Annotated in this window: 121 protein-coding genes, 7 pseudogenes and 1 riboswitch (2 of these 129 cut by a window edge); of the genes and pseudogenes, 26 read left to right on the forward strand and 102 right to left on the reverse strand. The window is 42.0% G+C overall.

What is annotated here, in order from left to right:
* The 6 genes in view from P4S58_RS07120 to P4S58_RS07145 are tightly spaced (at most 31 nt apart) and all read left to right on the forward strand, a layout consistent with a single transcriptional unit that may run on beyond the window.
* Positions 1-397, forward strand: the final stretch of a protein-coding gene (locus P4S58_RS07120; RefSeq protein WP_269350724.1) for a substrate-binding domain-containing protein. It extends 422 nt beyond the left edge of the window; 397 of the gene's 819 nt are visible here — the last part of the coding sequence; its start codon lies beyond the left edge, outside the window; the stop codon is at positions 395-397.
* 9 nt (positions 398-406) lie between these two features.
* On the forward strand, positions 407-1105 hold the full coding sequence (locus tag P4S58_RS07125) for an ABC transporter permease (RefSeq protein WP_042482306.1): 699 nt from the start codon (positions 407-409) through the stop codon (positions 1103-1105).
* Positions 1106-1113: 8 nt separating this feature from the next.
* Positions 1114-1824, forward strand: a complete 711-nt coding sequence (locus P4S58_RS07130; RefSeq protein ID WP_337163372.1) for an energy-coupling factor ABC transporter ATP-binding protein — start codon at positions 1114-1116, stop codon at positions 1822-1824.
* On the forward strand, positions 1802-2389 hold the full coding sequence (gene mobA / locus P4S58_RS07135) for a molybdenum cofactor guanylyltransferase MobA (RefSeq protein WP_102942018.1): 588 nt from the start codon (positions 1802-1804) through the stop codon (positions 2387-2389). The genes P4S58_RS07130 and mobA overlap by 23 nt, the downstream gene beginning before the upstream one ends.
* Entirely contained in the window at positions 2386-4155 is a 1770-nt protein-coding gene (locus P4S58_RS07140; RefSeq protein ID WP_337163374.1) for a bifunctional molybdopterin-guanine dinucleotide biosynthesis adaptor protein MobB/molybdopterin molybdotransferase MoeA, read from the forward strand. Before mobA ends, P4S58_RS07140 begins: the two co-directional genes overlap by 4 nt.
* A gap of 31 nt (positions 4156-4186) precedes the next feature.
* A complete protein-coding gene (locus P4S58_RS07145) occupies positions 4187-4465 on the forward strand; it encodes a DUF2960 domain-containing protein (protein WP_042482298.1) in 279 nt (92 codons plus the stop codon).
* A gap of 62 nt (positions 4466-4527) precedes the next feature.
* On the opposite strand, the gene nagK is transcribed toward P4S58_RS07145, so the two are convergent.
* Together nagK and P4S58_RS07155 are read right to left on the reverse strand one after the other, a co-directional pair.
* Positions 4528-5439 (reverse strand): N-acetylglucosamine kinase, encoded by a 912-nt coding sequence (nagK, locus tag P4S58_RS07150; RefSeq protein ID WP_042482296.1) that lies wholly within the window; start codon positions 5437-5439, stop codon positions 4528-4530.
* A 244-nt stretch (positions 5440-5683) separates the two neighbouring features.
* Positions 5684-6415, reverse strand: coding sequence for a tRNA-uridine aminocarboxypropyltransferase (locus P4S58_RS07155; RefSeq protein WP_337163377.1), 732 nt, complete (start codon positions 6413-6415; stop codon positions 5684-5686).
* Between the two features lie 170 nt (positions 6416-6585).
* On the opposite strand from P4S58_RS07155, the gene P4S58_RS07160 reads away from it, so the two are divergent.
* A complete protein-coding gene (locus P4S58_RS07160) occupies positions 6586-7377 on the forward strand; it encodes a sterol desaturase family protein (protein ID WP_042482291.1) in 792 nt (263 codons plus the stop codon).
* A 15-nt stretch (positions 7378-7392) separates the two neighbouring features.
* Here P4S58_RS07160 and P4S58_RS07165 read toward each other — a convergent pair whose 3' ends face one another.
* Positions 7393-9426: a methyl-accepting chemotaxis protein gene (locus tag P4S58_RS07165; RefSeq protein WP_102966630.1), complete on the reverse strand. Its 2034-nt coding sequence runs from the start codon at positions 9424-9426 to the stop codon at positions 7393-7395.
* 57 nt (positions 9427-9483) lie between these two features.
* On the opposite strand from P4S58_RS07165, the gene P4S58_RS07170 reads away from it, so the two are divergent.
* Positions 9484-10020, forward strand: a complete 537-nt coding sequence (locus tag P4S58_RS07170) for an NlpC/P60 family protein (RefSeq protein ID WP_237292681.1) — start codon at positions 9484-9486, stop codon at positions 10018-10020.
* 1 nt (position 10021) lies between these two features.
* On the opposite strand, the gene P4S58_RS07175 is transcribed toward P4S58_RS07170, so the two are convergent.
* Positions 10022-10363 (reverse strand): DUF3802 family protein, encoded by a 342-nt coding sequence (locus P4S58_RS07175; protein ID WP_042482288.1) that lies wholly within the window; start codon positions 10361-10363, stop codon positions 10022-10024.
* A 386-nt stretch (positions 10364-10749) separates the two neighbouring features.
* On the opposite strand from P4S58_RS07175, the gene P4S58_RS07180 reads away from it, so the two are divergent.
* Positions 10750-11616 carry a fructosamine kinase family protein gene (locus tag P4S58_RS07180; RefSeq protein ID WP_042482286.1) on the forward strand — a complete coding sequence of 289 codons (867 nt, stop codon included), beginning with the start codon at positions 10750-10752 and terminating at the stop codon, positions 11614-11616.
* A gap of 169 nt (positions 11617-11785) precedes the next feature.
* Positions 11786-11989: a CPXCG motif-containing cysteine-rich protein gene (locus P4S58_RS07185; RefSeq protein WP_042482284.1), complete on the forward strand. Its 204-nt coding sequence runs from the start codon at positions 11786-11788 to the stop codon at positions 11987-11989.
* Between the two features lie 30 nt (positions 11990-12019).
* Here the strand turns inward: P4S58_RS07185 and P4S58_RS07190 are convergent, their stop codons facing one another.
* Entirely contained in the window at positions 12020-12628 is a 609-nt protein-coding gene (locus P4S58_RS07190; RefSeq protein ID WP_042482282.1) for a riboflavin synthase, read from the reverse strand.
* 110 nt (positions 12629-12738) lie between these two features.
* Here P4S58_RS07190 and P4S58_RS07195 point away from each other — a divergent pair, with 110 nt between their 5' ends.
* A complete protein-coding gene (locus P4S58_RS07195) occupies positions 12739-14109 on the forward strand; it encodes an MATE family efflux transporter (protein WP_337163380.1) in 1371 nt (456 codons plus the stop codon).
* Positions 14110-14280: 171 nt separating this feature from the next.
* On the opposite strand, the gene P4S58_RS07200 is transcribed toward P4S58_RS07195, so the two are convergent.
* The 9 genes from P4S58_RS07200 to P4S58_RS07240 form a co-directional block, all read right to left on the reverse strand.
* Positions 14281-15117: a patatin-like phospholipase family protein gene (locus P4S58_RS07200; protein ID WP_337163381.1), complete on the reverse strand. Its 837-nt coding sequence runs from the start codon at positions 15115-15117 to the stop codon at positions 14281-14283.
* 97 nt (positions 15118-15214) lie between these two features.
* Entirely contained in the window at positions 15215-15985 is a 771-nt protein-coding gene (locus P4S58_RS07205; RefSeq protein WP_337163382.1) for a siderophore ferric iron reductase, read from the reverse strand.
* An 86-nt stretch (positions 15986-16071) separates the two neighbouring features.
* On the reverse strand, positions 16072-17247 hold the full coding sequence (locus tag P4S58_RS07210) for a BTAD domain-containing putative transcriptional regulator (RefSeq protein ID WP_174435410.1): 1176 nt from the start codon (positions 17245-17247) through the stop codon (positions 16072-16074).
* A complete protein-coding gene (locus tag P4S58_RS07215; protein ID WP_102968995.1) occupies positions 17247-17867 on the reverse strand; it encodes an energy transducer TonB in 621 nt (206 codons plus the stop codon). Before P4S58_RS07215 ends, P4S58_RS07210 begins: the two co-directional genes overlap by 1 nt.
* Positions 17867-18271: an ExbD/TolR family protein gene (locus P4S58_RS07220; RefSeq protein WP_042482271.1), complete on the reverse strand. Its 405-nt coding sequence runs from the start codon at positions 18269-18271 to the stop codon at positions 17867-17869. Before P4S58_RS07220 ends, P4S58_RS07215 begins: the two co-directional genes overlap by 1 nt.
* Positions 18268-18810 (reverse strand): MotA/TolQ/ExbB proton channel family protein, encoded by a 543-nt coding sequence (locus tag P4S58_RS07225; protein WP_042482269.1) that lies wholly within the window; start codon positions 18808-18810, stop codon positions 18268-18270. The genes P4S58_RS07220 and P4S58_RS07225 overlap by 4 nt, the downstream gene beginning before the upstream one ends.
* Before the next feature lie 9 nt (positions 18811-18819).
* Positions 18820-20187, reverse strand: a complete 1368-nt coding sequence (locus P4S58_RS07230) for a MotA/TolQ/ExbB proton channel family protein (protein WP_337163384.1) — start codon at positions 20185-20187, stop codon at positions 18820-18822.
* A 1-nt stretch (position 20188) separates the two neighbouring features.
* On the reverse strand, positions 20189-20956 hold the full coding sequence (locus P4S58_RS07235) for a DUF3450 domain-containing protein (protein ID WP_337164533.1): 768 nt from the start codon (positions 20954-20956) through the stop codon (positions 20189-20191).
* A 225-nt stretch (positions 20957-21181) separates the two neighbouring features.
* Positions 21182-22135: a lactate/malate family dehydrogenase gene (locus P4S58_RS07240; RefSeq protein ID WP_102942003.1), complete on the reverse strand. Its 954-nt coding sequence runs from the start codon at positions 22133-22135 to the stop codon at positions 21182-21184.
* A gap of 330 nt (positions 22136-22465) precedes the next feature.
* On the opposite strand from P4S58_RS07240, the gene P4S58_RS07245 reads away from it, so the two are divergent.
* The 6 genes from P4S58_RS07245 (at position 22466) to P4S58_RS07270 (ending at position 28224) form a co-directional block, all read left to right on the forward strand.
* Positions 22466-23758: an extracellular solute-binding protein gene (locus P4S58_RS07245; RefSeq protein ID WP_042482264.1), complete on the forward strand. Its 1293-nt coding sequence runs from the start codon at positions 22466-22468 to the stop codon at positions 23756-23758.
* A 65-nt stretch (positions 23759-23823) separates the two neighbouring features.
* Positions 23824-24705, forward strand: coding sequence for an ABC transporter permease subunit (locus P4S58_RS07250; RefSeq protein WP_042482263.1), 882 nt, complete (start codon positions 23824-23826; stop codon positions 24703-24705).
* A gap of 9 nt (positions 24706-24714) precedes the next feature.
* A complete protein-coding gene (gene ugpE, locus P4S58_RS07255; RefSeq protein WP_042482262.1) occupies positions 24715-25557 on the forward strand; it encodes a sn-glycerol-3-phosphate ABC transporter permease UgpE in 843 nt (280 codons plus the stop codon).
* Between the two features lie 7 nt (positions 25558-25564).
* On the forward strand, positions 25565-26713 hold the full coding sequence (ugpC, locus tag P4S58_RS07260) for a sn-glycerol-3-phosphate ABC transporter ATP-binding protein UgpC (protein ID WP_443089017.1): 1149 nt from the start codon (positions 25565-25567) through the stop codon (positions 26711-26713).
* 8 nt (positions 26714-26721) lie between these two features.
* Positions 26722-27480 carry a DeoR/GlpR family DNA-binding transcription regulator gene (locus tag P4S58_RS07265; protein ID WP_337163388.1) on the forward strand — a complete coding sequence of 253 codons (759 nt, stop codon included), beginning with the start codon at positions 26722-26724 and terminating at the stop codon, positions 27478-27480.
* Positions 27481-27516: 36 nt separating this feature from the next.
* Positions 27517-28224 (forward strand): glycerophosphoryl diester phosphodiesterase, encoded by a 708-nt coding sequence (locus tag P4S58_RS07270; RefSeq protein ID WP_337163389.1) that lies wholly within the window; start codon positions 27517-27519, stop codon positions 28222-28224.
* Between the two features lie 79 nt (positions 28225-28303).
* On the opposite strand, the pseudogene P4S58_RS07275 reads toward P4S58_RS07270, so the two are convergent.
* Both P4S58_RS07275 and P4S58_RS07280 read right to left on the reverse strand, forming a co-directional pair.
* Positions 28304-28773, reverse strand: a pseudogene (locus tag P4S58_RS07275) (YhcH/YjgK/YiaL family protein).
* 246 nt (positions 28774-29019) lie between these two features.
* Entirely contained in the window at positions 29020-29490 is a 471-nt protein-coding gene (locus P4S58_RS07280) for a Dps family protein (protein WP_102964204.1), read from the reverse strand.
* A 240-nt stretch (positions 29491-29730) separates the two neighbouring features.
* Between P4S58_RS07280 and P4S58_RS07285 the strand changes: the two genes are divergently transcribed.
* Positions 29731-30837: a M20/M25/M40 family metallo-hydrolase gene (locus P4S58_RS07285; protein ID WP_337163392.1), complete on the forward strand. Its 1107-nt coding sequence runs from the start codon at positions 29731-29733 to the stop codon at positions 30835-30837.
* 32 nt (positions 30838-30869) lie between these two features.
* Here P4S58_RS07285 and P4S58_RS07290 read toward each other — a convergent pair whose 3' ends face one another.
* The 15 genes from P4S58_RS07290 to P4S58_RS07360 all read right to left on the reverse strand — a co-directional run bounded on the left by P4S58_RS07290 (position 30870) and on the right by P4S58_RS07360 (position 50242).
* Positions 30870-32351, reverse strand: coding sequence for an NUDIX domain-containing protein (locus P4S58_RS07290; RefSeq protein ID WP_337163394.1), 1482 nt, complete (start codon positions 32349-32351; stop codon positions 30870-30872).
* A 31-nt stretch (positions 32352-32382) separates the two neighbouring features.
* Entirely contained in the window at positions 32383-32865 is a 483-nt protein-coding gene (locus tag P4S58_RS07295) for a GNAT family N-acetyltransferase (RefSeq protein WP_337163395.1), read from the reverse strand.
* A gap of 130 nt (positions 32866-32995) precedes the next feature.
* Complete coding sequence (locus P4S58_RS07300; RefSeq protein WP_337163396.1) at positions 32996-34519, reverse strand: DHA2 family efflux MFS transporter permease subunit; 1524 nt, start codon at positions 34517-34519, stop codon at positions 32996-32998.
* Between the two features lie 13 nt (positions 34520-34532).
* Positions 34533-35603: an HlyD family secretion protein gene (locus tag P4S58_RS07305; RefSeq protein WP_337163397.1), complete on the reverse strand. Its 1071-nt coding sequence runs from the start codon at positions 35601-35603 to the stop codon at positions 34533-34535.
* Between the two features lie 18 nt (positions 35604-35621).
* Positions 35622-36059, reverse strand: coding sequence for a MarR family winged helix-turn-helix transcriptional regulator (locus P4S58_RS07310; protein ID WP_337163398.1), 438 nt, complete (start codon positions 36057-36059; stop codon positions 35622-35624).
* Between the two features lie 285 nt (positions 36060-36344).
* Positions 36345-38222, reverse strand: coding sequence for a propionyl-CoA synthetase (locus P4S58_RS07315; protein ID WP_337163399.1), 1878 nt, complete (start codon positions 38220-38222; stop codon positions 36345-36347).
* A gap of 63 nt (positions 38223-38285) precedes the next feature.
* The gene (gene prpF / locus P4S58_RS07320; RefSeq protein ID WP_337163401.1) at positions 38286-39470 is read right to left on the reverse strand and encodes a 2-methylaconitate cis-trans isomerase PrpF; all 1185 of its coding nucleotides are present in this window, start codon (positions 39468-39470) and stop codon (positions 38286-38288) included.
* A gap of 10 nt (positions 39471-39480) precedes the next feature.
* On the reverse strand, positions 39481-42060 hold the full coding sequence (gene acnD, locus P4S58_RS07325) for a Fe/S-dependent 2-methylisocitrate dehydratase AcnD (protein WP_337163402.1): 2580 nt from the start codon (positions 42058-42060) through the stop codon (positions 39481-39483).
* Positions 42061-42255: 195 nt separating this feature from the next.
* Positions 42256-43395, reverse strand: a complete 1140-nt coding sequence (gene prpC / locus P4S58_RS07330; protein WP_102966534.1) for a bifunctional 2-methylcitrate synthase/citrate synthase — start codon at positions 43393-43395, stop codon at positions 42256-42258.
* 235 nt (positions 43396-43630) lie between these two features.
* Complete coding sequence (gene prpB / locus P4S58_RS07335; protein WP_102954917.1) at positions 43631-44518, reverse strand: methylisocitrate lyase; 888 nt, start codon at positions 44516-44518, stop codon at positions 43631-43633.
* 119 nt (positions 44519-44637) lie between these two features.
* Positions 44638-45354 (reverse strand): GntR family transcriptional regulator, encoded by a 717-nt coding sequence (locus P4S58_RS07340; protein ID WP_337163403.1) that lies wholly within the window; start codon positions 45352-45354, stop codon positions 44638-44640.
* A 311-nt stretch (positions 45355-45665) separates the two neighbouring features.
* Complete coding sequence (locus P4S58_RS07345) at positions 45666-46403, reverse strand: EAL domain-containing protein (protein WP_269350694.1); 738 nt, start codon at positions 46401-46403, stop codon at positions 45666-45668.
* A 369-nt stretch (positions 46404-46772) separates the two neighbouring features.
* Positions 46773-47702, reverse strand: coding sequence for a homocysteine S-methyltransferase family protein (locus P4S58_RS07350; protein WP_337163404.1), 930 nt, complete (start codon positions 47700-47702; stop codon positions 46773-46775).
* Positions 47703-47924: 222 nt separating this feature from the next.
* On the reverse strand, positions 47925-48875 hold the full coding sequence (gene cbiB / locus P4S58_RS07355; RefSeq protein WP_337163405.1) for an adenosylcobinamide-phosphate synthase CbiB: 951 nt from the start codon (positions 48873-48875) through the stop codon (positions 47925-47927).
* A complete protein-coding gene (locus P4S58_RS07360; protein ID WP_337163406.1) occupies positions 48875-50242 on the reverse strand; it encodes a cobyrinate a,c-diamide synthase in 1368 nt (455 codons plus the stop codon). Before P4S58_RS07360 ends, cbiB begins: the two co-directional genes overlap by 1 nt.
* A gap of 107 nt (positions 50243-50349) precedes the next feature.
* A riboswitch (cobalamin riboswitch) is annotated at positions 50350-50550 on the reverse strand.
* Between the two features lie 348 nt (positions 50551-50898).
* Here P4S58_RS07360 and cobD point away from each other — a divergent pair.
* Together cobD and P4S58_RS07370 are read left to right on the forward strand one after the other, a co-directional pair.
* Positions 50899-51978 (forward strand): threonine-phosphate decarboxylase CobD, encoded by a 1080-nt coding sequence (cobD, locus tag P4S58_RS07365; RefSeq protein WP_337163408.1) that lies wholly within the window; start codon positions 50899-50901, stop codon positions 51976-51978.
* Complete coding sequence (locus P4S58_RS07370; protein ID WP_337163409.1) at positions 51971-52834, forward strand: GHMP family kinase ATP-binding protein; 864 nt, start codon at positions 51971-51973, stop codon at positions 52832-52834. The genes cobD and P4S58_RS07370 overlap by 8 nt, the downstream gene beginning before the upstream one ends.
* A 7-nt stretch (positions 52835-52841) precedes the next feature.
* Here the strand turns inward: P4S58_RS07370 and P4S58_RS07375 are convergent, their stop codons facing one another.
* The 13 genes and pseudogenes from P4S58_RS07375 to P4S58_RS07435 form a co-directional block, all read right to left on the reverse strand.
* Positions 52842-53642, reverse strand: a complete 801-nt coding sequence (locus tag P4S58_RS07375; RefSeq protein ID WP_269350685.1) for a PhzF family phenazine biosynthesis protein — start codon at positions 53640-53642, stop codon at positions 52842-52844.
* 38 nt (positions 53643-53680) lie between these two features.
* A complete protein-coding gene (locus P4S58_RS07380; protein WP_102969804.1) occupies positions 53681-54139 on the reverse strand; it encodes an exoribonuclease R in 459 nt (152 codons plus the stop codon).
* Positions 54140-54273: 134 nt separating this feature from the next.
* The gene (locus P4S58_RS07385) at positions 54274-54699 is read right to left on the reverse strand and encodes an N-acetyltransferase (RefSeq protein ID WP_269350684.1); all 426 of its coding nucleotides are present in this window, start codon (positions 54697-54699) and stop codon (positions 54274-54276) included.
* A 65-nt stretch (positions 54700-54764) separates the two neighbouring features.
* On the reverse strand, positions 54765-55226 hold the full coding sequence (locus P4S58_RS07390) for a lipocalin family protein (RefSeq protein ID WP_337163411.1): 462 nt from the start codon (positions 55224-55226) through the stop codon (positions 54765-54767).
* 167 nt (positions 55227-55393) lie between these two features.
* A pseudogene (locus P4S58_RS07395) lies at positions 55394-55974 on the reverse strand (DUF1294 domain-containing protein).
* A gap of 124 nt (positions 55975-56098) precedes the next feature.
* The gene (locus P4S58_RS07400; RefSeq protein WP_337163412.1) at positions 56099-56638 is read right to left on the reverse strand and encodes a hydrolase; all 540 of its coding nucleotides are present in this window, start codon (positions 56636-56638) and stop codon (positions 56099-56101) included.
* 234 nt (positions 56639-56872) lie between these two features.
* Complete coding sequence (locus tag P4S58_RS07405) at positions 56873-57448, reverse strand: NAD(P)H-dependent oxidoreductase (protein WP_337163413.1); 576 nt, start codon at positions 57446-57448, stop codon at positions 56873-56875.
* A gap of 48 nt (positions 57449-57496) precedes the next feature.
* Positions 57497-57856, reverse strand: a complete 360-nt coding sequence (locus tag P4S58_RS07410) for a MerR family transcriptional regulator (RefSeq protein WP_102966522.1) — start codon at positions 57854-57856, stop codon at positions 57497-57499.
* 122 nt (positions 57857-57978) lie between these two features.
* Positions 57979-58374, reverse strand: a complete 396-nt coding sequence (locus P4S58_RS07415; protein WP_102966521.1) for a GFA family protein — start codon at positions 58372-58374, stop codon at positions 57979-57981.
* A 187-nt stretch (positions 58375-58561) separates the two neighbouring features.
* Complete coding sequence (locus tag P4S58_RS07420) at positions 58562-59179, reverse strand: HAD family hydrolase (RefSeq protein WP_337163415.1); 618 nt, start codon at positions 59177-59179, stop codon at positions 58562-58564.
* 106 nt (positions 59180-59285) lie between these two features.
* Positions 59286-59765 (reverse strand): GNAT family N-acetyltransferase, encoded by a 480-nt coding sequence (locus P4S58_RS07425; RefSeq protein ID WP_042482230.1) that lies wholly within the window; start codon positions 59763-59765, stop codon positions 59286-59288.
* Between the two features lie 102 nt (positions 59766-59867).
* Positions 59868-60386: a phosphoribosyltransferase gene (locus P4S58_RS07430; protein WP_337163417.1), complete on the reverse strand. Its 519-nt coding sequence runs from the start codon at positions 60384-60386 to the stop codon at positions 59868-59870.
* 219 nt (positions 60387-60605) lie between these two features.
* A pseudogene (locus tag P4S58_RS07435) lies at positions 60606-60894 on the reverse strand (YkgJ family cysteine cluster protein).
* Between the two features lie 133 nt (positions 60895-61027).
* On the opposite strand from P4S58_RS07435, the gene P4S58_RS07440 reads away from it, so the two are divergent.
* Positions 61028-61360, forward strand: coding sequence for a PBPRA1643 family SWIM/SEC-C metal-binding motif protein (locus tag P4S58_RS07440; protein ID WP_042482227.1), 333 nt, complete (start codon positions 61028-61030; stop codon positions 61358-61360).
* Positions 61361-61572: 212 nt separating this feature from the next.
* On the opposite strand, the gene P4S58_RS07445 is transcribed toward P4S58_RS07440, so the two are convergent.
* The 3 genes and pseudogenes from P4S58_RS07445 to P4S58_RS07455 all read right to left on the reverse strand — a co-directional run bounded on the left by P4S58_RS07445 (position 61573) and on the right by P4S58_RS07455 (position 63489).
* The gene (locus P4S58_RS07445; protein ID WP_042482225.1) at positions 61573-61923 is read right to left on the reverse strand and encodes a hypothetical protein; all 351 of its coding nucleotides are present in this window, start codon (positions 61921-61923) and stop codon (positions 61573-61575) included.
* Between the two features lie 225 nt (positions 61924-62148).
* Positions 62149-62577 (reverse strand): hypothetical protein, encoded by a 429-nt coding sequence (locus P4S58_RS07450; RefSeq protein WP_337163420.1) that lies wholly within the window; start codon positions 62575-62577, stop codon positions 62149-62151.
* Positions 62564-63489: pseudogene (locus P4S58_RS07455) on the reverse strand (hypothetical protein). The gene P4S58_RS07450 and the pseudogene P4S58_RS07455 overlap by 14 nt, the downstream one beginning before the upstream one ends.
* A 486-nt stretch (positions 63490-63975) precedes the next feature.
* Here P4S58_RS07455 and P4S58_RS07460 point away from each other — a divergent pair.
* The 3 genes and pseudogenes from P4S58_RS07460 to P4S58_RS07470 all read left to right on the forward strand — a co-directional run bounded on the left by P4S58_RS07460 (position 63976) and on the right by P4S58_RS07470 (position 66949).
* Positions 63976-65259, forward strand: coding sequence for a hypothetical protein (locus tag P4S58_RS07460; protein ID WP_337164536.1), 1284 nt, complete (start codon positions 63976-63978; stop codon positions 65257-65259).
* A complete protein-coding gene (locus P4S58_RS07465; protein ID WP_337163421.1) occupies positions 65260-65652 on the forward strand; it encodes a hypothetical protein in 393 nt (130 codons plus the stop codon).
* Between the two features lie 361 nt (positions 65653-66013).
* A pseudogene (locus tag P4S58_RS07470) lies at positions 66014-66949 on the forward strand (IS110 family transposase).
* Positions 66950-67434: 485 nt separating this feature from the next.
* On the opposite strand, the gene P4S58_RS07475 reads toward P4S58_RS07470, so the two are convergent.
* The 49 genes and pseudogenes from P4S58_RS07475 to P4S58_RS07725 form a co-directional block, all read right to left on the reverse strand.
* A complete protein-coding gene (locus tag P4S58_RS07475; RefSeq protein ID WP_102966513.1) occupies positions 67435-68079 on the reverse strand; it encodes a prolyl oligopeptidase family serine peptidase in 645 nt (214 codons plus the stop codon).
* A gap of 644 nt (positions 68080-68723) precedes the next feature.
* Complete coding sequence (locus P4S58_RS07480) at positions 68724-69164, reverse strand: hypothetical protein (protein WP_042487452.1); 441 nt, start codon at positions 69162-69164, stop codon at positions 68724-68726.
* Positions 69164-69637, reverse strand: coding sequence for a hypothetical protein (locus P4S58_RS07485; RefSeq protein WP_102969808.1), 474 nt, complete (start codon positions 69635-69637; stop codon positions 69164-69166). Before P4S58_RS07485 ends, P4S58_RS07480 begins: the two co-directional genes overlap by 1 nt.
* Positions 69638-70017: 380 nt before the next feature.
* A pseudogene (locus P4S58_RS07490) lies at positions 70018-70299 on the reverse strand (type VI secretion system PAAR protein); the annotation flags it as partial.
* 238 nt (positions 70300-70537) lie between these two features.
* Positions 70538-70903 carry a DUF1240 domain-containing protein gene (locus P4S58_RS07495; RefSeq protein WP_180980489.1) on the reverse strand — a complete coding sequence of 122 codons (366 nt, stop codon included), beginning with the start codon at positions 70901-70903 and terminating at the stop codon, positions 70538-70540.
* A gap of 937 nt (positions 70904-71840) precedes the next feature.
* A pseudogene (locus P4S58_RS07500) lies at positions 71841-72122 on the reverse strand (type VI secretion system PAAR protein); the annotation flags it as partial.
* Between the two features lie 331 nt (positions 72123-72453).
* Positions 72454-72615, reverse strand: a complete 162-nt coding sequence (locus P4S58_RS07505; protein ID WP_180980384.1) for a hypothetical protein — start codon at positions 72613-72615, stop codon at positions 72454-72456.
* 191 nt (positions 72616-72806) lie between these two features.
* On the reverse strand, positions 72807-73157 hold the full coding sequence (locus tag P4S58_RS07510; RefSeq protein WP_102967404.1) for a hypothetical protein: 351 nt from the start codon (positions 73155-73157) through the stop codon (positions 72807-72809).
* Between the two features lie 149 nt (positions 73158-73306).
* Positions 73307-74086 (reverse strand): hypothetical protein, encoded by a 780-nt coding sequence (locus P4S58_RS07515; RefSeq protein ID WP_102967403.1) that lies wholly within the window; start codon positions 74084-74086, stop codon positions 73307-73309.
* A 194-nt stretch (positions 74087-74280) separates the two neighbouring features.
* Positions 74281-74562, reverse strand: coding sequence for a hypothetical protein (locus tag P4S58_RS07520; protein WP_180980417.1), 282 nt, complete (start codon positions 74560-74562; stop codon positions 74281-74283).
* Between the two features lie 161 nt (positions 74563-74723).
* Complete coding sequence (locus P4S58_RS07525; RefSeq protein ID WP_102967344.1) at positions 74724-75200, reverse strand: hypothetical protein; 477 nt, start codon at positions 75198-75200, stop codon at positions 74724-74726.
* Between the two features lie 147 nt (positions 75201-75347).
* Positions 75348-75836 carry a hypothetical protein gene (locus P4S58_RS07530; protein ID WP_102967345.1) on the reverse strand — a complete coding sequence of 163 codons (489 nt, stop codon included), beginning with the start codon at positions 75834-75836 and terminating at the stop codon, positions 75348-75350.
* Between the two features lie 618 nt (positions 75837-76454).
* Positions 76455-77039 (reverse strand): hypothetical protein, encoded by a 585-nt coding sequence (locus tag P4S58_RS07535; protein ID WP_042487483.1) that lies wholly within the window; start codon positions 77037-77039, stop codon positions 76455-76457.
* A 1081-nt stretch (positions 77040-78120) separates the two neighbouring features.
* Complete coding sequence (locus P4S58_RS07545) at positions 78121-78468, reverse strand: hypothetical protein (protein ID WP_337163423.1); 348 nt, start codon at positions 78466-78468, stop codon at positions 78121-78123.
* 141 nt (positions 78469-78609) lie between these two features.
* Positions 78610-78981, reverse strand: a complete 372-nt coding sequence (locus P4S58_RS07550; protein ID WP_042487486.1) for a RidA family protein — start codon at positions 78979-78981, stop codon at positions 78610-78612.
* A gap of 136 nt (positions 78982-79117) precedes the next feature.
* Positions 79118-79597: a DUF1456 family protein gene (locus tag P4S58_RS07555; protein ID WP_102955748.1), complete on the reverse strand. Its 480-nt coding sequence runs from the start codon at positions 79595-79597 to the stop codon at positions 79118-79120.
* Between the two features lie 341 nt (positions 79598-79938).
* Complete coding sequence (locus tag P4S58_RS07560) at positions 79939-80100, reverse strand: hypothetical protein (RefSeq protein ID WP_337163424.1); 162 nt, start codon at positions 80098-80100, stop codon at positions 79939-79941.
* Between the two features lie 220 nt (positions 80101-80320).
* The gene (locus P4S58_RS07565; RefSeq protein WP_337163425.1) at positions 80321-81046 is read right to left on the reverse strand and encodes an FRG domain-containing protein; all 726 of its coding nucleotides are present in this window, start codon (positions 81044-81046) and stop codon (positions 80321-80323) included.
* Between the two features lie 161 nt (positions 81047-81207).
* Positions 81208-81714 (reverse strand): AAA family ATPase, encoded by a 507-nt coding sequence (locus P4S58_RS07570; RefSeq protein ID WP_337163427.1) that lies wholly within the window; start codon positions 81712-81714, stop codon positions 81208-81210.
* Between the two features lie 2148 nt (positions 81715-83862).
* Positions 83863-84378, reverse strand: coding sequence for a hypothetical protein (locus P4S58_RS07575; protein WP_337163428.1), 516 nt, complete (start codon positions 84376-84378; stop codon positions 83863-83865).
* A gap of 131 nt (positions 84379-84509) precedes the next feature.
* Positions 84510-85043: an AAA family ATPase gene (locus P4S58_RS07580; protein ID WP_337163429.1), complete on the reverse strand. Its 534-nt coding sequence runs from the start codon at positions 85041-85043 to the stop codon at positions 84510-84512.
* Positions 85044-85699: 656 nt separating this feature from the next.
* The gene (locus tag P4S58_RS07585) at positions 85700-86113 is read right to left on the reverse strand and encodes a GFA family protein (RefSeq protein ID WP_337163431.1); all 414 of its coding nucleotides are present in this window, start codon (positions 86111-86113) and stop codon (positions 85700-85702) included.
* 1104 nt (positions 86114-87217) lie between these two features.
* Positions 87218-87802, reverse strand: coding sequence for a hypothetical protein (locus P4S58_RS07590; protein ID WP_042487483.1), 585 nt, complete (start codon positions 87800-87802; stop codon positions 87218-87220).
* A 136-nt stretch (positions 87803-87938) separates the two neighbouring features.
* Complete coding sequence (locus P4S58_RS07595; RefSeq protein WP_337163433.1) at positions 87939-88736, reverse strand: restriction endonuclease; 798 nt, start codon at positions 88734-88736, stop codon at positions 87939-87941.
* A gap of 166 nt (positions 88737-88902) precedes the next feature.
* Positions 88903-89355, reverse strand: a complete 453-nt coding sequence (locus P4S58_RS07600) for a GNAT family N-acetyltransferase (RefSeq protein ID WP_245879127.1) — start codon at positions 89353-89355, stop codon at positions 88903-88905.
* Between the two features lie 135 nt (positions 89356-89490).
* Positions 89491-89817 (reverse strand): DUF4144 family protein, encoded by a 327-nt coding sequence (locus P4S58_RS07605; protein WP_337163435.1) that lies wholly within the window; start codon positions 89815-89817, stop codon positions 89491-89493.
* 135 nt (positions 89818-89952) lie between these two features.
* Positions 89953-90294 (reverse strand): SH3 domain-containing protein, encoded by a 342-nt coding sequence (locus tag P4S58_RS07610; RefSeq protein WP_181388731.1) that lies wholly within the window; start codon positions 90292-90294, stop codon positions 89953-89955.
* A gap of 630 nt (positions 90295-90924) precedes the next feature.
* Positions 90925-91239 carry a hypothetical protein gene (locus tag P4S58_RS07615; protein ID WP_042487481.1) on the reverse strand — a complete coding sequence of 105 codons (315 nt, stop codon included), beginning with the start codon at positions 91237-91239 and terminating at the stop codon, positions 90925-90927.
* A 184-nt stretch (positions 91240-91423) separates the two neighbouring features.
* On the reverse strand, positions 91424-91723 hold the full coding sequence (locus tag P4S58_RS07620) for a hypothetical protein (RefSeq protein WP_337163437.1): 300 nt from the start codon (positions 91721-91723) through the stop codon (positions 91424-91426).
* Positions 91724-92780: 1057 nt separating this feature from the next.
* Positions 92781-93464 carry a hypothetical protein gene (locus P4S58_RS07625; RefSeq protein WP_337163439.1) on the reverse strand — a complete coding sequence of 228 codons (684 nt, stop codon included), beginning with the start codon at positions 93462-93464 and terminating at the stop codon, positions 92781-92783.
* A 147-nt stretch (positions 93465-93611) separates the two neighbouring features.
* On the reverse strand, positions 93612-93932 hold the full coding sequence (locus P4S58_RS07630) for a hypothetical protein (protein WP_140383313.1): 321 nt from the start codon (positions 93930-93932) through the stop codon (positions 93612-93614).
* 140 nt (positions 93933-94072) lie between these two features.
* The gene (locus P4S58_RS07635; RefSeq protein ID WP_337163440.1) at positions 94073-94612 is read right to left on the reverse strand and encodes a GNAT family N-acetyltransferase; all 540 of its coding nucleotides are present in this window, start codon (positions 94610-94612) and stop codon (positions 94073-94075) included.
* A 141-nt stretch (positions 94613-94753) separates the two neighbouring features.
* Positions 94754-95206 (reverse strand): GNAT family N-acetyltransferase, encoded by a 453-nt coding sequence (locus P4S58_RS07640; RefSeq protein ID WP_245879127.1) that lies wholly within the window; start codon positions 95204-95206, stop codon positions 94754-94756.
* 145 nt (positions 95207-95351) lie between these two features.
* Positions 95352-95717, reverse strand: coding sequence for a hypothetical protein (locus P4S58_RS07645; protein WP_337163441.1), 366 nt, complete (start codon positions 95715-95717; stop codon positions 95352-95354).
* A gap of 201 nt (positions 95718-95918) precedes the next feature.
* Entirely contained in the window at positions 95919-96056 is a 138-nt protein-coding gene (locus P4S58_RS07650; RefSeq protein ID WP_102943136.1) for a YHYH domain-containing protein, read from the reverse strand.
* A gap of 212 nt (positions 96057-96268) precedes the next feature.
* The gene (locus tag P4S58_RS07655) at positions 96269-96739 is read right to left on the reverse strand and encodes a cysteine peptidase family C39 domain-containing protein (RefSeq protein WP_337163446.1); all 471 of its coding nucleotides are present in this window, start codon (positions 96737-96739) and stop codon (positions 96269-96271) included.
* 559 nt (positions 96740-97298) lie between these two features.
* Entirely contained in the window at positions 97299-97754 is a 456-nt protein-coding gene (locus tag P4S58_RS07660; protein ID WP_102985938.1) for a GNAT family N-acetyltransferase, read from the reverse strand.
* A gap of 87 nt (positions 97755-97841) precedes the next feature.
* A complete protein-coding gene (locus P4S58_RS07665; protein WP_337163447.1) occupies positions 97842-98909 on the reverse strand; it encodes an FRG domain-containing protein in 1068 nt (355 codons plus the stop codon).
* A gap of 799 nt (positions 98910-99708) precedes the next feature.
* Positions 99709-99882: a hypothetical protein gene (locus P4S58_RS07670; RefSeq protein WP_337163448.1), complete on the reverse strand. Its 174-nt coding sequence runs from the start codon at positions 99880-99882 to the stop codon at positions 99709-99711.
* A gap of 154 nt (positions 99883-100036) precedes the next feature.
* On the reverse strand, positions 100037-100468 hold the full coding sequence (locus P4S58_RS07675) for a DUF4274 domain-containing protein (RefSeq protein ID WP_161618763.1): 432 nt from the start codon (positions 100466-100468) through the stop codon (positions 100037-100039).
* A gap of 170 nt (positions 100469-100638) precedes the next feature.
* A complete protein-coding gene (locus P4S58_RS07680; RefSeq protein ID WP_146029437.1) occupies positions 100639-100989 on the reverse strand; it encodes a hypothetical protein in 351 nt (116 codons plus the stop codon).
* 137 nt (positions 100990-101126) lie between these two features.
* Positions 101127-101795: a hypothetical protein gene (locus P4S58_RS07685; RefSeq protein ID WP_269351136.1), complete on the reverse strand. Its 669-nt coding sequence runs from the start codon at positions 101793-101795 to the stop codon at positions 101127-101129.
* 149 nt (positions 101796-101944) lie between these two features.
* Positions 101945-102388, reverse strand: coding sequence for an SMI1/KNR4 family protein (locus tag P4S58_RS07690; protein WP_337163450.1), 444 nt, complete (start codon positions 102386-102388; stop codon positions 101945-101947).
* Positions 102389-103025: 637 nt separating this feature from the next.
* Positions 103026-103592 (reverse strand): AbiU2 domain-containing protein, encoded by a 567-nt coding sequence (locus P4S58_RS07695; protein WP_337163451.1) that lies wholly within the window; start codon positions 103590-103592, stop codon positions 103026-103028.
* Between the two features lie 240 nt (positions 103593-103832).
* A complete protein-coding gene (locus P4S58_RS07700; RefSeq protein WP_337163452.1) occupies positions 103833-104072 on the reverse strand; it encodes a hypothetical protein in 240 nt (79 codons plus the stop codon).
* A 154-nt stretch (positions 104073-104226) separates the two neighbouring features.
* Positions 104227-104499 carry a hypothetical protein gene (locus tag P4S58_RS07705; RefSeq protein WP_237292950.1) on the reverse strand — a complete coding sequence of 91 codons (273 nt, stop codon included), beginning with the start codon at positions 104497-104499 and terminating at the stop codon, positions 104227-104229.
* Between the two features lie 144 nt (positions 104500-104643).
* The gene (locus tag P4S58_RS07710; RefSeq protein ID WP_337163454.1) at positions 104644-104802 is read right to left on the reverse strand and encodes a hypothetical protein; all 159 of its coding nucleotides are present in this window, start codon (positions 104800-104802) and stop codon (positions 104644-104646) included.
* 1257 nt (positions 104803-106059) lie between these two features.
* The gene (locus tag P4S58_RS07720) at positions 106060-106536 is read right to left on the reverse strand and encodes a hypothetical protein (RefSeq protein ID WP_337163455.1); all 477 of its coding nucleotides are present in this window, start codon (positions 106534-106536) and stop codon (positions 106060-106062) included.
* Positions 106537-106564: 28 nt separating this feature from the next.
* Positions 106565-106885, reverse strand: a complete 321-nt coding sequence (locus tag P4S58_RS07725; protein WP_140383313.1) for a hypothetical protein — start codon at positions 106883-106885, stop codon at positions 106565-106567.
* A gap of 278 nt (positions 106886-107163) precedes the next feature.
* Between P4S58_RS07725 and P4S58_RS07730 the strand changes: the two genes are divergently transcribed.
* On the forward strand, positions 107164-107406 hold the full coding sequence (locus P4S58_RS07730; protein ID WP_337163456.1) for a hypothetical protein: 243 nt from the start codon (positions 107164-107166) through the stop codon (positions 107404-107406).
* Between the two features lie 101 nt (positions 107407-107507).
* On the opposite strand, the gene P4S58_RS07735 is transcribed toward P4S58_RS07730, so the two are convergent.
* Positions 107508-107924 (reverse strand): hypothetical protein, encoded by a 417-nt coding sequence (locus P4S58_RS07735; RefSeq protein ID WP_337163457.1) that lies wholly within the window; start codon positions 107922-107924, stop codon positions 107508-107510.
* 232 nt (positions 107925-108156) lie between these two features.
* On the opposite strand from P4S58_RS07735, the gene P4S58_RS07740 reads away from it, so the two are divergent.
* The gene (locus P4S58_RS07740) at positions 108157-109125 is read left to right on the forward strand and encodes an integron integrase (protein WP_337163458.1); all 969 of its coding nucleotides are present in this window, start codon (positions 108157-108159) and stop codon (positions 109123-109125) included.
* A 55-nt stretch (positions 109126-109180) separates the two neighbouring features.
* On the opposite strand, the gene P4S58_RS07745 is transcribed toward P4S58_RS07740, so the two are convergent.
* The 5 genes from P4S58_RS07745 to P4S58_RS07765 form a co-directional block, all read right to left on the reverse strand.
* Positions 109181-110266: an ABC transporter ATP-binding protein gene (locus tag P4S58_RS07745; protein ID WP_337163459.1), complete on the reverse strand. Its 1086-nt coding sequence runs from the start codon at positions 110264-110266 to the stop codon at positions 109181-109183.
* A 91-nt stretch (positions 110267-110357) separates the two neighbouring features.
* Positions 110358-113447, reverse strand: a complete 3090-nt coding sequence (locus P4S58_RS07750) for a beta-galactosidase (RefSeq protein ID WP_337163460.1) — start codon at positions 113445-113447, stop codon at positions 110358-110360.
* Between the two features lie 16 nt (positions 113448-113463).
* Positions 113464-114276 carry a carbohydrate ABC transporter permease gene (locus P4S58_RS07755; protein ID WP_042487499.1) on the reverse strand — a complete coding sequence of 271 codons (813 nt, stop codon included), beginning with the start codon at positions 114274-114276 and terminating at the stop codon, positions 113464-113466.
* 2 nt (positions 114277-114278) lie between these two features.
* Positions 114279-115193: a carbohydrate ABC transporter permease gene (locus tag P4S58_RS07760; protein ID WP_042487503.1), complete on the reverse strand. Its 915-nt coding sequence runs from the start codon at positions 115191-115193 to the stop codon at positions 114279-114281.
* A 67-nt stretch (positions 115194-115260) separates the two neighbouring features.
* Positions 115261-115343, reverse strand: the 3' end of a protein-coding gene (locus P4S58_RS07765) for an extracellular solute-binding protein (RefSeq protein WP_337163462.1). It continues 1177 nt past the right edge of the window; 83 of the gene's 1260 nt are visible here — the last part of the coding sequence; its start codon lies beyond the right edge, outside the window; it ends in the stop codon at positions 115261-115263.

Genomic DNA, 115343 nt, shown 5'->3' on the forward strand with positions numbered 1-115343 from the left:
CATTTCTCGTGGTGACGATTCCGGCACACACAAGAAAGAATTGGGCATCTGGGCTCAAGCTAAAATTGAACCAAATTTTGGTGGTTATAAGTCTGTAGGACAAGGCATGGGGCCAACGCTCAACATGGCTTCTGAGCTGCAAGCTTATACACTGACTGACCGTGGTACGTGGTTGGCCTATCAGAATAAACTTGACCTTAAAATTGTTTTTGAAGGCGATGACAAACTGTTTAACCCATACCAAGTGATTCTTATCAATCCAGAACGTTACCCTGCTACCAATTATCAAGCAGCAAAAGCGTTTAGTGATTGGCTGGTTTCTGATGAAGGACAGCAGAAAATCAATAGCTTTACCCTTAACGGACAACAACTTTTTGTTGCAAACGCAGACAAATAACGGTCGTGTATGAGCCTTTGGCAAACTACCCAAGACGCACTGACATTACTGATTAATTTTGACGCTGAACTCTGGGAGATCGTTGCGGTCTCCTTTAGCGTTTCATTATCAGCTATTTGTGTGGTGTTAATTCCAGCGATGCTTTTTTCGTTTTTGCTTGCTTACAGCAACTTTCGCGGCAAATGGCTTTTGCTGTCAGTGATAAACACACTTCAAGCGGTTCCAACCGTCGTGATCGGCCTGCTGTTGTATATGTTGCTTTCACGCTCCGGTCCATTGGGAAACTGGTCATTACTTTTCACCCAAAAGGCGATGATCTTAGGTCAAATGTTGATTTGCTTCCCTATTCTGGTGTCTATGATGCACGGCACTCTGCAATCCAGTGACCGACGCTCGGTTGAAACCGCTATGACTCTTGGCGCTTCAACACCACGGATTGCAGCGACCATTATCTGGGAAACACGTTTCCCGTTATTAGCAGCCGTGATCGCAAGCTTTTCCAGAATAGTGACCGAGGTGGGCTGCTCTATGATGGTTGGCGGAAATATTATGGGCTTAACGCGAAACATCCCTACTGCCATTGCTATGGAGAGCCATAAAGGCGCTTTTGCTCAAGGAGTTGCATTAGGAATGGTGCTACTATGCTTAGCACTGGCCTTGAACTTTGCACTTTCCGCAATGCGTGGAAAAGGCTTTTTGAGAACGTAAGGATAAGAATGACAATAACACTTAACGCTCAAAAGTTATCAATGCGCTTTAAAGATCGAGTGCTGTTCCACATCGATCATCTGTCTATTGGGCCAAACGATGCTATTTATCTAAAAGGCGATAATGGTGTCGGAAAAACAACCTTACTTAAGATTTTGGCGGGTTTGCAGAAACCTTCCACAGGAAGTGTTTCAAACTCATTGCCTTGGTGGCAGCGCGTTGTTCATTCGTCCGCCCGTCATCAAGTTATCTATCTGCATCAAACCCCTTACCTGTTTGATGCTACCGTGTATCAAAACGTACTGTACGGAATTAAATTTTCGGCACTGAGTGCAAAAGAAAAACGTTCTACCGTAATAAGTGCTTTGCGAATGGTTGGTTTAGAAACACTGGCAGATGAACATATCTCGGTTTTGTCTGGCGGTGAGAAGCAGCGTGTGGCAATGGCACGCGCTTGGATTCTTAACCCTTCTATTTTGCTCATGGACGAACCGAGTGCATCACTTGATCAGGAATCTATCGACAGACTGGTTATAATGGCAAAAGATTTGTTGGCCAGAGGTTCAAGTCTTGTCATCACGAGCCATCAAGCCAACGCTTTAACCGCAATATGCAAAAAACAGTGGTGGATTAATGATTGCACGCTTATCGAAACACCATTGCTACACATAGTAAAACCAGAAAAAGAGAGAACCAATGTTACTTCCCTCTCAAACTAGTTGGGTCATCCTTGCCGGTGGGCAAGCGACTCGAATGGGTGGAAATGATAAAGGGCTTATTAAGCTTAATAACAAACCGCTAATTGAACATGTCATTGAACGATTGCAGCCACAGGCTTCGCAAATTCTGATCAATGCCAATCGTAATCTCGATAAATATAGTCACTATGGAACCGTCATCAGCGACAGTTTCACTGGTTTCCCCGGACCTTTAGGGGGAATTCACAGTGGCTTAGTTAACGCGCAGACGGATTGGGTCGGTTTTGTCCCTTGTGATAGTCCGTTAATTTCCGATGATCTTGTTGAGCGCTTCTGTCACGCAGTCAACGACGAAAGCGATATCATTGTTGCCCACGATGGAGAGCATTCTCAGCCTGTATTTACGCTCTACCATAAACGTGTTTTGCCAAAACTCACTGCATTCTTGGAGCGTGGCGACAGAAAGATAATCTTGCTATATAACGACTGCCACACTGACTACGTCGACTTCAGTGATTCGCCACAGTGTTTTGTCAATTTAAATACGCCAGATGAACTGGCGCAATTCGGAGCGTTACAAATATGAGTCCTCAACGCCCTTCACTGCCTCTATTAGGTTTCGCCGCATACTCAGGAACAGGCAAAACGACATTGCTTGAAGCGCTCATTCCTAAATTAACGAATGCTGGACTTCGCTTAGGTGTTTTAAAGCATGCTCATCATGACTTTGATGTCGATATTCCGGGCAAAGACAGCTATCGATTACGCAAAGCTGGTGCAAGCCAAATGCTCATCGCATCGCGTAATCGTCATGTAATGATGACGGAAACTCCGGATGCCGAAGCAGAATTCAATTATCTGCTTAGCCGTTTTGACTGCGAAAAACTGGATATTATCTTGGTCGAAGGCTGCAAAAACATTGCCTTCCCTAAAGTTGAGTTACATAGAAACGAACTCAATAAACCGTGGTTGTACCCAAACGATAAAAACATCATCGCGATTGCTGCAGACGAAGTAGTTGAAAGCGAACTCCCGCAGCTCAACATCAACGATTTAGATGCTATCGCGCAGTTTGTTGTCGATTACGCAAAAGGTTTTGGCGCAAAAAAAACGACCTCGGCTAGCTGTGATACCTTGTCTCCTGCTTTTTTATCGGTAGAACAAGGACGACAAGCGATACTCGAACGCGTTCAGACGCTGACAGATATTGAGACTACTGAGTTACCAAGCGCATATAACCGAGTATTGGCGAGAGACATTACATCGCCAGTGAATGTGCCGAGCTACAGAAACTCTGCTATGGATGGTTTTGCTATACGTGGCGATGACTTAAATCGTGAACACTATCAAGTGGTCGCAGAGATAATGGCTGGCGACAGTTACGCTAACGTTGTTGAACATGGTCAGGCAGTAAAAATCATGACCGGAGCTGCCGTTCCGCAAGGCGTTGATACTGTCATCATGCGTGAACAAGCAAGCGTAACTGGTGAAACCGTGACTTTTGGCAGTGCAACAATCAAAGCAGGTCAGAATGTCCGCCAAGCGGGCGAAGATTTATCCATTGACCAGAATGTTTTCTCTATCGGTCAGCGTTTATCTTCACCTGAAATAGGCATGTTGGCGTCTTTGGGGATGAACCTTGCTCCGGTTTATCGCAAATTAAAAGTTGCTATTTTTTCTACAGGCAACGAAGTTCAGGCTCCAGGCACACCTGCCAGTGAGTCACATATCTTTGATTCTAATCGATACACAATTATGGGGCTGTTAGCCCATTTAGGCTGTGAGACCATTGATCTTGGAATCATCGAAGATGATGAGCAATCCATGGTGAATGCTTTGAACTACGCTTCTCATTCAGCAGACGTTGTTTTGACCTCTGGTGGTGTATCGGTTGGTGATGCCGATTTCATTAAGTCTGCCCTAGAATCTTTAGGCACAATAGAATTCTGGCGTATCAACATGCGTCCCGGCCGCCCTCTCGCGTTTGGCAAAATTAACAACACACCTATCTTCGGTTTGCCGGGTAATCCAGTTGCCGTTATGGTCTCGTTCATTAATTTTGTTGAGCCAGCACTGCGTAAAATGCAAGGCGAGGTAAACTGGAATCCATTGAAAGTTCCTGCGGTCGCAACAGAAGATCTCCGTTCACGCCAAGGGCGAACTGAGTTTACTCGTGGCATTTACAGCTTTAATGATCTTGGACAGCTGACAGTGAAATCGACAGGGAAACAAGGTTCAGGGATTTTACGCTCGATGAGTGAAGCTAACTGCTTAATTGAAATATCTCCGGCAGTAGACACAGTTAAAGTCGGCGAAAGCGTGACAATTATCCCACTTCAAGGCAGAATCTAGCGCTTAGAATTTGCTGCAAACGAGAGAAGCTATGGCTCGCACAATTATTTATACCTACAAAGATGAAGAGAAGACGCTGACTTTCTCTTACCAACAGCACAGAAATATCCACGAAGCTGTTGCTGAAGCAGAAGGCATAGACATTACAGACTATCTGAAAATGGAGCTGCAGCTAGAACTTATTTCTGACTCTAAGGCAGTTCGCAACTATCGCGACAACCATTTCAAAAAGTTAGGTTTTGGTGTCATCACCATGAAACCTAAAGAAAACTTAGGTGTAGGTAAAAAGCCAAAACCTCAAGTTAAGTAATTAGAAGTAAAAAAGAAGGGCTTGAATAATCAAGCCCTTCTTCGTTTTTATTCTCTACTGCATTACTTGATATTCAAGAATGCTGCACCGCGTACGCCGCCTGAATCACCGTGTTTTGCTTTGATGATTTTCGGACATTTAGCAACAGAAAGTAGATGCTTAGAAATGCGTTTAGGAACTTCTTGGTAAATCAACTCAAAGTTTGATAAACCGCCACCAAGAACCACAACATGTGGATCATGTGCAGTGAATATGTTGCCAAAGCAGATTGCTAACAGTTCCATGAACAGATCAACATGTTTTACTGCTTTCTCTTCACCTTCGTTATAAGCGTTGATGATGTCGATAGCTTTCTTTTTCTCGCCATTGTTGTGAGCATAAATCAGCTCAAAACCGCGTCCTGAAAGATAGTTATCCATACAGCCTTTATTGCCACAGCCACATTCTAGAAGTGGTGCTTTATCACCGCCTAAATGGAACCATGCATCAATAGGAAGACGCATATGACCGATTTCACCCGCTACGTGGTTACGACCGGAAAATACCTTACCGTTATAGATAAGACCGCCGCCGAATCCAGTACCTAGGATCAAACCTAGCACTGATGGTTCGTCTTTTAGCTCATCATCCCATGCTTCGGAAAGAGCGAAACAGTTCGCGTCGTTTTCAATTTTTACACTGCGGCCAATCTTAGCTTCTAGATCGGCACGTAGTGGTTTACCTTTTGCAGATGGAACGTTTACTGTCAGCACTGTTGCATCGTCAGCATCTTCCATACCCGGTAAACCTAAACCAATCGTACCTTCTACACCAAATTCAGCGTCATATTTAGCGACTAGACCAGCAATGGTTTCAACAAGCTGTTGGTAATCTTCAGTTGGTGTCGGAACACGTTCAGTTGCAACACGTTCAAGTTTCTCGTTGAACGCACCAAATTCAATCTTAGTGCCACCGACATCAAAGCCGTAATACATGCAAACCTCTCCTACTCTATCCCGGTAATAGGGAAATCATTAAAATCGACTCACTCACCAATTGCACCATCTGTTATCCGATTTCAATTCAAGGTATCTATCTGATATCTGCACAATTAATTCGCGATTAAAAAATATTGGCTTATTATCCATAACCGACCCTATGCAATCCGTGACCAAACACTTATTTATCCGGCTACAAGTGCTGATTGCGCAAATGTGAAGCAGTATTGAGTGCTGAGTCTCAATCTAAATTTTGCTTAAACAGCAAATAATCTCTCAGTGCGGTTTTTTCTTCTTTCGGTTTAATTCTTGTTTTACCTAACAGATAGCTTTCTTTGAACGTTTCAAACCATAAACGCAAAGTTTCTGCGCCAAGACGCTCACCAAACTTGTCCAGTGCGAGGCTGGCCACTTCAGCGGTAGCAAGATGCTGTTCATTGTCTGATTTTCTCATCACATACTGTGAAAGTACCTGCGGCTCGATGGAGATCAATGGCAAGCCAGCGAGATAAGGAGATTTTCGAACGATTCGTTTTGCTTCGCGCCAACTGCCATCGACAAAGATAAGCAATGGCTTTTTGCCAGAAGCAATACTCTCAACTTGATTCATGACTCTTGAATGTTCTTCTTCTGTTTCAGCAGGAAAAACGAGCACAGGAAAATAAGCAGGACTCTGTAAAAGATCTAACATCTGAGAATCAGGATCTGTGCGACTCCACTGATAGACATAAGTTTCTTTTACTGTATCGGCAATAAGTCTGCCCGTGTTGCTTGGCTTAAAGACTTCCTGCTGAGAAACAATAAGTAAAACCGCTACTTGCGTCTCAATGTCAGGCTGGTGTTGACACAAACAATGCGTCAAACCGACATTACAGTAAGCGCAACGTTGAATTTTACAGCCGCGAGCAAGAAAAGGTTTTGTTGATCGTTCGAGCCGATATTGGTACAAACGATGGAAAGCATGGATTCTCATATTTTGTAGAAGTACTGAAATGTTTGAAGTACTGAATACTTAGAATGACTAAAAGTGGCGCAGAGTTTAACTGCTGTTACTTGAGTTCTCCAGCGCAATTTGAACTGGAGACGATGATTGGATTACATAAGCATTGTAAAACCGTAAATGGGTATCACACGGAGGTGGATATGTCCTACCAACCAGAAACCATCAGACTAGCGTTTTTTGTTCTTGTGTTATTGATTTGTGCATTTTGGGAGTCAAATGCACCTCGTAAACATCTTTCTCAGAGCAAGTCGATCCGCTGGATAAATAACTTAGGTTTAGTCGGTTTAAACAGTGTGTTGATCGCCCTGTTAATGCCGGTCGTCGCGATTTCAGCAGCTAGTTGGGCAGAAGCTCACTCATTTGGTCTTATGAACTGGCTGAATGTTTCTCCAACCTGGGCGCTTATCTTTTCCGTTGTATTACTTGATGGCGTGATTTATTGGCAACACATCATGTTCCACAGCATCCCTTTTCTATGGCGACTCCATCGCATGCATCATGCTGATCAGGATATTGACGTGACGACTGGTGCACGATTCCACCCTATCGAAATATTGATTTCCATGTGGATCAAAATCGGAGCCGTAACCTTAATCGGTGCGCCGGTTTGGGCCGTGGTAACGTTTGAAATTGTGCTAAACGCCAGCGCTATGTTCAATCACAGCAACGCGAGACTGCCGTTAAAACTGGATTCATGGCTACGCAAACTGATTGTGACACCGGATATGCATCGAGTTCACCACTCGGTAATTGAGCGCGAAACCCACTCCAATTTTGGCTTTTTCTTATCTATTTGGGATCGCTTGTTTGGTACTTACATCGCCCAGCCTTATTTGGGCCATGATGAAATGAGAATTGGCTTACCGATGTTCAAGCGTTCTAGAGAACAATGGCTGGATAAAATGCTTACCCAACCATTTAGAGAGAAATAGAGAATGACGAGTTGATTAGCTCAGAGCATATTTATCAAGCATCGCTTTTTGTTGCCCAGCGATGTTTGCCACTTGTTGTGAGCTATCAACCATAGACTCTATCTGCTGCTTTGTTTGTGTTGCCTGATCTGAAATCTGTACGATTGAACGGCTAACATCCGCGGTCGCACGCTCTTGTTCTTCAGTCGCAACTGAAATCTGCTCTATTCTCGCTCTGATGTGGTTCACAGCACTTTCGATATCCGCAAAAGTCAGTTTTACTTCTTCGCTAGATTGAAGCGCCGACACCATTTCATTTCTCGAATCTATCACTGCTTGACGCGATTTAGCTGCAGAAGCTTCAAGCTGACTCATCATGTCGCGAATACTACCGGTTTGCTGTGTTGTGTCTTTTGCCAGTTTGCGTACTTCATCTGCAACTACAGCAAAGCCACGACCGTGATCGCCCGCTCGGGCGGCTTCAATGGCCGCGTTTAATGCCAGCAAGTTTGTACTTTCTGCAATACCGGTGATGAGGTCCACCAACTCACTAATTCGTGAAACGCTGGTGTCTAATTCAGACATCGCAGATTCATTGGTATTCAGAGAATCTTCTAATGCTTCCAATCTATAACGATTCTGCTCTACTGCTTTCACACCTTGGGAAGAATGCTCTGCCGCGGTCACGGAATCTGTATAGGAATCATTAGTTACCCCTGCGATTTCTCGAATAGACGCTTCTAACTGGTTGATGGTTGTTACCATACTTAACAGAGCTTCGTTTTGAATAGTTAACCCTTGATTCGAATGCTCCGCAGCATCATGGCTAAACTGCGCCGTCTGATAGAGCGATTCACAATTGGAAGTAACTGTAGTCAGTGACTCGTTAGTAGATAGGATAACTTGATTGAGCTTGCCCGAAATATCATGGAATTCCATAGGCCCAACCAACTGAGCGGTGTGGCTAAAGTCATGTTCTGTCATATACGTAAGATGATTCGTAATGTTACGCATCCCTTTGTTTACCCAGACTCGTAAGCCAAGCCAAGAGAGCACAACAATAGCAACCAATACACCACCGCCGACAAGTAACGCCAGTGTTATTTCACTGATGGTATTTTGCACTTCAGTTTCTTTGGTTTGAATGATGCTTGTTGTGATATCTGACAGTTCCGAAAGCTGTGCCGCAATGGTATCCGCCATCAAGGCAGCTTGCGTAAAATCAGCGTTTTGTGTTTGTGCAGTTTCCAAACGAACCATTATTTGATCCAGAATGCCGCCAGTTTTGAACCCTTCAAGAACCATTTGGTAAGGCGCAGTCAGGCTTGCAAACTCACTGATATCAGGGTGCCACTCTTTGAAGTCATCAAACGCCAGCTCTAAACCAGAAATACGAGTTTTCAGCTCTTTATACTCTTTTTGTGCCAGTTCCATGTCTTCTTGAACCATAAAGAGCAGGAACGTACTCTCCATCACTCCTGAAGCAGCAACAAAGCGGTTCGCGGCATCCATTGACTCAGGATTATCTATTGCTAAGAAAGACGCGATACGGTTCATTTCAGGCCCAATTGAACTTAATCCATATCGGAATCCTGTTGCCTGCTCGGCGATCTTGGCAGTTTGCTCAAGCTGAGTTTGTTGTGACTGTATAATTGCAGCAGAAAATTTAGAAAACTCGTCAATATTACTTGTTAGTTGCTGATGAACGGTTGGAGCAATAAGCGTACCGAACTCCTGAGTAATTCCTTTCATCTCTTCTAGACGAAGATCCGCATTTTGATCCAGCGTCAATAATTCAGCACGGATATTATTTAATTCATCGACTGTTTTTACTCTGGTGCTGTAACCAATATATTTCGCTTGCTCAAGGATATTTTGAGTTAACGCTGCATTGTTAGTTGATAACGGTAATGCTCGCTCTGATAAGTGGCTAAATTGATAACCTATTTTGTCGATACCACGAACACTCGTGACAGAAAGCACTATGACAAGTATGGTTATGGTGATAAAAATAAAGGAAAGTGTTTGAATAAGTGAAAACGTTATTCGGTGCTTGGCAGAATTATTCATTTCAAAGGCAGTCCAGTACCAGTTCAAATATAACGATGGGTATATTAGGTAATTTTTATGACACATTTATTTCATAAACCAATAATTAGACGCCCTATGTATTGGGTTTTTATGGTTTCTTTAGTCACTGGATGTGCTCAGAATCAGAGTTCGAAATATTCAACAACTCAAGATAAAGAGTTGTTGGGTTCAAATATTGGAATAGAAAAAGTTACCGAGCGAGAAGCGTCTTTTTTTAGCGTCTATAACCAGTGGCAAGGCGTGCCATACCGTTTAGGTGGGAATAATAAAAATGGAATTGATTGCTCTGCATTTGTGCAGATAGCCTATCGTGACGCTTGGCAGCTTCCATTGCCTAGAACTACCACATCACAAAGTAAAATTGGCGAAAATATCGGTTATAAGGCAGCCAAATACGGTGACCTTGTTTTCTTTAAAACGTCAAAAACAACGAATCATGTTGGGGTCTATTTGGGGAATCTTAGGTTTATGCATGCATCCACTTCGCAAGGGGTCATCATATCTCGTCTTGATAACCCCTATTGGGCATCCAAATTTTGGCAATTCAGAAGAGTGGATAGCTTGACTGATTGATTTAATCGTAAGTCGCTACCGCGGTATCAAATAAATTTTTAACCAGTGCTATGTATTCATCCAGAAAAATGATTTGATCGTTCGTTGCGGGTTTTGCCCATACGCCAGCTAACACTTCTCCTAAATCCTCCACTACAGAATCAGCTTCTTTTAGAAGTTGAAAACGTACACTTGAATGAAGTTCAGGATTCTGTTCGAAAACAGCCATGATGTTACTCGCTACCATATCAGTAACGACATCTTCTACGCTTTCTTTACCGGTGTCACCGCCACGGGTGAATACATCCATGTTGAACGCAAGATGTTCTATTAGCGCTAAATAACCATCGGTTTCTACAACCACTTTAATTCTCCGCTTTACTGCTTCGTCACCAGTAACTCACTGTACCTTCAATAATACTAAGCCATGTGAGGAAAATTTCACACATTTGATATGTTTGCTTGATGAAATTTCAAACGATTCATTGATAAAAGTCTAACTTAGTGCAAGAAAGCTATAGACTTTATACTCTCAGTTAGCGACTAAATCATTTGTTAAACTCATTGTGACTTTCTATTCAATCAAAAGGCAATATCGTTCGTGAAACGTTTTATGAGTAAGTTCACAAATATGCGGATTAACTGTCTAACAAAACTAAGTTAATGAAATTATTTGCTTTACGGTTCAGTAAAGTCACATCGATTGTTCTAAACTAATATGGACTAAAAGACGGTCGTGGAGTTCAAACTATGTGGCAAGCTATCACCCAGCAACTCTCAGATACTTTAATGTTTCAATTCGATCTTGTAGAGAAAACAAAACTACAAGGCGGTGACATTAGTGAAAGTTATATGATTACCGACGGTAAAGAGCGGTATTTTGTGAAGCTTAATGACCGCAATTTTTTACCCAACTTTGAAGCTGAAGCTGAAAACCTCCGAGTTTTGCGAGAGAGCAGCAGTATTCATGTTCCTGAACATGTCCTTACCGGCAGTACCAAAGATCACTCTTTTATTATCCTGAACTATCTCGTTACCAAACCTCTTGATGACGCGACGAACAGTTTTAAGTTCGGACTTGAACTGGCTAAGTTACATCAATGGGGTGACCAGAAAGAATACGGTTTCGACATTGATAATTACTTGGGCTGTATTGTTCAACCAAACAATTGGACAAAAAAATGGTGTCAGTTTTTTGCGGAACAAAGAATTGGTTGGCAACTTCAACTGATGCATGAAAAAGGCGTGCATTTGGTCAACATAGACGAATTCGTTGACGTGATTAAGCAAAGACTCGCAAACCACACTCCCCGACCAGCTTTGTTGCATGGTAATTTGTGGAACGAGAATGTCGCAAATTCGCCAATTGGTCCTATCTGTTATGACCCTGCAACTTATTGGGGTGACAGAGAGTGCGACATTGCCATGACCGAGCTGTTTAATGGCTTCCAACCAGAGTTCTATCAAGCCTATGAAGAAGTGCTGCCCTTAGACTTTGGCTACGTCGAACGAAAAGACATCTATAATCTCTATCACATACTGAATCACTACAATCATTTTGGTGGTCATTACTTAGATGAAGCGGAGTATCTAGTTAAGAAAATTCTGTCTTTCTAAACTTATTGATTAGACTTCTATGTTGTTAAAAATAAACAAGAAAAGAGCTAATAGACTTTAGCTCTTTTTTCTTTGTGACAAGGTCTAAAATTGCACTTATTTCTCGTTCAGAATCAACTTCTCGTCTTACTATTAAAATGAGAACAAAACAAAAAGAGCGAGAATCAAAATGAAAAACTTTATACAAAAATCGATTCTATGTCCCCATTGTGGGCACCATGTTCCTGTGACTTTGGATTCTTCAAATGGCAGCCAAGAGTTTTATGATGACTGCCCTGCTTGCTGTAATCCGATTCACATTAATTTGATGGTCAACGAACAGTTAGACACAGTAGAACTTCAAGTCGATGCGGATGACGAACAAATCTTCTAACCGCCTTTGATTTTTGATCTGGCAAATAACCTATTGTTTGGCAGCCAGCACTCGTTCAACGGTATCTACAATCGCTTGAGTTTGTGGATCAAGTTCAACATTCACTTTGTCACCAACCACACGTTGACCAAAGAGCGTTCTCTGTAACGTTTCAGGAATGAGGTGAACATTAAAACGATTCTCTCTGACTTCCCCAATTGTCAGCGAGCAACCATCTAAGCCAATAAATCCTTTCGGCAAAACATACTTCATATATCGAGGTGATAACTCGAACCAAATCGTCTTATTGTTTGGTGTTTCAATCACGTCTTTAATAGTAGCGGTATCCATAATGTGACCAGACATCGTATGGCCGCCAATTTCATCACCAAATTTTGCTGCTCTTTCGATGTTGACCATCGAGCCGATTTCAAGCTCCCCTAAATTGGTTAGCTTAAGCGTTTCTTGCATTAAATCGAATGAAACACGATTTTCATCGATATGAGTGACGGTTAAACAGCATCCGTTGTGAGCGATAGAAGCACCAATCGATATCCCTTGATTTAATAAGGGTTCTAGCTCAATAACATGGGTTTGAAATTTGTCTTTTTTATCAATAGCCACGACTTTCGCCATGCCTTGCACAATCCCAGTAAACATTTAGTATTTCCGATAGTTTTTCGTGGTGATCAGTGTGACATTTCTTTATCATTCCCACCAGTACGACCCGCCGATTAATTAAGCAGTAAATATTCCGTTCGGAGAAGTTTGTGCAACATTATAAAAATGAAATAAAAAAATTAGTAAAGTTATCAACGCCAGTTCTCATTGCTTCCATTGCTCAAACAGGTATGAGTTTCGTCGATACCGTTATGGCTGGTGGCGTAAGCGCTACCGACTTAGCGGCAGTATCGGTTGCTTCGAGCATTTGGATGCCGACCATTCTATTTGGTATTGGCCTTTTGATGGCATTAGTGCCTGTCGTGGCCCAGTTAAATGGGTCTGGAAGACAGCATAAAATCGCATCTGTTATACATCAGGGTGGATTTTTAGCTCTAATCGTTTCGATTCCAACCATCATAGTGCTTCTTCAAGCTGGTGCTATTTTGGAAGTGATGGAAGTTGAAACCTTAATGGCGCAAAAAACCATTGGCTATATCACTGCGATGATCTTTGCCGTGCCTGCATTCTTGCTCTTTCAGGTATTGCGCAGTTTTGCTGAGGGTATGTCTCTGACTAAGCCCGCGATGGTAATTGGTTTCTTTGGCCTATTGATCAACATCCCGCTCAACTGGATCTTCGTATATGGTAAGTTAGGCGCACCGGCTCTTGGCGGCGTTGGTTGTGGCGTAGCGACGCTGATTGTGTATTGGCTGATGTTCCTGATGTTGTTGTTCTATGTAGCGACATCGAACCGTCTTGCGCACATCAAGTTGTTCGAACGCTTCCATAAGCCAGAATTCAAACCACAATGGCGCTTATTCAAACTTGGATTACCTGTTGCAGCATCTATATTTTTTGAGGTCACACTCTTCGCTGTTGTAGCTGTTGCCTTAGCTCCTTTTGGTTCATTGGTTGTTGCTTCACACCAGGTAGCCATTAACTTCTCTTCGTTGATTTTTATGTTACCTATGAGTATTGGTGCGGCGGTATCCATTCGAGTAGGACATACTCTGGGTGAAGAAGATGTTAAAGGTGCCGCTGTCGCGTCGCATGTGGGACTATTTTTCGGTGTAGCAACGGCATTATTGACCGCTGCCCTGACGGTGATTTTCCGCGAACAAATCGCGTATCTTTACACCGATAACAGAGAAGTAATCAACTTGACTATGCAACTGTTGATTTTTGCAGGAATCTACCAATGTACTGATGCTATTCAGGTAATTGCTGCCGGATCTCTGCGTGGTTATAAAGACATGAATGCCATATTTGTCCGAACCTTTATTGCCTATTGGCTGCTTGGTTTACCGACCGGATATGCGCTGGCAATGACAGACTGGATTGTCGAGCCGATGGGAGCTAAAGGTTTCTGGATAGGCTTTATTGTGGGTTTAAGCTCTGCAGCCATAATGCTGAGTTTCAGATTATTGTGGATACAAAAACAGGATGAGCAAATTCAACTGGATTTTGCGTCTAAGTAATTTGCTTTACAACAATAGATTAAAGGTCAGCAATTGCTGACCTTTTTCATATGCGGTTTAGTCGTTTTCACTTTCTAAATAGGTATCTTCTAACCCTGCGATTACGCTCTGATACGTGTCGATTTCACACACAAACACGACGATTTTCTCTATAAAGCTCATAATGTGCTCCTACTCTTTCAAACCGTGAACATGCATACGACCTGCAATCAATCCCATGCTGTAACCATGATCCAGTAATGCCTTGTTCATGGTTAGGCGTTTAACTGCAAAATGCTCTGGTGGTGCAATCACCCGAATGTTGGCGTCTTTCGGAGGATTACGAATAAATTCAAGTGAACCATTATATTTTTCAGCGCGCACAGTGACTGATTTTGCCACTTCCGGATAGCGGGCAAAGAGTTTTTTCATCATCCATTTGCTTTTCACTTTCGGCATTTCGTAACTTTCTGGATGTGAGAGCACAACTGTAATGTCTCTGGCTCCTCGACGATAAGCTTCTTTAACTGGAATGGAATCTGAGACACCACCATCGGTATAGCATTGCCCATCAAAACAAGGTGTTTTTTTATATACGAGTGGCAACGCTGAAGTCGCCTCTATTGCCGTAACAAAATTTTCTGGTGTTACTTGATAGTAGTCCGGCTTACCTGTTTGGATATTTGTCGCGGCAGCATAAAACGGTACTGAAGAAAAAAGCGCTTCTTCATTAATGGGATAACGTTTGTTCGCTTCATTAAGCAACCAGCGAACATCGACCAAATCACCACCTTTTAAAAAGCGGCGCGGATTATAGAATTCGCTACTGGTAGCAAGTTGCGTAATCACTTGGTAACTGCGTAACGGTTGATTAGACAAATAGCTGACAAGATTAGAAGCACCAGCAGAAACACCCATTACAAAATTATATGGGCGGTGGTTTAGTTCCATAAACGAATCAAGTACGCCGCTAGCAAATATGCCACGCATCGCCCCACCTTCTACTACTAACGCTTTCTGTTCTGCCATTATTAAACCCTTATTATTGTTCTAACCGTATAAAGATAAATCTTAGTGGTTAAGCTCGCAAATGGGTTTGATTTATCAATTGGATAGATATAACCGATTAAGCAGTAACTTCTTTAGCTGTAATCATATTCGTCAATTTGTTTGCTTCGAGACGTGGGCAGTTTGCGCATAGTGACCGCCCTTCACATTTATAGACCAGACAACAACTGGTTCTGACCAGTTTTAATTTGTTGGTGGTGCTATCAATTTTGAGGTTACTGATATGCTTTTGTGGCAAATCGAAAGCCTCTAGCCAAAGTTGCGCATGTCTAAGGATGGTGTTGTTTGAGTAGCTTGGTCTGATTTCTTGTAAACGTACTAAACAATTAAGGAGATGATCAGCGAGTAGATGATGCGTGAACCCCGGACGAATTCTTCCCCATTGATTGATCGCATCCCTATAAGTTTCAAACAGGTGAGATAATTGCTGCCCCGCTTTTTTAATCAGTGTTGCTCGACGGGCATGTGTCCATTCATGGTCTCTAAAACTAAACCCTGCGATAAAACAGTTCTGTTTGTTTTGAGAAATGGTTGAAACGTCAGGTAGTGCTCGCTGTGCATAAATCGCGACGAAAGAAACGAAAACAGGCTGCCAGCAAAGCAAATCCCATGTGCGAGTTAACCAATACGGTTGACCAGCTTCTGGATTCCGCTCGGCGATTTCATTGTAAAGCCGTTCAATCGACTCAGGACTTAAAGAAGGAGGCGGCTCATTGAATGTGGTTGTCTCTTCAAGACAGCCATCCAAGTATGGCGTTATCTGTCTGGCATGAAGGAATAATTTTTCGAAATGTAGAGTGGATAAACCCATTGATAATAGCTGTAGCATTAAGAATTTATCAAATAATATCTATTATCATTACCAGTTGCAAACCATTATCATTACAAGAAAATAGCCTATAAATAGGCCATCTCTTAAGAAGTTTGGTTGTCTTTTACTTTGCGTAGCTGCGTTAAATACTTTATCCAGCTTTTTGCTTCTTCTGATGGCTCAAGATTGTTGGCTTTCTTCGCTTCAATCAATGCTGGTTCGAGTTGGTTAAGTTTATACAGAGCCTTGGTTCGGGCTAAAGCAACTTGAGCTTGTTTGCCCTTCTCTTTGACATTATCCAACTCAGATAATGCATCATCATAGCGCGCTTGTTGCATGAGTATCTGAGCAATATTCCAGTGGTATTTCGCATCGAATTTAGAAGCTAATGCCCAAGCATCGATTGCTTTATCCCACTCTTTTGCTTGTTGCCAGTAATAAGCACGCTCAGTGATTAAATCCACATTCGTCTGCGCTTCTTTCAAGAGCTCTAATACAAGTCCTGCACGCTCAGGAATACCGTTATGCGCATAAAGCTGAGCTAATAAACGTAAATCCGCATCACTCAATTCGATTTTTTGCAATTGAGCTAAACCTAAACTGCTCAATGCATCTTTTTTCTTGCCGGTTCGCAGCTCCAAGTTAACTAGTTGCAACCACCAGTTACTACGTTGTGGCTCCAGATTTATCAGCTTCTTAAGGGTTGGAATAGCTTGCTCCCAGCGCTCAAGCTGAAGCTGTGCTCCCAACTTAACTGAAAGTGGGGTCACGCTATCCGGTTGTTTGAACTTGTCATATTCAGAGATTGCAGTAAGTGTTTTTTGCCACTGCTCCATCTGGTAATGAACTTGAGCAATTCGCAACCATAGTTCGCTGGCGTTCTGGGTCGTTGGTATGTTTTTGCTTAATTGATAGTAATGAGGCAATGCTTGCTTATACTGCTGATTCATCAGAAGCAGGTCTGCTAACATACGCTCTGTTAACCAACCTTGGTCATCTTTGAGTTCGCCACTAACAACCGCTTGTTCCAAAGCAGTGATGGCCGGTTTGAGCTGTTCATTCTGCCAATAGAAAACGCCAAGCATTCGAGAAAAGTAAGCCTTGTCATAAGCTCGCGAAACATCGGCTGTTTTCAGCGTTTCAATCGCCTGAGACAATTTGTTCTCTTGCGCCAACTGATTGGCTTTCAGCGCTTTATTGGCTGCATACTGACTCAGTTCCGCCGCAACACTCCAAGATGCGGAACTTATCAGTAATAGACAGATGATCATTCGTTTCATCATTTGGCTAACTTAAACTCCAATTTCACAGATTGTCCGGGTTGAGTAACCGCTTTGCCATCTACTAGTTTAGGCTGATACTTCCAGTTTCTTAGCGCACGTATCGCTTCACGCTCAAACACTCGCTTAGGTTCAGCTTCCAGAACTTCGATATCTGTTGGTTGCCCTGTTTCGTCAATAGTAAAACTCATCACCACGTACCCTTCAATCCCCCTTTGTAAAGCACGAGCTGGGTATGTTGGCTCGACACGATGCAGCGGCATCGCTTGTTGATTCGCACCAATATCACCAAAGGTTGGAGCGTTGATAGCAATACCATTGATCGCTGTATCTAAACCTAGTGATGGAACACTCGAAAGCTGAGAACTGTTTGCTACAGCAGTCTGTTTTTTAGAAACCGGTGATTCAGGCGGTGGCTCTGGTAATTCTGGTTGTTCTGGAACACTTCGTTGTCTGCGTTGCACTTGGTTTTCTTGCTCTAACATCACCATGTTGAAGCTAAGAGGCTGGCTCGCTTTAGGTGCACCTTGATTACCGTTATCAACCATCCAAGCCATAAATGCGAACAAGCTGAGAGAGATAAGTGCAGCTATCGGCGTCGCGAACAATAAACGCAGCATCAACGCTTCTCCGCGGCAAGTGCAATACTTTTAACCCCTGCACCTTTGGCTGCATCCATTACTTGCACGACAGTTCCGTTATACGCATGCTCGTCAGCCTGAATCACCAACGAAGCTTCAGGTTGTTCCAGCAACAGGTGCTCTAGTGTCGCCTGCACTCTTTCTACATCCACTTGTCGTTTATCAATAAAAATGTCGTTCGCTGAGGTAATCGCTACGAAAATACCCGCATCTTTTTGACTGACGACATTTGAAGCCGTAGGACGATTAACTTCCACGCCTGATTCACGAACAAATGAACTTGTCACGATGAAGAAAATCAACATGATAAATACGATATCCAACATCGAAGTGAGGTCTATTTGAGCCTCTTCTTGCTGAGATTGACGTCGACCGAGTCTCATCGTTGACTCCTTAAAGATTTTTCTAATTTCATTTCTAACAAACGACAGGTTTTCACTAGACGAGCATGAACAAACATACCTGCTAACGCAGCAACCATACCAGCCATAGTCGGTAATGTGGCCAGTGAAATACCTGACGCCATCAATTTTGGATCGCTGCTGCCCTGAGTTGCCATCACATCAAAGACTGAGATCATCCCCGTCACTGTGCCTAGTAAACCCAGCATTGGGCAGATAGAAACCATCACTTTAATGACGTTGAGATTCTGAGTTAATGCGATGTGTGCTTGCCCAATCCAACCTTGCTTAATGGCGTGAGCATGCCATGAGTGATGCTCACTACGTTGGTGCCATTGCTCAATCCACTGTTTACGCTGCTTAGGAAAAGTAAATGCCAGATATAGAATACGTTCGATAACCAACAACCAATACACCGCAACAACCGCAGCCAACCACCACAATACTGCGCCACCCTGATCCATAAACTCAATCAGTGGTAAAAACAGATCATTGAGTGGCATTAACCAGTCAGCTTGCATTTTCAACCCTTACGCCGCATTGACCATCTTCGCAGAACCGGTTTCGCTGCTTTCACGTTCAGCTTGCTCTGCCACTAAACCAATACCCTGTTTTTCCAAAATATTGCGAATGTTCTCTGCCTGAGTACTTAAAATATTGTGGGCAAGTAACAGCGGCATAGCAGCAACAAGACCTAATACAGTCGTCACTAGTGCCATCGAAATACCACCCGCCATTACTTTAGGGTCGCCATTACCGAACTGAGTGATCACTTGGAAGGTTTCGATCATACCGGTTACGGTACCCAGCAGACCAAGCATAGGCGCAAGTGCTGCTAGCAGTTTGAGCATTGACAAACCTTTTTCTAAACCTGATTGTTCATCAACAACGGCTTCTAAAAGACGCAATTCTAAAGCTTCAACGCTGCGATGCTTTTCTTTATCGTGAACTGAAAGAACTCGACCTAGCGGATTGTTTCCAGGCTGCTGTGGATTTTTAAGCTGCGCGGAAATCTTTTGTCGAGCAATGGCCAGTGAACCACCACGATATAAAGCAATCACTAAACCGATAGCCAATAGTACTAGTATGATCTTTCCGACTACACCACCCGCTTCAAGGCGCTGTTCAAGCGTAGGCGTCAAGGCTAACTGCTCCAGCAGAATACCGTGTGACGGATCCATAACAACAGATGAAACATTTCCGTTTTCTAAAGCTTTTAGCGAGTTGAGCGTCGGTGTATTTTCAGGCTGAACCGAATACGCGACAGCATCTTTGCGACCATTATTCCACTGCAAATAACCTTGCTCTGAAACCAGTCCAAAAGCACCTAGACGAGTAGCTTGAACCGTTTGTTTGCGACCTTCACCATCAATCAGCGTTACGTTTGTGGTAGAAGTTTCTCCACTTGCTGTGATCTGCTCTTGCATCGCTTGCCACAAACCCGTCAGTTGTGTCATCGAAGGCAAAGATTTAGCAGCAACGATATCTTCAATCACGCCAGCATTCGTTTGGCGATCAACACCTGTCACTGATTGGGAAAGATCCCCTTGGATTTCTTTTGCATTTTGGCGAACAACACCAAAAATTTCGCCGAGACTGCCAGTCTCCAGACGCAGTTTTTCTTCTAAACGAGCCAGCGAATCTTCATTTTTAGAAAATTCGGCAGAAAGTTTGTCAGCTTGGCTTTGCAGATTGTTTCGCTTCGCCAACAACTGAGCTTTTTTATCCTTTTGTTGTTGTTCAGTAAGCTTAAATTCCGCTTCACGTTTAACATCGTGATTACGTTGAACGGTATTTTCTGTTTTCGCTTGGCTAACAATATCCGTCGCAGCAACTGCAGATGCATTAGCACCAATCAGTAACGCAGCACAGAGTAACGGAGCAAATTTGTTGTTCATATTAGTTTGCCTCCGCATTAACAAGTGACACTGGTAGAGTAATCAACGTTGGCGCGATTTGTTTCGCCGCTAAACTATAAGCTGTATCAAGGTCTGATTTATAACTGCTTTCAAGCGGTTGCCATTGCTTCTGCGATTGATTCCAAGTCCAGTATTGGGTTGCATTTGGATTACGGGCAATTAAAGCCACTCTACCCAGATAGAGAATATCGGCATCGACTGACTCATTGTCATTTAAGCTAATTTGACCTTGATAAGAGCCAAGTTTACGGCCGTAATCCATTTCGATTTGGTAGGCTTCAAGAATTCTTCTGAATTTTTCAGCATCGCTGACATCTGCTCTTGGCATAAGAGACTTTAACTGTTCAAGACGATCAGTACGTGCTTGTAAACGGATAGGTTTGTCTTGCTCAAGAATAGTCTGCAAACCATCAATCATCTGGTACATAAGAGGCACTATGCCCTGACGAGTATCTTTGATCTCTTCAATTTGTTTATCCAGACTCACCATTTCTTGTTTCTGGTTATCCACCAGAGCCTGTAAGTGATTTCGATACACTTCTAAGTTTTTTACTTGCTCGCTTAGCTGTTCAATTTCAGCCTGCAGTTCGATTGCAGAATTTGAACTCTTATCGATTTTCTTTTGACTCGCGGCAGAAGCTGCGTTGGTTTTATTTTGAATCGCTTTTGCGTCATCAAGCGTATTGGCGTGAATGGGCAAAGCTATTGATGCAGAAATAAGGATAAAACTGGATTTTAGAAAATTCATCATGTTAATCAGATAGCGCGTTGTTGTATTGGGATGGTAATGATAAAGGCTCTCATTATCAACTGTAATTTCAATTATCAGTTATTTTTTACTTACAACCTTTATGCCTTCAGACAATATGTGCTGAATTTGCAGCGATGGAAAGTGTTTAAAGAGAATAGAGATGAGTTATGGGGTTAAGAATGAAAAAAGGTGGCATTAACCACCTTTTTATATCTGCTTATTTTAGTAGCTTAATCCGGTAAGCTTAGCCACATGAATCATTTGATTACGTAAGTTTGCAGCGATTTCGTCCAAACGCTGCTTTTCTTCTTCTGTAAATGGATGGATGAGAATCTTCTCTACCCCATTCTTACCGATGACAGCAGGTAAGCTCAAAACAACATCTTTGTAGCCGTATTCACCACGTAATAGTGTACCTACGGGCAGCACTGAATGTTCGTTGATCATGATTGCCTGAATAATGCGGAACACGCTCGCAGCTATACCATGAACGGTATTGTTTTTACGTTTGAAGATTTCAAACCCCGCTTGCTTTACCGATTCCAATAGCTCATCAGCGTCAATTCGAGGAATATTGTTTGAATCACAGTAGTAGTCAGCAGGCTGCCCAGCAATGCTGATCAAACTCTTAGGTGTAAAACACTCACTGCCGTGTTCACCTAACACGTAACCAAACACGTTTTTAGGGTCTAAGTTGACACGGTGAGCCACAATCGCCATCAAACGTGCAGTATCAATAACACAACCCGCAGAAATAACGCGCGAAGGACTGTAACCCGTATTCGCCACAATACTATGTGTGACAATGTCACAAGGGTTAGTCACCACAATGAGTATTGCTTTAGGTGCAACACGCTCGATTTTCTTCGCGATATCGACACCAATCTTTGCGTTGATTTCAGCCAAGTCCATACGAGTCTGGCCTTGTTGAATTTGCGCACCTGCGGTAATGACCACGATATCAGCACCAATCAACTCCATGTAATCATCGGTTGGTGTAATGCGAGTATTTTTAGAGAAAGTTAGCGCCGCTGTGTGTCTGAAATCGAAAGCTTCGCCTTCTGCTCGTTTCACATCGAGGTCAAGAATAGTCAGCTCACTCACACTACCTAAGGTTAATAAGTAGTTACAGATACCTACTCCAACAGCACCAGCACCAATAACACCAATTTTCATATTCGTTCCTTGAACAACTTAGCAAGATCAAATTTAGGATTGTGGATTTTACTAGTATTAGCAACATTCATTCCAATTATATTTTGCATTACAGCTATATCACGGCGTTATTGGCTGCAATATCGCTCTTTTATAGTTCATTAATCAATCATTACGTTCCAAGTTGGTGCAGCGATCGTGTCGTTTATTAATGTGATTGAAGTCACCTGATCCATAAATCTTTAACCTTAGTGACATTTTTCGTCCACCTACGTGAAACATTTCTTCGCCACCATAGCATCAAACGAAACACAAACAGTATCGTTCGAAACTTAACAAGGAATAAAGTCAATGAATAAGCTATGGGTAGCAGGGTTGCTTTCGGCAACAGTTTCAGGAACTTCTTTTGCAGCGACTGAAATTACGTGGTGGCACGCAATGGGCGGACAACTGGGCGAAACAGTAAACAAAATCGCTTCGGACTTTAACGCTTCGCAAACCGAATACAAAATCACGCCTGTCTTTAAAGGTTCTTACACAGAGACATTAACCGCGGGTATTGCTTCGTTTCGTGCGGGCCAATCGCCAAACATTCTTCAAGTGTTTGATGCTGGCGCTGCAACGATTATGAATGCTCCGGGCGTAGCGAAACCTGTTCAGGACATTATGATTGATGCAGGTTTCCCATTCTCTGCACAAGACTACTTAGCGGGTGTTCGCAACTTCTATGCGGACCAAAACGGCAAAATGGTCGGCATGCCATTTAACAGCTCTACACCTGTTCTTTATTACAACAAAGATATCTTAGCGAAAGTCGGTGCCGAAGCGCCTAAGACTTATGAGCAGCTAGAAGCATTAGCTGAAAAGCTAAAAGCAAAAGGCTATGTTGCATTTTCAGAATCACACACGCCTTGGATTATGTTCGAGAACTTTAAATCTCGTCATAACCTACCTCTAGCCGATAAAGAAAATGGCTATAAAGATCTGTCATCGAAAATCATGTTCAACACCAAAGACATGGTGATGCATTTCAGCAAACTGAAAGAGTGGTCGGACAAAGGTTACTTCAAGTATTACGGAAGTGACTGGGACGCAAACCAAACACCATTCGAACGTCAAGAAGTGGCTATGTGGATGGGTTCTTCAGGTTCATTCGGCGGCCTGCGTAGTCGCGTGAAGTTTGAGCTGGGCACAACTTACCTTCCTTACTGGGAAAAACTCAATGACAAAGGCGTTCATACCTTCATTGGTGGCGCTGCGCTATTTGCCATGAGTGGTCACTCTAAAGAACAAGACAAAGGTGTTGCGAACTTCTTTGCTTACCTGACTAAGCCTGAAGTACAAATGTACTGGCACAAAACAACAGGATATGTGCCTGTTACTAATGCTGCTTACGAACTGACTAAGCAATCTGGTTACTACAATGAACAACCAGATGCGGAAGTGGGCGTTAAACAATTGAGCTTAGCCTCAGGTGAATGGAACAAGGGCTATCGTCTAGGTTTCTACCCACAGATTCGTGAAGTAATGCACCGTGAATTCGACAACATTTTCGCAGGTCGTTCAACCGTTCAGGCAAGTCTGGACAAAGTGGAAGACGAAAGTGACAAACTGCTGGATCGTTTTGCACGTACAGTGAAATAACTCTGTATCAGCCCACTGAATGTAATGTTCAGTGGGCATTTCTTTTTATCAATTGGACAAAGCTTGTGGAACGTCGACAACAATTTTTTCACTCTCCAATGCCCTACTTTTTGCTTGCTCCGCAAATCGCAATTATTGCTATTTTTTTCGTTTATCCAGCAGCAAAAGCCGTTTATCTCTCTTTCATGCTTGAAGACCCATGGGGCATGTCTTCAACGTTTGTCTGGTTTGAAAATTACCAAATTCTTTTTCAGTCTTCAGACTATTTAGAATCACTCGGATTCACTCTCATTTTTTCAATCCTAGTATCGTTTTTGTCACTAGCGATTGCGCTCTTACTAGCTGTAAAAGCCGACAACATTATTCACGGACAAAGCGCCTATAAAGTCACTCTCACATGGGTGTATGCGGTTGCACCGGCAATCGCTGGTATCATCGGTGGTTTCTTATTTAACCCACACATTGGCGTTCTTACTGATTTCTTAGAACATCTGGGTTGGAAATTCAGCGTACAAACCGACCCTCTTGATGCCACTATCGCACTCATTTTAGTTTCTGTCTGGAAACAGGTTGCGGTGAACTTTGTTTACTTTCTCGCAGGTCTTCAGTCGATTTCGTACGCCGTAAAAGAGGCAGCAACACTGGATTGCGTCAGTGACAGCAAACGCTTCTGGACCATTACCTTTCCGCTTCTCGCTCCAACCGGATTTTTCCTGCTGGTGATTAACCTCACCTACGCATTCTTCGACACCTTTGGCGTTATTGACACTTTGACAGATGGCGGCCCCGGAGGCTCAACCACTTCGCTGGTTTACAAAGTCTACCGTGACGGCTTTGTTGGCGCAGATTTAGGCGGCAGCTCAGCACAATCTGTGGTGCTGTTACTACTGGTATTGGCATTGACCTTTATACAGTTCCGTTTTGTTGAAAAGCGCGTGCATTACTAAGGGAAACCGATGAAAAGTAATTCTCTCTCCGATCATTTGATATTGATTCTTGGCGCTCTGTTTATGCTGGTGCCGTTATGGTTGATTTTTGCCAGTTCAACCCATGAACCTAACGTGCTGGTAAGCCAAGGCCTGCAATGGGATATCGGCAACAACCTGTCAGCTGTGTATAGCGAAGCGTGGAACAAAAGCCTTGGTTTTACTGGTGATGTCACTGCAAAAACCATGATCTTCAACTCCGTCATCATGGGGCTTGGTTTTGCTATCGGTAAAATCATCATTTCAATGATGGCGGCTTATGCTCTGGTCTATTTCCGCCTGCCTTATGCAAGTGCATGGTTTTGGCTGATATTTGTCACCCTGCTTCTGCCGCTCGAAGTTCGAATCATTCCCTCTTATGAGGTGGTATCGAGCTTAGGCATGCTCAATAGTTATTCAGGATTAATCCTGCCTCTAATTGCTTCAGCCACGGCGACTTTTTTCTTTCGTCAGTTTTTTAAAACCATTCCTGATGAACTGCTGGAGGCGGCGCAATTAGATAACGCAGGCCCAATTCGATTTTTTATCGATATCTTGTTTCCGCTATCGAAAACCATGATGACCGCCATCTTCATCATCATGTTTGTTGTGGGTTGGAACCAGTACTTGTGGCCAATCATGATGACCACTGATGAGCAGTACAACACCATAGTTATGGGTATCAAACAGATTCTTAATAACATCAATGAAACCAATAGCCCTAGATACGACTATGCCTTTGCCATGGTCATTCTCGCTATGCTGCCGCCTGTATTGGTTGTAGTGATATTCCAACGTTGGTTCGTTAAAGGATTAATTGAAAGTGAAAAATAATAACTCAATGCATCTCGTACATAGCTCTGCGAGCATTAAGCAGGACAACGTAATGTTAGATATCAAACAATTAGTAAAAACATATGAAAATGGCCATCAAGCAGTGAAAGGCGTAGACCTTTCCATTAACGAAGGCGAGTTCTTGGTACTCGTGGGGCCATCTGGTTGTGGTAAGTCTTCGATCCTACGTTCAATTGCCGGTTTAGAAAGCATTAGCAGCGGTGAAATACATTTGGCTGGGCGTCGCGTGGATACAGAAAAACCAGCAAAACGCGATATAGCTATGGTATTCCAGAACTACGCGCTATATCCGCACATGAGTGTATACAATAACTTAGCCTATGGTTTGAAGAATCGCGGCGTTGATAAAAGCACCATAGAGCAAAAGATTCAAAAAGTTGCTAAGACACTGAAAATAGAAGAATACCTAGACCGCAAACCAGCAAAACTGTCTGGCGGACAGCGTCAGCGTGTTGCCATGGGACGCGCGATCGTTCGCGATCCTCAACTATTTTTATTTGATGAACCTTTATCGAACCTTGATGCTGCTCTTCGCGCTCACATGCGACTGGAGATCAAAAAGCTGCAAAGAGAACTGGGTGTAACCAGTGTGTATGTTACCCACGACCAAGTGGAGGCAATGACACTGGCGGATCGCATCGTAGTTCTTAAACTTGGTGAAATTGAACAAGTTGGTACCCCTGCCGAGGTGTATCACAAACCAGCGAGTACTTTTGTTGCGAGCTTTATTGGTAGCCCAGCAATGAACTTTATGCCCGCATCCTTAGTTCATGGTCAGTTGCATGTCGCTGGTAAGCAGTTCTTCCTGCCTGAGTATGAAGGACTCAGTATGGAAAATCTCACGCTGGGCGTTCGTCCTGAACACGCGGAGATCACTCATTCAAATTCAAGTAGTGATGCAATTACACTGACGCTATCCATTCATGTCGTGGAGCCACTCGGACCAAACCAACTGGTTCATGGCAGCTTAAACAGTATAGATAGCGACGACAGTTTTATTGCCGTGACACCTGAAATGAATCTGGATAACAACGCTCCGCTGAGTATTTCGGTATCTCGCACCAATCTGCATCTGTTTGACGAGCAAGGCAAACGTCTCTGCCCTGTCTCTCTTGCTAAACGAGCTATTGCGTAAGGATTGATGTGAGTTTATCTACCAGACAAAAACAGATTTTGGAGTACTTGCAACACGCTCACGGCGTGTTGTCCAGCGACCTATTGTCACAGCGCTTTGATGTGTCCGTTCAGACGATTCGTAAAGATATGAATGACTTGAGCGACAAAGGTATGGTTCGACGAGTTCACGGTGGCATTTCGCTACCCAGTCCAAATGACAATCTGTCATTCACCAATCGCGAGTTAATCAACCTCTCTGCTAAGCAGAAAATCGCACAACGAGTGGTAAAAGAGCTACCCGAGGGCACCAGTATTTTCCTCGGTATTGGAACGACGCCCAAATACGTTGCACAGGCTCTGCTTGATCATCCGGGGCTAACGGTCGTAACCAACAATATCAATGCGGCGTTAACCTTAAGCCGCAATCCGAATATTGCTGTCTATCTGGCCGGCGGCGCTGTTCGCCCTTCCGATGAAGATACCGTGGGTGAAACCACTACCCGCTTTTACCGACAATTCAATATTAAAATTGGAATTTTCGGTGTCGGAGGCTTCAACGATAAAGGACAATTACTGGATTTTACGCCAGAAGAGTCAGGGCTTACGCGTGCAATTATCGAACAAAGTCAGCAATGTTGGTTAGTTGCAGACAAAACGAAATTTGGGCGCTATGCTCCCGTTGTTAGTGGTGAACTATCAGAAATGAAGCGACTGTTTGCCGATGAAGCCACCAATGAATTTATGACGTTATGCCACTCCCACCATGTTGAACTGGTGGTTGCGTAGAACTGTTCAGCTCTCGTTTTCAATAAAGGAATTTGTATGTCTCTGATCGTTGTCGGTCACAGAGGTGTTGCAGGCACCTATCCGGAAAATACTCGTGTGAGTGTTCAAGCGGCTATCGATATGGGTTTATCGTGGGTCGAAGTTGATATTCAACCCACCAAGGACAACATACTTATCGTTTGTCATGACCACACCATTAATCGTTGTAGTAATGGTAAAGGTCGAGTGGATGCTTATACCCTTGCAGAGCTCAAGAGTTTCGATTTTGGCGCGTGGTTCTCTGAGCAATTTGCAGGTGAAAGCATAATGACGCTGGATGAGTTACTTGAACTGGCTCAGCAGCATCAGTTAGGTTTGAATCTCGAAGTCAAAGTGGATAAACACGATGTCACCAGTGTGGTTTCTCAACTCAAACAGCAATTGGATCAGCACCCTATCGCTAAAGAGCAGATTGTGTTGTCAAGCTTTAGCCACGATATCATCCGCGAACTACACCAGCACTGCTCTGGCTATAAATTGGGTGTATTGAGTGAGCGTTTATCGACAAAAGACAAAGCGCTGCTTGATGAAGTGAGTGCCTTTAGCTGTAACCTGAACTACAAGTGGATCACTGAAAAGCACATCCAGTATTTGAAACAGCACCACTACCAAATTTGGTGCTATACAGTTAATGAAGCAGAACGTTTCCCACATCTCGACAAAGTCGATGCTATATTCTCTGACTGGCCAAGTCGCTTCATTTAACTGAAATCGTTAAATGATTATTAGCTTGCAAAAACGCCCGCGATTGCGGGCGATCTATTAATTTAAAGTTGCTGAATAATTACGAGAACAGCGACTTATCTACTTTTATGATCGCTTTACGCACTGGCATCGGTCTGTTATCCGTTGCTACCAACGGACGATGAGGCTGACCTGGGTAGAAAACAATAAACTCACCGGCAGTAAGTGATGCAAAGTGTTCTTCCTCTAATTGCTCACTGAATGCGAGATCTTTTTCAGCAAGGAAATCTTCATCCAAACCTTTAAATGGCGTTAGGCTGTAGCCAAACGATTCTCTGCCTTCAAGCAGAATCTGCACATCTAAATAACGGCTATGGCATTCAGATTTTCGTTGTTCTAAAAGCTGAGTGTGGTCATCCACCAGCATGAAGAATACATTCGAGCCATCAATTTCGTGACGACCATTTTCAATCGGAGTTTCTAAACGATCTAATACTGATGTAATAATTTTTTTAGTTCTGGCGCTAGAAAGCCAGCAAACTCAAGGTGTGACGTTTTACCTACAAACACGACAATGATCCTATATAAGTGTTACAACTGCACGCAGTTTACCGCTATTCATTAAGATAAAACGTGATAATTGAAACAATGTTTTAATTTAAATTAAAGGCCAAAGATTATTTGCCGCTATTCTGATGTAGGTCAATCACAAGGTCAATCTCCAAGGCATTACACGATATAACTTAGGGGCAAACGCAAAAACGCCAATCAACAAATGATTGGCGTTCGAAAGATTATCGGCAGAGCAAACAAGTATTAATCAAGCCATGCACTTAACATCCAGATCAACTTTTCTTGCTCGCGGATATAGTCACTCATTAATGCAGCAGTACCTTCATCACCCACTTCTGACGCGTAACTCAATACCTTGCGTTGCTGCCCAATCAGTAGGCTGAAACCTTCCACTAACCCTTTCATGGTGCTGTCGCCATCAGTAGCATTGGTGTGTTCGCTAATTTTTGAACGCTCTAGATACTGACTAAAGCTATGCACTGGCTGAACTTCAAGAGTCAGGATACGTTCTGCGATTTCATCAATCTTCAGTTGTAGATCAGTATAGATTTCTTCAAATTTTGCATGTAATTCAAAGAACTTTTTACCTTTAATATTCCAGTGATAACCACGAGTGTTCATGTAAAACACCTGATAGTTAGCCAATAAATTATTCAATGCTTCCGCGAGTTCTAGGCTCTGTTCTTTATCGAGACCAATAAGATTTTTTTTCATAACATCACCTCTTATGTTGATATTCTTTGCTTCGTTGAGAGAATAATAAGCGCTGGTGATGTTAAATAGAAATCGTATGAATCCATTAATTCAATAGGAATATCCTATTGAATGAGGCTCTCATTTTCGCACCAGCTATCGATAACAACATTAATTTTCGAACATTTCTTGATTTAACTCAGGGCTAAGCGAAGCGTCGGGAGGCATGGTACATCTCCTGTTTTCCTTAGAGATTTTGTTATGCCTGTTATTAACGATCAGCGTCTTATTGAACACTTTCTAGAAATTATCCAAATCGACAGTGAGTCAGGCAAAGAGAAGGCAATTGCCGATGTTCTTTCAGCTCAGCTTGAAGACCTTGGATTCGAAGTGCACAAACTTCCTGTTCCTGAGAGTGTTTCAAACGGCTACAACATCTATGCTCGTCTAGAAGGTTCGCTTGCTGGCAGCACAGTTTTCTCATGCCATATGGATACGGTAAGTCCGGGAAATGGAATTCAACCTGTCATTGAAGATGGCATTATCCGCTCTGCGGGTAACACTATTTTGGGTGGTGACGACAAATCTGGTATTGCAGCAATTCTTGAGGCTGTTAAAACTCTGAAAGAAGAAAATACCGCGCATCAAACTATTGAAATCGCTTTTACCGTTCATGAAGAAGGCGGCTTAATGGGTTCTAAACACTTTGATATGAACTACATTCAGTCGGACAAAGCGATTGTTCTTGATACTGGCGGCCCAATTGGCACCATTATTACAGCGGCACCGGGCCAACAAAAACTAAAAGTAACTGTTCACGGTAAACCTGCACACGCAGGATTAGCGCCAGAAGAAGGTATCAGCGCAATTTCCGTTGCTGCGGATGCCATTACGCAAATGAACTTATTGCGTATTGATGAAGAAACCACAGCTAACATCGGTATGGTAAACGGCGGTTTGGCAACAAACATCGTAATGCCTGAACTCACCATCGTTGCTGAAGCGCGTTCTCTCAACAATGAAAAACTGGCCGCTCAGGTAAAACATATGGTTGATACCTTTGAGGCTGTTGCTGAAAAGCACGGTGCAACGGTAGAGATCGATTCTCAGCGCTCTTACAATGCCTTTGTTATGAATGATAGTCACCCACACATCGCGGCTATCAAGCAAGTGTTCGAATCTATGGATATTGAGCCTAGAACCAAGAGTACGGGCGGCGGTAGTGATGCGAATAACTTCAATGAAAAAGGTTTAACTACGGTTAACCTGTCAACGGGTATGTCAAAAGTACACACCACCGAAGAGTTCATCGCGGTTGCGGATCTCATCAAGATCAGCGAATTCATCAAAACCTATCTGACGCGTTAATTCTTACTGCCAATGATAAGCAAGAGCCCAGTTTAACTGGGCTTTTTAGTCTCTGTTGTAGACGATGAGGTAAGTTTAATCATCGCAGCAAATACGATAATCATGGTCGGATACCGCGAAATTTCGACCACCAGAGACAAAATGCCACTCGAAGAGACCTGCGACGCAAGGTAAGATATCACCATATACACCGTGGACAATATCAGCGTAAACAGAACACTTTGAAACAAGGTCAGGTACTCTCGTTGATGTTTCAAGGTAGTCGTAATAAGCGCCATCACAATTAACACCACTAGCCAAGCAGAGAAAACAGGCAACTGCCAATAGTAAGTAAAAATAGCGGCTACCAAACTGATCCCCCACCAAACGCGGCGCGAGCCCATAATGGTGCGCGCTTTCTCGGTTCTCTTGATGTCAAAGCGAATGATATTCCAAGTAATTAACAAACCCAGAAACACACCTACAGCCATGTCGGTTAGAAATGCACTTCCTGAATAGAACTTTGACAGAATCAACCAAACGGCGGAAAGCCAGTAAGCCGCGCCAAACCAATGACCGCCTAGCCTCTCCTTTTCCGTCATCAGCAAAATACCAATACTGCTCCACACCGCAACGGGTAAGCTTGGAAAACCGTTTCCGTAACTTGATACAAGCTGGAGTGATGGTAGATAAACATGTGGTCGAGGAAGCGTAAAGCCTTGCTGAGCAAACAGACACATCAAGGAAGTAATGCTGATAGCGAAACTTACCTTGTAGCAAACCGATTTGCCGCAACGCCAATAGAGCAAAGGAAAGAGAATAATGCCGCAAATAGGTGAAGCGAATAGATTTCCGCTAAACAGCAGGTTATGGATAAAACTCCTCCATTGTTGCGGCAATTTACTCACCCATAGCTGAAACGATTGAATCCATTTCAATTCGGTTTGATGGAAACTTGGTGCTGCCTGAATCAGATCGGCAACAATTCTGATTGGCTGCTCAGTAGCACGTTGAAACATCTCTATGGTTGAATCCCACTCTTTGGGATATCGATATTGCTCTGCATCCACATAGAGCGGATCTATCAGCATTGCACTCGACACTTCAACACCATAATCCGGAGCAAACCAGACTGGCAATTCATACCCTCCCATCGAGTTATGGTGTTGATAAGCAATGATTTCTGATGAGCTGACGCAATCGAAGAAAATGGCCTTATCGGTACGGCCTAGCTCTTCCCCAACCCTAACAACAATGCCGGTTTCTTCCCAAGTTTCTCTTTGGGCAGCGACTTGTGGTGGCTCACCGGGTTTAATGGTGCCACCGGGAATCGACAATTGTTTGGTGATGATTTCTTTAACCAGAACAATCTTGTCGTCTGCCTTAATCAGACACAAAGCTCCCTTATATGGATTCGCCATATTTGACGCAGCAGTATTTGGCGCAGCAGTATTTCCCTGCTCTTGAGCGTAAGCAGGTAACAGGTATAAAAGCCAAAAAACGGCAAAAACTTCTAGCAACCGACGTTGAAACACTAAACTCACTCTACGTTATTTATTGGTTATATTAGCGGTGCTTAACCGATTTTCTCAACCATGCGATATGAGGCTCAAACCCCGAATCCTCATAGAATCGATGAGCATTTTGATTAGATGCCCAAACCTCTACGAATACTTGTTCAACACCATAATCTATCAAGGTTGTTTCAAGCTTCTTATAGAGCAAGGTTGCGACACCCTGCTTGCGAAATTCCGGTAAAACATACAGTTCGTCGATACTGCCCATTGGCACTGGTTTGCTAACTGTAGAAATTAGTTCGCAAAAATGGCCGGTGATAAACCCGATGATCGAATCATTCTGCTTGGCGACATAAACCAGACATTCCGGTGAATCGAGATAACGAGCAATGCTTTTTTCCTGTTCGATGTCTTCAGCAGTTTTAAAATGCTCAGGACAAGCGGAATGGTGCTCATGATGCAACTCATACATCAAATCATTGAGCATTTCTAAATCATCTGCGCGAGCAGCAACAATCGAAAGGTTGGACATGTTTGTATGCCGTTAAAAAATAAGCTTATTCGGATTTTATAAGATAACGTTCAAAAGAGCACTGCCAACTGCGGTTATTTGAAACTAAAAAAGAAAAACGTCCAATTAAGGACGTTTCTGTTACTAGACGTTATTTACTGGCTCCCGGCCTGCGCAACAAGACCAACAAAGGCAGCATGATGATGCACACGTACATCATAAAGCGAAAATCTTGCAGATAACCAAAGATAGACGCTTGCTTGGTCACCATGTTGTTCAAGTTCACCAATCCTGACGTGGTTGAAAGATCATAAACACCCTTCTGAACCGCATCTTGTAACGCTGGGTTGAAGTTGTTGATGTGTTCGGCGTAAACCGCATGGTTAATTTGCACTCGATGCGACAAATAGGTTGTCACCAAAGATATACCGATACTACTGCCTATGTTTCGAACTAAGCTATATAACGCAGTACCTTCATTTCGGTAACGAGGTGCTAAAGTCGAAAAGGTTAATGTCGACAGCGGCACAAACACCAAACCCAAACCCAGCCCCTGAACGGTACCTGTCCAGATAATTTCCCAGCGCGTAACGTCTACCGAGAACTTGGTCATTTGCCACAGCGAAACAATCATCAGTAACAAACCAATGGTCACGAGATATCGCAGATCCACCTTTCCTGATAAGCGCCCGACAATCATCATCCCTGTCATCGTACCGAAACCACGAGGCGTCAGTAATAGACCGACATCCAATACCGGATAACCCATCAAGTTTTGTAAAAACGGCGGTAGCAGAGCCATCGTTGCCAGCAAAATAACACCAATCATAAAGCCAAACAGCAAGCCAACCACGTAGTTTCGATCTTTGAACATCATAGGGTCAAGGAACGGCGCTCTATGGGTAAACATATGTACGGCAAACATGTAGAAGGTCAGAACAGCCAAAGAAGCCTCGATGATCACTTCCAGACTCGAGAACCAGTTGAGTGATTCTCCTCTGTCCAAGAACATCTGCAAGCTGCCTATCGCAATACCTAAAAGTGCAAAACCAAACAGGTCAAAACGGCGGTCAGGATCGAGTTTGGTCTCTTTTACGTAAGCTGCGATACCCAACCACGCCATAATGCCAAACGGTACGTTGATGTAGAATACCCAACGCCAGTTGTAATACTCCGTTAACCAACCACCTAATGATGGCCCTAAGATTGGGCCAACCATAACCCCCACACCCCACATCGCCATAGCGGAACCGTGTTGTTCTGTCGGGTAGGTATCAAGCAATACTGACTGTGATAACGGAACTAAACTAGCGCCGAAAATGCCCTGTAACAGACGGAACAGAATGATTTGTTCCAGCGATTGCGCAGCACCACAAAGCACAGAAGCAAAGGTAAAGCCCACCACTGAGAACAAAAACAAGCGCTTACGACCAATACGCGCAGCCACAAAACCGGTTAACGGCATAGCAATGGCTGAAGCGACAATATAAGAGGTCAGAACCCATGAGATCTGATCCTGTGTTGCACTCATGGTGCCTTTCATATGAGGCAGAGCAACGTTGGCAATCGTGGTATCAAGTGCCTGCATAATGGTCGCAAGCATCACAGAAAGTGTGATAAATGCTCGCTTACTGGCTGGCTCTTCTTCCGGCACTGCTTCGACGTGACTATTCATCGTCTAACTCCACTTACAGTGACAGGTGACGTTGATGGTGAGTGTCGACAGTGACTACGGCACTTAAACCCGCACGCAGTTTAGGCGCTCCTTCTTCTTGCTCTAAACGAATGCGGATTGGTAAACGTTGCGCAATCTTCACCCAGTTACCCGTTGCGTTTTGTGCCGGAATAACCGAAAACTCAGCACCTGTTGCAGGGCTTAAGCTTTCCACTTTGCCTTTCCAAGTAAAGCCCGGTGCGTAGTCCACTTTCACTTCAACATCTTGACCGGTTTTCACGTGTGTTAATTCAGTTTCGGTAAAGTTTGCTTCAATCCAGATGTCTGAATCCGACACCAACATCATTGCTAAGCTTCCCGGTGAAATGTACTGACCTTTCTCCACTACTTTTGTCACTACACCATCAGCTGGCGCATAAAGGTTTACGTGCGCAAGATCGTTTTCCGCTTTATCTAACGCCGCTACCGCTGCACGGTACTTAGGGTGAAGTTCGATCGGTGCGTTCACATCACCGCCCAGACTTTCTTCAACCTGCTTTAGCCCTTTTTTAAGCGCGTTCACTTCAAGCTCAACCAGCAGCGTATTTTGACGAGCTGAATCATATTGAGATTGAGAGGTGTACTTTTTCTTGAGCAGATCAAGTTGACGCTTTTCTTCTTTCTTCAGGTATTCGTGCTGGCTTTTTGATACTTCAATGTTAGCCAGTTTGCTTTGATATTCTGCTTTCAAAGTCGTTAGCGTGGTCTTTACATCATTCAAATTGGCGCGAGCTTGTTCGACGGCAATTTGGTATGACGTCGGGTCAATTTGAAGCAGCAAGTCCCCTGCTTTCACTAACTGGTTCTCTTCCACTGGCACATCAACAATACGACCAGATACTTCGGAAGTGATCGACGTTTTATCCGCTTTCACATAAGCGTTTTCTGTTTCAACATATCTACCACCATGCAGATAAATGGCGACACCACCAGCCACAGCGAGTAAAGGGACGAGAAAGAGCATAACGGCACGCTTGGTTTTACGACGCGATTTAGGCACTAATGTTGACACCGGTTTTTCATGCTCTGGTTTGGAATTAGACATACTAGGTGTTCCTGAAAATTAAGACTTTGGTTTGTTTTCTAAAGAAAGATTGCTATGTATATGATTGAGCGTTTTAACAAACTGCTCGATTTCTTGTTCTGAAAGACCTTCCAGCGCTTCTGCCCAGATACCATTAGCGACACTTTTCACTTTTTTAAGTTGCTCATCCGCTGCTGGAAGCAAATAGATGAGATGAGCACGTCTGTCTGTAGGGTCAGGACGTCTTTCAACAAAACCTTCCTCGACCAGTGAGTCGATCACTCTGACTAACGTCATAGGCTTGATGTCTAACACTTCCGCCAAATCGACCTGTTTAACACCTTGGCGACATGCGATATGCGACAAAGCTTTTGCTTGAGCGAGCGTTAAGCATGTAGAACTCGACGCAGATTCGTAGCGTTTTCGTACGATGCGCGTCACATCCCAAAGCAAATACCCTATCGATGGAGTTGTCATAACATTACCTATGTTGGATGTTTTTGAGGTTTACAGGACGGTATATGTAACAAGTTATTACATATAGTAAGCATTACTTATTATATGTAAAGCCTATAGATTCATAGAATTTATGCATGCATCAGTAACTCTCTGTTTTTAAAAATATTTCAAAGTGTAAATTTTTTAGGGTCGAGCTGGAGGAGAGAAAGGTGGAAAATCAAGGGCAAAAAAAGTGCCCCGATATCGGAGCACAAATGTTCGCCATGAACATAGAAGTAGAAAATATGTACCAACAACAGCAGATTAAACGTGCAAAATTTTCTCTAGCTCATTCAAACTGCTTGGGTCATCAATGGTAGAAGGGACAGTGTAACTTTCTCCGTCTGCGATCTGACGGATAATACGGCGCAATATCTTTCCTGAACGCGTCTTCGGTAAACGCTCCACGACCAAGGCATGTTTAAAACATGCGACGGCACCGATATGGCTACGAACACTATTGACCAGTTCAGATTCCAGCGATTCGAGATCAACTTTCACACCGTCTTTCAACACTACCAAACCTAATGGAAGCTGGCCTTTGAGTTCGTCATGCACGCCGACAACTGCACATTCAGCTACCGCTGGGTGTGCACCAACAATCTCTTCCATCTCACCAGTCGAGAGTCGATGTCCGGCAACGTTAATCACATCATCGATTCGTCCCATAATGAACAGATATCCGTCTTCATCCAGATAACCGCCATCGCCAGAAACATAGTAATCAGGGAACTGAGCCAAATACCCCGTTTCGAATCGATCATGGTTACGCCAAACTGTGGTCAAACAACTTGGTGGTAACGGTCTTTTTAGTGCCACAAAACCCTGTTGATTGGGAGGAAGAACCTCTCCCACTTCGTTCAAGATTTCAACTTGATAGCCCGGAATTGGCTTAGTCGCAGAGCCAGCTTTTACAGGCATTAATTCAATACCTGTCGGGTTGCCCGCAATTGCCCAACCTGTTTCGGTTTGCCACCAGTGATCGATAACGGGTTTGTTGGTTTTCTCTTGTACCCATTCTAGCGTTGGAGGATCTAATCGCTCACCAGCCATAAAAATGGTTTTCAGATGATTCAGATTGTACTTCTCTAAAAGTTCGCCATTCGGATCTTCTTTCTTAATGGCACGGAAAGCGGTGGGCGCAGAGAACAAAGCCGTCACCTTGTATTCCTGACAAACACGCCAGAAAGCGCCCGGATCCGGTGTTCTTACAGGTTTACCTTCGTATAAAATCGTCGTGCAACCATGAATAAGCGGCGCATACACAATGTAGGAATGCCCTACCACCCAGCCTACATCTGACGCTGCCCAAAATACGCCGTCTTGCGGCATATCGTAAATACAGCTCATTGAGTACTTCATGGCAACAGCGTGTCCACCATTATCACGAACTACGCCCTTAGGCTTACCCGTGGTACCTGAGGTGTAAAGAATGTAGAGCGGATCTGTTGCCAACACAGGTACGCAGGCATGAGGCAGCGCTTTCTCGTACTGTGCACTCCAATCTAAATCGCGTTCGTTGTCGAGATCGGCTAAGCATTCAGGACGTTGGAATACCACCACTTTTTCGGGTTTCCAGCGACTGTCCATGATCGCTTTATCGACCATAGGCTTGTATGGAATGACCTTATTGATTTCAATACCGCATGAAGCGGTCATGATCACTTTAGGTTCTGCATCTTCAATACGAACAGCAAGCTCATTCGGTGCAAAACCACCGAATACCACAGAGTGAATTGATCCAAGACGCGCACAAGCTAACATCGCCATGGCAGCTTCTGGGATCATCGGCATATAGATAATCACTCGATCGCCTTTTGTGACACCTTGGTCGGCCAACATGCCAGCAATACGCGCTACAGTGTCACGTAATGCGAAATAGCTATAACGCTGTTTCTTACCTGTCACAGGCGAATCATAAATGAGTGCGGTTTGGTCGCCTCGGCCTTGCTCGCAGTGATAATCCAATGCAAGCCAAGATGTATTGAGCAAACCATCTGGATACCAGCGTTCGATGCCGTTTTCGTCTTTCTTTAAAATAGTTTGCGGAAATTCAAACCAATCGATTTTTTGGGCTTGCGCATGCCAGAACGATTCCGGTTGCTCTTTTGCCCATAGATATTCCTTCAAATACGCAGACATTGTGCTTCTCCTTTTTATACCCCAAGTTTTATCGCCAAAAGCAACTTGGAATAATGTTCTGGCTTAACAAGTTTCGATGGTTTCAGCGGGAACTCTTACCCAGCCTTCCATTAACACTCGTGCGCTACGACTCATCACGGCTTTTTCTACTTTCCAGCCGTTTTGTTCTGTCGCACTGGCTTTTGCACCTACCTTTAATGTTCCGGACGGGTGACCAAAAGTAACAGATTGTTTTTCTCCACCACCTGCAGCCAAATTGACTAAGGTGCCGGGCACGCAAGCCGCCGCAGCAATGGAGACGGCAGCTGTCCCCATCATTGCGTGGTGCAATTTACCCATAGAGAGCGCTCTAACCAGTACATCAACATCTGACTCTAGAACGGTTTTACCACTCGACGATTGATACGTTTTCGGCTTCGCAACAAACGCCACTTTGGGCGTATGCTGGCGAGTTTTCGCCTCTTCTAAATTTTGGATTAAACCCATTTTTAACGCGCCATAAGCACGAATTTTTTCAAACATAGCCAACGCGTTAACGTCGTTATTGATATCATCTTGCAGTTCAGTACCCTGATAGCCAATGGCAGCAGCATCGACAAAAATCGTCGGTATTCCAGCGTTGATCATGGTGACATTGAGCGTACCGATATCAGGCACAACTAAATCATCCACCAAATTGCCCGTTGGGAACATCGAACCTTCACCGTCCGCTGGGTCCATAAAATCGACCTGAATTTCAGCGGCAGGGAAAGTCACACCGTCCAGTTCAAAATCCCCCGTTTCCTGAACCATTCCATTAACGATAGGTACATGAACGACGATAGTTTTGCTGATATTCACCTGCCACACGCGCACTTCTACAATGCCGTTATCAGGAATCCGCGATTCAGGAATGAGACCGGCATGAATCGCGAACGGCCCAATAGCTGCAGACAAGTTGCCGCAATTACCACTCCAATCGACAAACGGACTATCGATAGACACCTGACCGAACAGATAATCAACGTCATGGTCAGCACGTTCGCTTTTCGACACAATTACCGTCTTACTCGTGCTTGAAGTAGCGCCGCCCATGCCATCAATTTGTTTGCCATAAGGATCTGGGCTACCGATAACGCGCATCAGCAGTTTGTCGCGAGCTTCACCCGCGACTTGCGCTGCTTTTGGTAAGTCATCAAGCTTAAAAAATACGCCTTTACTGGTTCCCCCACGCATGTAGGTAGCAGGAACTTTGATTTGAGAAGCCATTCTCTACCTCCTACTGCGCTAAGAAATCTTGTGCAAAACGCTGCAATACCCCGCCTGCGTTATACACGTTCACTTCATCGGCGGTATCTAAACGACAAGTTACCGCCACATCCAGTTTTTCACCGCTACTGCGGGTAATGACCAATGCCAAATCCACACCCGGTTTAATCTCACCCACCACATCGTATAGTTCAGTACCATCCAAAGCTAAAGTGTTGCGATTCACGCCATCTTTAAACTGCAGCGGTAACACGCCCATGCCGACTAAGTTAGTACGGTGAATACGTTCAAAGCCCTCTGCGACAATCGCTTCAACGCCCGCAAGACGAACGCCTTTGGCAGCCCAATCTCGTGAAGAACCTTGCCCATAATCAGCACCCGCGACAATAATCAGCGGTTGTTTGCGTTCCATGTAGGTTTCTATCGCTTCCCACATGCGAGTCACTTTGCCTTCTGGTTCAATACGAGCCAGTGATCCCTGCACCACTTCGCCATTTTCCTTCACCATTTCGTTAAACAGTTTCGGGTTAGCAAAGGTTGCACGTTGCGCGGTTAAGTGATCACCACGGTGTGTCGCGTAAGAGTTAAAATCTTCTTCCGGTACATTCATCTTCGTCAGGTATTCCCCTGCCGCACTGGACGCCAAAATCGCATTCGAAGGCGATAAGTGGTCAGTAGTAATGTTGTCACCCAGTACCGCTAATGGACGCATACCTTTTAGTGTTCTCTCACCTGCTAGCGCGCCTTCCCAATATGGAGGTCGACGGATATAAGTGCTCATCGGACGCCAGTCATACAGTGGGCTGCTGCTCTTCTGCGCGTCATCCAGTTTAAACATCTGAATGTAGACTTGATTAAACTGCTCTGGTTTAACGTGTTGACCAACGACTTGGTCAATCTCTTCATCACTTGGCCAAACGTCATTGAGATAGATTGGATTGCCGTTTGCGTCATGACCTAGCACGTCGCGTTCAATGTCAAAACGAATGGTGCCAGCTAAAGCATAAGCAACCACAAGCGGTGGCGACGCTAAAAATGCTTGTTTTGCATAAGGATGGATACGGCCATCGAAGTTACGGTTACCAGACAATACCGCAGTAGCGTATAAGTCACGGTCAATGATCTCTTGCTGAATCACTGGATCTAACGCGCCGCTCATACCGTTACAAGTCGTACAGGCGTAACCAACGATACCAAACCCAAGCTGTTCCAATTCAGGGAGCAAACCCGCTTCTTCTAAGTAAAGCTTTGCTACTTTTGAACCTGGTGCAAACGAAGTTTTCACCCAAGGTTTGCGAACAAGCCCGAGCTGATTGGCTTTTTTCGCCAGCAAACCGGCAGCAACCACGTTGCGAGGGTTACTGGTATTGGTACAAGAGGTAATTGCAGCGATAATAACCGCACCATCTGGCATCTCACCCTCTTTTTCTTCCCACTTACCAGCAATACCGCGAGCGGCCAGTTGAGAAGTAGGTAGACGACGATGTGGGTTGGAAGGACCTGCTAAGTTACGTTCTACACTGGATAAATCGAACTCCAAAACGCGTTCATATTCTGCATTTACAAGACTATCAGCCCATAAGCCGGTTTCTTTTGCGTATTGCTCGACCAAAGCAACCTGCTCAGCATCACGACCAGTCAGTTTTAGGTAGTTGATGGTCTGCTCATCGATGTAGAACATACCCGCGCTTGCACCGTATTCTGGTGTCATGTTAGAGATAGTTGCACGGTCACCGATGGTGAGATCTTTGGCTCCTTCACCGAAGAATTCTAAGTAGCACGAGACCACTTTTTCATTACGCAGAAATTCAGTAATAGCCAGCACGATGTCCGTAGCGGTAATACCCGGTTTACGCTTACCTGTCAGTTTCACACCAACGATGTCCGGTAAGCGCATCATTGAAGGACGACCGAGCATCACGGTTTCAGCTTCTAACCCACCAACACCAATGGCAATCACGCCCAATGAATCCACGTGTGGCGTATGACTGTCAGTACCCACACAGGTATCAGGAAATGCGACGCCATCTTTGACTTGAATCACTGGAGACATTTTTTCGAGGTTGATCTGGTGCATGATGCCGTTACCCGCAGGGATAACACTGACATTCTCAAATGCGGTTTTACACCATTCGATAAAGTGGAATCTGTCTTCGTTACGACGCTCTTCTATCGCTCGGTTTTTATCAAAGGCTTCAGGATCGAACCCTGCGTGTTCCACAGCAAGAGAGTGGTCAACAATCAGCTGTGTTTCAACCACTGGGTTAACTTTTGCTGGGTCACCGCCCTGCTCTGCAATTGCATCGCGCAGTCCCGCAAGGTCAACGAGAGCTGTTTGTCCCAAAATATCGTGGCACACAACACGCGCTGGATACCAAGGAAAGTCCATATCGCGTTTGCGTTCAATAATCTGCTTCAGTGAGTCGACTAATGTTTCAGGATCGCAGCTGCGTACTAAGTTTTCCGCTAGCACGCGCGAAGTATAAGGCAGCTTTTCGTAAGCATTTGGAGATATCTGATTAACGGCTTCACGAGTGTCAAAATAACTAATCTGGCTTCCCGGAAGCGTTTTTTTATAAGTATTGTTCATCGCTTCTTCCTTCTCACTCCGTCCTATTTAAATTTGTAGGGGTGTTAGCCGCGTTCACTCGCCCAATCACATAGCTAAACTATGCTCATGGATCTCGCTCACTTGCTGCCTACCTACAAATCCAAATAGTTAGGAGTGACTCATTATGATCTATAAATTTAGGCACCACATTTTTACGTAGCGCCTTTTATACTGTTAACTGCGTTTTTCGATTGGAACCCACTCTTGGTGCTCTGGGCCAGTGTAATCTGCGCTTGGACGAATAATTCGGTTGTTCGCGCGTTGCTCATACACGTGTGCTGCCCAACCCGTTAAACGACTCATCACAAATATCGGCGTGAATAGCTTGGTTGGAATGCCCATAAAGTGATAAGCCGATGCGTGGAAGAAATCCGCGTTACAGAACAAGTCTTTTTCACGTTTCATCACGGCTTCAACACGTTCTGAAACGGCGTAAAGTTGTTTGTCACCAACGAATTCAGAAAGCTCTTTTGACCAACGTTTGATCAGCGCGTTACGCGGGTCGCTTTCACGATAGATGGCATGACCAAAGCCCATAATTTTGTCTTTATTCGCCAGCATGCGCAGAATGTTTTGTTCTGCTTCATCCGGTGTCTGCCAGTTCTCAATCATTTCCATCGCTGCTTCGTTTGCACCACCATGCAGTGGTCCACGTAACGTGCCGATTGCGGCAGTCACACACGAATGCAAGTCAGATAATGTTGAAGCACAAACACGTGCAGCAAAAGTTGAAGCATTAAATTCGTGCTCTGCGTAAACGATAAGCGAGGTATGCATTACCTGTTTGAACAAATCGCTTGGCGCTTTATCTGTCAGCATTTTTAAGAAATAACCGCCAATCGAATCTTCGCTGCGATCTTCGGTATCAATGCGTACGCCGTCATGGCTGAATCTGTACCAATAGCAGATGATGGCTGGGAACAAGGCTAACATACGTTCTGTAGCGGCAACTTGTTGTGAGAAATCTTGTTCAGTTTCTAAGTTACCAAGCATTGAACAACCAGTACGCATCACATCCATAGGGTGAGCGTCTGCTGGAATTAATTCAAGTGCATCTTTTAGAGGTTGTGGTAAACCACGTAAACCAATTAGACGGGTTTTGTATTGATCTAATTCAGTTTGGTTCGGTAGATGCCCGACTAACAGTAAGTGAGCAACTTCTTCAAACTGCGCATTGTTGGCTAAATCTGTGATGTCGTAACCACGGTAAGTTAGACCTGTACCTGTTTTACCAACCGTACATAAAGCGGTGCTTCCAGCACTTTGACCACGTAGGCCAGCTCCGCCTAGCTCTCCTTTAGGGGAATGAGGCATGTTGAACTCCTTTTGTCGCTTTGCTTTGGGCTGTAAAAGCCGACCTCCTTGGGTCCACCTCATGGGTGCTGTAGCTCAGCGGTTTCACGTTATTGGATTATTAACGAAAACGTAAGCTGTACGTTTTCTATGTTTCTTTGCTTATTTAAAAGCCTTGTCTAAACACTATTTCAGTTTTCTTGGGCTTCCCTACTCAGTGCAAGACAATTAATAGGGATTTAATTTTTAATTACGTCTACTTGCTAAACAGTTGGTCTAGCTTGTCTTCGTAACTGTGGTAGTTCAGATATTCATACAGCTCTTTACGGGTCTGCATGCTATCGAGTAAGGCTTCCTGATTACCATTTTCCAGAATGTGGCTATACACCATTTCAGCTGCTTTGTTCATTGCACGGAACGCACTCAGTGGATAAAGCACCATATCGACTTTTGATTTCGCCAACTCTTCGCAGTTATACAAAGGCGTCTGGCCAAACTCAGTAATGTTGGCAAGAATTGGCACATGCTTGCCTGTTGCAGAATGCAGTGCTGTTGAGAAACGCTCATATTGTTGAAGTTCCGTCATAGCTTCTGGGAAGATCATATCGGCACCGGCTTCGACACAAGCAATGGCACGTTCTATGGCACTATCCATACCTTCAACCGCAAGCGCATCAGTGCGAGCCATGATTACAAATTCAGGGTTATAGCGAGCATCAACCGCTGCTTTTACGCGATCTGCCATCTCTTCCAAACTGACAATGGCTTTATTCGGACGGTGACCACAACGTTTTTGCGCCACTTGATCTTCCATATGAACCGCAGCAGCACCTGCTTTTTCCATTGCTTTAATAGTGCGCCCAATATTGAAAGCACCACCAAAGCCAGTATCAATATCCACGAGAAGTGGCAAATCACACGCGTTGGTAATGCGGTCAACATCGACCAACACGTCATTGAGTGTGGTGATGCCAAGATCCGGTAATCCGTATGACGCATTAGCAATACCGCCACCAGAAAGATATATCGCTTGGTGGCCCAATTTTTTCGCCATCATAGCGCAATATGGGTTTATGGTGCCGACAATCTGCAATGGGTTACTGGTTTTCACTGCAAGTCGAAACTTAGCTCCTGGGCTCAACATGTGATTCTCCTTAATCTAGTTACTCTTCCTACTTGAATCCGCAGCACTTTCTCTTTTAGAGTTAGCGACTGCATTCACTCGCCCCAATCGCATAGCAACCTATGCTCATGGAGACTCATTCACTTGTCGCCTACCTGCGAATCCAAGTCGTTTGAGTACAAAATTTGTTGTTCTATTAAACGTCGGCTTCTTGATATGTGGCGACGCATCAGCATTTCTGCCAGCTCTTCATCTCTATTTCGAATGGCTTGCAGGATAAATTTGTGTTCGTCCAACGCTTCAACAGGACGAGACTGTGCACGAGGCGACTGATATCGATACATGCGCAGCAAGTGATACAGCTCATCACACAGCAATGAAATCAATTGGCTGTTACGGCTTGCCTTTATGATGCGATAGTGAAAGTCAAAATCACCTTGTTGGTGGAAGTAAGAGGCACCGTCTACTTGATCAATATGTGCCGAATGTGTCGACAATAGTGTTTCTAAGCCTGCAATTTCGATTTCGGTGATATTGCGTGCAGCAAGTCGAGCCGCCATACCCTCTAATGCCTCACGCACTGCATATAATTCGACGAGTTTTTCAGATGAGAATTGAATAACGCGCGCGCCAACATGTGGAATGCGCTCGATTAACCCTAAACCTTCTATTCGCATTAGGGCTTCACGCAAAGGCCCACGGCTTACTTCAAAGCGTTTCGCGAGCTCAGGTTCAGAGATTTTGCTACCGGGAGCAATCTGACCTTCTACAATCGCTTCAATCAAATACTCAGTCAGGTTTTCTGACTTGGTATTTTCTTTGTCGCTGTTGGCTGGCTTTTTTAATTCACTGTTCATGTTATCTCTTCATTTTGCTTGTTCAGCGCTCTGTTGCTTAAACGCTCATCAAGGAATGAAGTTACTTTAGCCGATAAGATTGTCGACAATCAAGCCAATTGTCGACAACTTAGACTAAGGTATAACATTAGCAATTGATCATAAAAAAGATAAAAACAACCTATCTAATTGTATTTAAATGATTAAGTGAAGTGTTTATCTTTATAGGGAGAAAGTGAGTTGTCGACACTATCAATAGAAAACAAAATGTGTCGACAATAAATCAGTGAACAGACCTTTTGTATGAGAACAAAGCTTGATAACGAACAAAATCAAAGAAAAGTAAAATCGACACTAGGAAGGGATTCGAATCCGGGTTTGGCAAAATAGTACCCTTGCATTAAATCAATACCGGCATCTCTCAAGAAAATCATCTCTTCCTTGGTCTCTATACCCTCTGCAAGTGGCGTAATATTCAATTCTGCGAACATAGCTAAACAGTGTTTTATGATCACTTGTTTAACAGGGTCTTTATCTATGTTTCGGATTAACTCCATATCCAGTTTAGCGATGTCTGTTTGAAAACCCGCCAGAAGATTTAACCCTGAGTAACCCGAACCAAAATCATCTATCGCCGTTCTGAAACCCAAGTTTTTGTAACACTCAACAATGTGTTTTATGTGTTCATGATCTTTAACTTTCTCTACTTCCGTAAATTCAAACATGATGTTTTCGATTGGAAAGTTATACTCCTTCGCGGCTTCTAACGTGGTACGAATGCAAAGTTCAGGTCGATACACAGCATTTGGCAGGAAGTTGATACTCAACACAGAATCAATATTAAGCTTTGACGCTAAGGCAATTGCCTTAACTCGACAAAGTTGATCAAACCGATATCTGTTTTCATCATTTACCTTCTCAATGACAGAGAAGGCCGATTCATTTTGTGTTCCCCTGACTAGAGCTTCATAACCAAATACCGTTTTGGTCGAGTATTGAATTAATGGCTGAAACGCCATCGTAAAATCAAAACCAAGATCTTTATTCTCTAAACATTGTTTGCATGACATTTTATTGTGATCCGCAGGTTTAACTGTTTTATCCATCATATCTTTTAGTTTTAAGACGTTATTTATATTGAAGTTAGCTGTTAGAAGACATTTAAGCAAAACCTATTAGATGTTCGCTTAGCAAAGGGCACAATTTGTATTCATTACCTATTGAACAAGGATTAAATACCAAGTCTCTGAATCAAGGGGGATATGTTGCCTTTCGATCACACTTATTAAGAGCCGTTAGAAAGGACTTTATGATGAGACGGAAGGTAGGGAGAGCTAAGCAGGTTAACCCTCCCTTATAACCAACTGATATTAGTAGCGAATAAATTGTTTAGTTAATTTACTGCTCTTAATTTGAAGTTTCTCTTGTCCACTCAGTTTTCATGAACGTAGGTAAGCGGCAAAATGTTTGCTCAATTCGTTGATATGTTCCGGACCTATGCCACAGCAGCCGCCAATCAAACTCGCTCCTTGTTTGTGCCATTTGTCTGCAATTTCTGCGTACACGGTTAGATTGAGATCATCACGGAGTTCATCTAAACCATCATTTGCTGTTGCATCTTTTGTTGTTGGGGGAAATGCGTTGGCATAAACGCCAAGTTGAATTCCTTCGGCATCAAGCGATTCCAATGTCGTCCTTGCAACAATCAAAGCGTCTTCCATAATTTCAGGTTGGCTGCAATTGAACAAAATCGCGTTCACATTCAGTGCAGCCATAGCTTCAACCGCTTGCTTAACCGTCTCACCAGAACGAAGCTTAGGTACTTCCGTTTTCTCACTGTCATCTAAAGTAAAAGAAACCCAAAACGGTTTATTTCCAGTGCCCAGCGCCCTTACCTGCTGATAAATCGTAGTGGACTCTGCAATCAGACTCTGAGTTTCCGCTAGCCATACATCAATATGAGCATCGAGCCCTTTGATAAGTGGCGACGCAATCTTTTCAGCATTTTCAGGTTGATAGAGATCTGCACGATAAGAGCCAAACAGTGGAGGAATAGAACCCGCAACTAACGTCTGCTTACCTTCAGCAATGACCGCGTCTCTGGCTACCTTGCCTGCTCTGTCTGCTAGCACCTCAGCTTGAGAATCGAAACACTCTTGTCCGATGTGGAAAGGCACAAGTGCATAACTGTTGGTAGTAATAACCTGTGCACCATTTTGAATGAATGAACGGTGAACTTCGCCCACAACTTCTGGCGCTTCCATCATAGCCAATGCTGACCACTCTGGTTGACGAAACGGCGCACCACGACGCTTCAACTCTCTGCCCATTCCGCCATCTAATATGGTAACCAACTGCTGACCTGACATACAAACTCCCTTATATTCTTTATTTAGATGTATAGACGTCTGCAGACTAATATGTCTTGTTCGGCGAATCAATCTCTTTTGCAGGTTTAAACGAACACTTGCCAAGCCAATACTTATCGTGGCAACGAAACAATTTGGCGGATTAGAGGAGAATTCATTACTGATATCAAAATTCGTCGATTGATTTCGTTGTGGCAGTGGAAAGAGTTCAAATGGTTATCCCTAGATTAGAATGAAATAAGCAACAGAAAATAGAACCAGAGCTAAGGTCGACGTTAAGTACATTAAACGAATAGATTGAACAATATCCTCAGGCTCTATCTCCCTAATGCTATCTCCAATCCAAGGTTTTTCGACTAACCGTCCAAAGTAGCTGCTTGGGCCACCAAGTTGCACGCCAAGCGCTCCTGCAACAGTTGCTTCAGACCATGCACTGTTTGGACTTTTATGTTGGTATCTGTCACGCCAACCGATTGTGAACGCAGATTTGCCATTGCCCCCTAACAAGCAAGCTGATAAGGAAAACAACAGCCATGAGAGACGAGCGGGAATGAAGTTTGCTAAATCGTCCATTCGAGCCGATACGAAGCCCAACTCTCTGTATCGTTCGTTTTTGTAACCAACCATAGAATCGAGCGTATTGACCGCTTTATAGACCATCGCAAGTGGAACGCCACCGATAAATAGATAAAATAGTGGCGCAATGACTCCATCTACGGTGTTTTCAGCCACGGTCTCAACTGTTGCTCTGGTGATCTGTTTTTCGTCCAGTTGACTGGTATCACGCCCTACTATATAGGAAAGTTTGAGTCTAGCTTGTGAAAGATCATGAGTACGCAGTGGGGCAAGCACATCTTGAGCTGCATCTTTTAAGCAGCCTGTCGCGAGCACTGTGAATGCCAGCCATAACTCTACCCCTGTGCCGAGTAGCCAGTGGATGCCATAACAAAAATGAATTATCGCCCAGGTAACCAATCCGGCAGTAACCACAATTGATATCCATAAAATCCCGCCTGCAAAGTAAATCCACACTTTACTTTTGAATATGTGGCGAAGTCGTTTCTCGACATTGGAAATGGCCATACCAATTAACCGAACAGGATGTGGCCAACTTTGGGGGTCACCGATTAGAAGGTCGATAAAAAACGCGGTGATATAAATGCTCAACGCCATCACAAGCTCCGCGCTCTTGCAAACCACTCAAGTAACATTTCTGGTGACTGTGCAAAGTGAACATGCAAGTACATAGCCAAGGTATTGCCAACTTGATAGCCTCCCCGCCACGTTGCAACCACTTCACCTTCATGAACTTTAGTAAGCGTAAATGCCGGTTCCATATCCGTATAAAAATCAGAATAATGAAACTCGTGACCGCGTAACACATTACCAGAAACACATAACAAAGTGTCTATGTCTGCTTTAGCATTGCAATATCCGAAGCGACTCAGTTTGTTCGTCATGATGCTTTGACCAGATAAAATCCCAACCATGGGGTAGATTTTTTCTTCACTGTCAGACAGCGAACTACCCAGATACATCAAACCACCACATTCAGCATAAATTGGCAAATTGGCTTGATGAGCTGCAAAAATCGATTGCAACATCGAGGTGTTTTTTGACAACTCCTCAGCGTATAACTCTGGATAGCCACCGCCGATATACACTAAATCACATACAGGTAGCTTAGAGTCAGCCAGAGGGCTAAAAAATAGGATTTCAGCTCCACTGCTGGCTAACAAATCGAGGTTAGCTTGGTAATAGAAGTTAAATGCTTTGTCCATCGCCACTGCGACGGTCAGCCCTTTTCCCTTACCTTCAATCGTTTGATAAACCGTGTTAGAAGAACTTTGATGAAGTTCAGAACGAGCAACACTAAGCAATCCATCAACATCGACATACTGCTCAATAGCATCGGCCAGCTCATCCCATTGAGAATCCATATTTTGTGATTCTTGCGCGGTCATCAAACCTAAGTGACGAGAAGGAAGTTCAACATTGGGAAGCTTAGGTAACCGGCCAAACGCAGGGATATGACAATAGGTTTTTACAGCCTGTTTTAGAAGTTGGTAGTGACCATCGGAGTTAACGTTGTTGAAGACAACCCCTGCAATGTTGATCTCTTTGCCAAACTGTTGGAACCCCATAACAATGGCTGCGGCCGATGTCGACATAGCTTTGCCGTCAACAACCAAAATAACAGGGCAAGATAGAGCTCGAGCTGTACCCGCGCTACTACAATAGTATGGATCTGTACCATAGCCATCGAATAATCCCATGACACCTTCAATCACTGCGATATCCGCATTTTGTGTTTGTTGATGGAATAAAGCGTTTACAGTCTCCTCATCGAGCATGAAGGAATCTAAATTATGCGATGGAACATTGGCAACTTTACTGTGCCACGCGGTATCAATGTAATCTGGGCCCACTTTAAAAGGCTGAACCTTAAGATCACGGCGACATAAGGCTCTTAATAAACCTAATGTGAATGTTGTTTTACCGCTTCCGCTGTTTGTACCCGCTATAAGTAATGCTTTCATAGTCCACTTTCAATTACGTTTCTGAATGGACGGTAGGCGGTTGAAAAGTCGTAGGATCTTGGTGTCAGGAACCTGCTTCTCTCACTCTCTTCCCACCGAAGGAGTTATTGATTGAGTTCAACTTGATTCGTCTTCTGGCTTAGCGTCAACCTTATTGGTCCCTTCCCGTTTTAAACGATAAAACAGTGGTATAACCAAATCGTCAGCATTACAGCAGCGGGGGCTGCGGAGGATTCTCACCTCACTTCCGTAATCCCATGAGGGATATATACCCGTTCTAGGGCATAACCAAATTGAAATGTTTTGTTTCGATAACTAAAACTACTACATATCCTGTTGTTAAATTTCACTATAGGCTTGTTGTAAGTAAAATCAGGCTACCATGACAATGAATGTTTACAAAACCGTCATCTTCAAGGTAATAACTTATGATGCTAACCTAAACAAGTATTTAAAACAGCATCTTACAGAGTCGATGAAAACATACAAATGGTAATTTATTGCTATTGCGGAATTTTCAAATATGTTAATTTGCGCCAGCATTAATTGAGATTGGCGGCGTTGTACAGAAACATGCAACACTTTTGTTTAAGCCCATGTCGTTAAATTAACGAGCTAACACAAATTCAACTCGATATAGCTTAAAGGCAACTAATATGGCGATAAGTGGACAACACGGCGGTAATGTCCTGCAAATGGCAAATCAATTTGGTCTCGCTCCAAGCGATGTCATTGATTTCAGTGCAAACATCAATCCTCTGGGTATGCCCGGAGGATTAAAGCATCTACTTGTAGAAAACTTATCGCGCTTAGAGCAATATCCCGATATTGATTACCACCTGCTGCATCGTCAGTTGGCTCGTCACCATCAGTGTTCACAAAGCCATGTGATTGCTGGCAATGGCGCAACTGAGCTTATATTTCTTTGGGCGCAATATGTAAAGCCCCAAAAAGCACTGCTCGTTGAGCCGAGTTTTGGCGAGTATCGCCGTGCACTCACTCGCGTAGGCTGCAAAATCACAAACTACTTGCTGCGTGAAGAGGAAGAATTTCGCGTTACCAAACGTATTCTCACCGCTCTTTCACCGGATCTTGATTGCCTGTTCTTATGTACACCTAATAATCCGACAGGGCTGCAACCCGATCCGGATTTGCTGATTGAAATCTTAAATCGTTGTGACGTCATGGGCATCAAGCTCTTTGTCGATGAATCGTTTCTCGACTTTATGCCCGAGACTAAGAGTCTTTGTAGATATCTGCCCTGTCACTCCAATCTTTACATTTTGCGTTCACTGACCAAGTTTTATGCCTTGCCCGGTTTACGTTTGGGATACATGCTCTCTTCCGACGCAAAGCTTTTACAACTGATTCGAGAACAAAGAGAACCATGGACAATAAATGCTCTTGCTGCATTGGCAGGAGAAGTACTATTTGATTTCATCACCTATCACCAAGCAACCTACGACTGGCTTGCCAAAGAGCAAAGTTATCTATTGGGTGAATTGCAACAGTTTGAGCAAATCAAACCCTACAAACCTTCGGCGAATTACATCTTTTTTAAACACTCAGATAGTCAGTCAACGCTGCAAGCACAGCTAATGAAACACCGCATTTTGATTCGTAGCTGCGCTAACTACATTGGTTTAGATAAGAGCTTCTACCGAGTGGCGATTAAATCCAGACCAGATAACGAACGATTAGTGTCAGCCCTCAAAAAGGTGTTTAATCATGGCTGAAGCGAGCTGCCCAGCTTCATGCGGAGAGTTGATTCAAGGATGGATTTCCGGCGGTGAAAAGTTGGTGTCTTGCCCTATTGATTGGTTTAGTACCGTCGAAGTCCGCTCTGGCTTGGCTTCGCTTAGTAATCAAAGACCGATGATGCGCAAAGCTTTGGAGTTAACTCTAAAGCAGCTCAATATCCCAAGCGCTGAATCTCAACAATTAAAGATCGATTTTCAATCCACAATTCCTGTTGCTAAAGGTATGGCTAGCAGTACCGCCGATACAGCGGCAACGGTGGCAGCGACCTATCGCTACTTTCAGTGTGACTACACAGCAGAACACCTTGCTGCCCTTTGCGCTCAACTCGAACCTACCGACAGCACCATGTTCAACGCCCTAACCTTATTTGATCACAACCAAGGGATTGTGGCAGCACAATACGGTTCGATGACAAATCTTAATGTGTTGGTATTGGAAAGCCCAATACAGCTAGATACTGCGGCTTACCACAAAGTGGATCACCGTCATTCATTGATGAATTCTTCATTGAAATTAGACACGGCGAATACAGATCTGGCAGATGCCATTAGGTGTCACAATCCAAGTCTACTTGGCAAAGCAGCAACCGTAAGCGCCATCGAAAGCCAGATCATTTTGCCTAAACCTCGCTTTGAACAACTACTCAACATCGTCGAAAAACACGACCTATACGGGTTAAATGTTGCTCATAGTGGCAGTGTGGTTGGGCTGCTTTTTGATGCGAAAAAGCACGACATTGAACACGTTATTTTCGATATGGAACATCTGGAAATAAGAGATTCTTACCCATATTTTCATCAATGTAAGATGGTTGATGGTGGTGTTCGCTAAACGAGCTTTATCTAACCCGCATCTGACCTTGTAATACCGTCACCGCCTTTCCTGAAAGCTTTACTGTTTTGGCGTCGATCTGTTCTACGTCAACAAAACCACCTCTATGTGATGCTTGGTAAGCTTTCAGCTTTGTTTTATTGAGAACTTTTGACCAATAAACACTCAATGCACAGTGTGCCGAACCAGTGACGGGATCTTCGTTAACGCCTACCCAAGGAGCAAAGTATCGCGATACGAAATCTAAATCACCTATAGATTTTGCGGTAACAACAACACCTCGACCTTTGAGGTTAACTAAGCCACTAAAATCGGGGTTAAGTTGATGTAAGAGTGCTCCGTCATTAACAACGATTAACTGTTTAGAATCGAAGCTGCCGTAGTCAACAATCTGAGACGTTGATATACCTAAACGTTCAATGAGTTGATGGTCAATTTCCACATCCATCTCTAATTCAGGAGCAGGAAATGAAAGATGAATATCTTCAGTTCCCAACTCAGCCATTAAAACACCAGATAGAGTATTAAATTCAATACAGTCACCAACTTGATACAGCCCCTGTTCTTGCAAAACATGCGCAACCGCTAGGGTGCCGTGACCACAAAGCTTCACTTCAACCTCAGGAGTAAACCAACGTAACTGCATTGTGTCTGCCGCCAAAAATGCGGTCTCTGAGACCGCCATTTCAGCCGCAATAGCGAGCATTGTCGATTCTTCTAGCACGGTATCGGTAATACACACACCTGCAGGATTTCCCTTGAAAACTTCAGAAGTGAATGAGTCAACTTGATATACGTATAGCTCCACGGATATTTCCTTATTTTCCAATGGCTTTGATAATTAATCTAATCTTGAGGATTTTGCTTTGCGTTGATATCCGCATAAGTGTGTAACAGCTCTGTAAGCGCATTGACCCAACCAAATGCATCGACGGGCGCTTTAGCGAGTAGCTGTTCAACCAGTTCGCAATGTGTTTCAAGCGTGATCGCTTGCTCCAAATTGAAAGATATTGCGTAGAAGTGCCAAAGAACTAAGCGAGTCATTCTTTCACTGTTCTGTTTAGCATTTTCTGAATCATCAAAAGCTTGCTGAATTTCACTTAGCGCAATGGCTGTCATACGCAGCATTGCATCTAAACGCGCTGACATCATGCGTTCTTCACTATCAACTTCTTCTTGTTCAAACGTAAAGATTTCATTCATTACGTCTTCAGGAACCATTTTGCTGATCATTCTGACGCTGAATTCTTCTAATTCATGGCGAGGCATAGTTACAAGGCAGTCAAAGGTGTAGTCACGAATCATAGTGGTCTTCTGGCGGATAGTTATTCTGAGCGCGTATTCTAATCTTTAGCGTTAGGTTTACCACCCTTTTTGAATAACACATCAAACCAAGCTCAGCATAGAGTGGAAATTCTCAGTTTAAAGTCATTTACCGCTTATACGTTAAAACTCATGGTGAACTCTTGATGCCCAGTATGAGGATCGGTTTGCTCGCTCACCACTTTGAAACCTTGCGAACGATAAAAGTCATAGCTCGCTTGGTTTTCTTTGTACACATTAAGGTCTATTGTTTGACGTAAAGTTTTAGCGTGATTGATGAGCCGCTTACCAATACCTTTACCTTGCAGTTCTGGTTTGACAAAGATTGCAGCTAGGTTGTCCTCATACAATGCATAAAAACCAACAACTTCAGAGTCAAGTTCATAAACGTAGGTTTCTGAAGCAGGAATGTAGAGGTCACGCATATTGCCTATTTGCGAGCGCCAAAAATCTTCCGGTACAAAGCTATGAGCTTTAATCGAAGCTTCTAGCCAAATTTCGATGACGGAATCTAGATCGTTATCGCTGTATTTTTTAATCATTTTTAAACTCTATTTCATCGACATATTGAGAACGCTCTTGGCATAGCATTTGAGTCAAACAGGTTTTATTCCTGCTCAACAAAAATTAGCTTATCTGTATCAAAACCACGCTCTTTCGCCATTTGGACAAAACTAGTCATAACTTCAGGTTCTACGGTTGGCGTTCTCGCCAACAACCAAAGGTAGTCGGTATTCGGGCCTGAAATAAATGCATAGTTATAGTTGTCACGTTCTAAAGCAAAGATCACATAAGAGCCGTAAAAAGGACCGAAGAAAGAAACTTTGAGGTAGCCTTCTGATTCGCTATTTACAAAGTAAGCTTTCCCTTCTGCTTCTTTCCATTCATCATCGCTTGCCGAATAGCCTCTGTTCAGCACAGACACTCCACCATCATCACGAAGAGAATACTCAGCAGTTACTTGACTTAATCCTTCTTCGAAAGAGTGGTCTAAACGTGCTATTTCATACCATTTGCCAAGGTAGTTTTGAAGTTCAAAGTCAGTAACAGGCTTTACTGTTTGCGGCATTCCCAAACAGCCACCTAAAATTAACGAGCTAATGATGAGCAAATTTTTTTCACAGAGTCCTCCAAAAAATCAAATGTTTCTTAACTCGTTTATTTTTCTAACACTTTAGCCTAATGATGTCGTTATACTTTTTCTTCACTCGATTTTAGGAAGCAAGATTCACGCGGTTATATAGATGATATTTGTTTAAGAATTTCTCTTCCTGTTTCGGTAAACAGCCAAACATAACCGCCGATATTCAAAAAGACGGTCATCCATAAAATCGTTTTAAAAGGCTGTTTCTTTGACTTGTGGCGTAAATGGAATTGAGCCAGTAGTGCCCCAGGCCAACCTCCAGCCAAAGAGAGTAAATGAAGTGTTTTCTCTGGGGTGCGCCAAGCCCCTTCCTGAGCAGCTTTCTTATCCCAAGCGTACATCAGATAAGTGACTAGACTTAAACTTATATAAATAGGTATCAGATACCATTCGCCCTCCAAGAGAAAAACGGAAGCAAACACTGCAACTAAGTAGGTAAAACCGAACAATACTGTGACAGGAAAACCGTATGATCCTTCTATCACTACGTTTGCTGCATTAAAGCGTCCTTTATCATCTTCATCGACTTCAAAAAATACTTTGTCATTTAGCTTCGGGCGTTGATGCGAAGTTTTAACTGATGAAATATGAAAAAAACTTTGAGCTCACCATTCAATGCGGAGATAAAACCGTAACCTTTGGAATCATTCCATTCTATGATTTGACCTTTCATCATTTCCTATCCCTGTTTCAAATCAGACATTCCGTAATCAACCACTCAGAAGTATTACACATAGTCATCAAAGCTCATAAAGTATCGTTTAGTTTACTCGAAGCTCATGGTATTGATTCACTATCTACTTAATTAAGTTAAGGATCTCTCTAAACTCTGGTGCGCGGCAATCTTCAACTAACTCGTAGAGACACATTTCTAACCCAGTAATATCGACACCTGAACCAGCTAATTTTTGTATCGCAAGATCTTTGTTCGATTGGTCACGAGAAGAAACACAATCAGAGACTAAACTCACTTCAAAACCCATTTTTTTGAGATGGATAGCCGTTTGATAGACGCATATATGCGCCTCAATCCCACAAATCAACCACGAGGTTTTACCGGATGTTTTAATAGCTTCTACAAAATTGGGCTCTCGACAGGCATCAAAAGTAAATTTAGCTATGGGGTTGCGATCATTCAGTAGAGTTTTCAACTCTTCAACTGTCTGACCCAGTTTGTTTGGGTTTTGTTCTAACCAAACGATCGGCAAACGAAGAGCTTGAGCTCCTTTAATTAATTTTGCGCAGTTTGATACTACAGCATCACTGTTGGACACTAATCTGGCCAGTTTACCCTGAACATCTACGATAATAAGCCCAGTATTTTCCTTGTTAAGCATGCACACTCCTTTGCCAAACCAATTACTGTTAGTGCCATACTGATAATCAGACACGCACCACTCAAGAACAATGTGAAATTACTGCATAATGGTGATTATTCACAAACACCATGGTATTAGCCAAACTCTAAATAAGGAACCATCGTTTCACCGAAACGTTTATTGGCGCTATTTCATTCACTTCATGGCTGGCTAAACATTCCCGATTAAAAGGAAACTGAGCTAGTACATCATTCAACTTATATTGCGCGCTAACTTGGCAACTTTATTCAACCAATCTTTCCTATGATTGCTCTTAGAATGGATAACGGGTCCAAAGTAAGTTGCAGATATATTTTTAATACCAGAGAAGTCCAAAATAGAGTGCTTTAGCTGTTTATATATTGCATTCCCTTTTACGTACTTATACCAAAGAGGTGGGCTATCGAGTGTAATAATGAGTTCTGAAGTACGTCCTTTCAGCAACTTTTCCGGATATGATTTTCCTTCTACATATTTGAATGAGAAACCGGGTAAAAAGGTTCTATCAATTACACCTTTAAATTTTGCAGGAATCGTTCCCCACCATACGGGGCTGATGATAACAACATGTTCTGACCACTGGATCTTCTGCTGAAATTCCAATAGATCGGGTTCCAAGGCAGTAACTCTGTCATATCCCTCGTCTAAACTTATTTCAAAATTCAAATCACCGATATTAATTTGTTCAACGGTGTGGTGTTCTTTCGCAACAGAGATATATCGTTCCGCCAACGATTTGCATAAGCTAGTAGACTTGGGGTTGGCATTGATAACCAATACTTTTTTCATAAACTTGCACATCCGATATAGATAGAAAAATGCAGTTTAGACTCTTACCTATAGGTCAGAGTCAAGCTCTTGAACACACTTATCAATCGAAATTCGATAACTTTTAATACGTTGAATTTGAAGCTCTAACTCTTTTACATTCTGTTCTACCACTTGTTGTTTTTGAATCAGAAAATCACTCACCAATTTCCAGTCAAAATCATCTTGCTTGCCTTTCAATTTAGCCAATTCGGCAAGCGATATACCAAGACTTTGAGCCTCTTTAATTATATTTATGAGATTGATATTTTCTTGAGTATAAACCCGATACTTTCCTGATCTTGAAACCCTCAACAACCCGAGAGATTCATATAATCTTATTGCTCTTTGAGTCGCTCCCGTTTGTTTAGATGCCTCATTGATAAACACATGAAATTCCTTATTTTTAGTCAAGTTCAGGCATGACGCTGCTTATGCAAAACGTATTTAATTCAACGCTAAACACCAAGCGTTGAATACTTGTATAGCGCAAAGTTTTTGAACTAAAGAGCCTAGAATTCTGGATGCTCACAGAACTGTTTCGCATCATCGCCAATTTTTAACCATTTGGGCTTTTCAGACGTAAATTCATGAAACTGATTTTCGATATCCAGTTCACCATCGAAACAGTTCGCTGAAACTGGAAATGACTTAACATCAGATAACACCTCACCAAGTGACGTCCCACAAACAGAACAAAAACATCTATTGTATTTATATGGTTCAACAGCCTTGTAGGTCGCGATTTTATCCCTACCATTAGTGATTTTGAAAGAATTAGAATTTACAAAAACTAATGTACTGGCTCCAACTTTACGACAGCGGGAACAATGGCAAGTGCCCATCATGCTTGGTTTTTCACTCAGCTCAAACTGAACGGTTCCACAGCAGCAGCTTCCTTTAATCATTATCATATTCTCCTGTTTGCGGTTTAAAGACTTAACGCTACAAACAGTAGAGCATGAAACTGTATAAATCAACAGTACTTAAATATGTAAGCACAACAGAAGTAACGAAGTTGCCCAGCCAAGGAAAAGCCTAAAAAACAAAACAGAAATTGACCAGAGTAAACTCGTAGCAAACGTTGTTATACCATTAAATCTGTACACCTAATGATCTTAAAGCTTGTTCACACTGGGAAACATTTTCAAACTGGATTGCTGCTATACCAACTGATTCTGCTCCTTTCACGTTATATGGCATATCATCTATGAACACTGTTTGCGACGCTTTTAGTTCATATTGAGAAAGCAGAGTCTGGTAGATTTCTGGCTGAGGTTTCAATAATCCTACATCTGCTGAAACTATTGCCCCGTCGAACAATTCCCAGAATGTGTAGGTGTTTTTTAAGTGGGAGACAATTTCATGAACATTATCGGTTAACGCTAGAACATTTAAGCCCGCAGACTTACAGCGTTTAATTAGGTCAACAGAGCCATGGATGAGTATTTGAGTTTGTTTCACGTAATAAAACAGGCGCTCACACTCTAACTCAGTTAACCCTAGAGCTTCCTTATATTGAGCTTTCGCATCATTTTCTGTTATTTGACCTTTATTCAAACGAAGCCAAGTTTCAGACTGAAATATTGATTTCGCTTTCTCTTCAACAGCGTTGTTGTCTCCAAATGTGAGCCTGATAATCTCCAAAGGAGACCAACGAACGACAACATTGCCGATGTCGAAAACGACGTTTTTAATCTCAACAGAACTCATTTAATACTCCTTTTAAAAAATCACATTAAAGGGTAAAAACTGACTCAGTTTGTCGAACCAAAACTGCGGAAAAATGATAAGCAAACTGATTCAAAAGATGTAGCAGTTACAACGTAGCGATGTTCTTTGCCATATTAAAGCCAGTAATAACAAAGCCGATTTCTTTATACAGTTGGAGGGCTCGATCATTTTGATAGGCCACTCTTAGCTTTATTTGATTAACGCCGACTTCTCGTAACTGTTTTTCCAAAACTGAGATAGCTTCAGTTCCATAGCCCAAGCCACGGTATTCAGAGGAAACAAAAAAGTCATATATAAAGGTAGACTGTTCTGTAGCATTAATTGAATGCCACAAATAACCAACAAGATTCAACTGTCCATTAACCTCAGCATCAATGCATAACAATGAATGCTCACTACCTTTGAGACCATCAGGAAAGCAACGATGCAGTTCCTTTTCAGCCAACTCTGTTGCTAGAACTATAGAATGACCATAATTCGCAGCTATTTCCTGACTATAATCATCGATAAAATACTGGCAATAAGCCGGAAACTCTTCTTGCTGCATTTGTCTGAGCACAACCATATTTGTTCCTTTTATGCGATAAGTTCAGCGCGCATTTGACGCGATCCATAACTACAGAACGTTAAGGATCCGAACTAACTATCTAGTTATTCTATAGGAAGACTATTTCACTAATTTCGATATGTAAGGAATATTCCTTAATTCGTCTTGCCAAGGTAAACCATACCCAACAAGTAAATCGTCATTTGTCATTTCATAGGCGTAGTATTGTGTCACTGGTATATCGACACGACCTGGCTTAACAAACAACGTAGCAACTGAAAGTGATCTCACTTCATAGTTGTTTTGAATATAAGAAACTAACCTTTTCATTGTGCCACCAGACTCTATTGCATCGTCTACCATAATGACGTCTTTGCCGAGGAGTGGGATATTCTCATGGAATATAATCGCAGATTGATTATTGCTGTCTCCGGGAGTATGTGGGCAAGATATATAGTCCATTTTGATGTCGAACTTTAATTTACGAACCAAATCAGCAGTAAACAAAATACCACCTGGCACAATTGTAATAACAACCGCTTCAGAGAACTGTCTGTTAAGTTTTTCAGCGACTATTTCAACACCATCTCGAATTTGTTGTTCACTCAAGACTAGTTCACCAACATGCTTAGATTTCACACTCTGCTCCTATTTTTGACTTATAGAGTATTAGGCTGCGTAGCCACATACCCTAACCCCTTACGTCGTAAATACAACATTCAACCGTAATCTAAAAATTCTAAGTGTTGGAAAGCAGTCTACTCCTTTCTTAAACTAGTTTGCACGGTTCATTCTCTGAAACCTCCTCAGTAACGAGGAAGCAGCCCAGCAACAAACATGTTTAATTAAATCAATGCTTTATAGTAATTTAACTCGCTCATCCAAGCATTCGTCAGAGCCCATTTCGAATTCTCGACATATCCAAGGACGATTTTCATAAATTGAGCACATTAAAGTATCTCGGTCTAAAGCAGAACACCAACCGTCATGTAGTCGCATCATTGTCTCCCCCATACTGGTCACGTTGGATAAATTCTTCTGGCACGCCAGTATCTGAAATAATCATAACTTCGAGACGACAACAACATGCCTTGCAATTTGAGCAAGATACATCTGAAGAAGAAGGATTTTTTGTTGGTATAATCATGAATCACTACAATTTGGTCAATTGCGCATGATAGCGTAATCCAATACATATGGTAGGAACTTCTTTATCAAATGTAATAGTTCCGTATAATCGCGACCCAATTACGCCACACCAACCTATCAGTGAGTTGCAAATGTCCAAACTATTTTTCAAAGGTCGAATCGATGCTAGACAAAACCACGTTATTTCAGGCTACAACGTAAAGCGTGATGTAAAAGCAGGCACTGAGGAGTCTCCAATCAATGTTGTCGTCCCAACACTAGCTCGTAAAGCAGAGATCGAAACATTGCTGTCTGAGCACTCTATTGTGGCTCATATTGTCGTGGACTCGGAGCAACCGGAGAACACGGTTGAATTAGATACGCTATTGAATAAACCTAAAACGGTTACCTTTGACAAAACACCAAACCGCAATGAACCATGCATTTGCGGAAGCGGAAAAAAGTACAAAAAGTGCTGTGCTTAAGCTCTTTGTAATTACGTTAAAAAAACCGTCTTGTGACGGTTTTTTTAAATCAGTTACCTATATTGACTCGGGGCTCTGCACGTAAGTTAAATTTGTAAAACGCTACATTAAGGCGTAAGTAACACTGTCCCTTAACAAAACCTTTCAGATCTTTGCATCGTAAACACGAAAACCACACTTGAACTTTGCAGCTAACTATTTAGCAGCCAATTTTATAAACCAAATCCAATTTTAGGTAGTTTACGAACTGAGCGAACACCCCATTGTGTTAAGTCGGGTTTAGGCTGTCCCTTGAAATCGCCAAGGCAAATATAGCCTCGAGACAAATACCGATAAAGGAAATCTCCCCCTTCAAGCGACGCTCTTTTATCATCCCCAAATGGCAGTTTGATACGCTCCACTCGAAGATCCGAGGCAGCTTTGAAAGCTGGATAAACTGTAGAGTTAACTTGGTACGAACCCAAATCATTTAGAAGAGCTTTGTCTGGCATTTTTGAGATAGTACGACTAAAGAGCATGATGAGACGCTTCTGTTGTTCAGAAGAGACAATGATCATTTCCATTTTTACTTTCCTTTGAAATAAGGAAGTATATAGAACCCCTGCTTCCCTAGATACAGAACTTTACTGAACCCTGATAATAATGAGTTGATAACAACTCTCTAATAACTTGTGTTCACTGCCACCAACACACTTAAACGTTGCGCCGTAATCACTAAAGCTAATCCACCAGCCATTGTGAACCCGAATTAAACTGTTCGTGATGTTGGTGCCTCTACGTTGTACGTTTTAATTTGCTCGCACATACATTAAATGAATACCCGTTGGCGTTATGTTGGTTAAATCTCTGCTGTAGACATATCCATATCGTTCTAATAAATCGATAGAGTGATATGTCCAACCTGCCGCGAAGGCTATACCTATCAATGCAAAGTACATACAAACCTTGTTAGCTAATTGCATTGCTTTAGCGGAATAAACTTCATTTATCTTTTTCCCCCTAATTAGCGCCTTAGGAGACATGACCAACATAGTCAATAATACTCCCATAGCACCAATAGGAACCCATAGCGTAATTACAGACAAACGGACTATAGGTTCATGGTTCAAAAGTGCCAGATAATCACCTAGTAGAAACTTGCATATCCATAGCCAACTACCGACGATGAACAAAAGAAGAGCAGCGCCAACAACTCTGACTTTATTACTCAAGTGCACTGTTAATTCCTCCTACAACTTTGTCGGATATCTTGTTCTCTGCCCACACTACCTCTATAAGAACGTATGCTAAAACAACAATGACTGATCCTGATAGGATTGATGCGCCATAGAATGCAGCAGCAAACAACGCAGCCTCTCCAGCCCCAAATTGTACTAACGCTTTAAACATGTCGGAGCCCACATTTCCAAACCAATTAACCAAGTGATAATCATCCTTAAACACAAGATCCGATGTCGCTAAGCTTGCAGACACCACAAACGTTAATGCGGCTGCACCTTTAAAGTTGGACGCTTTTGATTTGGGACTGAATCCTGCTTGCATGGATACGAGTTCAATGGATACTTTTTGCCGTTCATATTGATGCGAGTACCGTTTACAAAGGCATGTTTTAAGGCTTTGCCATTTTTATCCGTACCAGAAAATGCTACAAAGGTTTTTCCTTTACTCTCAACTAAATCTGCTTTAATACCCATATCACCAAATTGCTTAGCGATAGAATGGGCATTAAACATCGGTTCTGTATGGTTGAACCATGATTTAGAAGTATTGATGCTTGTGGCAATGGCAACAACATCACGACCAGACTCCAACCATATATTGTGCAAAATTTTGTGAGCATCTTCTAAGTCAGCAATAAGCACATGTTGATGATTCTTCGCCATTTCCTCTTCTAGCGAACATTCTGATCTAAGCGTATCTTGAAGAGAATCATCAAACATTTGTGAAGCATTCCGGCGAGCCATAACATCTGCTCTTTGTAAGGCATAACGCTCTTCGTTTGCTTGAACATAAGCCCACGCTTCTTCAGATTGTCGATGATTCTCTTGTAGCTGCTTTAAGTATCTCTCTTTGGGAGAAAGTTTACGTTTAGGAGATTCGGGTAAAGTATCTCCCTCTATCCAACGCATATTATACGAACTCATATCTCGAACCATCTTAGGGATACCTTCACTTGCTATTCGCTGCAACTGCATGATAACGCGAAAAAACGGAGGGCAAAAACATGCTCACGAGCAACAAATTGCCTTCTAAGATATAAAGAATTTTCGATAGAAAACATGACGATTAGTGTATTGGTTCTGAACACAGTAAGGGTAACTAATACGTTCTGCATGATTCGCTAAACCTAAGTTAAACCTAAACCGCCAAGCGTTTAACACATCTTCACTTCTTGTAATACGAGAGCTAATTAAAACCTCATGAAATCAGTCTAAATTCATACTGAAGCGTATCTCCTGGGCAAATTTTTACCTGTGCACATTTGGAATTAAGATACGTGTATTTTAAAACGTCTGAGAAAAAACATGCCCATATACGAAACTTATGACAAGACAACACCCTACCGCTGCCCTTTTTGGAAAGACCCCATTACTTGCACTTGCTCATCATGCCATATGCGTCGTGAGTGGGAGAAAGGATCTGCGGCATTGAAAGCCGCTGGAGCTCGTAACTTTGCACCACTTTGCTCTTCCGTGCCCAGTGTTCAATCGTTACTAAAGCCTGTACCTACCCAAGAAACAACACGAGAAAAAGTTGAACGTCAGCGTAAAGAGCGACTAGAACAGTCAGAAAAAGATTGGGCAAAGCTTCAAGACCAACAAAAGAATACCGAAGAATTTATGTTGGGTTGGATGCAAAACACCGTTACTCAATCACAAGCGCAACTTTGGGCGGACTTATTTACTGCTGAAACCAGTGAAGACCAGAAGCAATTTATTAAACAATGTAATGCTCACCTCAATGATCCCGTCAGAGAAGGGGAAATTGTCATTGTTTCCACTACCAAACCGACTACTGAGCAAGAAAAGAAAGAACTAGCCGATTTACAAGAAGACGCAAAAGCAGCTAGTGACGAGCTAGCAAAGCTAACCGATGAACAAGTAGCAATAGTAAACCGACACTTAGAATTACTAGATCACTATGCAAACCAAACTTTTGCGGCAATTAAGCAAGATGGTCTACCTAGTGACTATTACGCTTATGCCTCGTTAGGTGTCGGTATGGCATCATCCGGTGTTGTTCAACACCTGCACAATATCAATTCGGTTTTACTAGAAATTAATGAGTTGTATACCTCTCAAGTTGCCATGGCTACCAGAACTGGCGGTATCAATTACGGCACATTTGTAGCAGGTCGTGCAGAGCTCTTTATAAAGCTAGATGGTTCATTTGCGGGTTTATCTAAACGCAGTGTCAAGTTGCCACTTTACACACAAGTAAAACGCAACCTAAAACTGTCAACAAAATCTGTCATTCACCATTCTGATGAAATCCTGAAAACAGGTTTTGTTAAAAACCTCGGGAAACGTATTGCTAACGTGTCTATAGGCATAACAGCAGCAAAAGGCGTTGGTTACGTTGGATTAGTTCTTGGCGCTGCAAGCGGCGTGAATAATATGTACGAGGCTTGTAAAGTTGATAGCACAGGGAACTGTGGCAAAACAATAAGCCGTGAAGCTGTCGGTTTCCTAGGTGGAATATATGTTGGCGGGAAAATGGCGACTTGGGCAGTTGGAGGTGTCTTACTTCTACTTGGAACAGCGTCAGCCCCTGTAATTGCAGTTGCGTCTATAGGTGCGTTTGTAGCAGGGGGCTCTGCGGGGGGAATATTAGGTTCAACTCTTGGAAAAGAGTTTTCCGATGGAATTTATTCATTATATGAATTGGCGATTGAATAGATGGAACATTCAATATTTGATTTAACAGTGATAATTCCTGCTCTTATAGCTGGTTGTTATCTAATTGCTTGGGCCATCCCTGGAGCAATAATTCTTTCCGTCATATCTTTAGGTAGCTTAAAACATATTATTTTTATCGATAAGCAATTAGCAAAAGATCTAGATAAATATTATGACAATAATGGGAATATGAGATTAAATCATAATATGCCATATTCGATATCAAGTAGATTTACCAGTTACTGTCTAGCTTATCCATTTATAAAAGGTCGAGTGAAAACAAAGTCTGTTAAGTTTAAAATTTTTATGTGGATCAATTCTTTAGGCTATTGGAGTTTTTGGGGGACTGGCTTTTTCATATTGTTAGCAAAATTGATGGCCATAATTCCATAATTCCATAATTCCATAATTCCATAATTCCATAATTCCATAATTCTAAAGCTTAAGGGGTGAACAACGCCACCACCTAACCTAATCCATTGTGCCGTAAACACTAAAGCCAATTTAAACCAAAACTGCCAAGCGTTGTGAATCCCACATAAATGCTTGTATGGATAATAAGTACTCCAATCGGGTAAGGTGAGACCCAGACTTTAGCTGCAACTAAAGTTCTCTATCTGGTAGTTCGATTAAATGTTGGCTCCTCTATCGAGAGACCGGTAACAAGTACGAACGCCAGATAGAACTCCAAGCACCACACTCGAATAGTCTTCTGGGTCTCGAGCCCGCATTTGCAAGCATGAGTTAGCTTATTATGAATACAAACTCACTTCAAAACATTAATGTCGGCGTTGAAACTGGTAAGTCACAATTAGACATTTACATCCGCCCTCTCGATATTTACTTCAACGTACCGAACACTGACAAGGGGATCAACGAAGCGATTAAAGTCATTAAGAAACACTGCCCTAAACGCGTTGTTATCGAAGCCACTGGCCGCCTAGAGATGCCCAGCGAAATTACCTTATGTTATTGCCAATCCACTTCACATTAAACGCTTTGCTGGAGCGATAGGGAAAAGAGCCAAAAACGACAGATTAGATGCTGCTCTTATCGCACATTATGCCGAAGCGATTGAACCAAAACTTACACAGTTAAAGAGTGAAAACATACGTTTAATGAGTGACTTAGTTACTCGACCAATCAACTACTCTCTATGCAAACTATGGAAAAGAACCGGTTGCAAGTCTTACCAAAGGCTATCGCCTCATCAATAAAACCTACCCTTACTGCTCTCAAAAATCAGATTGAAAGAACTGAAATCAAGATCGCAAAACTCATCGATACGTGCCCCGAATAACGAGATAAAAATACCTTTTTACAAAGTATGCCTGGCGTACGGAAAATCGTTGCAGTTTCGCTCATCAGCAATGTCCCTGAACTTGGTTATATCACCAACAAACAAGCTGCTTCTCTTATAGGCGTTGCTCCCATTACCAAGGAAAGTGGTCGGTACAAAGGCAAACGAATTATCCAAGGAGGTCGAACACAGGTAAGGACAGTTCTCTATATGGCCATGATGTCAGCTATACAATGTAACCCTGTGTTTAAGATGACTTATGAACGATTACTTGCGGTAGGAAAACCCAAAAAAGTGGCGATAGTTGCCGGTATGAGAAAGATGGTTGTGATCTTAAATTCGATGCTCAGAGACGGTGTAATGTGGGATAACAATAGCGCCAGAAATTAACTATTGACGCCATAGTCTCTTGTTAGCTGGCTGCGCTGAAGCCTGATGATTGCACCCAAATGCCTAATTTGAAATACATTATGACTATACGGCCATAATGTAAAAGGGACAGCTATAAAACTGAAACCTAGCCCACGAAACATAACGGACCAAGACAAATTACGATGAAGCTCACTATAGCAAGCGAAAGACGAATTTGGTCACGGACCACTTTCAACTTCAAAAAAACCACACCAAAGAACTCAACAAAAACACAATTAGAAGTAAAACAGCTTGGCCGAATTCAACCACTTAAATGAAAGTGCCACTGGCGAGATAGTTGAAAAACGTGAACGTTCAGGTGTAAAACTCGAACCACATAACCGGAGCAAAACTGCTCTTTTAATTTTCCAGCTAACGCCCCAATCACCCGTGGAACAACCGAGGCGCGTATTTTTACCCCGCAAAAATCGCGCGGCGGTTGTGGAATCGGGTGAATTGGCTTGTTAGTGCTTTTTATACGAGGTAAACCAATTATACAGATCTTCACTTTTATACGCTTCATCCCAGCAATTATGGCCAGTATCGCTATAAAGAGTAAACTTGGCATTACCGCCATTTTTGTTAATGATATTAGCTATTTCCTCTGTGAACTTATACGGCATTACTTCGTCATTTTCACCGTGAAAGGTCCAGACCGGAATTTTTGAGAGTCTAGCAACGTCACCTAACATCGCAAAACCGCAAATTGGGGCTATTGCAGCAAACAGATCGGGGTACTTAATTGCGGTAGCCCAAGTTCCGTATCCTCCAAGACTATAACCGGTAAGGTATAGCCTAGATTGGTCTACATGGTAGGTGTCTACAATCTCATCAACCAACAATTTAATTCTATCAGGCTCCCAAGCTGAAAATTTTTCACATTGAGGAAAGACCATTACGAAAGGAAACTCAACGCCCTCCTCGATCAGCTTTGGCATCCCTTCTTTCTTCAACAATTCTAGATCGGTGCCTCGTTCCCCACTGCCATGCAGCGAAATAATTAGCGGCCATTTCTCATCCCTTTCATTGTATCCTTTTGGCAAATATACAAAGAACTTAGTTGAAAATCGGTTTTCTAACTCTTTACATAACTCTTTTAATTTAGACATGACTCTCCTAGTACATTAGCCTTGGCACTAACGCTAAGCTAAGTGGCTGCAAACCACCTCTCCACTCTAAAAAAACACCGTAAACACACTAGCCAATTGAACCAAAACCGCCACAGGTTTGCAGTCCGACTTAAGCGCCTTGTTAGCTGGTTGCGTTGAAGTTGATGTTTGCACCCAAATGCATAATTTAAAATACATTATGATTATACAGTCACAATGTAAAAGGGGCAGCTATAAAACTGAAACCTAGCCCACGAAACATAACTGACCAGAAACAATTACGATGAAGCCAACAATAGCAAGCGAATAACTTTGTTAGTCACGAACCGCTTTCAACGTCAAAGAAGCCACACCAAAGAACTCGACGAACACACTATTAAAAGTAAACGGCTTGGGTTGATTCAACCGATTAAATGAAAGTGCCACTGACGAGATACTTGAAAAACGTGAACGTTTAAGTGTAAAGCTCGAACAACAAAAACCAGAATAAAACTGCTCTTTTAATTTTCCAGCTAACGCCGAATTAAGGTGCGAACAACGCTAAGCACCTACCCAACCCACAGCACCTTAAACACTAAAACCAACTTTAAACTGAGATCGCCGAGCGTTGTGAGTCACTCTTAAATGCTTTGTTAGCCCAGTTTTTAACCGCCAGCTATACCAGATGAAGACTTGCACAAACTTAAATCTTTTGCGTAAACCCTCCAGCTATTTTTAGAAGAAGTTCGTGACTCATTGATGCACTTTACATAACCAGCTTTATTTACTTGGTAGCCGAGATAACCTCTTGAAACTAGTGCAAGTAAACCTATAGTTAGTGAAATATAAGCAACTTTGAGCCAGACCTTACTATAAGAGGTCACTTCTCTTTGTGGATGACATAACTGATGCGTCATTATACCAATGCTTCCTAGGAGTAAAGGAGGAAGAATTGCTAATGCGATGTAGGATGTATATCCAAGCAACCTGACTCTTAGCTCTAATGGCAGAAAGGGAAGCGCCAATTCTTCTGGCGCTCCAATTGCCAAATAACCGACAAGAAAAAGCGCAAAAAATACAATCCCTGAGATTTGTATTTTTTTCATTACATACCCTTTTTCAACAAATCAACTAACGAATCAGACACCCCAAATTCATTATCAGCCCAATCTAGAGCAATACCCACTCCGACGGACATACCAGCAAAAATTAACCCACTAACTAACAAGGGAGTGCCAGCAGTTGCGACTATAATTGCGGCTAGAGTTCCTGCCCCCGTAGCAACAACACCTTTAACAATATCAGCACCCGATCTACCCACTAAATCTTCCATTGTCTTTTCATCGTGCACATAAACATCAACGGCATTTATTGCAATAGCGAAGGTGATATCGACAACCAACCCAACTTTCAACATGTTGCGTGCCATATTTTTTGTGCCCAAACCAAGCTGAACAACCTGAGGATTGTTTGCACGCCAACGATTACCTTTAACGAGAGTCTTTAGGTGTTTCTTGTAACCTTTGATTATTACATAGTCTTGACCATTGGCAGGTTTTACATAAGCCACAACCCCCATGCCACCTAATCCTTTAGCGAGTTGATAAGCTCCCTTAGCATTTGCTGCACCATCCCAGATTTTTTAGAGTTATCTAACGTATCTTTGCCGTTGTATTCCAACCATAAGTTATTGGCAAACTCTTCAGCTTCCTCTAGCGACATAATCGCTAGGTCAACAACCTTTTGGGTATACTCAACATCAAGTTGTTCACTTTTAGTAAAATCATATGGTGGCCAATAACCTGAACCTTGTGGAATTTGAGCGGTTTTCAAAGCAACAGCTTCGCATACACTCGCTGAAGAATGCGCGTTTTTAGCTTTAGTTTGAATAGCAACTTGAGATTCTGTTGAGAACGATGAAGATGATAACGCGGAGTTTTTCGCAGGCTGATATACATCACCGATGTTCACTGTACCACTACCAATCGTTACCCCTCCGCAACTAATTGCGCCACCAGTAATGGCTGCTGGTTTACCATTTATTTTGACAGTTGATGAACCAGACGCAATGGTACGTCCATGGGGTGGATGTTTGGGTTTATCGTGTGGAGCTAACGGATCTCCAACCCGTGCTGCGGGCAGGCCATCAAATTTCACATCAGGAGAGCCTGCCGTAACAGGAGTAGGTGGAAAACCATCATGGTCAGTACCTATATCGCCAACTTTAACGCCTTTAGACATAACGTTCGTCCTATCTTTATTTTGTCCGAAGATTATATCTATATGCACTACCACGAATAATCATCAACTATTCTAGTTTGTGAACTTACTCCAAAGTTTGCGATAGTGGGCTAACGCCCGCTTAAGTGGTGAGCAACGTAACACGATGTAAATACATACCACCTTAATCACTAAAATCAACGCATGATAAAAATGCCACGCGTTGCGAATCCGTCTTAAAGCGTTTGTTAGCCCAAGTTTAACCGCCCGCGATGCCAGATGAAGACTTACACAATGCTCTCTTCTTAGCATAAATACGCCAACTGCTCTTTGAGGATGTACGTGACTCCTGAGAACATTTTACATACCCAGCTTTATCCACTTGATAGCCTAAGTAATAGCGAGGAACAATCGCCAATATCGACAATGCAACTGTAAAGCAAGTGAGTTTAATCGAAATGCCTTTATATCTATCGGCATACTCGGCGACACTTTTTTTAGGGTACAGTAATTGATGAAAAATAATGGAGATAACACCTAGGAGCAAAGGAATGCTGCCAACTAGCATTGAATAATTTAAGTAAGACAGCAAACGCACTCTATCACCCAACGCCTTGAATGGCATTAACAATTCATTATAGAGACCAAGCCATATCAATACAGCCAAAAAAAGTAAAAAAACATAACCAAAGCTAATCGTAATACCACTAGTTTTATTCCTTCATAACTTCAACAAGCGCATCTGATATTCCGTACGTATTGTCTATATTGTCAAGAGAAAAACCCGCACCAACAGAAACCAACGCAAACACAACACCGACAGTTAAAAGAGGGAAACCAAGTGCACTCAAGCCTACAGCGGCCAGTGTCCCCAAGCCCGTTGCTAGCATACCCTTTGCAATGTCGGAACCTGACCTATCCACAAAATCTATCATTGTTTTTTCATCGTGCACATAAACATCAACGGCATTTATTGCAATAGCGAAGGTGATGTCGACAACCAACCCAACTTTCAACATGTTGCGTGCCATATTTTTTGTGCCCAAACCAAGCTGAACAACCTGAGGATTGTTTGCACGCCAACAGTTACCTTTAACGAGAGTTTTTAGGTGTTTTTTGTAACCTTTGATTATTACGTAGTCTTGACCATTGGCAGGTTTGACATAAGCCACTACACCCATACCACCTAACCCTTTAGCGAGTTGATAGGCATCCTTAGCATTTGCTGCACCATCCCAGATTTTTTTGGAGTTATCTAACGTATCTTTGCCGTTGTATTCCAACCATAAGTTATTGGCAAACTCTTCAGCTTCCTCTAGCGACATAACCGCTAGGTCAACAACCTTTCGGGTATACTCAACATCAAGTTGTTCACTTTTAGTAAAATCATACGGGGGCCAATAACCTGAACCTTGTGGAATTTGAGCGGATTTCGAAGCAACAGCTTCGGTTACACTCGCTGAAGAATGCGCTTTTTGAGCTTTAGTTTGAATAGCAGCTTGAGATTCTGTTGAGGATGATGAAGCTGATAACGCAGACATTTCCGCAGGCTGATATACATCACCGATGTTCACTGTACCACTACCAATCGTTACCCCTCCGCAACTAATTGCGCCACCAGTAATGGCTGCTGGTTTACCATTTATTTTGACGGTTGATGAACCGGACGATATCGTACGTCCATGAGGGGGATGCTTGGGTTTATCGTGTGGAGCTAGCGGGTCTCCAACCCTTGCTGCGGGTTGACCATCAAATTTCACATCAGGAGAGCCTGCCGTAACAGGAGTAGGTGGAAAACCATCATGGTCAGTACCTATATCGCCAACTTTAACGCTTTTAGACATAACGTTCGTCCTATCTTTATTTTGTCTGAAGATTATATCAATATGCACCACCACGAATAACAATCCACTATTCTAGTTTGTGAACTTACTCCAAAGTTTGCGACAGTGGGCTAACGCTAAGCTAAGTGGCTGCAAACCAATACTAAACTCAAAACAACCACCGGAAACACACTAGCCAATTTGAACCAAAACCGCCACAGGTTTGCAGTCCGATTTAAGCGCCTTGTTAGCTGGTTGCGTTGAAGCTTGATGTTTGCACCCAAATGCATAATTTGGAATACATTATGACTATACGAGCGCAATGTAAAAGGGACAGCTATAAAACTAAAACCTAGCCCACGAAACATAACTGACCAATAAAAATTACGATGAAGCAAACAATAGCAAGCTCAAGACGAATTTGGTCGCGAACTATTTTCAACATCAAAGAAACCACGCCAAAGAACTCGACAAACACATCATTAAAGTAAACGACTTGGGTAGATTCAGCCATTTAATTGAAAGTGCCACTGGCGAGATAGTTGAAAGACGTGGAATTTCAGGTGTAAAGCTCGAACCACATAACCGGAGCAAAACTGCTCTTTTAATTTTCCAGCTAACGGTGCGTTAAGGTGTGAGCGACGATTGGCTATACTTGAGCGAAGCGAAATTGCCAAGCGTTGCGAATCACTCTTAAATGCTTTGTTATGCATTTCCTTGCAACTTTGCACGTAACTCACAGGGAAGACACGGCTCATTGCCAGCTAGCTTCCCCAACAACAGCGCAGCTGTTTGATGGCTATCTAATTTTCTATGTGATGCCGAAGCTAGTATTTCATAAGCCCACAACGATTCCGATCTGTTGTAATATTCTAAAACACCTGACTTTCTTAAGCCATCAGCGCTGAAGCTATTACCTGAGTAGCCATGTCCCCAGCCCATACTGGAAATAAAAGGCTTATCAATTTCAGAGGAGTCGTATTCCAAAACAAGAGGATATTGACCATTATTGCCACCATTCCAATTACCAGATATTGCCACCAATAATACACTCATTCATCATCCTCTTACGATTATGCATAACGCCCAATTAAGGGGTGAGTAACGCAACACCGATGCCGCCGCAAACCGCCTTAATCACTAAAACTGACGCATAGCAAAAATGCCACGCGTTACGAATCCCTCTTGAATTGTTTGTTAGGCAATTATATCAACGTCAGCTGTGCCTCTAGTTGGTTGACCTCTAAGTGACACATTCGCAAGGCGTCAGCTAACTTGATATCACCATCAATGTGACCTGTAACGGTTGTCAGAAACACTTCATAGTCATCTGGATGAGGAAAGTGCTTTAACATCAATAATTGTATAGAGAACAGGACTATACGTGTTGCAGTTTCAACCAAAGATATCTCTGGGCAGACAGGATTATTTTCACCATCAGGGTAAGGGAACTCCATACTACCATGTGCAAATAGATTTCTAAGTTCATATACAGCGTATAAACCAACTCCCGAAACACCAAACTCTTTCAATTCACCAATTCTGGTTTCGACACGTTCATAGCCAATCGATTGTTGGGCTAACTCCCTGAACATAGTGGTTTCAGTAAGTAACTCTGGTATTGAATCTGCGCGGTTAAAGGTACTTAACCAGAAACAAGCATCTCTAATCTTTCCGCGCTTAGATTTATCTGGATTCTTAGGGGGTTTAACTATATCAATTGTGGACTCTAAAGCACCCCAAACAAAATTGAAAATGGCTAACTTTTCAGCAAAGATCGGCAGTAACTTATCCCTAGCTAAGTCAAATTCATCAGAAGGTGAACACCAGCCAAAGCTATTGTTGTATTTGATAGTATCAAGGGAGACTGATTCAATAGAAGCGGCGATTTGCAACCACTGATAAACGCCACTCCATTCAACAACATCATCTGTTGAGAACATAACATGTGACAGTGTTGCTATATGATCATTTAGTTGTATCAATACTTGTCCTCTTACGATATTGCCTAACGCCAAGCTAAGTGGCTGCAAACCACCACTAAACTCAAACTAACTACCGTAAACACACTAGCCAATTTGAATCAAAACCGCCATAGGTTTGCAGTCCGTCTTAAGCGCCTTGTTATATTTCGTTCTCAATGCAGAAATAACACATGCACAAATATAGTAAGAAACCATTACATAACCGATATTGCTCGATTTTCGACTACTGTATTAGCTTCCGCACGCTCGATAATTTTTAACAACACCGATTGAATTGCTTCGTCTTCTCTGACGTCTTTGTCACTCGTGAATCGTTGTATTTGTGGCTCGCCATTCTCTTCAGATAAAAAGGTAATGACAACTTCCGTCGCTAAATCTGGCGTTTTACCGAAATACTCTATTGAGATTTGCGGATAACCTTTGAAACCTCGTTGTACTCGTTTCAGTATGCGTTTTTTCGCTTTATCCACATTCATCAGTAAATCCTTTTTGATTGCTGAACTTAAAAAAATATAACGCTAAGCTAAGTGGTGAGCAACTCTACCACGACACTCATTATCGCACCGTAAACACTTAAGCCGATTCAAACCAAAACTGCCGAGCGTTGCGAATCCGCCTTAAAGCGATTGTTATACATCTAATTCGAAAACACTAATTTTGCAGGTTTTGCATGACAATTGCCTACATACGAAATATCTGTTCCCCCACCGTTTGCATATGCTTTTAATATTACTGACATTGATGAGGTTTTGTCTGCACGCTCTGATTGCAGGTCTTTGAAAGTCCAAACTTCATAAAACACTGGAGGGGCATACTCAACCTTGTTAACTCCCACTAGATCACTCCTACTAAAACCACATTCGTTTTTGAAAACCCGAAATATATCAGTAAGCAGAACTTCACTATGTTTAGCGATAGTCTCGCTTTCACTTCCGGCTGGTTCTAGGGTATATGACGTATGGGTTTCTGCTTTTTCAGATAAAATATAACGATATGGATACTGCTCTATTAAGAACTTTTCGTTGGTATTGTTAACTGTATTAACCATTGAATTGGAACACCCAAGCAATAAAAGCACACTAGCGCTAATTGCCATTAATTTGATGCTTTTCATAAAACTCCCTTTAGATTTATAACGCCGCGTTAAGTAGTGAGCAACGCTAACCACACAGCCTAAGCCATTGCACTGTAAACACTAAAGCCGACTAAAACCAAAAATGCCACGCGTTGCGAATCTGTCTTAAACGCTTTGTTATGCGCTTTAGTAACGTGCCCATATTTGCTTTAGCTTACACCCAAGGACCCCTTCTAATTCTGAAAGTTGAACCTTAGATATACCGTCATCAGAATAAGGATTCCATATGCATAGTTCAAACATTGAGAAACTAGCCGAACCACAGAAATCAACGCTTTGAATTGCGGCATATTGCCCGCAGCACGGCATTTTAACATTTAGTGCCTGTAAATCAGGTGAACTTGATAGGATCTCATCTAGTTCATACCACCATTCTGTTCCTATGTCGTTTTCTTGAAATGGATTAATGTCAGTGCTCTTACGACATAATGAACAAGTGATCTTTTCTAAGTTACTGCCACTGTCTATGAATCTTACTGAATCTGAGAACTTTACTTCAGCTTGCTCACCATCCGGAAAAAAACCTTCTAATAAATCTCTAGCTTTTTCCGCCGAATTTATTTCGGGAACAAAGTATTTGTCCTTTGGAACTAATTTTAAAACTTGATCAGACATGTACTCTCCTTTCCGCGCATAACGCTAAGCTAAGTGGCTGCAAACACCACCAAACCCAAAATAACCACCGTAAACACCCTACCCAATTGAACCAAAACCGCCACAGGTTTGCAGTCCGACTTAAGTGCCTTGTTAGCTGGTTACGCTGAAGCTTAATGTTTGCAACCAAATGCCTACATTATGACTATACGAACACAATGTAAAAGAGACAGCTATAAAACTGAAACCTAGCCCACGAAACATAACCGACCAAAAAAATTACGATGAAGCCCACTATAGCAAGCGAACAACGAATTTGGTCACGAACTACTTTCAGCTTCAAAGAAGCCACACCAAAGAACTCGACAAAAACACAATTAGAAGTAAAACTTCTTGACCGAATTCAATCACTTAAATGAAAGTGCCACTGGCGAGATAGTTGAAATACGGGGGTTTTCAGGTGTGAAGCTCGAACCACATAATCAAAACAAAACTGCTCTTAACATTTCCAGCTAACGCCGCGTTAAGTGGTGAACAACGCAAACCACCAAACCTAAACCATTGCACTTTAAACACTTAAGCTAACTTGAGCCAAAACCGCCAAACGTTGTGAATCCGCCTTAAACGCTTTGTTAGGAATTATTCTGAGACGATCGCTGAATAATAACCGACTGTCAGCAATGACAATACAGAAACAACTGCAATGGCATCAGCTGTGACGGCAACAGGGGTAAATACAATTTTCGCTACTTTTGAAATTCCGCCTTCAGGCTCCTCCACTATAATAAGTTGATCCTGATCGAAGGAAGTAACTTGGAGCTCACCTTCGATATGATACAACTTGCCTGACAGTCGAGTTTTATATGCAAGCCCGTTTGATGCTTTTGTAAAACCTAACCCCAAAAGAACTTTTGCTTCTGATGAATCACTGGCAACATCCGTGGTCAACTTGAGCATCCCAGTTACCGTATTATTGTCATTAATTTTAAAGTAATCGTACTTTGGCAGAAAATCGAATTCATGACTTGCTGATAGAATATCTTTAAAGTCTTTAGAAATATTGAAAATATAACTATATCTATCACCATCAATGATCAGTAGATCCTTATCCGGAACAACATAGTAGCCAGTCACCTTTTCTGTAAAGGTAGGAGGCTCCCACAGTGCGGAAGTACATCCTGTTATGGCGAATAATGCCAAAAGAACGATTGTAATGCGCTTCATGAGTACTCCTAATTCCTAACGCTAAGCTAAGTGGCTGCAAATACCACCAAACCCAATTTAACCACCGTAAACACCCTACCCAATTGAACCAAAACCGCCACAGGTTTGCAGTCCGGCTTAAGCGCCTTGTTAGCTGGTTGCGTTGAAGCTTAATGTTTGCAACCAAATGCCTAATTTGAAATACATTATGACTATACGAACACAATGTAAAAGGGACAGCTATAAAACTGAAACTTAGCCCACGAAACATAACTAACCCATAATAATTACGATGAAGCAAACAATAGCAAGCTCAAGACGAGTTTGGTCGCGAACCACTTTCAACATCAAAGAAGCCACACCAAAGAACTCGGCAAACACACAACTAGAAGTAAAACGGCTTGGCTGAATTCAACCACTTAAATGAAAGTGCCACTGGCGAGATAGTTGAAAAACGTGAACGTTCAGGTGTAAAGCTCGAACCACAAAGCCAGAACAAAACTGCTCTTTTATTTTTCCAGCTAACGCCCAGTTAAGGGGTGAACAACGCAATACCGAAGCTGCTGCATACCACCTTATACACTAATACCAACGCATAGTAAAAATGCCACGCGTTGTGAATCCCTCTTGAACTGTTTGTTAAGTGTATGATTACATGAGTCTATTAACAGTAACCAAGATCAAAATTGCTAAGATTAAAACTAGGTTAGTTGTTGATGTAGACAATAGTAATTGAACTGACTCTATATACATTTTTACCTCCAGTGTTGATGGATAAATGTTAGCGTCATTCGGATTCAGTTCTAAGGAAAGTTACACAACTTATAGTTCAACAACTTTCCCTTCTACGTCTAAGAAAGTTCCCAACGTTCTTTCTTGATAAATCAAAATCCCAACCAGTAACAGTTGCAACTACATTGATAAAAACATCAGAGTTGGAAAGCTTGATATCATCGCTAGATTTTTCTAAACATGCAAAAGTCCATGCATGGAATATTTTTTCTACAACATTTTGAGATTTCGCTTTGATAAAATGAGCATGATACTCAGACTCTAACTTCGTTTTCTCAGTTAATAAGTCTAGAAAATCTACTACCGATATTCAGTCAAAATGCTTAAAACCATGAGAATCAACTTTACATGGTTTTAAGCCCAAATCGTCAGAACCGATTTGCAAAGTTCGATCAGTTTTTGCGTCATGTCTTACGACCAAGTCGCGAAGTTTTTGGGTAGACTTAACTATATCGTCAAAAAGCTCGCGCATCTCTTTAGGGTAATTTGCTAAATTTCTAGTCAATTGAATCGAACCCCATTCATCTATTGGTAGTTGACCAAGCCCATTCAATTGATACTCTATGTTTTTTATTAGATGGGTAAACTCCTTCTCAGGCATTTGAAGAAGTGAGTTTAATGAATCTACCTGATATTGACTTAGTTTATTATTGACCATACTTCACCAATACACTTAACGCTAAGCTAAGTGGCTGCAAACACCACTAAACCCAAAATAACCACCGTAAACACACTAGCCAATTGAACCAAAACCGCCACGCGTTTGCAGTCCGACTTAAGCGCCTTGTTATGTTCGAACTTAAAGCGCCACAACGGCCTCTATTTCTATTTTTAGATCTGGATGAATTAACTTTGATACTTCAACAAGTGAGCAAGCAGGAAGAAATCCATCGTAGAATTGGAAAAGTTGCTCTCGGATTGAGGCTAACAAACCAATATCTCGCACAAATATTGTGAGCTTTAATAAATCACTCTTTGCCCGCTGTTCACATTCAAGAATTGTAGCTATTTGACCGAGAATTTCTGTACTTTGCGCCACTAAATCCGATGATTGTGCAACTGTCCCGTATGCAGTAAGCCCAGATATATAAAGCGTTTTATTATGCTTAGTCGCATGAACATAAGGACCAGCTATTTGAGGGAGCCCTTCGTAATTTATCCTTTCAACCAATTGATTTCTCCTAAGAACATAACGCTCTGTTAAGGTGTGAGCAACGCAATACCGAAGCCGCTGCAAACCACCTTAATCACCAAAACTAACGCATAGCAAAAATGCCATGCGTTGGGAATCCCTCTTAAACAGTTTGTTATGATTCAGGCTCTTCACCGTTTGGACGCAACTGATGCTGAAGACCTAGTAAGAAGTTTCGAAGAACTTGGTCTTTGCATTCTCTGTAATGCTTATTCTCAGGCTTGCGGAAAAATGCGCTCAGTTCATGCTTGCTTAAACGAAAGTCGACAAGCTGCAAAATCTCGATGATGTCCTCGGCTTTCAAGTTCAAAGCAATACGTAACTTTTGGAATACGATATTATGACTTAACTTCGCTTCTGGCTTAGGCTGCTCACCTTCGCGCTTGCCACGCTTGAAATTGATAAAGCCGTTTAGAAATACTGCTAACTCTGTATCACTAAGTTCGACAAAAGATTCATCTTCTTCTTTTTTCAGCCAACTAGTGACTTGTTCACTCGTCACATTGAAGTCTGCTAAAGAGTAGATTTCTGCCATTACACTGTCTTTCAAATCGAATGTATAACGTACACGGCGTAAAATATCATTATTGGTCAAATTAGTTCCTAGTCTTAGGTAAATCCAGTGATATCGACGTGATTACTGGAAGACTTGGATTTTATCAGATTTGCGGTCGACACCCTACCAATTGTGCCAATTTGCGAGAGAATCATAACGCTAAGCTAAGTGGCTGCAAACCACAACCAAACTAAAAATAACCACCGTAAACACACTAGCTAATTGAACCAAAACCGCCATGGGTTTGCAGTCCGGCTTAAGCGCCTTGTTAGCTGGTTGCGTTGAAGTTTGATGTTTGATGTTTGCACCCAAATGCATAATTTGGAATACATTATGACTATACGAGCGCAATGTAAAAGGGACAGCTATAAAACTAAAACCTAGCCCACGAAACATAACTGACCAATAAAAATTACGATGATGCAAACAATAGCAAGCTCAAGACGAATTTGGTCGCGAACTATTTTCAACATCAAAGAAACCACGCCAAAGAACTCGACAAACACATCATTAAAGTAAACGACTTGGGTAGATTCAGCCATTTAATTGAAAGTGCCACTGGCGAGATAGTTGAAAGACGTGGAATTTCAGGTGTAAAGCTCGAACCACATAACCGGAGCAAAACTGCTCTTTTAATTTTCCAGCTAACGCCCGCTTAAGTGGTGAGCAACGCTACCACAACACTCAATCATTACACCGTAAACACAAAAGCCAAATTAAACCAAAACCGCCGAGCGTTGCGAATCCGTCTTAAAGCGTTTGTTATGCGTCTCTTTCCCAAGAACGGTAGTGATCCTCTCGGATATTTTTAAGGTGGGATGCTAGCCCGTCTAAATCAGGAAACATAGAGGAATCGTTAACACCATATGCGTTCAAAATTTTTCTAAATTTAATACGAAGGTCATGGGGAATAATATATTTCTCTAATCTACTACCGTAAGAAAAGGGGCTGTTTGGATCAACTTGGACCGTTAGCACCCCCGATTGAGCTTTAATTCTTGGCGTTGTATGAGGTGGCCAAAACATACCATGCTGGTGTTGCTCAGCATATTCAATCGGACTACCAAACTTAGTAATATCTAAAGGTGGCGTTTTATAGATCATAAAATAAAATGCACTGCTACCATCGTACCCATCAGCTTTTTCTCGTTCACTGATTTCAATGTCATCTTTCACAGCAAAGTAAAGTGCAACAAGAGGATTGGTTGTCCAGTCTAACAACCTTGTTGGTAACCCGTGATGTTGTGCCAGTGCCAACCATTCCCAATCGTTAGATGGAATCTTATTGATATATGCTAGAGCTTGGCCTTTAAACTCACGAAGCATTCTTTGTTCATCATAATAGCCTGTTACATCATGACTTCTCCCAAGAGAAGGTAACAACTCATAGTAACTCTTGGATACACCACGAAAGTAATATCTTGTTTGAGCAGGCCAACCGGAAAAAAGCTCATGAAAATGCTCAAACGACTTAATTATTGTTTCCATAAATCCTCTAAATTGAATAGGTATACTCTAGACGCATAACGCTAAGCTAAGTGGCTGCAAACTCCACCAAACTCAAAATAACCACCGTAAACACCCTACTCGATTGAACCAAAACCGCCACGCGTTTGCAGTCCGGCTTAAGCGCCTTGTTATATGCAATGTTACACACCTAACTTTTCAGTGAGTTCTGCAAATGATGTTTCAATACTTTTGCCAGCCGTATCGATTTTAATAACATCTGTTTTCCATGCTTCATAATGGCGATTTTGTACTTGTTGCCAATTAGGCAGCTTTAGATTTGGAACTTCATTCTTACGAGTATTAACCCTTACCTCATGCTCTCTACCATCAGAACAACTAACCTCAACATTGACAAACTTAGCTCCCACACTGGTTGCTATCTCTTGCCATTCAAGTCGAGTAAGTTCAATAGGATTACATGAGTCAGATATACAGTTGATTCCAAGTTCCAAATTATCCCTGATAATTCGGTAGCTTAAACGGTAACCTTCCCCTTCAACTTTGAAGTTACAAAGCTCCCTTAATCCCTGCTCTACAGTATCAATACGCAGATATACTGACCGAGTTTTAGCTGCAAGCAACTTCGCAAGTGTTGACTTTCCAGAAACAGGAAGACCTGAAAATATGTATAAAACTGGACTACTCAATTGACCTCCTATCTTGCATATAACGCTAAGCTAAGTGGCTGCAAACACCACCAAACCCAAAATTACCACCGTAACCACACTAGCCAATTGAACCAAAACCGCCACAGGTTTGCAGTCCGCCTTAAGCGCTTTGTTAGCTGGTCACGTTGAAGCTTGATATTTGCACCCAAATGCATAATTTGAAATACATTATGACTATACGAACACAATGTAAAAGGGACAGCTATAAAACTGAAACCTAGCCCACGAAACATAACTGACCAAAACAATTACGATGAAGCCAACCATAACAAGCGAAAAACTTTATTAGTCACGAACCGCTTTCAACTTCAAAGAAGCCACGCCAAAGAACTAGACAAACACATCATTAAAAGTAAACGGCTTGGGCAGATTCAACCATTTAATTGGAAGTGCCACTGGCGAGATAGTTGAAATACGGGGGCTTTCAGGTGTAAAGCTTGAACCACATAACCGGAAAAAACTGCTCTTTTAATTTTCCAGCTAACGCTAAGCTAAGTGGCTGCAAACACCACCAAACTCAAAATAACCACCGTAAACACACTAGCCAACTTGAACCAAAACCGCCACAGGTTTGCAGTCCGACTTAAGCGCCTTGTTAGCTGGTTACGTTGAAGCTTGATGTTTGCACCCAAATGCCTAATTTGAAATACATTATGACTATACGAACACAATGTAAAAGGGACAGCTATAAAACTGAAACTTAGCCCACGAAACATAACTAACCCATAATGATTACGATGAAGCCAACCATAACAAGCGAAGAACTTTATTAGTCACGAACCTCTTTCAATGTCAAAGAAGCCACACCAAAGAACTCGACAGACACACCATTAAAAGTAAACGGCTCGGTTAGATTCAACTATTTAATTGAAGTGCCACTGGCGAGATAGTTGAAAGACGTGAACGTTCAGGTGTAAAGCTCGAACCACAAAGCCGGAACAAAACGGCTCTTTTAATTTTCCAGCTAACGCCCAATTAAGTAGTGAGCAACGCAATACAAAAGCTACCGCATTGCGCCTTAAACACAAAACTCACCGCAAACCAAAACTGCCACGCGTTGCGAATCTGCTTAAATTGTTTGTTATGCGATTTGTACGCAAACGCTAAATTGGCTAACGAAAACATTACCTTAAACACGAAAAACTACAAACGCACAGATAATTTTTTGTGATTCAAGGACCAACGGACTCAACATTTTGTATAAAGACCGCCACAAGTACGGAACGCGACATTAAAGCGAAGAATTAGCTTTTGCTAGCGAGAAACTTAACGAGCTAGGATTTCAGTAAACACCGACTTTCCATAAACTTGTACTTTCTACACTTTGCGCCCGAAAACCTTCCACAACCAAATACGATTTTCAATGAGGTAACATCACGAACTTTGGCATGTTTTGCGGTTTGAGTGATTCAAGAATTTGAGCCGATAATGCTGATTTGCCGAAACCCAAAAGCGGTTGGCCAAAGAGATTAAATTTAAAGAGAACTAAAAAATTAGCCTTGTCGCATAACGCTAAGCTAAGTGGCTGCAAACTCCACTAAACTCAAAATAACCACCGTAAACACGCTAGCCAAGTTGAACCAAAACCGCCACAGGTTTGCAGTCCGGCTTAAGCGCCTTGTTAGCTGGTTGCGTTGAAGCCTCATGTTTGCGCCCAAATGCATAATTTGAAACACATTATGGCTATACGAACACAATGTAAAACGGACAGCTATAAAACTGAAATCTAGCCCACGAAACATAACTGACCAGGACAAATTACGATGAAGCCAACCATAACAAGCGAAGAACTTTATTAGTCACGAACCGCTTTCAACTTCAAAGAAGCCACACCAAAGAATTCAACAAACACACCATTAAAAGTAAACGGCTCGGGTAGATTCAATCATTTAATTGAAAGTGCCACTGGCGAGATAGTTGAAATACGCGAAATTTCAGGTGTAAAGCTTGAACCACAAAACCGAAACAAAACGGCTCTTTTCATTTTCCAGCTAACGCCCAATTAAGGGGTGAGCAACGCCACCACCAAAACCTAAAGCATTGTGCCATAATCACTAAATTTGAAGTAGAATCAAAAATGCCAAGCGTTGTGAATCCCTCTTAAATTGCTTGTTATGACACGTGTTTTTATTTACTCAATGGCTCAAAATCATTGACCACCAACAACCCAAAAACATTTTTATGCACTTGCAATAAAATCGGGCTATCTTTTTCAAGGCTTGACCAAGTATGTTTCGAGATATTAAAAGTAGCCTCACCATACATTTCATGCTGTACATCAATTACGTAACTAACGTTTCCTCTACTACTACTTTCATATTTCCTATCCACAAACGCAATAACTTCAAACGACTTACCAATCGATGTACCCACCGCTAATATAGCGACAAATATTAAACTAATACAAATGTACGCTATTGGTGGTAACTTTATAAAAGAGCTACGTTTATCAGTGTAACTATTGTAAAACGATTCTGTGTCTCTACGATTATGAACATAAAGAGCTATGGTTACACCAATACCAGCGGAGGCAGCTAGCAACTCAACGCCATAAAATACTTTGTTCGAAGTAACTGAAATTGCCCATCCTGCGCCCACACATAGTAAAGCTAAAATAATCCCTGATAATCGTTCGATTCTCATCTGTCCTCTTGAGTGTCATAACGCCAAGCTAAGTGGCTGCAAACACCACTAAACCCCAAATAACCACCGTAAACACACTACCCGATTAAACCAAAACCGCCACGCGTTTGCAGTCCGGCTTAAGCGTCTTGTTATGTGCGTAGCCCATCTATGAACGCCTTGGCCTTTTTCGGGCTAGTTATCCTTACGAACTCTATATGAGTGTACCTTGGATCACCCAGCAACTCTGTGTAACGAATACGATTTGACTTATACGTTTTTAATGTCCAGAGAATAATCGAGTCTTTACTTAGGAACGACTTTCTAAATGATTCAACATTACCAGCTTTACCCCAAAATTCTTGTTTAGTCAAAATACGAGTTAACGCTCGTTTCACTGCTTGGTATAGAGTTCTTGAAAATGAATAATCCACCCAAATGATGGTATCAGCTCTACCCCATTTAATTTGGGCTGTCCGATTATAGTTACCATCAAGTACCCACTTATCGCCACTAAGACTCTCCGTAAGGTTCGCAAAGAATTCCTCATCAGTAGATTCTTGCCAATGCGGCTTCCAGAATATGTCATCCATTTCAAAATAGGGATATTTGAGCTTATTAGCAAGGAGGCGACTGAAAGTACTTTTACCACTTCCACTCGTACCTATTACATTAATTCTTTTCATCGTCTAACCTAATTTCTAGCCCTAGCACATAACGCTAAGCTAAGTGGCTGCAAACCACAACCAAACTAAAAATAACCACCGTAAACACACTAGCTAATTGAACCAAAACCACCACAGGTTTGCAGTCCGACTTTAGCGCCTTGTTAGCTGGTTGCGTTGAAGCTTGATGTTTGCACCCAAATGCATAATTTTGAATACATTATGACTATACGAGCGCAATGTAAAACGGACAGTTATAAAACTGAAACCTATCCCACGAAATACAACTGACCACGAAAAATTACGATGAAGCCCACTATAGCAAGCGAAAAACGAATGTGGTCACGAACTACTTTCAGCTTCAAAGAAGCCACACCAAAGAACTCGACAAAAACACAATTAGAAGTAAAACAGCTTGGCCGAATTCAAGCACTTAAATGAAAGTGCCACTGGCGAGATAGTTGAAAACGTGAACGTTCAGGTGTAAAGCACAAACAACAAAACCAGAATAAAACTGCTCTTTTAACTTTCCAGCTAACGCTAAGCTAAGTGGCTGCAAACACTACTAAACTCAAAATTACCACCGTAAACACGCAAGCCAATTGAACCAAAACCGCCACAGGTTTGCAGTCCGACTTTAGCGCCTTGTTATGCGTGCGTCACCTACTTGGCATACACTAATCACTTTCACCGGGCATCGTATCAAATTGCGGAAGGCCGTCGTTTAAGAAACCCACGTCCCAGTTTGCACGAGAGTTGACATAGACATGTGCAGAAACTTTTGTATCTATAGGCTCTGACAACAATCCCGCGGGAACCCAATACGACTCACCATCTGAACTGATATTTGGTACTGGACTACCACATCGACAACAAAACTCAGATTTAAAACCAGAACTCGTAGAAAATGACCTAATTTGATGTTCGCCGGAACACCATTTAAAACTAGATGACTTAACTATCAACGCTGAGTTTGATGAAGAGCCCGATACTTTGCGACACAACGAACAATGACACTGATAGATGGGTGGTAATTCACCTGACAATTCAAACGAAACCTCCCCACACAAACAATTTCCTTTCAACTTCATTGCTCCTATGTCAATTAGTACGCATAACGCTGCGTTAAGGGGTGAACAACGCCACCACCTAACCTAAATCATTGTGCCGTAAACACTTAAGCCAATTCAAACCAAAACTGCCAAGCGTTGTGAATCCCTCTTAAATGCTTTGTTAGGCGAACTTTACCACTGATGTTTACATTGGCTTGAAAGCAGATTACCTGAAACCCAATAACCTACCAAACACCCACTGACTTTTTGGGATTCAAGAACCACAAAAACCACTATGTTTCAGCCAAATTTTCCACAGCCACGAAATGCGAACTTGCAGCGACAGAGTTGCTTTTTAGCCACCGAGACTCAAGTTGGAAACTATTAGCAAACACGAAAGCCTCAGTAAACTTGCCCTTCCCACACGTTGAGCCAGTGAAACTCACCACCGACCAACACTGAAAACCAATGAGGCAATCCACGAAGTTTGGCATGTTTTACGGGTTGAGTGATTCAAGAATTTAAGTCGACAATGCGGAGTTGCCGACTTAGAAAAATGAGCGGCTAAAGGGGTGAAGAAAATTAGACCAGAAATATTTGCCGCCCGTCGCCTAACGCTAAGCTAAGTGGCTGCAAACTCCACTAAACCCAAATTAACAACCTTAACCACACTAGCCAACTTGAACCAAAACCGCCACAGGTTTGCAGTCCGGCTTAAGCGCCTTGTTATGTTTGGAAGTTAAAGCTTTGTCATTGGCACTGCTTTTTTATCTATATGCTCGCTAAAAAAAGCACCTTTGGGAAGAAAGACGTTTTGTTTATTGCAATGAACACATGTTAACTGCCACAAGGATGAATATGAAATCAAATCCTCAGTCCACCCCACTATAACCCCTTCACAGTTATCGCATTCAATTTGGTTTTGCGTATACATTTAATTAAACCTGCCATTTAAAAACATAACCCATTGAATCATATATTTTAAATTGACGTAACAGTCAGATTAATTTGAAAACATAACGCCGCGTTAAGTGGTGAACAACGCAAACCACCAAACCTAAACCATTGTACTTTAAACACTTAAGCTAACTTGAGCCAAAACCGCCAAACGTTGTGAATCCGCCTTAAACGCTTTGTTAGGAATTATTCTGAGACGATCGCTGAATAATAACCGACTGTCAGCAATGACAATACAGAAACAACTGCAATGGCATCAGCTGTGACGGCAACAGGGGTAAATACAATTTTCGCTACTTTTGAAATTCCGCCTTCAGGCTCCTCCACTATAATAAGTTGATCCTGATCGAAGGAAGTAACTTGGAGCTCACCTTCGATATGATACAACTTGCCTGACAGTCGAGTTTTATATGCAAGCCCGTTTGATGCTTTTGTAAAACCTAACCCCAAAAGAACTTTTGCTTCTGATGAATCACTGGCAACATCCGTGGTCAACTTGAGCATCCCAGTTACCGTATTATTGTCATTAATTTTAAAGTAATCGTACTTTGGCAGAAAATCGAATTCATGACTTGCTGATAGAATATCTTTAAAGTCTTTAGAAATATTGAAAATATAACTATATCTATCACCATCAATGATCAGTAGATCCTTATCCGGAACAACATAGTAGCCAGTCACCTTTTCTGTAAAGGTAGGAGGCTCCCACAGTGCGGAAGTACATCCTGTTATGGCGAATAATGCCAAAAGAACGATTGTAATGCGCTTCATGAGTACTCCTAATTCCTAACGCCCAATTAAGGGGTGAACAACGCTACCAACCACACCTAAAGCATTGTGCCATAAACACTAAATTTGAAGTAGAAGCAAAAATGCCAAGTGTTGTGAATCCCTCTTAAATTGCTTGTTAGGCACATTGAATTGTGCCTTCTATTAGAACATCAGATAAATTATCCATCGGAGCTAAAACTCCAGCTTCCGTTTCTAAATAATTATGACAAAGAGAAACGATTTTATTTTTACCACCTAAAAATAATTCATATTGCTCTATCTCTGATCTAGCACTCATAACATTCTTAGTAAATCCAGATGTGGACAAAATAACACCTTTTGTGTTTTCTGATGCCGAAGCTATGACATCGATAAATGAAGTCAATACCGAAGCGCCTGGTTTTCGACCGCTAGGTAGCCAATGTTTAACTTCTACTAAAAATATTTGGGTATTAGCTGTCAGCTTAAGGTCAAAACCGCCATCCTTTCCTGAACGAGTCAACTCTGTAGAGAAACCTATAGATTCAAAGACCTCTCTAAGCACCCTCTCTAAATCCCTCCACTCCATTCGATAAAGAGTAGCTGGGTTATTAGCGACTTCCTTTGCAATGCTTTTCATCGCATTTCTAATTATGAACTCAAGTCTCGAATAACTTTCAGAATCAATGTCTGATTGAACGATTTGCTTTATATCAGCTAAATATCTTTTTAAAACTGGCATACCAGAGTCTAAGAAAATAATTTCACCATTTTTCTCAAGTTCGTTTGCTTTTTCCTCACTAAATCGCCACCCCCTTCCATTAGGAGGAAGTTTATTGTTCCATTTGAAAGTATTTTTTGGGGTTCTATAAGGGACTGTCACATTAGTTTTTAGGTAAGGACCTCTTGGGTCATTATCTGGATTCGTATATCGATCTTCTTGAATTTGATTCATGTATTACTCTTCGTTACATGTTTACAAAGTATAAAGGTGCATAACGCTAAGCTAAGTGGCTGCAAACACCACTAAATTCAAAATAACCACCGTAAACACACTAGCCAATTTGAATCAAAACCGCCACAGGTTTGCAGTCCGTCTTAAGCGCCTTGTTATGTGCGTTCTAAACGAGATACTTTTGCCAATGATTCAAGTCTTTTCGCTCAACTTGATAATCTTGGAAACCACAAGACTGATATAACTTTTTAGCCACTGCATTGTTATTGTTTACTTCCAAGGTGATTTTTAAATAATCATTAGCGCTACAGTACTGCTCAATACCATTAAGTAGAACCTTACCCAATCCGTTGCCTCGATATCGCTCTGAAACCATAAAATCATGAATGTTGAGTAACTTCATGAAACGATATGTCGAAAACGATTCGTAGCACACAGCGCACGCTGCTGGCTGATTATTCACAAAACAAATAAATCCATGAAAATACGGTAACTCAAATAACTGTCCTACGACTTTCGACCGAATTTCCTCGGGCAAATCTGATGCGTATTCTTCGAATAATTCGGTAAATTCCAGATAGTGCTTATCTCTTTCAACGTATATTACTTTGGTATCCAACCTAATTCTCCCTTGAAGCACATAACGCTAAGCTAAGTGGCTGCAAACACCACCAAACCCAAAATTACCACCGTAAACACCCTACCCAATTGAACCGAAACCGCCACAGGTTTGCAGTCCGACTTTAGCGCCTTGTTATGTTTGTTTCTCTGTTGCTAAAGACATAATGGCTTTTTCGATAGATGGAAACTGTATTTTTGTAAGACACATCTCTGCCTTTGAAAATTCATGTTCTCGAATTAACTGAGTAACTGCATCCAAAGAAAGCACGTTTCCCTCGACATCAAATCGATAGCTTCCGTCTGAAAAACTAACTAAATAACATTGTCCGCGGCTATCGATCAGACGGTCTGAACTATCCCAGATTAGAGCGTCTAATTCGTTGGCCAATTGAGTCTCAGAGTACAAAAACATTAGCTCCGCATCACCATCTAGCTTGAAAATACATGGCCAATTAATCATTTTGCCTCCGTAAACATAACGCCCAATTAAGGGGTGAGCAACGCTACCATCCAACCTAAGGCATTGTACCGTAACCACTAAAGTTGAAGTAGAAGCAAAAATGCCAAGCGTTGGGAATCCCTCTTAAATTGTTTGTTATGTACGTTGTACCGAGCGCACTGGTACCCAACCAACTTCACCCGTTGACCTCGAAACTCGATACCACTCATTGAGTTCGAATAGCACTGATAGTTTTTCACCAATGACAGTATTGAGCTCAACATTGTCATAGTCTTTAAGCAAGATTCCTTCAGAGAAACCTTCAATCTTTTCGATATATTGAACTGGAGCCCAACCCTGATCCCCTTCACTGCTGGTTATAAAGATCCAGTTGGGAAACTCGTCGTCAATTGTACCTAGGGCTACTTTATCGCCTTGTTTCAAATAAAACGGATTGGGATATTCTGAGACGTGCTTTTCAGTAGAAACTACTTCCATATTTTCTCCAAAGTACATAACGATAAGCTAAATGGCTGCAAACACCACCAAATTCAATATAACCACCGTAAACACACTAGCCAATTGAACCAAAACCGCCACGCGTTTGCAGTCCGACTTTAGCGCCTTGTTAGCTGGTTACGTTGAAGCTTGATGTTTGCACCCAAATGCATAATTTGGAATACATTATGACTATACGAGCGCAATGTAAAAGGGACAGCTATAAAACTGAAACCTAGCCCACGAAACATGACTAGCCGAAACAAATTACGGTGAAGCCAACAATTACAAGCGAAAGACGAATTTGGTCCCGAACTACTTTCATCATCAAAGAAGCCACACCAAAGAACTCGACAAACACATCATTAAAAGTAAGCGGATTGGGCAGATTCAATCATTTAAATGAAAGTGCCACGAGCGAGATAGTTGAAATACGTGAACTCTCAGGTGTAAAGCTCGAACCACAAAACCGGAATAAAACGGCTCTTTTAATTTTCCAGCTAACGCCCTGCTAAGGGGTGAGCAACGCAATACCGAAGCCGCCGCAAACCACCTTAATCACCAAAAATCAACGCATAGTAAAAATGCCACGCGTTGCGAATCCCTCTTGAGCAGTTTGTTATGTTTTTATTACCTAACTAAAGACACTAAGGAAACACTTCCCGATTTATACACTTTGGAATGTGCTTTCACATCACCGTACCCTTGCCAATCAAATGTCAATTGTTGAAAGTCATCCACGATAAATTCAGAATCAGAGACCTTTAGTTGAATAGGCTTTGTAAAAGTTAAATACATTTGGTTATCAAACTCCAAAATCAACTTGTTGTCACGTTCTGCAATCCAAGTAAGTCTGTGCTGATTATCATAAGGCCTTCCAAACCACCCGTCAGGAAGCTTAAGACCAAATACGGCATTACTTTTAATCCAAGATTCAATTTCCATAAAACTTCCAAGAAAACATAACGCCTTGCTAACAAGCGACAACGCGATGCCACTTAACTTGAATATTGTGCCTTAAACACGGCAACTAAATTGCGACTGAGATCGCCAAGCGTTAGGAGTCTTTGTTAAGCAATTTGTTATGTGTGCAGCGCATTACTTAAGTAAAGTGGCCTAAATACTTGCATCACCATTTAAAGTAAAGATAGCCTTCAACAATGTGTTCAAGTATTAAATCAGATTTTGGCACTAGATACTCTACTTGTGGAGCATCGAAGCTTTTTGCCGGAATACTGAATAGAACAGCGCTTTCTGAATGAGCAAATATTACGTTATGAGTAGAAGTAAATTGAAGGAAATTTGCCTCGCCTACAGCCTTAGCTAAATCCATTATTGTGGAAGTTGAATCCATAACTAGTTGCATGGTTAGATTCCCACGCTGATCATCTTGCCCACAGCAAGCATCTCTAATAACTGTTATTTCCATATTTCCTCCTTTCTTAAACACATAACGCCCTGCTAAGGGGTGAGCAACGCAATACAAAAGCCGCCGCAAACCACCTTAATCACTAAAATAAACGTATAGTGAAAATGCCACGCGTTGCGAATCCCTCTTAAGCAGTTTGTTAGTTGTGTACTAGCTTTAGTGGCATGTATTTAAATAACAGCATCGCCCCCAAACCAGCCCAAACAAATGAGAATAAAGGGAAAGTTCCAAATATTGGTAAATGCTCACCAAATAATAGCGGGATAATAACCAAGAACGTAGCAGGTATAACTTTAACACTGTCGGTTTGGTACTTACCTCCACAACTACTGCATACTCTAGATCTAAAGTTGGTAAGAAAGACTATTTTTCTTAAGGATTGCGGTACCTGACAATTTGGACATTTTGCTAATTTCATAATTCCCTCATTTCCCTTGAACAACTAACGCTAAGCTAAGTGGCTGCAAACACCACCAAACTCGAAATAACCACCGTAAACACCCTACTCGATTGAACCAAAACCGCCACAGGTTTGCAGTCCGACTTAAGCGCCTTGTTAGCTGGTTACGTTGAAGTTTGATGTTTGCACCCAAATGCATAATTTGAAATACATTATGACTATATGAGCGCAATGTAAAAGGGACAGCTATAAAACTGAAACCTAGCCCACGAAACATAACTGGCCCAAAAAATTACGATGAAGCCAACCATAACAAGCGAAGAACTTTATTAGTCACGAACTTTTTTCAACTTCAAAGAAGCCACACCAAAGAACTCAACAAACACACAACTAGAAGTAAAACGGCTTGGCTGAATTCAAACACTTTATTGAAAGTGCCACTGGCGAGATAGTTGAAAGACGTGAACCTTCTGGTGTAAAGCTCGAACCACATAACCGGAGCAAAACTGCTCTTTTAATTTTCCAGCTAACGCCGCATTAAGGGGTGAACAACGCAAACCACCCGAGCTAACCCATTGTGCCGTAAACACTTAAGCTAATTCAAACCAAAACTGCCAAGCGTTGTGAATCCCTCTTAAATGCTTTGTTAGGGCGTACTTAAACTTGTGCGAATTTTTCCTTGTCACGAATAGAACCATGATCCTCAAAGTATTTGTATTCTGAAATCCAGAACTCTACGTCTTCAGAGTTGATACCATATTTTTCTATAACTTTTTTCGTTTGGCTTGCTGTCGGTGATGTCCAAGTATCAAAATCTGACAGTATATCCAATTCTGCACTCGCACTCTTTTGTGCTTCTGTAGCTGCTGAATTAATTTGATGTGCTTTCTCACGGCCTTCTACTGCCGATTTAATAGCCCTCAAATAAATTATAGAAATTCCCTTTTTCCAATCACGTTCAACAAACTCTAGCTCTGCCTTATCTGCTCCAATTTCCTTAAGCGCATTCATTACATTACTATGAATTTCCAATCGCTTCGCTTGGGACATGCCCCCCATAAAGCTCCCTGCAATTAAGTCAGAAAGAGTAGCCTCTGAGTTGGACACGGCAATTTTTTTAAGTTGAGTGATTGTTACCGATGCTTCCTCAATTTTGTCTCTCATTTTCGCTTTCACTGGACCCAAAGACAGTTCAGCAATTTCTGGCAACTTCGCAACAAAAGTAACGAACGCACCACTTAATGCCGCTACCCAACTAGTTGATGTGTCATTGAAGTGAATGCCAATAACGATTGGGGCACAAAGGGTAAATAGCACACCAAGCCAAAATAATATTTTCAAATGAACTTACCTCTATAAATTGAGCCCTAACGCCGCGTTAAGGGGTGAACAACGTCACCACCTGACCTAAACCATTGTGCCATAATCACAAAAGCTAAACTTTGAACCAAAACTGCCAAGCGTTGAGAATCCCTCTTGAACGCTTTGTTATACGATTGATTCCAAAGTGCTTTCTATACTTGATAAAGGATATTCTTTGCCTAAGATGACAGCACTAGAGTTTATTGGGTCAACTTCTACATAATACTCAGTTCTACTGTCAGGATATCGAGCTAATTGAAGTGCAATAAGCCCCTTTGATTCAGCTACTTTACGTAAGTCCCAACCGGTAGATTCCAAGCTCACAATAACCTTTCCGCTACTAACCTCTCGGATAATCGGCGAGTATACCCAATGAGACATTTTCATTTCATTGGCAATTGTCAGTACTTCAAATTTACCATTGAGAACATACTGATTTGTTTCCATTCGATATCCCCGTAAAATCGTATAACGCCGCGTTAAGTAGTGAGCAACGCAACCACCTAACTTAAACCATTACACCTTAAACACTAAACTCAATTTGAACTGATAATGCCACGCGTTGCGAATCTGCCTTAAACGCTTTGTTATGTGCGTTCGTTAAGTTTGGACGTAAGGATATGGTCTTCCCATTGTCCTGCAATTTTTAAGTACTTCCTAGCAACACCTTCTTTCTCGAAACCTAATTTAAGCAGCACTCTTTCACTCGCTACATTATGTGGCATGTAAGTCGCCATTATTCGGTTAAGACCAACGATATCAAACATGTAACCTATCGATGCTTCGAGTATTTCGGTCATATAACCTTGACCTTCAAACTTTTTAGAAATGGAGTAACCTAAAAAGCAGGCTTGAAAAACACCGCGAACTATACCTGTGAAACTACAAACACCAACAATTTCGTCTGCATCTTTATCCAAAGCTACAAACTTAACTTCGCTACCTTTCTCAAACGCAGACTCACTGTTTTTACACTGAGACAGCCAGTTGTCTAAAGTATAAAATACATCAGTACGAAGTGGTGACCATGGAGCTAAATGCTCACGATTTTCGAGTTGGTATGCAAGCATATCTGAAGCATGCTTACTGGACATCACTTCAATTCGAGTCCTTGCCGTATCTATCATTTTTCCTCCGAGCACATAACGCTAAGCTAAGTGGCTGCAAACACCACTAAATTCAAAATAACCACCGTAAACACACTAGCCAATTTGAATCAAAACCGCCACAGGTTTGCAGTCCGTCTTAAGCGCCTTGTTATGTGCGTTCTAAACGAGATACTTTTGCCAATGATTCAAGTCTTTTCGCTCAACTTGATAATCTTGGAAACCACAAGACTGATATAACTTTTTAGCCACTGCATTGTTATTGTTTACTTCCAAGGTGATTTTTAAATAATCATTAGCGCTACAGTACTGCTCAATACCATTAAGTAGAACCTTACCCAATCCGTTGCCTCGATATCGCTCTGAAACCATAAAATCATGAATGTTGAGTAACTTCATGAAACGATATGTCGAAAACGATTCGTAGCACACAGCGCACGCTGCTGGCTGATTATTCACAAAACAAATAAATCCATGAAAATACGGTAACTCAAATAACTGTCCTACGACTTTCGACCGAATTTCCTCGGGCAAATCTGATGCGTATTCTTCGAATAATTCGGTAAATTCCAGATAGTGCTTATCTCTTTCAACGTATATTACTTTGGTATCCAACCTAATTCTCCCTTGAAGCACATAACGCCCTGTTAAGGTGTGAGTAACGCAATACCGAAGCCACCGCATACCACCTTAAACACTTGACCCAACGCACAGTAAAAATGCCACGCGTTGCGAATCACTCTTAAACAGTTTGTTAGATTTATTTTCTCGCCGGGTGTAGTTTGACTCTACCAGTAGGAGTTTGATACCAAGTTCGACCCTTTGGAATCGCCACAACCCTGCCATCTGCTCCTTGTTTCCAAGTACCACCTTTTGGTATAGCAACAACATGACCATCCGCACCTTGTTTCCAAGTATCTCCCTTTTTTATCGCTACAACTCTACCATCAGCACCCTGCTTCCAAGTTCCACCTGGCGGGATAGCCACGACTCTTCCATCTGCCCCCTGCTTCCAGGTGTAACCTTTTTTGATAGCAACAATTCGTCCGTCAGCACCCTGTTTCCATGTCGCTCCATCGGGAATGATGATCTCTTTTCCGTCTGCACCTTTTTTCTTGAATGCCATAAAAATATTCCTCTGAAACCGATATAAATCTAACGTTAAGCTAAGTGGCTGCAAACCCACCACTATACTCAAAATAACTACCTTAAACACACTGTCCAATTTGAATCAAAACCGCCATGGGTTTGCAGTCCGACTTTAGCGCCTTGTTATGTATAGACGCTATGGAACAGGTGTGCTTACACACACCTTTAGTTATTGGCATTACTTGCGATTATGACAGTGGTAGTCACCCGTTTTATGATTTGTATGGCAACCACTGGAATTAGTACCGCCAGAGTGAGCAAATGCAGCAGAAGTGACACCTAGACTAACCAGTAAAACTAGAATCACCTTTCTCATTTTTATTACCCAACATTTCCGCTCTACCTTGAGCAAGACAATAATTACACTTATACAATTAAATAAATATTGGGTATGTCATACTTTATAGTACATAACGCCCGCTTAAGTGGTGAGCAACGCTACCACGACACTAAATTATTGCACCGTAAACACAAAAGCTAAATCAAACTAAAACCGCCAAGCGTTGCGAATCCGTCTTAAAGCGTTTGTTATGCGCGTTTCACCGCGATAAACCATCTAGTACTTTTAGCCAACCGCCCAAAATCTGTGCGTCGCTCTGCTTTTACCGCCTTTTTGGGATCAATTACAAACTCATTACCTCCGTCACGGCAATACACAACCCAGTGCCAAGTATCTTCATTTTCTCGATAATTGATAGCTAGGATAGCTAAATCAGGCAATGCATTGAATCCCTTAAAAACTCGACGTTTTCCGCCAACATTGAGGTTAAATTCTTGTCCTAATTTTTGTAGTTCAGAAGCATTTGTATAAAATTCATCACTTGATTCAATGTTGAACAAGTCTAATGCTCTATCTTTTACGTTGGAGTACTCAGTTCCGGCTAATATGGCAATACAAGCCAAACCGCAACCAGTACGATCTTGTTGAACTACTCTTCTCATTTTTCCTCCGAGCACATAACGATAAGCTAAGTGGCTGCAAACTACTACTAAGCTCAAAATAACCACCATAAACACACTAGCCAACTTGAACCAAAACCGCCACAGGTTTGCAGTCCGACTTAAGCGTCTTGTTAGCTGGTTACGTTGAAGCTTGACGTTTGCACCCAAATGCATAATTTGGAATACATTATGACTATACGAGCGCAATGTAAAAGGGACTGCTATAAAACTGAAACCTAGCCCACGAAACATAACCGACCAAGAAAAATATCGATGAAGCCAATCATAACAAGCGAAGAACTTTATTAGTCACGAAACTCTTTCAACATCAAAGAAGCCACACCAAAGAACTCGGCAAACACACAACTAGAAGTAAAACGGCTTGGCTGAATTCAACCACTTAAATGAAAGTGCCACTGGCGAGATAGTTGTGAAAACTGAACTTTCAGGTGTAAAGCTCGAACCATATAACCGGAACAAAACTGCTCTTTTAATTTTCCAGCTAACGCTAAGCTAAGTGGCTGCAAACACCACCAAACCCAAAATAACCACCATAAACACACTAGCTAATTGAATCAAAACCGCCACAGGTTTGCAGTCCGACTTAAGCGCCTTGTTATGAGGAGACTTGAAGTGACAGAGAATAGAAATTTTCATCACTGTCAATCACACGATAGCCAAGCGATTTGTAGAATCTCACTGCGGATTCATTTCTAACAAAGCTCGATAACGTTATGCTGCCGCATCCTTGCAAACAAGCTTGATGATGAACATACTTCATTACTTTCTCACCTAGCTTTTGGTTCTGGAACTCTGGAAATACAACAAGCAAATGCACATGAAGTGCATTGTCATATGGTTTGAAACAAAGCACACCTATGCGCTGCCCCCTTTGGTAAACCCAGTAAAACCAATTAGGCTCATAATCGTCCTTTAGACGCTTACGCTGAAACTCATCACTCCAACCAAAAACAGCATCAACATGTGTGTAGAGAGCCTGTTTTACAACAGAAAATAGACTATCGAACTCATCAGTTTGAATTTGTACTAATTTGATATCCATATTCCTCATAACGCCGCATTAAGGTGTGAGCGACGCTTGGCTATACTTGAGCGAAGCGAAATTGCCAAGCGTTGCGAATCACTCTTAAATGCTTTGTTATATTTTTGCGTTCTTCAGAACTTTTTCATGTAGAACCTTCGTATATGTGGTTATTTCAGGATAAATAAAGTCCTCTGTAATACCATATAATTTTAGTTCTTGATGTATAGAAGTTGCGTGTTCTTCATGAATATCTATACGGATAACACCAGAGGTTATATCAATGTTTGATATATCTTGCATAGAGCTAATAGTGTTAGAGTCGTTAAAATCAGAAGCTTTATACTCTGCCCCTTCAAGTTCTCTTGAAAAGAGTAATAGACCTTGCTGATTTCGAATTCTTGCATTAATAGGCAAGGGTTCTATAACAAACCTGTTTGGATTATATAAGGTGACCTCTGATATACCTTTAATATAGTTAACACGCTCTTTGTTCAATAACCCATCTGCAACCTTTGCTTCTTTGGGGTTAGTCAAAGCAAGCATATACATAGCGGAAGAATTAAGTTCTTCATGTAACATTATCGGTGGTAATAGGCTATCAGGAATAAATATATCAGAACTATACTTTAGTTTATGAAACTCATTAGCTAGATTTACTTCTTTTTCATTTCTTCCCATACGCTCATAAATATGAGACATAGCATTAAGAGTTTTTTGCTCTTGCCTTATAGAGTAATAGAGATCACTGCTACTAGAAATCGCCATTGGATGCTTCTCTGAGTTATACATCATAAATACCGAGCAACAATCATCTAGTTCTACATTTTGTGTTGCAAAATAAAGCGCAACAAGTGGATTTCTAGTCAAATCAATTAATCTAGTTGATAAACCATAATGTTGTGCAATCATTAGTCGATCAATATCGTTAAGCGGGTAACTATCTAATTCATGTACCTCTGGATAGATAGGCATATTCTTACAGAACGTTTTAAATAATTCTCTAGAAAAGCGATATCCAAAGTTATCGGGTTCTTCACTAGTTTTGTGATTATTGATATATCTATATATTGATGATGTTATGTCATAACTACAAGATCCTTGACCTCTAAATAGCGCCTCTCTATTGCTTTCGTTACACGTTTTTACAACCTTTAAAAAGTCACCAACTGATTCTATAAACATTATCAAATTAACCTTATTAAAAAATATAACGCTAAGCTAAGTGGCTGCAAACATCACTATACCCAAAATAAACACCGTAACCACATTAGCCAATTGAACCAAAACCGCCACGCGTTTGCAGTCCGGCTTAAGCGCCTTGTTAGCTGGTTACGCTGAAGCTTAATGTTTGCAACCAAATGCCCAATTTGGAATACATTATGACTATACGAACACAATGTAAAAGGGACAGCTATAAAACTGAAACCTAGCCCACGAAACATAACTAACCAAGAAAAATAACGATGAAGCCAACCATAACAAGCGAAGAACTTTATTAGTCACGAACCGCTTTCAACTTCAAAGAAGCCACGCCAAAGAACTAGACAAACACATCATTAAAAGTAAACGGCTTGGGCAGATTCAACCATTTAATTGGAAGTGCCACTGGCGAGATAGTTGAAATGCGGGGGCTTTCAGGTGTAAAGCGTGAACCACAAAACCGGAATAAAACGGCTCTTTTAATTTTCCAGCTAACGCTAAGCTAAGTGGCTGCAAACCACAACCAAACTAAAAATAACCACCGTAAACACGCTAGCCAATTTGAACCAAAACCACCACAGGTTTGCAGTCCGACTTAAGCGCCTTGTTAGCTGGTTGCGTTGAAGCTTGGTGTTTGCACCCAAATGCATAATTTGGAATACATTATGACTATACGAGCGCAATGTAAAAGGGACAGCTATAAAACTGAAACTTAGTCCACGAAACATCACTGACCAAGAAAAATTACGATGAAGCCAACCAGAGCAAGCGAAGAACTTCATTAGTCACGAACCGCTTTCAGTTTCAAAGAAACCACACCAAAGAAATCGACAAACACACCACTAAAAGTAAAACGGTTTGGTGAATTCAAGCATTTAAATGACAGTGCCACTGGCGAGATAGTTGAGAAAACTGAACTATCAGGTGTAAAGCTCGAACCACAAAATAGGAACAAAACGGCTCTTTTAATTTTCCAGCTAACGCCGCGTTAAGTAGTGAGCAACGCTACCACTTAACCTAAATCATTGCACCGTAAACACCAAGACTCGACTTGAATTGCGAATACCGAGCGTTGTGAATCTGTCTTAAACGCTTTGTTATGTGAAAATTTATCTCGTGCCTACAACTTTGTTAAGAAAAACTTCCGGGATTCCCTCTCGCAGTAGTTTGTATTTTTGAACTTTACTTAGTTGAGGCTCAAAACTTACTTTCCCGACAAGATATTCACCTTTAGAAATCTTTGCTGATAACTTTTCACTCAAGTCAAACCATGTACCGTTATACGGGTTTCTTTCAATTTCGCCAGTAAGGAAAACCATAGATTCAGCAAGCCAAAATATGTTCAATGCTACACCTAAGTCACAATGCTTGCTTTCAGCAATAGCAAATATAATCTCTAGTCCGTTATCCCAGTTATAGCTATTCGCCAGTTCCTGTAGGAAAAATGGATTCGACGTTTCAGTAACTGCTTGCAAACCTAAAGCTGTTGTTTCAGATTGGTTAATCTGATCAATAAAGTCTCTTTCTTGCTGTGAAATCATGATTTACTAGCACCTACTATCTGAATTATTGGATATTTCACATAACGCCGCGTTAAGTGGTGAACAACGCCAACCACCAAAACTAAACTATTGTGCCGTAAACACTTAAACTGAATCAAACCGAAAATGCCAAGCGTTGTGAATCCGCCTTAAACGCTTTGTTATATGCTTTAGATAGCGCTGTAATCTGCATTTATGCTCATCCCTAGCAACACACCGAAAACTGTTAGCGAAAGGTAGATCCAAAATATTAGCCAACCACTAGACCACACCGAAAGAACATAGTTACCAGATTCTATTTCTTGGCTAATGTACCAAGATACTTTTCTCCTTCGTTTATTTGATTCACGCCAAGTAAACAATACCGCTAAAAAGTAGCCAATACCAAATAGCCATGATTCAAAAGCTTGCACATCGAATTCTGAGATTTCAAGTGCAGACAATACAGAGAACATCAATAAAACGAGGGGATACAGAACTTCCCTGATTACGAAGTGAAGATTTTTAATTGAAAGTCTCACTTAAATAAACACTCCTGCATACAACGCCCTGTTAAGTAGTGAGGCACGCTATACAAATGCTTATGCACTACTCCGTAATCACAAAACTCACCGCAAACCAAAAATGCCACGCGTGCCGAATCTGCTTGAACAGTTTGTTATGTGTAATTTTTTCCCTTGAGTACAGTCCTTACAAGCTCACCGATATGAGTGACGTATAGGCTTGCACCGCCACTGGTTACGTATTTATCATAATCGTCGTAATTGTCACCATCTTTAACTACCACGGGTTCAAAATATACATCGACTAAACCAGTGTTAATAAATGTATTATCAGAATCAAAATCAATCGGTTCTGAAGACTCACTAGCAAACTCTAAAAAATCACCGATAAACATACTATCGATAATTCGACTAATTTTTAAAAATTGATTGTATGTAATTTCTCCAACAAGAAACTCGGAGAAGAATATTGCAATAATTTTACTCGTATAGTGGTCTTCTGCTTTCTCTATGATATAGATAAGCTTCTCTCCAACTTTTATTTTGTAGTCATTTGAGTTATCAATTGATTCGATCATGCTACGGCGTTGTTCTACCGAAACATCAGACAACTCAGAAAGGAAAGAAATAAGCTTTTTCGTAAACAAAGCATCACGTACGCTACCAATCACATTGATACCGCCTACAATACTAGAAAGAATTGGGATATCTCTTAGTACACCGCCCTCTAAAATTGCATCTATACCGACTTCGCCGAGATCTATCGCTAAATTACTCAGATCATCTTTTTTAAGAGAGTCTTCTAACGACTTTGAAAGCTTCATTTTTCTCTGTTTCCAATAATTATACATAACGCTAAGCTAAGTGGCTGCAAACACCACTAAACTTCAAATAACCACAGTAAACACACTAGCCAATTTGAACTAAAACCGCCACAGGTTTGCAGTCCGACTTAAGCGCCTTGTTAGCTATACTACCAAACCTCTTCGAACTTCGAGTTAAGATGCACTGTAAGCCAATCATTGAACCCATATGCTTTGAGATATTCATTAGCCCATAATTCTACTGGGCATTCTGGGTCCAACACATATAGCAGCGTCGAATTAGCTTTTAACCCAAAATGTTCTCCGCTCATACTGCTTGCAACTAGTAATAGTTCGGGAAACACAGTGTCGCTAGCCATACAAACTGACTTCGTCCACTCTTCTATTGACTCAAGATTGAGTAACTCAAATACAAAACCAAATTCATTATCGGTATGTTTGAAAGTACCAACTTTGACTAGAAATTCTCTATATGCCTCAGGGAGTTCATAACCAATTCTCGCCTCAAATAATGCAATATCATCAATCGTGTACCTTTTTTTCCTTGTACATTCCACCAACGAGTCAATCATAGAGTTAAACAAATCGTACATATATGGTTCTCTTCAGCATGAGATATTATTGTATAGCTAACGCTAAGCTAAGTGGCTGCAAACCACTACTAAACTCAAAATAACCACCGTAAACACACTAGCCAATTGAACCAAAACCGCCACGCGTTTGCAGTCCGACTTAAGCGCCTTGTTAGCTGGTTGCGTTGAAGCCTCATATTTGCACCCAAATGCATAATTTGGAATACATTATGACTATACGAACACAATGTAAAAGGGACAGCTATAAAACTGAAACCTAGCCCACGAAACATAACCGACCAAGAAAGATAACGATGAAGCCAATCATAACAAGCGAAGAACTTTATTAGTCACGAGACTCTTTCAACGTCAAAGAAACCACACCAAAGAACTCGACAAACGCACCACTAAAAGTAAGCCGCTTGGGTAAAATCAATCAGTGCATTGAAAGTGCCGCTGGCGAGATAGATGAAAAACGTGAACGTTCAGGTGTAAAGCTCGAACCACAAAACCGGAATAAAACGACTCTTTTAATTTTCCAGCTAACGCTAAGCTAAGTGGCTGCAAACCACCAATAAACTCAAAATAACCACTGTAATCACACTAGCCAATTAGAACCAAAACCGCCACGCGTTTGCAGTCCGGCTTAAGCGCCTTGTTATATTTTCATTTTGTTTACAACACTACTTCCGACACCGACATACTTGTTGCTCAAATTTACAGGCACACTAACGGCCGTCGAGTTCAGCTTAGAAGCCTTAATGGAAATCATCAGATTCAAAGAGAGATCAATAAGAAGCAAAACTCTTGATGATGTTATATTGTGTTTTACTGTTGTGGTAGCACCTAACAATTGAGCTTTATCATTGTGTGCTATTTTCAAATTTCTATATGGCTTGAAAGCTAGTTTATTTATTATTTTACCTGTTAACTTTCTCAGTTTTTTACTTCTATCATTAAGATGAGCTTCATACATTGAAACCATATTGTACTGTGATAGATACTCTAGCACTTCACCTTTGTTTTCATATCCTTTGCTATCGAAGAGCCTGCTCAGAGACATAACAATTTCATCATGCATTGCTCGCTGGATTATTGAAAAAGCTTCACCAGCAGATTTATTCAACGTATTTACAGATTCAGCTGTACCAAACATTTCCGAATAAACCACAATCGCTCGTCTTACTCTGGTAGCCTCAATAATGTATCTATCTAAATCTTCCATACGCAAAACCCCGAGAAAATATAACGCTAAGCTAAGTGGCTGCAAACTCCACTAAACTCAAAATAACCACCGTAAACACGCTAGCCAATTTGAACCAAAACCGCCACGCGTTTGCAGTCCAGCTTAAGCGCCTTGTTAGCTGGTTACGTTGAAGCTTGATGTTTGCACCCATATGCCTAATTTGAAATACATTATGACTATACGTACACAATGTAAAAGAGACAGCTATAAAACTGAAACCTAGCCCACGAAACATAACTGACCAAAAATAATTACGATGAAGCCAACCATAGCAAGCAAAAGACGAATTTGGTCTCGAACTACTTTCAACATCAAAGAAGCCACACCAAAGAACTCGACAAACACATCATTAAAAGTAAGTGGATTGGGCAGATTCAACCATTTAATTGAAAGTGCCACTGGCGAGATAGTTGAAAAACGTGAACGTTCAGGTGTAAAGCTCGAACCACAAAGCCGCAACAAAACTGCTCTTTTAATTTTCCAGCTAACGCCCAATTAAGGGGTGAACAACGCTACCACCCAATCCTAAAGAATTGTGCCATAAACTCTAAATTTGAAGTAGAAGCAAAAGTGCCAAGCGTTGAGAATCCCTCTTAAATTGCTTGTTATGTGATTACTCAAACGCTGACTTGCCATATCGAGCAAAACTGTAGAAGTTGAAATATTCGTCTTCGATTTCTGGCAACCAACCTCTAGTCATTTGGTCAAAGTGAGGAATACAAGTTATTGGATACTTGGCATCGCCATCAATCACTGAAATCAAAATTCCCCCTAGTTCCCCATCCAAAAGTTCGTTGACAAGTGGGTCTTTACATTCGACTAGCGCTCTTTTTAAACAAACCGCAGAATCATAGGCCAACGATTTTTGCTCAGCGGTGAAATTCATAGCTTCCCCTTTTATCACATAACGCCCTGTTAAGGGGTGAGCAACGCAATACCTAAGCTGACGCAAACCAAATTAATCACAAAAATCAACGCATAGTAAAAATGGCACGCGTTGCGAATCCCTCTTAAACAGTTTGTTATGTACCTATCTGTGTTGCTTCGCAGAATGCACAACGCCGTAAGCTAAATGCCCCAAATAACCTAAAGGCAAACGCTCGAAATTAAGCAATACCATAATGAAGGCTTTTTCAAACTTCTTATTTATTTTCAGTAAGATCGCAGCAGCCTCAAACGCACTTTCCATATCAACTTCGCCATTTTCATGTTGGCATAACTCTTCGATCATATGACAAGATAAGTTAAAGGCTTATATACGTTTAGTTTTGCTTAAAAAACCAATACTTGGCATATTTGCACTGACTGCTATAGCTACTTCAACTGGTTTCATTTAAACCTCAACATTGTGAATGGTACATAACGATAAGCTAAGTGGCTGCAAACACCACCAAACCCGAAATAACCACCGTAAACACACTAGCCAATTGAACCAAAACCGCCACAGGTTTGCAGTCCGGCTTAAGCGCCTTGTTAGCTGGTTGCGTTGAAGCTTGATGTTTGCACCCAAATGCATAATTTGGAATACATTATGACTATACGAGCGCAATGTAAAAGAGACAGCTATAAAACTAAAACCTAGCCCACGAAACATAACTGACCAAGAAAAATTACGATGAAGCAAACAATAGCAAGCTCAAGACGAATTTGGTCGCGAACCACTTTCAACATCAAAGAAGCCACACCAAAGAACTCGGCAAACACACAACTAGAAGTAAAACGGCTTAGCTGAATTCAACCACTTAAATGAAAGTGCCACTGGCGAGATAGTTGAAAGACGTGGGCTTTCAGGTGTAAAGCTTGAACCACAAAACCGGAATAAAACTGCTCTTTTAATTTTCCAGCTAACGCCAAGCTAAGTGGCTGCAAACACCACTAAACCCCAAATAACCACCGTAAACACCCTACCCGATTAAACCAAAACCGCCATGGGTTTGCAGTCCGACTTTAGCGCCTTGTTAGCTGGTTGCGTTGAAGTTTGATGATTGCACCCAAATGCCCAATTTGGAATACATTATGACTATACGAACACAATGTAAAAGGGACAGCTATAAAACTGAAACCTAGCCCACGAAACATAACTAACCAAGAAAAATAACGATGAAGCCAACCATAACAAGCGAAGAACTTTATTAGTCACGAACCGCTTTCAACTTCAAAGAAGCCACGCCAAAGAACTAGACAAACACATCATTAAAAGTAAACGGCTTGAGCAGATTCAACCATTTAATTGGAAGTGCCACTGGCGAGATAGTTGAAATACGGGGGCTTTCAGGTGTAAAGCTCGAACCACAAAACCGGAATAAAACTGCTCTTTTCATTTTCCAGCTAACGCCGCGTTAAGGGGTGAATGCCGCACAACCCAAACTTCCGCAGACCACTTTCACCACCGAAACCACCGCATACCAAAAATGCCACGCGGCATGAATCCCTCTTAAACGCTTTGTTATGTGCGTAGTTCAAACTCATACTCGGTAAGACACCATTGCTTTGGGTTTCTCCAACTGATTTCTTTAAATGAAGTTGTTAAATCACCACTTAATAAAAGCTGCTTCATATAGTAGCTAGGTGAAATATAAGCTTTATAGTCGTAAGCAAATACAAAACCCTGTCTATTAAGCTCAAGCATTGCCTTCTTGGTTTCTTCGGATTCAATTCCATTACAAGCCATAACTGCATCAGTATAGCCACTGTCAAGGATATCTTGGCTGTTTCCACTCAACCGTATTGAGGTATTGTCTATAGAAATAACGTGCATAGGTGGAACCTCTCCTAGCTGGCCAAACTCAACTTTATAAGGGGGCTGTTTTATCAATTTTCCTCCTAGCACATAACGCCGCGTTAAGGGGTGAACAACGTCACCACCTGACCTAAACCATTGTGCCATAATCACAAAAGCTAAACTTTGAACCAAAACTGCCAAGCGTTGAGAATCCCTCTTGAACGCTTTGTTATACGATTGATTCCAAAGTGCTTTCTATACTTGATAAAGGATATTCTTTGCCTAAGATGACAGCACTAGAGTTTATTGGGTCAACTTCTACATAATACTCAGTTCTACTGTCAGGATATCGAGCTAATTGAAGTGCAATAAGCCCCTTTGATTCAGCTACTTTACGTAAGTCCCAACCGGTAGATTCCAAGCTCACAATAACCTTTCCGCTACTAACCTCTCGGATAATCGGCGAGTATACCCAATGAGACATTTTCATTTCATTGGCAATTGTCAGTACTTCAAATTTACCATTGAGAACATACTGATTTGTTTCCATTCGATATCCCCGTAAAATCGTATAACGCTAAGCTAAGTGGCTGCAAACCAGAACAAAACTCAAAATGACCACTTTAAACACTCTAGCCAATTGAACCAAAACCGCCACAGGTTTGCAGTCCGACTTAAGCGCCTTGTTAGCTGGTTACGTTGAAGCTTGATGTTTGCACCCAAATGCCTAATTTGAAATACATTATGACTATACGAGCGCAATGTAAAAGGGACGGCTTTAAAACTGAAACCTAGCCCACGAAACATAATTGACCAAGAAAAATTACGATGAAGCAAACAATAGCAAGCTCAAGACGAATTTGGTCGCGAACTATTTTCAACATCAAAGAAGCCACGCCAAAGAACTCGGCAAACCCATCATTAAAAGTAAACGGCTTGGGTAGATTCAGCCATTTAATTGAAAGTGCCACTGGCGAGATAGTTGAAAGACGTGAACTTTCAGTTGTAAAGATCGAACCACAAAACCGGAATAAAGCTGCTCTTTTAATTTTCCAGCTAACGCTAAGCTAAGTGGCTGCAAACCACAGCCAAACTCAAAATAACCACCATAATCACACGAGCCAATTAGAACCAAAACCGCCACGCGTTTGCAGTCCGACTTAAGCGCCTTGTTAGCTGTACTTTGCAGACAAAAATACCATTACGGGTATAGATAAAATCATAAAAATTGACGCTAAAAGCCACAAATACAGCAGTAAAGATACATAAGTTGAAATAAACCAACGAAAACCTTTTTCCAGCTTTTGACTACAACCATACTGCATAAAATAAGCAAGCTCTGCTTTCGGTATACGATTTAGAGTCCAGTTGAATTTTAATTTGATAATTATGAACCCGATTAGCAATGGAACCGAAGCGCCTAATAGACCTACGGGTACAAAAAGCCACCATTGCTTTATAGCCTCACCAGCAAACATGCTTACAGTTATGAGAACAGCAAATGATGCAAACAAAACTTTGAATGAAACAATAGGTGAATTATTTGTTTTTTGATAAAGCCAATAAAGAGGCCAATCTAACTTTCTCATATACACTCTGCTAATTTTGTACAGCTAACAGTTCTTATACGGAACTATTCCTCTAAAACTGTTCTGTATAAGTTGTATTTCATCACTACATAACTTTCCTTAACTTAATAAAAAATAATGAGTTCTGCATTATTTACTTAAAGTCTCCTCTCAAAATGTGGAGTTACTCCTGTTAATCTACCCACATCATGGTTTCATACCGAAAACTACCGTTTACTTCTAGGGTAAGAGTATGAAGTCTCCATTTCTAAACGACTTAACTGAATTTATGATCGTGAGGCATTATGCAAAAACTACGATTCATACTTACTGTTACTGGATTGTTCAATTCATTCGCTTCAACAATAACCAACATCCAAACCAGTTAGGTCGAGAAGAAGTCGAAGCGTTTTTAACTAATCTGGTCGTAAAGTTACAGGTTTCTGTCGCAACACAATCTCTCGCTTTAAACGCCCTTGTCTTTTTATATCGAGATTTTCTTTCTAAACCACTTGATTTGGATATGAGATTCCAAAAATCCTCGAAGAACAAAAAGCTACCTGTCGTTCTCACGCCTAAAGAAGTAGTGCAGGTTTTTAAGCTCATTCCGGTTCAATCGCGTTTGCCCTTTCAATTAATGTACGGTTCTGGATTACGTTTGATGGAAACCGTTCGTCTTAGAGTGAAAGATATCGATTTTGACTATGGCGCTGTACGCATACATAACAGCAAAGGCGGGAAAAGTAGAGTCGTTACCTTGGCTGAAGAACTTCATACCCCTTTGTACAACCAAATTGCTAAGGTGCGCCTGATTCATCAACAAGACCTGAGCACACCAGAATATTCAGGAACCACCATACCCTACCGATTAGCAGAGAAATACCCATACGCCCCCAAGAGTTTAGAGTGGCAATTCTTATTTCCGTCGTTACATCTCAGTCAATTTGGTACAGATACAGGATGGTATCGACACCACCTGCATGAAAACTCACTACAAAAAATCATTAGAAAAGCGTCAACTACTATGGATACACATAAAAACATCACCTGCCACACGTTTAGGCACTCATTTGCAACTCACTTACTTGAGTCAGGCAGTGATATTCGTACCGTCCAAGAACAACTAGGTCACTCAGACGTTAAAACAACACAGATCTACACGCACGTTATCAATCGTGGAGCTAGCGGAGTGAAAAGCCCTCTCTCCAATTTAGGCGTATAAAAAAGGCGGAACGTTTGACCGAATCCGCCTTTACATTATGATTTAAATTCAACAACTAGAGGTTAGAAATACACAGAGAATCTTTAAATACATGACAATTCTCTCGGTTAAAAGTGAGTTCAATCTCTTCACCACGCTTCACCGCTACATCACCTGATAGGTGGACTTTATTGTTCTCATAGCCACCAATCACACCAAACAGATAGGTACTGTTACCAAGTCGTTCAACGGCGTCCGTTTTGAAATGAAGTAAATAGTCACCTTCGCCACCGACGGATAGATGTTCAGGGCGCAAACCGAAGGTCAGCTTATCTCCTACCGCAACTTTTGAAAGGTCGATATGCAAAGTAACGGATTGACCATCCGGCAGTTTGAGGGTTGCGCCATCTTCACCAATATGGGTCACTTTTACCGGTAACATATTCATTTTTGGAGAACCAATAAACCCTGCAACGAACTCATTCGCTGGGCGATTATAGAGTTCAAGCGGTGAACCGACTTGCTCAATACGTCCATCTCTCAATACTACGATTTTGTCTGCCAGCGTCATGGCTTCTACCTGATCGTGAGTAACATAAATCATGGTAGTGGCAAGTTCACGATGAAGGCTGGAAATTTGTAAACGCATGTCTACACGCAGTTCAGCATCGAGGTTGGATAGTGGCTCATCAAACAAGAACACTTTAGGGTTACGTACTATCGCTCGGCCAATCGCAACACGTTGACGTTGGCCGCCGGACATATCTTTCGGCTTACGATCCATCAAATGATCAAGTTGTAGCGCTTTTGCAGCAGCATCGACACGTTGTTTGATTTCAGCTTTTGGAAAACCGTTCATTTTCATGCCAAAGCCCATATTCTCTTCTACCGTTAAGTGTGGGTAGAGAGCATAAGACTGGAATACCATCGCAATGCCGCGCTCTGCAGGGTCAACATGGTTTACCACTTCATCATCAATGCACAACACGCCATCTGTGATGTCTTCCAAGCCAGCGATAAGGCGCAATAATGTTGATTTACCACAACCAGACGGGCCAACAAACACAACGAATTCACCGTGTTTAATATCGAGGTCAACACCATGAATCACCGTATGTTCGCCATAGCGCTTAACAACATTGGAAAGATTAATATTTGCCATCTTTACATCCTTAAATTTGCTTCTTTAGTGAGCAATAGGTAGCTCTCTACCGATAATGTGCTGGCTACGCGCCAGCACAGACGGCATCTGGTTAAAACTTCAATTCAACTTGGTAACGGTAACGTTCGCGGTCGAGTTTAAACTCGTCATGCACGCTTGGTGTCCATGAATCATCGCCGCCAACCCCCATGTGGAATCCATCTATTCTCACGAACAAGTTGCCACTGTCTTTCAATTCGTTGGTATGTTTTGCTTGAGCAATGTTGTCTTGAGCAAAACGGCTCACTGAGAAATGGAAGTCACCTTGTACAGTAAGCTCACCAACTTGTGCTTCTTTTACATCGCAACGTAAACCGCAGTCAGATGGGAAGATGTATCCAGTGTGCATCTCGTCTTGGCTAGCTTTGTAGCGACCAATATGCGCTGAATCCAAACGGTCTGGGTAGTTCTCATGTGGACCGCGACCAAACCACTCTATCGATTGCTGTTTCTGCGGTAACGCCAACTCCATACCTACACGTGCCAACGGTGGTGCGCTTTTCGCGACGCGAGCATCAACATCAATTGATACCGTTCCGTCTGCGAAAATGTGATATGTCCATACTGTTGCCATTAATACGCCGTGCGAGTTTCTGTGTGCAAACTGACTCACAACCTCAACTGCATTCGGCTTATCAAAAAGCTGTAACTCAACACATTCAACATCAAGCTGATTAATGCCTGCAGCATCCCAACGAGCAGACCATGCATTTGGATCGACGCGGTCAACTTCACTCACACCGATATCGTTATCCAGCGGTGCGCGGTAGAAGTTGTCTTTTGGTCCAGAAACTAATTTCTCTTCGCCACCCACAATCCAGCTATCAATCACACCGGTTTCTTTGTTGAAGCGTATAGAAAAATCTTCACCGCTTATCATTGCGTTATCCGCAAACATTGATGAAGTCAAAACACCTCTTGGTTTTGCTTTCTTTAATGCCAGTGATGATGCAGACGGCAATTCAAATTGGTGAGTAGCCGAAGTATGACCAGCCTGTGCCCACTTTGTATCACCAATCAAACTAACCTTAAGGTTCAAATGATACGACTTACCGACTTTAACTTCCGGTAACGCTTTAGTAAGTTGCAACTGAATAGACTGCTCAGCATCGACAAGCAGAGGCATTTCACCGCTTTCAATAACTGCGCCATCCTCTGTGATCATCCAAGAAAGCTGTTCATTCTCTGAAGAGATAAAGAGGTTCTCGCTGGTCACTTTAATAATTAATGGCTCAGTACCAAGCAGTTTAAATTGGTAGAACTGCTGTGCGTGTTTCGCTTCTAAAACAGTTGGATGCACAGTGCGGTCTGGGAAAATCAAACCATTGATACAGAACTGACGGTCGTTGATTTCATCGCCGAAATCGCCACCGTATGCCCAATATTTAGTGCCGTTTTCATCGATTTTATTAATGCCTTGGTCCACCCAGTCCCAAATGAAACCGCCTTGCAGACGTGGATAATCACGGAAGGCTTGCCAGTATTTGTTGAAGCTACCCAAGCTGTTACCCATAGCATGCGCGTATTCGCACAAAATCAATGAACGATGCTCACCCGGTAAACCTAGCCATTTTTTCAATGCGTATTTCGGAGTCACCGTTGGATCGATGTGATGCACTTGGTCTTTATCGACACGTGAATACATTGGCACAATGATGTCAGTCGCGGCTGTATTTGAACCGCCACCTTCGTACTGAATCGGGCGTGATGGGTCACGCAGTTTGGTCCATTGATACATAGCATGATGGTTGCCACCAATACCCGACTCGTTTCCTAATGACCAAATGATCACTGACGGATGGTTTTTATCACGTTCAACCAAACGAGTAATACGGCGCATGTAGGCATTTAGCCAGGTGGTGTCATCAGAAAGACGACACATTGGAAACTGACCGTGTGTTTCAATGTTCGCTTCATCAACCAGATACAAACCGTATTCGTCACATAGCTCGTACCACAACGGATCATTTGGATAGTGAGCGGTACGAACTGCGTTAAAGTTATGCTGCTTAAGCAGTTTGATATCTTGCAGCATAGTTTCGCGGCTCATGGTATGACCGGTTTCTGGATGATGCTCATGGCGGTTAGCACCTCGAACTAGAATCGCTTTGCCATTGACCTTAAGCAGACCATTGGTGATTTCTACACTACGGAAACCCACATTGTAGGCTTCGCAATCAAGTTGCTCGTCCCCATTAAATAAAGTGACAACGCAACGATATAAGTAAGGCGATTCTGCGCTCCACTTATGCGGGTTCTCAACGTAGATGTTGTGCTCTGCGCGCTCTAGCCAAGGGCCTTTTTCATCGATGATGCGTTGCCCACAGTTTGCGGATTTCACGCCAAACACTGAGTTGCCTTGCGCATCAAATAGCTCAACCTCAACACGGTTCGCTGTATTTTTCTCGCTAATACTGGTTGTTACATTCAACCAACCATCGCGGTAACACGCATCCAATGGCGTTAAGATTTGTACATCCTGAATAGAGATTTGTGGTTTAGCTAATAATGTGACATTGCGGAATATGCCGCTTAACCACCACATGTCTTGGTCTTCCAGATAAGAACCGTCAGACCAACGAATCACCATGGCTGAAAGCTGGTTTTCACCTTCCACTAAGAAGTCCGTCAAATCGAATTCAGCTGCCAGGCGGCTATCTTGTGAATACCCTACCCATTTGCCGTTGCACCAAAGATGAAATGCAGAGTTCACACCATCAAACGTTATGGTTTGACGCTTACCTGCGAAGTTTTTTGGCACGTTAAAGTTTAGGCGATACAAACCCGTTGGGTTTTCCTCTGGTACATAAGGAGGTGTATCCGCAAACGGATACTTCACATTGGTGTAAATCGGTTTATCGAAACCTTGTAACTGCCAGTTGCTAGGTACAGCAATTGTGTCCCACGCGGAATCGTCGAAATCCGATTCAACCGACGCCGCTAATACGCTTTCAGGGCGGTCAAACAGCTTGAATTTCCACTCACCGTTCAGTGATAGCTGATTCTCAGACTCTTGCTTTGTTAATGCGGCTTCTTTATTTGCGTAAGCTTTAAGCGGCGCGTGAGCAGCAAGCACATTGTGATGTGTTACATGCTGATTTTCCCATTCGCGAGCACTAATAATTTGTTCAAATGTTCTCATTTTTATTATTCCAGACTTATTTCACCGAACCTGTCATACCTGCAACGAATTGCTTCTGCATTGCGAAAAACACAGCCAAAGTCGGAAGCGTCGCAATAACGGTTCCCACCATGATGATTCCGAAATCAGGGAAATAGGCAGACGATAAAGATGATAAAACGAGGTTAATTGTTTTTAATTCGGCAGATTGCAGCACGATCAGAGGCCACAAGAACGCATTCCAAGATGTCATGAACACGATGATAAACGCTGCTGCATAAGTGGTTTTCATCACTGGGATGTAAACAAACAGGTAGATTTTCCAATCTTTCACACCATCCACACGCGCTGCATCAATCAACTCATGCGGGAATGCTTTGGTGCATTGGCGGAAGTAGAAAACGATAAATACTGATGCGATGGTTGGCAACATGACTGCTGCATGGGTATCTAACAGTTGAGCTTTCGCCATTAAAGTAAATAGAGGAATCATCAATGCGGCAAACGGTATCATCATGGTCAGCAGTAATGCGCCGTAAACACGGTCGCGCACTTTGCTTTTGTACACTTCGAAACCATACCCAGCCATTGAAGAAATCAATAGAGTCACCAAGGTGCTGATAATGGCGATTTTGCTGGTGTTCCAGAAGATAAGTCCCAGATCCACCTGCTCGCTCAAACGACTGATGTTGGCAAATAACTGATCTCCAAAGCTGAACTTGCCTTTGTTAATATCTGTTGCGGTATTGGTACTTGATACCACCATCCAGTAGAAAGGAAATAACGATATCAAGGAGAACACGCTGAGGAACAGATACATCAATGCGCGGTTAAGTTTGTTCTTATCCATCTTTATTTATCCTTAGCGATCTTAAATTGCATAATCGCAAGCACTGCGGCGAAGAATACAATGACGTATGACACTGTCGCGGCATAACCAAAGTTTGGCACGAACTTAAACGATAAGTTGTAGATGTACATCGAAAGCGTCATGGTTTCATTCGCTGGACCACCAGCGGTAATGTTGACCACTTCATCAAACAGCTGCAGCGTACCAATCGTCGACATCACGGTAGTAAACAAAATCACTGGCTTAAGTAATGGCACAGTAATAAAGAAGAATTGCTTAGTTGGGCTAACCCCTTCCATACGCGCGGCTTCGTAGATGGACTTATCAATATTTTGCATCGCAGACAGGAAGAAAATCATGTTGTAACCCGTCCAGCGCCAAGTGATCGCAATAATAATCGTCACTTTCGCCCAAAAAGGGTCGGACAACCAAGGGATTGGTTCACTCACAATGTGAGTCCACATCAAAAATGAGTTAATGATCCCTTCGTACGAAAACATACTCTTAAACAGAATCGAGTACGCCACTAGTGACGTAACACAAGGTAAGAAAATCGCCAGCCTAAACAAACTACGGAACTTCAGATTCGGAGCATTCAGGCATGAAGAAAGAATCAGTGAAAGCATAATCATCACTGGCACCTGAACCACGAGGAAAATGAAGGTGTTCTTCAGTGATTTAAGGAAAAATGGGTCGTTGAACAGACGCAGTACATTGTCAAAACCGACAAACTGCATCATAACGCCGCGTCCGGAATGCATCGACATCCAGAGCGAGCTCAAAATCGGGTAAATCATAAAGAGGCTGACGAGAACGACAGCAGGAAGAACAAACGACCAACCGTTAATATCGTAAAAGCGGTGAAAGCTTTTTTTGCTCTTTTTCTGTTTTTTACTGATGGCAGTAGAAGTATCCATAAGACAAACCAAGAAAGCATTGAAAACAAGGCACTTAGGCACCTAAAAAGGTGCCTAAGGAAGACAATTAACGTAGTTGGAACTCAAGTTGTTGTTGAACATCGCCCAACACTTTCTCGATAGGAGCTCCCTGAACAATCGCAGGTAACA

It is taken from the genome of Vibrio sp. Hal054 (assembly GCF_037162405.1).
GTDB classification, from domain to species: domain Bacteria; phylum Pseudomonadota; class Gammaproteobacteria; order Enterobacterales; family Vibrionaceae; genus Vibrio; species Vibrio diazotrophicus.

Bases quoted from the DNA above. Each gene is read 5' to 3' on its own strand.
- P4S58_RS07495 (WP_180980489.1), bottom strand. From the start codon at position 70,903: ATGCCATTCAAGGCGTTGGGTGATAGAGTGCGTTTGCTGTCTTACTTA.
- P4S58_RS07465 (WP_337163421.1), top strand. From the start codon at position 65,260: ATGGAACATTCAATATTTGATTTAACAGTGATAATTCCTGCTCTTATA.
- P4S58_RS07190 (WP_042482282.1), bottom strand. From the start codon at position 12,628: ATGTTTACTGGGATTGTGCAAGGCATGGCGAAAGTCGTGGCTATTGAT.
- P4S58_RS07160 (WP_042482291.1), top strand. From the start codon at position 6,586: ATGTCCTACCAACCAGAAACCATCAGACTAGCGTTTTTTGTTCTTGTG.
- P4S58_RS07650 (WP_102943136.1), bottom strand. From the start codon at position 96,056: ATGAGAAAGGTGATTCTAGTTTTACTGGTTAGTCTAGGTGTCACTTCT.
- P4S58_RS07735 (WP_337163457.1), bottom strand. From the start codon at position 107,924: ATGAGAAAGTTAGATTGGCCTCTTTATTGGCTTTATCAAAAAACAAAT.
- cbiB (WP_337163405.1), bottom strand. From the start codon at position 48,875: ATGGCGTTGAGCATTTATATCACCGCGTTTTTTATCGACCTTCTAATC.
- P4S58_RS07200 (WP_337163381.1), bottom strand. From the start codon at position 15,117: ATGGCAGAACAGAAAGCGTTAGTAGTAGAAGGTGGGGCGATGCGTGGC.
- mobA (WP_102942018.1), top strand. From the start codon at position 1,802: ATGTTACTTCCCTCTCAAACTAGTTGGGTCATCCTTGCCGGTGGGCAA.
- P4S58_RS07185 (WP_042482284.1), top strand. From the start codon at position 11,786: ATGAAAAACTTTATACAAAAATCGATTCTATGTCCCCATTGTGGGCAC.
- P4S58_RS07485 (WP_102969808.1), bottom strand. From the start codon at position 69,637: ATGGGGGTTGTGGCTTATGTAAAACCTGCCAATGGTCAAGACTATGTA.
- P4S58_RS07745 (WP_337163459.1), bottom strand. From the start codon at position 110,266: ATGGCAAATATTAATCTTTCCAATGTTGTTAAGCGCTATGGCGAACAT.
- P4S58_RS07565 (WP_337163425.1), bottom strand. From the start codon at position 81,046: ATGGAAACAATAATTAAGTCGTTTGAGCATTTTCATGAGCTTTTTTCC.
- P4S58_RS07510 (WP_102967404.1), bottom strand. From the start codon at position 73,157: ATGAGTGTATTATTGGTGGCAATATCTGGTAATTGGAATGGTGGCAAT.
- P4S58_RS07740 (WP_337163458.1), top strand. From the start codon at position 108,157: ATGAAGTCTCCATTTCTAAACGACTTAACTGAATTTATGATCGTGAGG.
- P4S58_RS07725 (WP_140383313.1), bottom strand. From the start codon at position 106,885: ATGGAAACAAATCAGTATGTTCTCAATGGTAAATTTGAAGTACTGACA.
- P4S58_RS07630 (WP_140383313.1), bottom strand. From the start codon at position 93,932: ATGGAAACAAATCAGTATGTTCTCAATGGTAAATTTGAAGTACTGACA.
- P4S58_RS07595 (WP_337163433.1), bottom strand. From the start codon at position 88,736: ATGAATCAAATTCAAGAAGATCGATATACGAATCCAGATAATGACCCA.
- P4S58_RS07285 (WP_337163392.1), top strand. From the start codon at position 29,731: ATGCCTGTTATTAACGATCAGCGTCTTATTGAACACTTTCTAGAAATT.
- P4S58_RS07415 (WP_102966521.1), bottom strand. From the start codon at position 58,374: ATGATTAAAGGAAGCTGCTGCTGTGGAACCGTTCAGTTTGAGCTGAGT.
- P4S58_RS07405 (WP_337163413.1), bottom strand. From the start codon at position 57,448: ATGAAAAAAGTATTGGTTATCAATGCCAACCCCAAGTCTACTAGCTTA.
- P4S58_RS07710 (WP_337163454.1), bottom strand. From the start codon at position 104,802: ATGGAAAGTGCGTTTGAGGCTGCTGCGATCTTACTGAAAATAAATAAG.
- prpB (WP_102954917.1), bottom strand. From the start codon at position 44,518: ATGTTGAGCCCAGGAGCTAAGTTTCGACTTGCAGTGAAAACCAGTAAC.
- P4S58_RS07730 (WP_337163456.1), top strand. From the start codon at position 107,164: ATGAAGCAAACAATAGCAAGCTCAAGACGAATTTGGTCGCGAACTATT.
- P4S58_RS07445 (WP_042482225.1), bottom strand. From the start codon at position 61,923: ATGGAAATGATCATTGTCTCTTCTGAACAACAGAAGCGTCTCATCATG.
- P4S58_RS07210 (WP_174435410.1), bottom strand. From the start codon at position 17,247: ATGAAACGAATGATCATCTGTCTATTACTGATAAGTTCCGCATCTTGG.
- P4S58_RS07230 (WP_337163384.1), bottom strand. From the start codon at position 20,187: ATGAACAACAAATTTGCTCCGTTACTCTGTGCTGCGTTACTGATTGGT.
- P4S58_RS07620 (WP_337163437.1), bottom strand. From the start codon at position 91,723: ATGGAAATAACAGTTATTAGAGATGCTTGCTGTGGGCAAGATGATCAG.
- P4S58_RS07535 (WP_042487483.1), bottom strand. From the start codon at position 77,039: ATGAAGCGCATTACAATCGTTCTTTTGGCATTATTCGCCATAACAGGA.
- P4S58_RS07760 (WP_042487503.1), bottom strand. From the start codon at position 115,193: ATGGATACTTCTACTGCCATCAGTAAAAAACAGAAAAAGAGCAAAAAA.
- P4S58_RS07545 (WP_337163423.1), bottom strand. From the start codon at position 78,468: ATGGTCAATAATAAACTAAGTCAATATCAGGTAGATTCATTAAACTCA.
- P4S58_RS07220 (WP_042482271.1), bottom strand. From the start codon at position 18,271: ATGAGACTCGGTCGACGTCAATCTCAGCAAGAAGAGGCTCAAATAGAC.
- P4S58_RS07145 (WP_042482298.1), top strand. From the start codon at position 4,187: ATGGCTCGCACAATTATTTATACCTACAAAGATGAAGAGAAGACGCTG.
- P4S58_RS07755 (WP_042487499.1), bottom strand. From the start codon at position 114,276: ATGGATAAGAACAAACTTAACCGCGCATTGATGTATCTGTTCCTCAGC.
- P4S58_RS07205 (WP_337163382.1), bottom strand. From the start codon at position 15,985: ATGCTACAGCTATTATCAATGGGTTTATCCACTCTACATTTCGAAAAA.
- P4S58_RS07690 (WP_337163450.1), bottom strand. From the start codon at position 102,388: ATGTACGATTTGTTTAACTCTATGATTGACTCGTTGGTGGAATGTACA.
- P4S58_RS07685 (WP_269351136.1), bottom strand. From the start codon at position 101,795: ATGAAGCTTTCAAAGTCGTTAGAAGACTCTCTTAAAAAAGATGATCTG.
- P4S58_RS07305 (WP_337163397.1), bottom strand. From the start codon at position 35,603: ATGTCTAATTCCAAACCAGAGCATGAAAAACCGGTGTCAACATTAGTG.
- P4S58_RS07245 (WP_042482264.1), top strand. From the start codon at position 22,466: ATGAATAAGCTATGGGTAGCAGGGTTGCTTTCGGCAACAGTTTCAGGA.
- P4S58_RS07610 (WP_181388731.1), bottom strand. From the start codon at position 90,294: ATGGAAGTAGTTTCTACTGAAAAGCACGTCTCAGAATATCCCAATCCG.
- P4S58_RS07300 (WP_337163396.1), bottom strand. From the start codon at position 34,519: ATGAATAGTCACGTCGAAGCAGTGCCGGAAGAAGAGCCAGCCAGTAAG.
- P4S58_RS07270 (WP_337163389.1), top strand. From the start codon at position 27,517: ATGTCTCTGATCGTTGTCGGTCACAGAGGTGTTGCAGGCACCTATCCG.
- P4S58_RS07420 (WP_337163415.1), bottom strand. From the start codon at position 59,179: ATGAGTTCTGTTGAGATTAAAAACGTCGTTTTCGACATCGGCAATGTT.
- ugpC (WP_443089017.1), top strand. From the start codon at position 25,565: ATGCATCTCGTACATAGCTCTGCGAGCATTAAGCAGGACAACGTAATG.
- ugpE (WP_042482262.1), top strand. From the start codon at position 24,715: ATGAAAAGTAATTCTCTCTCCGATCATTTGATATTGATTCTTGGCGCT.
- P4S58_RS07390 (WP_337163411.1), bottom strand. From the start codon at position 55,226: ATGCCGCAAACAGTAAAGCCTGTTACTGACTTTGAACTTCAAAACTAC.
- P4S58_RS07645 (WP_337163441.1), bottom strand. From the start codon at position 95,717: ATGGCATTCAAGAAAAAAGGTGCAGACGGAAAAGAGATCATCATTCCC.
- P4S58_RS07180 (WP_042482286.1), top strand. From the start codon at position 10,750: ATGTGGCAAGCTATCACCCAGCAACTCTCAGATACTTTAATGTTTCAA.
- P4S58_RS07385 (WP_269350684.1), bottom strand. From the start codon at position 54,699: ATGATTAAAAAATACAGCGATAACGATCTAGATTCCGTCATCGAAATT.
- P4S58_RS07660 (WP_102985938.1), bottom strand. From the start codon at position 97,754: ATGAGGAATATGGATATCAAATTAGTACAAATTCAAACTGATGAGTTC.
- P4S58_RS07615 (WP_042487481.1), bottom strand. From the start codon at position 91,239: ATGGAAATTGAATCTTGGATTAAAAGTAATGCCGTATTTGGTCTTAAG.
- P4S58_RS07665 (WP_337163447.1), bottom strand. From the start codon at position 98,909: ATGTTTATAGAATCAGTTGGTGACTTTTTAAAGGTTGTAAAAACGTGT.
- cobD (WP_337163408.1), top strand. From the start codon at position 50,899: ATGGCGATAAGTGGACAACACGGCGGTAATGTCCTGCAAATGGCAAAT.
- P4S58_RS07530 (WP_102967345.1), bottom strand. From the start codon at position 75,836: ATGTCTGATCAAGTTTTAAAATTAGTTCCAAAGGACAAATACTTTGTT.
- P4S58_RS07235 (WP_337164533.1), bottom strand. From the start codon at position 20,956: ATGAATTTTCTAAAATCCAGTTTTATCCTTATTTCTGCATCAATAGCT.
- P4S58_RS07155 (WP_337163377.1), bottom strand. From the start codon at position 6,415: ATGAGAATCCATGCTTTCCATCGTTTGTACCAATATCGGCTCGAACGA.
- P4S58_RS07125 (WP_042482306.1), top strand. From the start codon at position 407: ATGAGCCTTTGGCAAACTACCCAAGACGCACTGACATTACTGATTAAT.
- P4S58_RS07315 (WP_337163399.1), bottom strand. From the start codon at position 38,222: ATGTCTGCGTATTTGAAGGAATATCTATGGGCAAAAGAGCAACCGGAA.
- P4S58_RS07165 (WP_102966630.1), bottom strand. From the start codon at position 9,426: ATGAATAATTCTGCCAAGCACCGAATAACGTTTTCACTTATTCAAACA.
- P4S58_RS07460 (WP_337164536.1), top strand. From the start codon at position 63,976: ATGCGTCGTGAGTGGGAGAAAGGATCTGCGGCATTGAAAGCCGCTGGA.
- P4S58_RS07130 (WP_337163372.1), top strand. From the start codon at position 1,114: ATGACAATAACACTTAACGCTCAAAAGTTATCAATGCGCTTTAAAGAT.
- P4S58_RS07575 (WP_337163428.1), bottom strand. From the start codon at position 84,378: ATGAGAATCGAACGATTATCAGGGATTATTTTAGCTTTACTATGTGTG.
- acnD (WP_337163402.1), bottom strand. From the start codon at position 42,060: ATGAACAATACTTATAAAAAAACGCTTCCGGGAAGCCAGATTAGTTAT.
- P4S58_RS07310 (WP_337163398.1), bottom strand. From the start codon at position 36,059: ATGACAACTCCATCGATAGGGTATTTGCTTTGGGATGTGACGCGCATC.
- prpF (WP_337163401.1), bottom strand. From the start codon at position 39,470: ATGGCTTCTCAAATCAAAGTTCCTGCTACCTACATGCGTGGGGGAACC.
- P4S58_RS07705 (WP_237292950.1), bottom strand. From the start codon at position 104,499: ATGAATTTCACCGCTGAGCAAAAATCGTTGGCCTATGATTCTGCGGTT.
- P4S58_RS07560 (WP_337163424.1), bottom strand. From the start codon at position 80,100: ATGGCTGAATCTACCCAAGTCGTTTACTTTAATGATGTGTTTGTCGAG.
- P4S58_RS07225 (WP_042482269.1), bottom strand. From the start codon at position 18,810: ATGCAAGCTGACTGGTTAATGCCACTCAATGATCTGTTTTTACCACTG.
- P4S58_RS07295 (WP_337163395.1), bottom strand. From the start codon at position 32,865: ATGTCCAACCTTTCGATTGTTGCTGCTCGCGCAGATGATTTAGAAATG.
- P4S58_RS07340 (WP_337163403.1), bottom strand. From the start codon at position 45,354: ATGAACAGTGAATTAAAAAAGCCAGCCAACAGCGACAAAGAAAATACC.
- P4S58_RS07580 (WP_337163429.1), bottom strand. From the start codon at position 85,043: ATGAAAAGAATTAATGTAATAGGTACGAGTGGAAGTGGTAAAAGTACT.
- P4S58_RS07280 (WP_102964204.1), bottom strand. From the start codon at position 29,490: ATGAAAAAAAATCTTATTGGTCTCGATAAAGAACAGAGCCTAGAACTC.
- P4S58_RS07520 (WP_180980417.1), bottom strand. From the start codon at position 74,562: ATGAATGTGGATAAAGCGAAAAAACGCATACTGAAACGAGTACAACGA.
- P4S58_RS07585 (WP_337163431.1), bottom strand. From the start codon at position 86,113: ATGAAGTTGAAAGGAAATTGTTTGTGTGGGGAGGTTTCGTTTGAATTG.
- nagK (WP_042482296.1), bottom strand. From the start codon at position 5,439: ATGTATTACGGCTTTGATGTCGGTGGCACTAAGATTGAATTTGGTGCG.
- P4S58_RS07505 (WP_180980384.1), bottom strand. From the start codon at position 72,615: ATGGCTGAATCTACCCAAGTCGTTTACTTTAATGATGTGTTTGTCGAG.
- P4S58_RS07675 (WP_161618763.1), bottom strand. From the start codon at position 100,468: ATGATTTCACAGCAAGAAAGAGACTTTATTGATCAGATTAACCAATCT.
- P4S58_RS07240 (WP_102942003.1), bottom strand. From the start codon at position 22,135: ATGAAAATTGGTGTTATTGGTGCTGGTGCTGTTGGAGTAGGTATCTGT.
- P4S58_RS07440 (WP_042482227.1), top strand. From the start codon at position 61,028: ATGTCCAAACTATTTTTCAAAGGTCGAATCGATGCTAGACAAAACCAC.
- P4S58_RS07635 (WP_337163440.1), bottom strand. From the start codon at position 94,612: ATGATAGATACGGCAAGGACTCGAATTGAAGTGATGTCCAGTAAGCAT.
- prpC (WP_102966534.1), bottom strand. From the start codon at position 43,395: ATGCCTCATTCCCCTAAAGGAGAGCTAGGCGGAGCTGGCCTACGTGGT.
- P4S58_RS07475 (WP_102966513.1), bottom strand. From the start codon at position 68,079: ATGTCTAAATTAAAAGAGTTATGTAAAGAGTTAGAAAACCGATTTTCA.
- P4S58_RS07360 (WP_337163406.1), bottom strand. From the start codon at position 50,242: ATGAAAGCATTACTTATAGCGGGTACAAACAGCGGAAGCGGTAAAACA.
- P4S58_RS07425 (WP_042482230.1), bottom strand. From the start codon at position 59,765: ATGGTTGTGCTCAGACAAATGCAGCAAGAAGAGTTTCCGGCTTATTGC.
- P4S58_RS07345 (WP_269350694.1), bottom strand. From the start codon at position 46,403: ATGTCATGCAAACAATGTTTAGAGAATAAAGATCTTGGTTTTGATTTT.
- P4S58_RS07525 (WP_102967344.1), bottom strand. From the start codon at position 75,200: ATGAAAAGCATCAAATTAATGGCAATTAGCGCTAGTGTGCTTTTATTG.
- P4S58_RS07400 (WP_337163412.1), bottom strand. From the start codon at position 56,638: ATGCTTAACAAGGAAAATACTGGGCTTATTATCGTAGATGTTCAGGGT.
- P4S58_RS07695 (WP_337163451.1), bottom strand. From the start codon at position 103,592: ATGGAAGATTTAGATAGATACATTATTGAGGCTACCAGAGTAAGACGA.
- P4S58_RS07590 (WP_042487483.1), bottom strand. From the start codon at position 87,802: ATGAAGCGCATTACAATCGTTCTTTTGGCATTATTCGCCATAACAGGA.
- P4S58_RS07170 (WP_237292681.1), top strand. From the start codon at position 9,484: ATGACACATTTATTTCATAAACCAATAATTAGACGCCCTATGTATTGG.
- P4S58_RS07480 (WP_042487452.1), bottom strand. From the start codon at position 69,164: ATGAAAAAAATACAAATCTCAGGGATTGTATTTTTTGCGCTTTTTCTT.
- P4S58_RS07605 (WP_337163435.1), bottom strand. From the start codon at position 89,817: ATGATTAATTGGCCATGTATTTTCAAGCTAGATGGTGATGCGGAGCTA.
- P4S58_RS07140 (WP_337163374.1), top strand. From the start codon at position 2,386: ATGAGTCCTCAACGCCCTTCACTGCCTCTATTAGGTTTCGCCGCATAC.
- P4S58_RS07750 (WP_337163460.1), bottom strand. From the start codon at position 113,447: ATGAGAACATTTGAACAAATTATTAGTGCTCGCGAATGGGAAAATCAG.
- P4S58_RS07380 (WP_102969804.1), bottom strand. From the start codon at position 54,139: ATGATTCGTGACTACACCTTTGACTGCCTTGTAACTATGCCTCGCCAT.
- P4S58_RS07370 (WP_337163409.1), top strand. From the start codon at position 51,971: ATGGCTGAAGCGAGCTGCCCAGCTTCATGCGGAGAGTTGATTCAAGGA.
- P4S58_RS07215 (WP_102968995.1), bottom strand. From the start codon at position 17,867: ATGCTGCGTTTATTGTTCGCGACGCCGATAGCTGCACTTATCTCTCTC.
- P4S58_RS07350 (WP_337163404.1), bottom strand. From the start codon at position 47,702: ATGTCAGGTCAGCAGTTGGTTACCATATTAGATGGCGGAATGGGCAGA.